Here is a 101,634-nt window from a genome sequence, read left to right on the forward strand (position 1 = left end):
TCCACGGCCCAGGGCACCTACCCGATCACCATCACGGGCACCGGCTCGACCACGCACACCGCGACCTACACCCTCACGGTCGGCACCGGCGGCCCTGGCCGGATGTTCACCAACAACACCGACTACCAGATCAGGGACTACACCACCACGCAGAGCTCGATCACGTCCAACGCGACGGGCACCGCGGTCTCCCCGGTCAAGCTGTCCATCACGATCAGCCACACCTGCGCCGAGGACCTGAACATCCGGCTCCGCGGCCCGAACGGCACCTACTACCTGGTCGACCCCTACGGCGGCACCAGCTGCACGCAGTACGGCACCAGGACCTTCTCGGTCCCGGTCAGCCAGCAGGCCGCCGGCACCTGGACGCTCGACATCAGGGACGTCTACGCCGGTGACACCGGCTTCCTGGACACCTGGAGCATCACGCTCTGATCGTCGGAATCAGGGGTAGCGAGCCCCGGCCGGAGGACCGGCCGGGGCTCCTGCACGTCGCCGGCGGATGCGCGCGCCGGGCTCCGGGTCAGGCGTTCTGGCGGGCCTCGTTGCGGGCCTCGTCGCGGGTGTCGTTGCGGAGGCTGAGGAAGACCAGCACGATCCCGATGTAGGTGCACAGCCGCACCGCGTCGGGGATGCCGTTCCAGGTGCCGTTCATCCACATGCCGAACCATTCGCCGCCGATGGCCTGGAAGCCGAAGAACCACAGCAGCAGGGCGACCGTGCAGCCGACGACGCCCCACCGCTTGGACCGCTGGAAGGCGGCGTCGTCGCGGCCGACGGCCCTGACCTGCTGCCAGGCCGACACCAGACAGGTCACCATGATGACCGCCTCGGTGAGGATGACGCCGACGTAGGCGACGTGGTGCGCCCACGTCCACGAGATGGCGCGGTAGTTGATCTGGCTGACCGCGGCGAGCTCGGGCTTCTGCGCGTCCATGGCCAGCACGTGCCGGACGAACTCGAAGTTCGTGCCGTAGTCGGTGAGGTTGCCGAAGACGACGAGCAGCGCGAAGCCGCCGACGGTGAAGGTGAGCAGCGCCTTCGCCAGGCGAAGAGCGACGATGGTGTCGAAGCGGGCCAAGGTTCTTTCCTTTGACATCTCTGAAATCGAATGAGCACACGAGCCCAGAGGAGGTGTCCTGACAGGGGAAAGATCCACGGGGCCCGCTCGCCCGGCGTGGAGGAACTCGCCGGGCCGCTCCACTGGCTCCGTCACTGGTGGTGACGTCGCGGGCCCCTCAGCCTGAGGTGGAACAACGTGACTTATAGTAGCCGACTCCGCAAAGCACACATAAAAACGGCACCCGCTCGTGCCGAGCGGCACGAGCGGGTGCCGGACGCGGCTCACCGGCCGCCGATGTCGTCGCTCCACAGCTGAGGCGAGCGCCGCTGGAACTCCGACATCAGCGCGACGCACCGCTCATCGGCCCGGACCTCGACGTCGACGCCGTGGCCGCGCAGGAAGTCGACGTCCCCCGCGTAGGTCACCCGTTCGGCGACGATCACCCGCGGGATCTGGAACAGGATGATCGCTCCGCTGCACATCGGGCACGGCGACAACGTCGTGTACAGCGTCGTGCCGGCGTAGGAGGACCGGGATCCCGCGGCGCGCAGGCAGGCCATCTCGCCGTGCGCCGTCGGATCACCCCGCTGGACGCGCTCGTTGTGCCCCGCACCGAGCAGGGCGGTGGGGGTGGCGAGCACCGCGCCGACGGGGATCCCGCCCTGCCTGAACCCCCTCTGCGCCTCCTCGATCGCGATCTGCATCATGGCGTCGTCGTTCGGCCACGGCGGCTCGTCCTTCATGACTGCCCTCCGGCGAAGGTGATGGTCCGGTCTGCCAGGTGTGGTCATCCCCTTCCACGGCCTGTACCTCCCAGGCCCTGCCTGATCGGCCTCGCCAGGTGGAGGCGCTGCCGGGTCAGGCCGGCGCAGGCGTGAACAGGCGGTCCAGGTGGTAGCCGATGATGTCGGCGGCGGATTCGCGGCTGCGCTGCCCGCTCAGGACGCTCTGGGTCAGGCCGGTGGCAAGGGCCAGCAGGCCGGCGGCCTCCGTACGCGGGTCACGATCGGGGGCGATGTCCCCGGCCTGCTGCGCGGCGGTCAGCCGCACGGTGAGGAAGTTCTCCAACGCGTCGGGCAGGGTGACCCCGACCGCGGCGAGCACCGGGTCGGTGAGGGCCGCGGTGTAGTAGGCGGTCCAGGCCATGGAGTCCAGGCGGCTCTGCTCGTCGCAGGGGAGGACCGCGTCGAGGACGGCGGTGAGGACGTCCCGTGCCGTCAGCTCGCCCGCGACGGCGGCGGCCCGCTGCCTGACCCGGCGGTCCATGCGGGCGCCCAGCTCGGTGAGGCCGGACTCCAGCAGGGCCTGCTTGTTCGTGAAGTAGTACTGGACGACACGCAGGGACACCCCGGCCTCGGCGGCGATCTCGCGCATCGACACCGCCTGCAGGCCGCGGGTGCCGGCGATGCGCAGCAGCGCCGCGGTCAACCGGCGCCGCCGCTCGTCGTGATCGACCTGCCGGGGCATGCCTGATCCCTACCTGCTGTTCCTGTGGTGGCTCGGGGCCGCGGCCCCGGGCTGCCCGTGGGCCGGAAAGGTGAGGATCCGCTCCACGGCCAGGCCGGGAGCCTCGACGGGCAGCGAATGGCCGGTGCCGGGCACGATCTCCACGCGCCAGGACGGCGCGATGCCGGCCAGCCGCGCGGCCACCGCCTGCGAGTCGTGCAGCGCGCTGCGGGCGCCCAGCAGCACCTGCACGGGCACGGGCACCTCGCGGATCTGCTCGTCGGTGTAAGGGGAGGGGATGAGCACGTGCCGGCGGAAGGACCATCCGCCCGCCCGCGCCAGCCTGACCAGCCCGTCCTCGCGCAGCACGCCGTTGTTCACGACGTCGGCCATGCGGTGCCGCAACGGACGCGGAAGCATGGAGGCGACCGCGCCGGCGGCGGCCCACCGGACGAACCGCCCGGATATCGGCGCGAAGCCGCCCGGATCCAGTAGCGTCAGCGCGGCGACTCGGCCGCTTTCGCCGGGGCGCTGGTGCGTCGCGGCCCATACCGCGGTCAGGCAGCCGGCGGAGAAGCCCGCCACGTGTGCCCGCTCGGCCCCGACAGCGGTCAGGACGTCGGTGAGCCAGCCGCCGACGTCGGCGGCGGTCGCCAGCGTCCGCCTCTGGACCGAGCGGCCCGGCTCGCCGAGCGGGTCGAGGGCCAGGACCGGACGCGTGCGCGCCAGCGGCTCGATGTAGCGGTACCATGCCAGCGCGTTCCCGCCGGCGCCAGCCACGAGGACCACGGGATCCCCCTCGGCCGGCCCTGCCCGGTGGACCCGCACGCGGCCGGCGCGGGTCTCCACGTCGAGGGCGTCCACCGGCACCGGCCACAGCTCGTCGAGCAACCGGTCGTAGACGGCGTGGTACCTGTCGCGGGCGGAGTCGTCGGTGAAGGCGGACGGGCGGTCGGGAATGCGCATCGTACCCCCATCTCCGGTATGGATACAGTCGTATCCTAACGGCTGGGCGGCTCCCGTCGAGGTGCTGCGAAGGTGACAGACGTGTCCCTGATACGGGGGACTACGACGACCCCAGGAGGGTCAGGCCGGTCTGGGTGAGGTGGTGCAGGACGCTGTTGTGATGGCGTCGGGTGGTGATCAGGCCTGCCTCGCGCAGCACGGCGGTGTGCTGGCTGATGGCCGCGGAGGAGATGTCCAGCCGCCGGGCCAGGGCTCCGGTGGTCGTCATGCCGTCGGCGATGGCGGTGAGCACCGACGCGCGGGTGCGTCCGAGGAGGTTGGCCAGCGCTCGCGGCGAAGGGCCGTCCGTCCAGATGCCCGCGGCGTGGTCGACGCCGAGCGCGGCGGGATAGATCAGCATGCAGTCGGCGGGATCGCCCGGATCGTAGATCACCGCAGGGACGCGCATGAAGAACGACGGCACCAGCAGCAGTCCCCGCCCGTCGAGGGTGAAGTCGGTGGCGAGCCGGTCGCCGGCGTGGAGGTGGAGGGTCGGCGGCGACCACCGGATGCCGGGGTGCAGGCCGGACAGCAGGCCGTCGACCCCGCGGTCGAGCAGGATCGTGCCGCGCTGGGCGCGTTCGGCGTCCAGGTGCGCGCGGATGTTGCGCCAGTAGGGGCCGAGGGCGGTGTGATGGTAGGCCTCCACCGTGGACAACACCTCCCGCCTGGCGGTGAGGCTGTCGACGAGTCCGGTCAGCGGGCCCGGCACCCGCCGGTGGTGGCCGGCGTAGAAGTCGAGCTCCGCCCGGACGGCGTGCCGGGTGCTGGCCAGGAAGGACTCGGCGCCCTCGGCCAGGTCGCCGGCCTGGCGCACGAGGTTGACCAGGTCCAGGCACGGCGGCCGGGCGGGGTTGATCGCGCCCAGGACCGCGGACCTGGCGTCGAGGCCACCGCGTACGCGGCTGCGCCATCCGCCGAACATCGCCTTCTCCGTCCGGCCGCGCAGCGCGGCCAGGCTGAACAGGGTCTCGGCCAGCGGGCCCAGCGTGGGGGCCACCCGGATGCGCACCAGGTCCTCGGCCGTGAAGTGAATCCGGTGCATCCGCCCCTCCGTACACGTCGGCATGGCCATCACAGCATGCCGTCCAGCGGGACGCGGGCGCGGCCGGAACGTCCTCGCCGGGCACGGGTCATGGCGGCGCGACCGGACCGGGGAAGCGGGCTGCCGCCGCGCCGAGCACCGCGTCGGCCCGCGGGATCGTCGCGGTCCGGACGTCCGTCCCGCCCAGGAGGGGCACCACCACGAACGTCCATGGCGAGAAAGACGGCACGTCCTACCTGCTGCCGTACTGGATGGGCCGGTACCACGGGTTCATCGCCGAGAAGTGAGCCGTCCGCCGCGTTCTCATCACCGGCCACATGTGAGCCACAAGGTCGGTGATGGACAGTCGGCCGCATGGAACTCGACATTCTCGCCTTGGACATGCTTCCCGCCCAGGAGGAAGCCCAGCTCTCCGGTTGCATGATGAGCTGCGGGTTCACCGGCTGCGGACGGACCGTGGTGGAGGGGCTGGTGATGTTCGACGTGTACTGACGGCCGCGGCGCCGGAGACGGCGCCTGCACCCGACGGTGAGGGTTCCGCCGTCCCCGTCCTGACTGAACCTTGGAATCACTTGTGGCGACCGGTCGTCCCGGACGTCCCCGACGGTCCGGGACGCCGAACTCGCCCACAAGCCGGCCACAACTCCTCGCCGTACCTTCGTCCCCGTCCCGCGCGACGCCGCGCGGGACGGGAACGGCACAGACGCGAGGACGGAAGTGAGCCCATGGACAACGGTGAGCGCCACGAGGGGGATCGTCTCCTGCTCCAGGACGTCGCCAGGGCGGCACTGGCGCGGGCGACCGGCCGGCAGCCGGCCGGACAGGAGGCGATCGCCGGCTGGGAGATCCACCCCGGCACTCCCTGGACCTACGTGACCCCGGTGGACTCCGTCCAGCGGGCGCAGGGCTGGAAGCTGCACGTGTCGGCCACCCCGCTGTCGGCGCCCCTGGTGCTGACCCGGGTCGTCGGCGTGCTGACCCGTCACCGGTGCGCGTTCAAGTTCGCCTCCACCCTTCAGGAGGTGGCCGCGCTCCTGTCCCGGGAGACGCCGCGCGGCTCGGTCGGCAAGTTCGTCACCGTGTACCCGCCGGACGACCGGGCCGCCGCCCTGATCGCCGAGGAGCTGCACGCGGCCACCTACGCCCTGAGCGGCCCGCCGATCCTGTCCGACCGCGCCTACCGGCCGGGAAGCCTGGTGCACTACCGCTACGGGGTGTTCGCCGCCCCGAGCGAACTCGGCCACGACGGCGCCTACCTCTCCCGGCTGACCGCGCCCGACGGCACCAAGGAGATCGACCGGCGTGAGGCGTGGTACTGCCCGCCGTCGTGGGCGGCGTGCCCCTTCGAGCCGGAGCAGGCGCCGCCGAACACGGCCCGCCCCGAGCAGGTGCTGCTCGCCGGCCGGTTCGTAGTGCGCAAGGCCGTCCGGCACGCCGCCAAGGGCGGCGTGTTCCTGGCCGAGGACCGGCACGAGGGCGGCGAGGTGGTCATCAAGCAGGCCCGCCCCCACCTCGGCGCGTCGATCGACGGCCGCGACATGCGTGACCTGCTCCGGCACGAGGCGCGCATGCTCGACCTGTTCGGCCCGCCGGGCGTCACGGCGCGCAAGGTGGCTCTCTTCGAACAGGACGGCAACCTGTTCCTGGCGCAGGAACGGCTGCCCGGGACCACGCTGAGCGCCTGCGCCGGCGAGCACCGTCGCGCCGGTTCGGGCGCGGCGTGGCCGGCGATCGTCCTGAGCCTGTCCAGGAGCCTGGTGGCCCTGGTCTCCACCGTGCACGACCAGGGGTACGTGCTGCGCGATCTGACCCCGAACAACGTCATGGTCACTCCCGAGCGCGAATGCCGGCTGATCGACCTGGAACTGGCCGCCGTCCCCGGCACGGCCGTCCAGCGGAGCTACACGCCGGGCTACGCGGCCCCCGAGCAGCGTGCCGCGGCCGTGCACGCGCCCGCGCCCGGTCGCGCCGCCGACCTGTACGCGCTGGGCGCGACGCTGTACCACCTGTGCACCGCGTCCACGCCGACGCTGCTGGACGACGATCCCCCCGGCGGGCGGTCACGCGACGCGCGGCTGGCCACGCTGGTCGGCGTCGCCGCCGCCGGTGATCCCGTGACGACCGCGATGGCGCCCCTGCTGCTCGGCCTGATGGCGGAGGACCCCGGGCAGCGGTGGGACCTGCGCCGGGCGGAGGAGTTCCTGGACGCGCTGTTCGCACGTGACGTGCCGTCCGCGGCGGCCGACGTCCGCCGCCTGGAGGTGTCCGGCCAGGATCGCCTCCTGCGCGACGGCATCGCCCACCTCCGGCGCGCGATGTCACCGGACGCGCTCGCCGCCCCCCAGCCCACGGGCGCCCTGTGGCCCGCCTCCGGGTTCGGGGCGACGGCCGATCCGTGTGCCGTCCAGTACGGCTCGGCGGGGGTGCTCCACCTGCTGGCGTCCGTCCTCGCGGGTGACCGGGCGCTCACCCCGCAGGCGCGCGACGACGCGGGCGCGGTCCTGCGGGAGGCCGCGGACTGGACGATCCGCCGTCTGGAGGGCGAGCACCGGCCGTCCCCCGGCCTGTACTTCGGCCGGGCCGGCATCGCCTGGGGCCTGTTCGAGGCCGGACGCCGGCTCGGTGACGAGGCCGTCCGCGCCGCGGGCGTCGAGATGGCGCTCACCCTGCCGGTGACCTGGCCGAACCCCGACGTGTGCCATGGCCTGGCCGGCGCCGGGCTGGCCCTGCTGCACTTCGGGCGGGAGACGGGCGAGGCTCGCTTCGGTGACCGCGCGGGTCAGTGCGCCGACGCCCTGCTGAAGGCGGCCCGGCACAGCGCCGGTGAGGTGCTGTGGCCCGTCCCCGACGACTTCGACTCCGCGCTGGCCGGTCTCGTGCACTACGGCTTCGCCCATGGGGTCGCGGGGATCGCGACGTTCCTGCTGGCCGCCGGCACCGCGCTGGATCGAGCGGACTGCCTGGAGACCGCCGTGGCGGCGGGGGAGACGCTGCTGGCCGCGGCGGAACACCGCGACGGGACGGCCTGGTGGCCGGACTCTCCCGGCGGCGGCGGCAGGATCCCTCACTGGTGCAGCGGATCGTCCGGGATCGGGACGTTCCTCGTCCGCCTGCACGTGGCCACCGGCGACCCGCGCTTCAGGACGGCCGCCGAAGGCGCCGCCGCCACCGTGTACGCCCGGCGCCTGGCCTCGGGCACCTCGGCCTGCCACGGCCTGGCCGGTGACGGGCAGTTCCTGCTCGACCTGGCCGACTTCCTGGACGAGCCCGGCTACCGGGCGCAGGCCGAGGAACTGGCCGCGGTGCTGTGGAGCCGTGCCTTCGTGCGCGACGGATCGCTGGTGACGCCGGACGAGGGAGGGACGGCGACGGGCGTCGGCTGGAACACCGGGCTGGCGGGCGTCCTGAGTTTCCTGGACAGGCTCCGGCACGGCGGCCCCCGCCCCTGGACGGCCGACGGCGGTTCCGGGCGGGCCGCCCGATGAGCAGGCACGTCACGACAGCGGATGAGGGCCACCTGCCCGACGTCAGCCGCATCAACTTCCGCTTCTCCGGCGACGGCCGGTACGCCGCCTGCCTCGCCCGGCGGGGCCGCGACCTCCTCGTCCCGGAGGTGTGGGACGTCGCCGGCGCACGCCCGCGCACCCTCCGCACCCGCACCGGTGAGACCTCGGCGAGCGTGCCGACGCCCACGGCCGGCGGCGACGTGCTGCTGTGCCGCGCCGGGACCGACGCACACCGCCTGACGCTGCTCACCGCTCCGTCCCGCGACAACGGGGACGACGGGGACGACGGGGACGACGGGGACGACGGGGACGACGGGGACGACGGGAACGACGGGAACGCAGAGGAACACGAGCTGGCGGTCTTCCGCGGCGGCGTGGTCAGGGTCGTGGCGGGCGCGGCCCCGGGGATCGCCGCCCTGGTGCTGGCCACCGGCGCCGACGGGCGCACCTCGGTGTGGCGCCTGTCCGGCCGGGCGGAACGCCCGGAGCGGATCGCCACGGCGCCGTACCCGGTCAGGGGCGGGATCTGGCTCGACGAGAGCGGCCGCCGGCTCGCCCTGACCAGGGCCGGGGCCGAGCCGGCCACCGTGGTCCTGGACACCTCCACCGGCGCGCTCACCCCGCCGGCCGGGCCGGCGGCCGACGAGTACGTCCTGCTGGCGGCCCCCGGCGCGGGCGTGCTGCTGACGGCCGTGCGCCGCGACGGCGCGTACCGCCTGGGCGTCCGCGACCGCGACGACGACGGGCCTGCCCGCCACCCCGAGCGGCTGAACGCCTTCGACGGAGAGGTGACGCCACTGGCGCTGAACCCCTCGGGACGGCGGCTGGCCCTCGCGGTGAACCGCCGCACCCGCTCCCACCTCGTCCTGCACGACCTGGCGGCGGACGCCGGGACCGAGGCCCGCCTGCCCGCCGGGGTGATCCATCCGGCCGCCCGCTGGAACACCGGCGGCCTGCACCTCGTCCACAGCGCGCCGGGCCGCCCCGCCGGCCTGGTCGGCATCGCCGGCTGCTCCGTGTCGCGTCCGCCGGCGGCGATCGCGGACGGCGGGATCCGGCCGTCCCCTGCCCGGGTGCTGTCCTGTCCGGGCGCGGCGGGGCCGATGGAGGCGATCGTGTACGGCGATCCCACGGCCGGCCGCCGGGTGGTGGTCGCGCTGCACGGCGGCCCCGAGGCCGCCTGGCGGTTCGCCCACGAACCGCTCTTCCAGCGCCTGTCCAGGGCGGGCATCGCCGTCGTCGCGCCCAACCAGCGCGGCAGCACCGGCTACGGAGCCGCCCACCGTGACGCCATCCGCGACGCCTGGGGCGGCCCCGACCTCGCCGACGTCCTCGCCCTGGGCCGGGCTCTGGCCGCCGCCCGCGACCCCGGCGCACCGCGGCCGATGGTGTACGGGGCCAGCTACGGCGCGTACCTCGCGCTGCTGGCCTGCGCCGCGCAGGCGGACCTGTGGTCGCGCGCCGCGGTCGTCGCGCCCTTCCTGTCCGGACGGGAGCTGTACGAGGACGGCCCGCCCCCGGTGCGCGCCCTGCTGGATCGGCTCGGCGGACGCACCGACCTCGACGACGAACTCGGCCCCCGCGACCTGCTGCGGCTCGCCGGCCGCATGCGGCTGCCGCTGCTCATCGTGCACGGCGACGACGACCCGATCATCCCCGTCGGGCACTCCCGCCGGCTGTACGCGCGCCTGCGCGCGGCCCGGTGGCCCGAGGGCGCCGCACCGATCTATCTGGAGGTCCCCGGCGGGGGTCACGACCTGCAGCACGACGTCCGCGACACCGCGGTCCTGGACCGCGTCGTCGACTTCCTCCGCGCCGGACCAGGCGCGTAGCTCACCGGCTCGGCCGGTACGGGCCCGCTCCGGGACCGGCCGTGAAAAAGGGGCGCCGCGCCAGGCGGCGCCCGCTCACCACCATAGGGAAGGGAATTGCCATGGAGCTGAACGTCTCCGCCCTGGACATGCTGCCGGCCGCCGACGAGGCCGGCCTCATGTACTGCGACATGACCTGCTTCGACGTGAGCGTCAACTGCAGCGGGGCCACCATGAACACCCAGACCATCACCACCACGGGTGGCTGGTACTGAGCCGTCCGGGACGCCTGCGGCGTGCCGGGTGATGACCGGGTGGACAGCTGAATGAGGTGGGGCCCGGGGCGTCTGCCGCGGGCCCCACCGGCTGCCTCGCTACTTGAGTACCTGCGCCGAACGCACCTCGTGCAGGTGCACCAGCACGTCGTAGGCGCGCGACAGGGCGGTGTCGAGCGGCGGGTACGGGTACTGCGTGCCGATGTTGCGGGTCGGCCGGGCCACCGCGAGCCAGTCGCGGGCGGTGGCCGGCGCGGTGCGCATGTCGAGGTAGAAGTCGTCGTGGCGGACCCGGTCGAGGGTGTGCTCGTTGCTGCCGGGCTCGGCGGGGCCGGCGGTGAACTGCTTCCAGTCGCCGCCCAGCGCGGCGTCCTTCGACAGGAAGGATCCGCGGTCGAAGGTGAAGCCGACGGCGACGTACTTCTTGCCCAGGGTGTCGCGCAGGTAGGCGCCCTGCGTCTTCGGGTAGAGCGCGGGGTCGCTGGAGACGTAACCGGCGTGGGTGTTCTGCGCGGACATGAGGATCTTGCCGCCGTGGTGTCGCAGCCACCAGACGGTGTTGTCGGCCATGACCTGGTCGCGGTAGCGCTCGATGACGCTCAGCCAGGACTTGTTGGCCACGTCGTAGCCGGCGAACTTGGCGGTCTGCGCGATGAACCGGGCGTCCTGGACGGCGCTGTCGTACGCGGCCGACGCCTGCGGCCCTCCCAGGGTGATCAGCAGGTCGAGCGCCTGCTGGGCCTTGGCGGCGAGCTGCCGCCGTTCGTCCAGCGGCCGGTTCAGGTAGGCGAAGACGTCGTCGAGCGGGCGCAACCCCTCGTACAGCGCGGTCAGGTGAGCGGTGGAGCCGGGGTGGGCGCTCCGGACGTACCGGGCGATGCGGGCGAAGACCTCCTCGCCCACCTTCGGCGCGCCGACGTCGTCGCCCATGACGTGCAGCGGACGGCCGGGGTCGCGGCGGTTGTGCTCGCGCATCCACTCCAGCATTCCGACGAGTTCCTCGCGCTCCCACGGCGAAGACCGCAGCACCTCCTTGGCGATGGCTCGCAGGTCGCCCTTCCCCGTCCGCAGGTACTCGTCCAGCCGCAATCCTGCCGACCAGCTGGCCTCCAGCGCGAACGTGGTGAAACCCTTCTTCTCCACGAGATAGCGGAAGACCCGCTCCTTCACCGTGAAGAACTCGTGCGAACCGTGGGTCGCCTCGCCCATGCCGACGACCCGGGCGTCACCGACCATCCGGCCGAAGGCCCTCAGGTCGCCGGACTCCGCGCCCGGCTCGGTCGAGCGCAGTTCGTGCGCCGCCGCCTCCAGAGCGCGCACCGGCTCGGCGGGCGCGGCGGGCTCGGCCGCGAAGGCCGCCTGGGCCAGGACGGGCACGAGGGTCAGGCCCGCCGCGAGGGCGGCCAGCTTCCGGCCAACGGTCATGTGAGTTGCTCCTTGGTGTCGCTCTGCTTGACGCCAAGAACCGTATGACGCGTCCCGATGCCCGGACGATGCCGCTGACCTGCGTATTTTTCGGCGTGCACAGGGCCCGGAACAGGTAGGGCCAGCCCTACCGGGCCGCGCGGACGAGCACGCGCGTCTCCTCCTACCGCAAGGGGTCAGCCGCGCGAACGGCGGGCCAGGCGTTCGGTGTGCGCCGAGCGGCCCGCCGGGCGGCCCGCCGCGTGGGACGCCTCCTGGGCCAGGCCGTTGAGCGTGGTACGGATCACGCGCGCGGTCTGGAGGTCGACCGCGCTCGGGTCGTCGAAGTGCACCAGGCCGTCGGCCAGCAGCACGGCCAGCCCGTGCAGCGCGGCCCACACCACGAACTCCGCGCCCTCGCGGGCGGGCTCCGGCAGGCCGCCGGCCGCGGCGAGCCGGTCGAGCTCCGCGGTGAGGACGTCGTGCGGGTGGGGAGAGATCGCGGAGTCGGGGGCGGTCGCGCCGCCGCGCAGCACGAGCCGGGCGACGGCCGGGTCGTCGAGCGACCAGCGCACATAGCCGCAGCCCAGGGCGATCAGCCGCCGCTGCGGGTCGCCGGCCTGGCCGGGCGCGCGCTCGCAGTCCTGTCGCAGGCGCTCCCCGAGCCAGGCGAGCGTGCGTTCGGACAGGGCGCGCACCAGCGTGTCGCGGGAGGCGAAGTGGTGGTAGGCGGCGCTGGGGCTGACGCCGACGCGTGCCGAGGCCTCGCGCAGGGACCAGCCGTCGGCGCCGCGCTCGCGCACGAGCGCCTCGGCGGCGTCGAGCAGCGCGCTGCGCAGGTCACCGTGGTGGTATCGCCCTTTCGCCATCGCCCGATCTTAACACCGCTCAGATCTCTGCTACGCTCGCCAGCATCTCAACAGTGTTCAGATTGGAGCCGGATCATGTGCCCCGCCGATGTGACGCCCAACCCGTCCCCTGACCTGGGCGACCTTCCCGACGTGCGGACGAGCCCGCCGCCGGTCGTGCGCGGCGAGCCCGTCGAGGTGTCCGACGGCGTGTACGTCATCCCCGACAACCGCGTCGAGCTCGTCCCGAACGTCGGCATCGTCGTGGGCGAGCACGCCGCGCTGGTCGTCGACACCGGCATGGGCCGCCGCAACGGCGAGCATGTCCTGGAGCAGGCCAGGCGCCTGGCCGGCGACCGGCGGCTGTACCTGACCATCACGCATTTCCATCCCGAGCACGGGTTCGGGGCGCAGGCGTTCAAGGGGGCCGCGACGATCGTCTACAACGCCTCCCAGCGCGCGGAGCTGCACCGTAAGGGCGCCGCCTACGTCGAGATGTTCAAGGGGCTGAGCGCCGCCGCGGCGGCCGAGCTCGAAGGCGTCGAGCTCGTCGATCCCGACCTGGTCTACGAGGGCCGGGCCGAGCTCGACCTGGGCGGGCGCAGGGTGGCGCTGCGGGCGGTCGGGCCCGCGCACACGGGCTCCGACCAGGTCGTCGTCGTCGACGACCGGGTGCTGTTCGGCGGCGACCTGATCGAGACCCGCATCTTCCCGATCGCGCCGTACTTCCCGCCGTACGACGTGGACGTGGACGGCCCCGGCTGGATCGGCGTGCTTGACGACCTGATCGCGGGCGGCCCCGAGATCGTCGTGCCCGGCCACGGGGAGGTGGGCGACCTGTCCTTGATCCGCGACGTCCGCGACTACCTCGGCTTCGTGCACGGGGAGGTCACACGGCTGCGCGCGGCCGGAGCCTCCGCCGACGAGGCGGCCGCGGCGATCGACGAGCAGGCGCGCGCCCGCTGGAGCACCTGGGAACGCCCCGAGTGGATCGGCTTCGCCGCCCGCGCCTTCTACGTCGGCGGACACCGCTGACCCGACCACCGCTGACCCGACCGGTCGCGCCGGGGGAGCGCTAGACGGCGCTAGACGTCCGCCGTCACGCTGTAGGAGCCCGAGGTGCAGCCGGTGATGCGCCAGCCGCCCGGCGCCTGCCGGACGGCGACGCCGCGCAGTCCGCTGCCGCGGACGGCCGGCCGGGCCTCGCCCGGGAACCAGACGTCCAGACCGCACCCGCTGCCCTCACCCCGGGCCGTGAGGCTCGCGCGGTCCGACGTCAGGCCGGTCAGCCGGCCGGGGGCGGAACGGGGGTAGGGGCGTGCGAGCTCGGCGACGTATTCGGCGGGCGGAGGCAGGTCCTTCCCGGTGGCACAGTCCTCGATCATGAGGTTGCCGCCGGTCCTGGCGCCGGCAGTGGCGTGGGCGTCGCCGCAGGACTGCTTCCAGACCCAGAACGCGCCTCCGATGCGGTGCCGGTCCTCCTGGTCGGTGTATCGCGCGATCGGGGCCGCGGCGGGGTCGCCGAACCAGCCCCACTCGCCCGACCAGAGCCCGGCGCCGTAGTACTCCGCCGCCCGGCTCGCCAGCTCGAAGCCGCGCTCGATGCTCGTGACGGTGAGGCCGGTGCCCTGGTCGATGGTGATCGACTCGTTGTAGAGGTGGGGCGCGAAGACGAGCAGCCGGTCGTCGGTGAAGCCCTTGGGCACCGGGACCTCGAAGCCGAGACCCGACCAGAGCACGGACGGCTCGAAGAAGACCAGGTGGGGGAAGCCGCGCCGCTCGCCCGCCCGGATGGCCTTGATCGCCCGGTCGTAGTAACGGCCGAGCAGGACGCCGGAGGTGATCGGCGGCGCCTCGCCGAAGCCGGGCTCGTTCAGCAGGTCGTACCCGGCGACCATCGGCTCGTTCGCGAACCGCTGCGCCAGCATGCCCCAGGCGGCGACCAGGCGGGTCTGGATGCCGTCCCGGTCCTGGTAGAAGTTGGTGAAGGCGCGGGCGACGGCCGGGGAGATGTCGCGTCCGGTGAACTCGCACCTGGGGGCGCCGTCGAAGCGGTCGGCCCAGGTGGGGGCGCCGTCCCAGCCGTGCATCGGGGAACCGTTCCGGCAGGTGGTCCCGGGCGCGGCGGCGACGCCCTTCCCCCAGGCGTCCTGGTGCATGTCGATGACCGTGCGCAGGCCGTGCCGGGCGGCGGTCCCGACGGCCCAGGAGATCTTGGCGAGGTAGGCCGGGTCGTACTGGCCGGGCCGGGGTTCCAGCGCCGACCAGGACAGGGCGAGACGGACGACGTTGAAGCCCATCCGCGCCATGCCGGCGAAGTCGGCCTCGGTGAGCGGCCGCGTCACCGCCTTGTCCGGAAATTGCTGGAAATAGTCTTCGAGCTGGTTGACGTTCACGCCCCGCAGCAGCACCTCGTTGCCGTCGGCGTCGACGATCCTGCGGTCGGCCGAGAGCGTCAGCCCCGGGGTGCGCGGCAGCTGCGGGGTGGCGGTGCCGGGCTGCAGGAGCGGTAAGGCGAGCGCCGCCGCGGCCACGACGACCGCCGTCGGGAGCGGCGCGGCCAGGGCGACGCCCCTGCGCGCCGGCCGGACGGCGTCGAGCAGGGCGACGAGCAGCGCCGTCGCCGCGGCGAGCAGGGCGCCGAAGGAGAGCGCGGGGGCGAGGCGAAGCATGATCGCCGGCGCCCAGAACAGGCCGCCGCCCGCCAGGTCGCCGGGGATCCCGGCGGCCACCTGGACCAGGCCCAGCGTCCCGGCCGCCGCCAGCGCGGAGAGCCCGGCCACGACGGCCCGGGGCGAGGCGGTGGCGCTGAGCCGGCGGTTGACCGCCCAGGTCAGCACACCCAGCAGCGTGACGGCGGCCAGGCAGCCCAGCGGTCCCGCCTCGGGCGCCGGCGCCAGCGGGGAGTCGCCGATGGCATAGCCGACGGGCGAGCCGCCCCACCACACCCCGCCGACCGACGCGGCCAGGACCACGGCCACTGCCGCCGCGGCCCATCCCGGCGCCGACGCCCCCGAGCCCGCGCCGGGCCCCGCGGACTCCGACGCGGGAGAAAGCGGGACGAGGCGGCGGTGCAGGAGCTGGGCGAGCCAGGCGGCCGCCGCCACCGGCAGGCCGAAGACCGCCGCCTTGACGCCGGTGAAGCCGGTCGACCACGCCAGGTGGAGTACGTCCTCGACGGTCATCGCCAGCGACATCAGCAGCTTGGCCGCCATCGCCGACCACACCACCGCGCCCCACACCAGCAGCGCCGTACGCAGCGGGCCACGTCCGCGGGCGACCGCCCACGTCAGCACGCCGACCCCCGCCAGCAGCAGCGGCACGTAGACGGCCGGCGCGGCCACCTGCCAGAGCCCGGCGACGGGCAGCAGGTCGGCCCCGGTCCAGGTGTACGGCGCGGCCAGCCCCGACGGGTCGAACACCGCTCCCAGTGCGATGACGGCGGCCAGCACCACGACGGCGATCGGCGACAACCAGCGGTTCCTCATAGTGACGGCGACCATACATGAGCATCGCTCACAAATGAAGAGCCAAGATCCATGTCAGCATCCGGCCGCGCGCGGGGTCGTGCGACGCGGATCCCGCCGCCTGGGAGAAGACGGCGGAGGAGCTCGTCACGCGACCTTGGACTCCGGCGCCTTCCAGGTGTTGCACGCGCCCGGAGTGCCCTTGGTGTAGCCCTGCGTGAACCAGTGGAGATCGTTGGCACTGAGCTTGTCCTTGCTGAAGCGGTCGCGCCAGCGCTTGTCCTTCGGCGTGGGCTCCTCGGCCTTCAGCGTGGCCTTCCAGTTCTTCGACTTCGCGCCCAGGGCCTTGAGCGTCACGCCGGACAGGCACAGCCGCTGCATGTCGAAGCGACGTCCCTGCTCGTCGAGCTGCTTCTCGTCGGCGTCGTTCGGCATGGCCCAGTAGGCCGCGCCGATGCCCGTCTGTCCCATGACCACGCCGCTCCACGCCTGGACGACCTGGGCGCGGATCGGCAGGTCGTCCTTGGCGCTGATCCAGTCGGCGGAGAGCTGGACCTGGAGCTGGGAGTAGCAGGTGGTGACGAACGAGCCGGTGATCTCTATGCCGTTGTAGCAGGGCCCCTTCTCGAAGGCGGCTCTGATGTCGGTCTTGACCGGCTGGAAGTCGGGGATGAACGGCCCCCAGGCGTCGTTCAGACAGCCGACGAGGGTGTTCAGATAGGTGGTGGTCGAGGACTTCGTCGTGCCCTTGGTCAGCTTGCAGCTGATCTTGGGGAGCTTGCCCTTCCTGTACAGGGCGTTGTGGGTCAGCTCGGGAACGCCCTGGATCGGGTAGGCGGCTGCCGTACCGGAGAACGCCATCAGTCCGGCTGCCGTGGCAGCCAGCACGCGGATCATCATGAAGCGGGATGTTAGGGGCAGGAACTTGGCACGGTCTACAGAGATCGTCCGGCCGTGCCCGCTCGTCGTTCTCCGAGGCCCGCCAGCGACGGGCCCCGGAGGGGCTACTTCTTCTCGCAGGTACGGTGGCCGAGGAAGACGTCGTCGATCCCCCACCACCCCGACAGCTGGCCGAGGAAGGTGAACCGCACCCGCACCGCGGTCCGGCCGATCGCCTGGGGCAGCTCCACGACCTGCAGCCCAGGCCCGCGAGCCCCGGGGTAGCCGGCCTTCTTCCAGACGTTCGCCCAGGTCCGGCCGCCGTCGAGGCTGACGTCCACGAGCGCCGTGCCGTTCACCCTCGGCTCCAGGTCGGAGGCGAACTGCAGGGCCGGGGCCGCGGCCTCGGACAGGTCCACGGCCGCCGACGTCAGCGTGGCCTCCTGGACGTGGTGCAGGCCGTAGTGGTCGGAGTCCACGATCGCGAACCCGCCCTTCCCGCCCGTCCTGTTGGTGCGGCCGCCCGGGTCGTTCAGCACCCAGCCGGGCTCGTGGGCGTACCCGGGGAACCCGGGATCGGCGTTGGTGACGCTCCACCCGCCCGGCAGGCCGGAGTCGAGGCGTTCGGTGACGCCCTCCAGGACCGGCTCGTAACCCGGAGCCTCGCAGGCCAGCGTCACCGTGAGCGCGAAGTCCTCGGTGAGCGGCGCCGTGCCGACCGTCACCTGCCGGACGGCCGGGGTGTAGCCGCGCGGCACGGCCGCCGCCTCCAGCGTGTACGTCGTACCGGGCAGCAGGTCCAGCCGGTACGCGCCGGTCTCGGCGTCGGACCTGGCCGTCCAGGTGTGCCCGGCGCCGTCGGAGGCCGTCACCTTGGCCGCCAGCGGCCAGCCCTGGCCGGAGCCGTCCCGCACGGTGCCGCCGACCTGGACCCGCGCGGTCGGCGCGAGCCGGACGTCGAGCGTGACCGTGCCGTCCTTGGCGATCGTGGCGGCCCGCGTGGCGTCGTCGTAGCCGAACGCCTTGACCTTGACCTGGTACTCGCCGCCGATCAGCCGCAGCGAGTAGTCGCCCGCCCGGTCGGTCACGGCGTCACGGGAGCGCGCGCCGGTCACGGAGACCGTGGCGCCGGGCACCGGTTCGCCCGTCTCCGCGTCGGTGACGGTCCCGGCCAGCGTGCCGAGCCCGACCTTGGCGACGGCCAGCAGCGCCGAGGCGTCCAGCCGGCCCTCGCCGAACACGTTGTTGTCCTCGGCGGGGCCGCCGCACCGGGCGTCGGCCGTGTCGATCGCGGAGGCGTCCAGCAGCGCCCGGGTGCCGTCGAGGTCGCGTACCAGGTCGGGGAAGGCGGACCACAGCAGCGCGACGGCGCCGGCCGCGTGCGGCGCCGCCATGGAGGTGCCCGACATCACGCCGTAGGAGCCGCCGGGCAGCGCCGAGCGCACGTCGACGCCCGGGGCGGCGATGTTCGGCTTGGTCTCGCCGTTCTGGCCGGGGCCGCGGCTGGAGAAGGAGGCGATCGCGCCGTTCACGTCGTAGGCGCCGACGGAGTAGTTGAGCGTGCGACTGCCGGGCGAGCCGCTGGTCTTGCACGCCGGGCCGCTGTTGCCGTTGGCCCAGACGCCCATGATGCCCGAGGCCGCCCACGCCTGCAGGATGTCCTCGATGATCGGCTCGTCGGTCGGCTCCGTCGAGCTCCACGAGTTGTTGATGATGTGCGGCCGCTTGCTGACGTCCGGGTTCTGGCCGTGGCTGTCGGTGGGGGCCAGCATCCACTGGGCGGCCGCGACGAGGTCCCCCTCGCTGCAGGTCTGGCAGCCGTTCGCGGTGATCCACCTGTCCGTCGTCGCCCACCACGGTGGTGCGTGATCTGCCCGATCGGCACCGGCCGCAACCGCTCGACCGCCTCGGCCGCCCGCCCGTGCAGCACCTGACGCCGGGGCAGCGCGATGCTCTCGTACACCGCCTGCAGGGCCAGCATGTGCCGGAACCCCACACCCGCGGTGCGGGCCGAGCCGTCGGGGGCGCCGCGCGGGAGCGCGGTGTGCTCGCTCAGCAGCCCCGAACGCAGCGCCTCCTCCAGCCGGCCAGCGCGTCCGCGCGCTCCAGGCCGCAGATCGCCACCAGCACCGGCACGGGCACCGGCACCTGCAGCACCGCGGCCGCCTCCACCACGGCCCGCGCCCCGGCGGGCAGCCGGCCCACCCGCTCCAGGACCGAGTCGCGCAGCGCCGTCGGGACGTTCAGCTCGTCGATGGCCTTACGCGCCCATCCGCGTCCGCGCCTGATCAGCGTCCCGCGCTCGCGCAGCAGCGCCACCATGTCCTGGATCGCGAAGGGCAATCCCGACGTCCGCTCGCACAGATGGGCGGCGAACTCCTCCGACACCCCTTCCGAGCCGAGGATCGCGGTCATCAGCTCCCGGGTCTCGGCCACGTCGAGCGGCTCCAGGCCCACCTGGGCCCGCGACACCGAGGGTGCCGCCCGCGCCGCGATCGTCCTGGCGTCCAGCGCGACCTCCTCGCCCCGGAACGTCAGCACCACCGACAACCCCGGCGGCGGCTCGCCCATGAGGTAACCGAGGAAGGCCAGCGTCTTCACCGGCCGGAGAGAAGGCCGCTCACCTCCCTGGCGAAGGCGTCCACGTTGTCGATCATGATGTTGTGGCCGGTGTCCGGGACGGCGATGAGCCGTACCCCGGAGGCCGCCAGCTCGGCCGCCCCGCCGAGCTCGCCGTCCGGCTCCGGGTAGAGGTAGGCGCGCGGGATCGGCAGCCTCCGCAGTCGTCCCCGCACGTCCGCGCGCGCCAGGTGGACCGCGCTGCGGTGCAGCGCCTCCCGCCCGGCGAGCCTCATCGTGGCCGCCCAGTGCGGCCCGACCCGGGTCAGCGTCTCCTCCCAGCCGTGCCGGACGAAGTCTGCCTCGGTGTAGGCGGCGATGCCCGAGCCGCCCGGCCGCGGGGCGGGTTCGGCCGGGTCCAGATTGGCGTCCACCAGCACCAGCTCGGCCACCAGCTCCGGATGCCGCTCGGCCAGGTGCACCGCGATCGTCCCGCCCATGCTGTGCGCGACCACCTGCGCCGCGCGCACGTCCGCCGCGCGCAACGCGGTCGCGAGGGCGTCCGCGTGCTCCTCCATGGTGTAGCCGAACGCGGTGGGCCGGTCGCTGGTGCCGAACCCCAGCAGGTCCACGAACAGGCTGCGGTGCCCGGCCAGCTCCGGCCGGCTCGCGGCCTCCAGGAAGTACGGCGCCGCCGCCGCGCCCAGCCCGTGCACGTAAACGCGGACCGGCTCCCGGCCGGCCGCCTCGGCCCAGCGGATGCGGCTCCCGTCCGGCAGCACCTGCGCGTCTCTCACAAACATCCCCTCCGAGATACCTAGATGTCGATGTACCAAGACATCGAGATAGCATAGCGGGATGATTGAGCTGTCGATCCTGGGCTTCCTCTACGACGAACCGCTCCACGGGTACGAGCTGCGCAAACGCGTCGCCGCCCTGACCGGCCACGTCCGGCCCATCGCCGACGGCACCCTCTACCCGGCGATCAAACGCCTGGAGCGCGACGGCCTGCTCCAACGTGACCTGCAGCCCGGCGCCCAGGCCGCACCCAGACACGTGCTCACCCTCACCGACGCCGGGCGCGCCGAGCTCCGGAGGCGGCTCGCCGAACCGGACGAGCCGTTCGTCACCGACGAGAACCGCTGGTTCACGATGCTGGCGTTCCTGCGCCACCTCGACGACCCCGCGCTCCAGGCGGGTGTGCTGCGACGCAGACTGACCTTCCTCACCGAACCGGCCAGCTTCTTCTGGGACGGCGACCGCCCCCTGCGGGCCGCCGACTTCGACGACCCGTTCCGCAAGGGCCTGTTCACGATCGCCACCGCGACCAGCAGGACCGAGATCGGCTGGCTACGGGAGACCCTGGCCGCGCTGGACGTCCAGAGCGCGGCGCCGGAAGGAGGGGCGGACGCGTAGCGCCCGCAGGACGTCAGCCGGGCCCGCCGGACGCCAGCGCCTGCACGTCGGCGGCCGTCACCGGCTGTCCCCCCACACCCCAGTCGCCGCTCTTGATCTCCTCGATCACGACCAAGGTCAGCGCACGCATGTGCTCACCCTCGATGGCGACGATCGTGTCGGTCAGCTTCCTGACCATCTCGGCCTTCTGGGTGGCGCTGAACACACCCTCGATCACCTTCACGTTGACGAGCGGCATGGGCTCCCCTTCCCCCGATGCGGCGCACCCATGGCACCTCACGCCGTCCAGCCGACATGCCCCTCGGCGACGTGGGCAAACGCTGCCCGGGCGCCGCGCGGATGAGGACCGAAGGCGGAGGGTATGCGCAGGTGGGAGCTGGTGTGAGGGGAAACGGGGGATCCATGCTGGGGCTGCCTGACGGGATTCGGGGGTGCCTGTTCGACATGGACGGCGTGCTGACGCGTACCGCCACCGTGCACGCCAGGGCGTGGAAGTCGATGTTCGACGACTTCCTGCGGGCCTGGAGCGAGCGGACCGGGGCCGCGTTCGTCCCCTTCGACGCGGGCGCCGACTACGACCGCTACGTCGACGGCAAGAAACGGGCGGACGGCGCGCGCAGCTTCCTCGACTCCCGAGGCATCAGCCTGCCCGAGGGGACGCCGGACGACCCGCCCGGCACGATGACCGTGTCCGGCCTGTCCAACCGCAAGAACGCCCTGGTGCAGGCCATCATCGACCGGGACGGCGTGGACGTGTTCCCCGGCTCCGTCCGCTACCTGGCCGCGGTCCGGGACGCGGGGCTGCGCCGCGCGGTGGTGTCCTCCAGCGCCAACACCGAGCAGGTCCTCGCCGCCGCCGGGCTCGCCGCGCAGTTCGAGGCCCGCATCGACGGCGTCGTGGCCCGGGACCGCGGGCTCGCCGGCAAGCCGGCCCCGGACATGTACCTGGCGGGCGCCGAGGCGCTGGGGCTGCGGGCGTCCGAGGCGGCGGTGTTCGAGGACGCCCTGGCCGGGGTAGCCGCCGGCCGGGCGGGCGGGTTCGGCCACGTCGTCGGCGTCGACCGGGCGGGGCAGGCGGAGGCGTTGCGCGACCACGGCGCCGACGTCGTGGTCACCGACCTGGCCGACCTGCTGGAGCCGCCGTCCCGGGAGGCCCGATGATCCGGCATCCGGCGTTCACCGTCGAGCCGTGGGCCGTCCGGGAGCGGCATCTCGACCTGCGGGTGCTGGCGCAGACCGAGTCGGTGTTCGCGCTGTCCAACGGCCATATCGGGCTGCGCGGCAACCTGGACGAGGGCGAGCCGCACGGGGCGCCGGGCACGTACCTCAACGGGTTCTACGAGGTGCGGCCGCTGCCGTACGCGGAGGCGGGCTACGGGTACCCGGAATCGGGACAGACCGTGGTGAACGTCACCAACGGCAAGGTGATCCGGCTGCTGGTCGGCGACGAGCCGTTCGACCTGCGGTACGGGACGCTCCACCAGCACGAACGGGTCCTCGACCTGCGCGCCGGCACCCTGACCCGCACGGCCCACTGGAGCTCCCCGACCGGGGCCCCGGTCCGGATCACGTCCACCCGGCTGGTGTCCTTCACCCACCGCGCGGTCGCCGCGATCCTGTACGAGGTCGAGGCCGTCGAGCGGCCGTTGCGCGTGGTCGTCCAGTCGGAGCTGATCGCCAACGAGACCCAGACCTACGAGGGCAGGGACCCGCGCGCCGCCGCGCCGTTGCACGCGCCGCTGGTCGCGGAGGAGAACCTGCCGAGCAGCGAGGGAACGGCGATCATGGTCCACCGCACCCGGGCCAGCCGCCTGCGCGTGGCCGCCGGGATGTGCCACGAGATCGACGGGCCGGACGGCACCCGGATCGAGGCGCAGGGCACCGACGACATCAGCCGGCTGACCGTGGCCACCCGCCTGGGGCCCGGCCAGACGCTGCGGCTGGTCAAGTTCTTCTCCTACGGATGGTCGGCGCAGCGCTCGCGGGCCGCGCTGCACGACCAGGTGGCCGCGGCGCTGGCCTCCGCCCGCCTGGACGGCTGGGACGGCCTGCACGCCGACCAGCGACGTTTCCTCGACGACTTCTGGGAAGGCGCGGACGTCGAGGTGGAGGGCGACGCCGAGGTGCAGCAGGCGGTGCGTTTCGGGCTGTTCCATCTGCTGCAGTCGGCCGCGCGCCTGGAGGAGCGCGCCATCCCGGCCAAGGGCCTGACCGGCTCCGGCTACGACGGGCACGCCTTCTGGGACACCGAGATCTTCGTGCTGCCGGTGCTCACCTACACCCATCCGGCGGCCGTCGCGGACGCGCTGTGCTGGCGGCGGGCCACGATCCCGCTCGCCCGTGAGCGCGCGCGGCAGCTCGGCCTGCACGGCACCGCCTTCCCCTGGCGGACCATCCACGGCGAGGAGTGCTCCGGCTACTGGCCCGCCGGAGCCGCGGCCTTCCACGTCAACGCCGACCTCGCGCACGCGGCGATCCAGTACGTGGACGCCAGCCAGGACCTGTCGTTCGAACAGCGGACCGGCCTGCCGCTGCTGGTCGAGACGGCCCGGCTGTGGTGCGCCCTCGGCCACCACGACGCGGCCGGGCGCTACCGCATCGACGGGGTGACCGGCCCCGACGAGTACACCGCCGTGGTCGACGACAACGTGTACACGAACCTGATGGCCCAGCAGAACCTCCGCGCGGCGGCCGAGGCCGCGGACCGCCATCCGGGCCCGGCGGAACGGCTCCAGGTCACCGCCGAGGAGATCCGCCGCTGGCGGGACGCGGCGGAGGCGATGTCCGTGCCCTACGACGAGCGGCTCGGGGTCCACCCGCAGTGCGAGGGCTTCACCCAGCACGCGCTTTGGGACTTCGCGGCCACCGGGCCCGATCGGTATCCGCTGCTGCTGCACTTCCCGTACTTCGACCTCTACCGCAAGCAGGTGGTCAAGCAGGCGGACCTGGTGCTCGCCATGCACCTGCGCGGGGACGCCTTCACCCCGGAGCAGAAGTCCCGCAACTTCGCCTACTACGAGCCGCTGACCGTACGGGACTCGTCCCTGTCGGCCTGCACCCAGGCGGTGATCGCCGCCGAGGTGGGCCATCTGGAGCTCGCCTATCGCTATCTCGGCGAGGCGGCGCTGATGGACCTGGCGGACCTGGAGCGGAACACCATGGACGGCGTGCACATGGCCTCGCTGGCCGGGGCGTGGATCGCGCTCGTCTCGGGCTTCGGCGGGATGCGCGCGGGTCGGGGACGGATCTGCTTCGCCCCCTCACTCCCTCCCGGCATCACCCGGCTCGCCTTCCGGCTGCGCTACCGCGGCAGCCTGCTGAGCGTCGGCGTCACCCCGGAGGCGACGGTCTACCGGCTGCTGCGGGGGCCGTCGATCACGGTGACCCACCACGGCGAGCAGATCCTCCTGGACGGGACGGAGGTCACCCGGCCCAACCCGTCGCGACCGGCGCCGGAGCAGCAGGTCTGCCAGCCGCCCGGCCGCGAACCGGGCCCGCGCCGTCCCCGAGGCTCCGGCAGGAGGACGAGTGACTGAGGCTCCCCGGCCCCGTCCGGGGGCCCGCCGTCAGTTGCAGGGGCTGGAGGACCAGGTGACGTAGCCGCTGAGCGTGCCCCAGGTCGAGACCGAACGGTCGCAGAACTGCGTCCTGACGCCCACCAGGTGGGTGCGCGCGGCGTCGGAGAAGTACTGGGTGTTGCACAGGTAGCCGACCGGGCAGGCAGGCAGGGCCTGCGCGGCGGCCGGGACGGTGGCGAGCGTGGCGGCGGCCAGGACCGCGACGGCCAGTACGCGACGGATCATGGATCGTCCTTCCTGATTCGCAGGGAAACGGTACGATGCGCACGAAATGATCCGTCGCGCGGGATGAAAACGCAAGGGGATCACCCGGCCCGTCCTGCTCAGCCTTCCCCCTGGCCGGCGAGCAGGTGACCGGTCTCGGTACGCCGATAGACCACGCGCCGGCCGGCTCCCGCACACCCAGGACGACCGTGCCCGCCCCCGAACGGTACGGCTACCGCTACGGCGATCACCTGGTCGGCTCAGGTGACCCGGTCCTCGCCTGCACGGCCGCCGGCATGACGCCGCCGACCGGCCTGCCCCAGGTGGTGTGGCGGGCCGGCCTGGACCTGAACCCGCTCGACGTGACCGACCCGGCGGATCTGGCCTGGCTCGACGCCCTCATCTGGCCCGAGCACGCGCACCGCCGGGCCAGGCTGCGGGCGGCCGCGGCCGTCGTCGCAGCCGACCCGCCGCTGCTCGTACGGGGCGACCTGGTGGACGACCTGCCGGCCCTGGCCGCGCAGTCCCCGCCCGACGCGACGCTGGTGGTGTTCCACAGCTCGGTGCTGTACCACGTGCCGATGCCGCGACGGATGGCCTTCGCCGAGACGGTACGCGGGCTCCCCGGACACTGGATCTCGAACGAAACCCCCGATGTGCTGCCCTACGACCCGCTCCCGACGCCGCCGGACGAGGCGAACCACCACGTGCTCGCGCTGGACGGGCGGCCGCTGGCCTGGACCCGATCGCACGGCCAGGAGATCACCTGGTTCACGTGATGCGAGGAGACGGCCTCACCTCGCGGAGAGCCGCGGGTCCGGCCTGGGCAGCAGGCAGCCGGGGCGCTCCAGGTCGAGCCGGTTCCCCGCGCTGACGCAGGTGGCGAGCCAGTACGTCTGGGTCCCGTAGGCGATGCCCTTGCGCACGCTGATGACGCCGTCGCGGTTCATCTCGCACGGGTTGTCGAGCGTGCATCGGCCGCCGTCGTGGTTGCTGGTGTTGTTGATGCCGACGACCTTGCCGCTCCTGGCGTCGACGATTGGGGATCCCGAGGTGCCGTGGCCGGTGTCGCACTTCCGCGTGTAGCGGATGACGTCCTTGGTCACGTTGCCCACCTCCAGCACCCGGTGGACCAGCGTGTCGATCTCGCACGAGAAGACCTTCTTCATGCTTCCGGAGACCACCCGGATGTCCGTGCCCGGCGCGGGACGCTCCGCCGACACCGTGAGCGGCCGGACGCGGTAGGCCCGCTCCAACTGCCGGTAGGTCAGGTCCAGCTGGTACAACGCGACGTCGGTGCCGGTCAGGGTCACGTAGACCGCTCTGGCCACGTGCAAGGTGGCCACCGGCTCGCCGGCGCCGTCGAGCAGGTCGACCACGCGGTGGGACGGCTGGTCCACCAGGACCTCGTCGGGCACCGGCCAGGTGCCCTCGTAGCAGTGCCCGTTGGTCAGGACGAAGGCCCGGTCGTCGGCCGCGCTGGCCGGCATCCGCACCAGCGATCCCGAGCAACCGTCCACGTTGACGGCGCCCGCCAGGTCCGCGGCCGCCGCCCGCGCGGGGAGGGCCGGCAGGCTGAGGCCGAGGATGGCGGCGCCCAGTGCCGCGCCGATTCGCCGAAACACACGCATCTCATGTCCGTTCATGGGAGGGGACCGCGGTCAGCGCGTACCGGGGCAGGTGCCCGCGACGGTACGGCCGGTGCGGAAGAAGTCGATCACCTTCGCGGCGCAGGGCAGCCGGCGCAGCGAGGCGTGCGCGTCGTCCTGAACCGTCAGCAAAGCCCCGCCGGTGGCCTTCGCCGTGTCCACCGCCCAGGCGTACGGCGTGGTGTCCTCGTCGGCGTGGCCGGACAGTTGCAGCGGGCTGGTTCCCCTGACCGGCTTCCACGGGCGCGCGGCCCACGGCCATTCCCCGCACCAGCCGCTGCGCTCGAAATAGCCGCCGGTCGCGGGGAAGGCTGCTCGCCGAGCCTGCGCGGCCGCCCACATCTGCTCGAAATCGCGGCCGCCGACACCCTCGTTGCAGAAGATCGCCTGGTACTGGATCAGGTTCAGGCCCAGCGGGGTCTCGTCGAACCCGAACACCTTCGCGGCCTGCGGAGCGGGACGCGCCGACAGCGGGACGCCGCCTTCGCGGACGGTGGCGAGATCCCTCGCGGCGGAGATCCAGCTGCTGGGCCCGCCTCCCAGCTGCTGCCTGACCCACTCGCCGTCGAGCACCGTGTTCGCGTCCACCCGACGCGGTGCCCGGCGAAGCTCGTCGTGCAGCGTGAGGATGGTCCGGCGGACCACGGCGTCGGTCGTCCCGAAGTGGAACTCGCTGTCGTGCCGCGCCAGCCATGGAACGAAGGCGTTGAAGCGCTTCTCGTTGAGCGCGTCCGTCGTGGCGTCCATGGCGGCCAGGTCGATGACGGGGGGCATCACCGAATCCAGCCACATCGCGTTCACCCGGTTGTCGAACAGCGACCGGTAGTTCGCGCCCACCGCGGTGCCGTAGGACACCCCGTAGAAGTTGATCTTCGATTCGCCCAGGGCCGCGCGGATCGAATCCACGTCACGCGCTATGTTCGTGGTGGTCAACTGCTGGACGAAGGCGGGATCCTTGGCGGCGCACCGCTTGTTGTACGCGGCCGTCTCGGCGAACGCGGCCTTCGCCGTCTCCTTGGGGGAGGTGCTGGACGGCGACTCCCGGCTCTTGGCGGACGCGGCGGGCGACGGTTCCTCCGCGGTGCACTTGATCTTGTCGCTGTAGCCCACGCCCCTGGGATCGAACCCGATCAGGTCATGGTCGACGGCCAGCGCGCCGAGCCTGCTCGGGGCGTACGTCGCCGGCGCGTCGATGTTGCTGATGCCGGGACCGCCGGGACTGATGACCAGCACACCACGGCGCCTGCCGGGGTCGGCGGCCTTGATCCTGCTCACGGCGATCTTTATCTTGCGGCCCTGCGGGTTCGCGTAGTCCAGGGGAACCGTCAGCAAGGAGCATTCGGTCCTGGTGTCGTTCTCGACGGGCCAGTCCTTGGCCGTCTTGGCGCATGCACGCCACGTCAGAGGGTCTTCGTCTGTGCGGGCCTCGGCCGCGCCGGCGGCTGCGAGGCTCGCCAGGCCGACCAGGCACGCGACCGCCACGCGCGCCGGACGAGTGCCTGGGATTTCACGGGTGCTGAACATGGTCGCATCTTTCGACGGTCCTGCCCGCACACCTGCAAGCGCGCGGGGCACGCCGTCAGGCGTACGTCGCCCACCCTGAAGGGCCCAGGTTCCCGCCCCGTCGCGACCCCGTATCGGCGACCACGCGGCCACGTATCCGCTGTGTATCCACGCAACTGCCGCAGGCGCCATCCATACGGGGGAAAGGCCGTGGCCGGCTCCGGCCGGCCACCAGCATCACCCTCGTCGGGGTCGTTCCCTACCCGGCGGATGCCTCCATCGTGTAGAGCCGGTAGGTGGTCAGGATGTTGAGTCTGTGCAGGTTGCGGCACAGGTGCAGCATCGCGTCCTGAGCCTGGGGCGGCCCGAGGGCGGAGGCGAGCGCCGGGTCGAGGCGTTCGGCCCACGGATCTGTGCAGGTCCGTGTGGTCTCCTCCAAGGTGCGGCCCTGCCGCGTCGCGGTGTGGACCTCCTCGTGGAGCCGTTCGAGGTAGGAGATCAGGGCGTCGATGGCCCGGTGGCCGTCGCCGGCGGGGCCGTGGCCGGGCACGATGGTCCGCATCTCGGGCAGCGCCGCCTTCATGGCACGCAGGGTGGCCAGGTACGGCGCGGGCCCGCCCTGCAGCAGCATGTGGGCGATGCCGGCGTGGCACAGCAGGTTGCCGGTCCAGGCCGTCCTGACGTCGGGCACGTGGACCACGGTGTCGCCCGGGCCGTTGCCGGGCCCGAAGTGCCACAGCTCGACCGTCCGGCCGCCCAGGTCGACCTCGGCGAAGGAGTCGAAGACGACATCGGGAAGTCGCCAGGTGGTCACCGCGTCGAAGAGAGCCTCGTCGCCGTACATGTTGCCCGATCTGACCTGCTTCTCGAAGCCGAGGTCGGACATGTTGTCGCGGTTGGCGCGGGAGGAGATGATCACGGTGTCGGCGGGGAAGGCCATGTTCCCGAACGTGTGATCACCGTGGTAGGTCGTGTTGACCAGGTAGCGCAGCGGCCGGTCGGTCAGCTCGGCGGCCAGCGACTGGATCGTGCGCGAGACGTCAGGGGTGATGCCGGCGTCGACCACGAGCGCGGCGTCTCGGCCGGCGATGAGCCCGTTGTTGTCCTTGGGCGCCGGGACGGCCATCAGCGCGTGGACGCCGTCGGCGAGCCGTCTCGGGACGAGCTCCAGACCGACCGGCGACAGGTTGGGCCCGTTGTAGGCCGCGGGCCGCTCGGCGATCTCCCGCTCGGGGATGTGCATGCTCACAGCAGCGTCCCCAGTCGCTCGAAGAGCTGCGGCACCTGCTTGCCGAGCTGGGCGCGCACCAGGTGCTCGGCCATCTTCGGCACCCCCTCCAGCTCCAGCCGGAACTCCACCCGGCAGCCGCCGTCGACGTCGCTGACCCGGTACGCCTGGCTCACCCCCGGCTTGGCCTGCGGCGGGGTGTGCAGCGTGAGCGATTCACCCGGCACGTAGTCGGTGACCGTCAGGCCGATCTCGGTGCGGCGGCCCATCACCTTGCGTACCTGCTCGACGTGGACGCCGTCACGCAGCGGCCCGTCCGCCCGCGACTCCAGGACGTCGGCCTGCCATTCGGGGAAACGCGCGGGGTCGGACAGGACGGCGAAGACGGCGGCGGCGGGCCGCGCGTACGTCGTGGTGTGGTCGATGGTGATCACGGCCGGCTCCTCAGCAGCTGGGCGGTCAGCGGGTTCAGTTCGACGGGGTCGTCCTCGCCGATGACGACGGTGCCCCCCAGGTTGGTCAGGCGGTCGCCGATGACGGCGTTGGGTTCGAAGGCGAAGGTCATGCCGGGGGCGAGGGGCAGTTCGCCGCCCATCGTGGGCACCTCGAACAGCCGTCCGTAGCGGGCGGCCTCGGGCAGGCGGCGAAGCCCGGCGCCGAACCCGCACACCGGCCCCATGGGGTTGAGCGTGTGCACCAGTGGGTGCACGTTCCAGGCCCCGGCCTCCTCCAGCGGCGCGCGCATGGCCTCGACCAGGTCGCCGAAGGTGTTGCCGGGACGGGCGGCGGCCAGCCCGGCCTCGTAGGCGGCGCGGGCGACCTTGGCGCCCACCTCGATGTCGGGATGGACCTCGCCGACGGCGATGGCGACCTGGTGCTGGGTCTCCTTCATGCCGAACCGGCAGAACACCTCCGCCATGATCACGTCGCCGTCCTCGATGACGCGCGGCGCCTGCGGCCGGTAGGACCAGGCCGGCGGGCCCCAGGAGACGAACCCGGGCCCGGAGGAGATCAGCATGTCGGGAGCCGCCAGCCCGCGGCGGAAGGCGGCCGTCATGCCCGCGGCGTACACGTCGGCCTCGCTCGCGCCCGGCCGGGCCGCCTCGACCATCGCCTCGGCCATGGCGTCGCCGGTGGCGGCGGAGTGGCGGACGACGGCCAGCTCCTCTTCCGACTGGCAGATGGTGGCGAACAGATAGCTGAGCCCGACCGGCTGGAACTCCACGCCGGGCAACTCGGCCAGCACCTGGTTCCACAGGCCGTGCGGCATGATCGGGTTGATGTGGAAGGGCGGGTAGGGGTCCAGGCCGAGCACGCCGACCCTCCCGCTCTCCAGGCGGTGCTCGCGCAGGACCTCCACCACCCCGGCCGCGTGCTTGGCGACGCGGATGCGCTCGGGCGGGATCCACAACTCCTCGCCGCGGCGCAGCGCCTGGATGTGGTCGGCGACCGGCAGGGTCGACCAGGTCAGCTCGATCGGGTCGGCGTCCCGGCAGAAGATGACGATCGCGCCGGGACGGTCGTTGGTGAAGTAGACATCCGGCGCGAAGGGCGCGAGGTCCGCGCACTCGTGCTCGCCGTAGGCGATGAGCGCCTGCACGCCCTCGGCTTCCATGATCTCCCGTGCGAGTGCCCAGCGGCGGTCGCGCTCGGCGAGGGAGTAGGTGGGAACGTTCATGGGGGAGACGTTAGGAACGGCCGCCCTGACGTCGCTTCCGTCATCCTGCTGGAGCCGCCGCGGCCCGCTTAGGTCATCGGGCCCAGCATGGCCAGTTCACCGCGCGAGGAGACGCCCAGCTTGGGGAAGGCTTTGTACAGGTGGTAGGCGACCGTGCGCGGGCTGAGGAACAACTGGGCGCCGATCTCCCGGTTCGACGCGCCGGTGACGGCCAGCCGTACCACTTGGAGCTCTTGCGGGGTGAGCGTGGCCAGCGGGTCGTCGGCCTTGACGCGGCGGGCCGGCGAGGCGCCGGTGGCGCGCAGTTCCCCGGCCGCGCGGGCGGACCACGGGGAGGCGTCCAGCCGGTCGAAGGCCTCCATCGCCGTCTCGAGCTGGACGCGGGCCTCGGCGCGCCGCCGCTGGCGGCGCAACCACTCGCCGTACACCAGGCGGGTCCTGGCCTGGTCGAAGGGCTGCTCGTGCCGGCCGTGCAGGACGAGCGCACGCTCGTAGAGGCCCGCGGTCTGCTCGTCGGAGGCCAGCAGGGCTCGTGCCCGATGCAGCACGGCGAGCGGACCGGGCTGCCCGACGCCCTCGGCCCAGGTCGCGTAGCGGCGCAGGACCGGCTCGGCGCGTCGCGGCGTGCCCGCCCTGACGGCCGCCTCGACGTAGTCCGGCCAGGCATACCTCCAGATGAACGCGTGCCGCGAGGCGCCCTCCGTCACCCTGTCCAGCCGGTCGAGCACCGCCTGGTTGCGACCCAGCCCGAGGTCGAGGATCACCCGACCGTACTCGGCCCACGTGCCCGCCGGCAGCCAGGAGCTGTCGTCGGCGTGCCGCAGGGCCTCGGCGGTGCACGCGGCCCACTCCTCCTCCATGCCCGCCACCCCGTACAGCCAGGCTTGGACGCCTCCCAGGTAGCCGCGCCAGAACGGCTGGCCGACGTCGGCGGCCAGGTTCAGCCCCTCGGCCACCATGGCACGCGCCGACCGGTGGCGCCCGTCGACCAGCTGGGCGATGGTGAGGAGCGTGATGGCCTGGGGGAGGCGGCCCAGCCGTCCCTGCGCCCGGCACTCCTCGACCAGGGCGGTCGCGCCGGTGAGCATCTCCTCGCGTTCTGCGCGGACGATCGCGTGGTAGGTGATGACCATGCGAACCTCGAACGGCACGGCCGCCGGCTCGCCCATACCGTCGGGGAAGGCCGGTACGGGGGTGGTGTCCCCTTCCAGGATCATGCGGAAGCCACGGCTGATCGCGCGCACCGCGGCGGCGAGCCCGCCACCGTCGGGTGTCAGCTCCTCGGTGCGACGGGCCAGGGCGATCTGATCGGGGTGGGGCGCACTGGTCCAGGCGTAGAAGCCGGCGAGGCCGAGCAGCGAGAGCACCGTGGAGGGATCCGCCGTCTCGGCGCCTTCCTGCAGCAGCCGGACGGCCTCCAGCGGCCTGTCGGCCTCGAAGGCGAGCTGTGCCCGCACGCGGGCCAGTTCGGCCAGGACCGATCGGTCCAGCGTGGACGAGCCCGCCTGCCGCAGCGCCGCCGCGACCAATTCGGCCGCCCGCCGGCTCAGCCCCGCCTCGGCGGCCGCCCCGGCGGCGGTCGTCCACCGGCGTACGGCGTGGGCGGGGTCGGCGGACAGCTCGGCCGCCCGCGCGTAAGCTGCCGAGACCGTCGCCTGCCCGCCGCGCTGCCGGGCGCGCAGCGCCAGGCTCTCCAGTTCACCGGCCACGTCCTCGTCCGGTCGCAGGGTGACGGCCGCCAGGTGCCAGGCGCGGCGGTCGTCGTCGACCGCATCCGCCAGGGCCCGGTGTGCGGCCATCCGGGCGGCGATGTCGCAGGCGAGCAGGACCGCTGTGCGTACCAGTGGGTGACGGAAGACGACACCGGCCGCGCTGACCTGGACCAGTCCGGCTCGCTCCGCCGGCGCGAAGTCCGCCAGCGAGGCGTCGAGCCGGCCGAGTGCGGCGGCGAGAACCTTCAACTCGCCACGGTCGTCCAGGGCCGCGGTGAGCAGGCAGGAACGAGTGGCGGCGGGGAGAGCGGCGATCCGGTCGCGGAAGCTCGCGAGCACCCGGTCCGTCACCGGCTCCACCGGCCCGAGGGAGAAGGCCAGAGGGGTGAAGGCGCCCGCCCGTTGCTCGGGACTGAGCATGCGGGGCAGCTCGACCAGGGCCAGCGGGTTGCCCTGCGCCTCGGCGACGAGCTGATCGCGGACGGCGAGCGGCAGGTCCGCCGCCTGCTCGGCCAGCAGATGCCCCGCCGTGTCGGCGTCGAGCTTGTCCAGCCGCAGCTCGGGCAGCCCCCCGCCGGGGAAGGTCCCGCCGTCCTCCCGCGCCGAGAACAGGACGACGACGGGCTCGATGTGCAGGCGGCGGGCGGCGAACACCAGGGCGTCGGCGGATTCGCTGTCCAGCCACTGCGCGTCGTCGACCAGGCAGACCAGGGGTCCCTCCGCAGACAACTCCACGAGGAGACTGAGGGTCGCCAGGCCGACGAGGAAGCGGTCTCCTCGGGTCGCCTCGCCGAGGCCGAGCGCGCCCAGCAACGCCTCCGCCTGCTGCGTGGGCAGCGCGCCGACGCCGTCGAGAACGGGGCGTAACAGCAGATGCAGGGCGGCGAAGGGCAACTCGGCCTCCGACTCGACCCCGGCGACTCGCAGCACGCGCCCCGGCGTCCGCCGGGCGGCGTACTCCAGCAGGGCCGTCTTGCCGATGCCCGCCTCGCCGCGCACCACCAGAGCGCCGCCCGGTCCATCGAGCATCTGGTCGATCCGGGCCTGTTCCGCCTGACGGCCGTGCAACATGAAGATCCTCAGCAGTCACGGCGCATCCACTCGATCGCCGGAGGTGCACGACCTTCCCCTGCGCCCAATGCGATCATATGGGCTTCCGGCGGGCATAGTCTGACTTGCCGCTCGGCCCACGACAGCGAGCCGGGCACAGGGAACCCGACAGCAAGCCCAAAGATCCAGACACGACGTCACCGTCCCGTTCCGGCCGAAATCTGGACATGCTTGCATACGGTCACCAATGGCCCACGAAGGGAGGAAGCTCGCATGTCCAAAGCTTTCCTTGCAACTGTGGCGGCAGCCGCGACCATGGCGGCTGGGCTCGTCGCCTTCACCGCGTCACCGGCGCAGGCCGACGCCGGCGATTGCGTGTCCTACCTGGAAGGCAAGGGATACGGCCCGAACGCACGGACAAGGGCGTCATGCGCGGTGGCCGCCAGCGGCGAGATTGGAGGCTGGCTCCAGTGCCGCGATTCCCTCAACAGGGCCGGGATCCCACGAGAGGTGGCCTCCAGAGCCTGCGATCTCGGCGGGATGTGACTGGCCCCGTTCATCGCCGGCAGCACGTCTGTCGCGGGCCCAGCTGCTTGGCGGAAACCTTCGGCTGGACGTGATCACGACCCCGGCTCGTCCGGGACGTCACCCGTGCAGGAGGGTGCGCACCTCCGCCAGGAGGTCCACCTGCCGCCGCCAGTCGCCGCCCGGGATCCCGACGACCGCGTGGCTCGCCCCTGCCTCGCGGTAGTCGTTCAGCCGTCCGGCGGCCTCCTCGGGGTGGCCGGTGAGGGGGAGCGGCAGCACGTCCTCAAGCGGACGGCCGTAGCCGGCGCTGATCCCGGACGCCACCTGAGCCCGGGACGGCACGTCGGGCCCGGCTCCCAGCGCGGCGGCGCAACCGATGGCGACGATCGGAACGGGACGGCCTGCCTGCCCGGCCAGCTCGGCCAGCCGTCCCCGTCCCTCGGCGACCTCCAGCGGGGAGATCAGCGAGGGGAACCAGCCGTCGCCCAGCCGCGCCGCCCGCCGGATCGCCGCCTCCGACGCGTTGCCGACCCACACGGGCGGCATGGCCGCGGCCGGGGACAGCGTGACCGGCGGCTGCCCCGGCTCGTCCGGCAGCCTGGTCTCCTTCCCGGCCAGCAGTCCGGGGAGCAGTTCCAGCGCGGTGTCCGTACGGAGTCCGCGCCGCCCGTACGCCACCCCGGCGGCGGCCCACTGCCCCGGCCCGCCGCCCGAGCCGACGCCCAGGACCAGCCTGCCGCCCGACACGTGCTGCAGGCTCGCGACCTGCTTGGCCGCCCAGGCCAGCGGCCGGATCGCCGGGACGAACACGCTTGCGCCGATCCTGACCCTCGACGTGACGGCGGCCGCAGTGGCCAGCGCGATCGACGCGTCCAGGGTCGGCGCGCCGATGGCCAGGTGGTCGCCGTGCCAGACGCCGTCCAACCCGGCGTCCTCCGCGTGCCGGGCGGCCTCTCGCAGGTCGAGGCCCCTTGTGCGCTGCTCGCCGACGCCAGGAAGGATCACACCGATCTCGAAGTTGTTCATGCGGCCGACTATGCAACCTCAGGCGGGCTTGAGGTCAATTCCCCTCCGGAAGGCGAGGCGGGCCGGCGGATCGGCAGTTACCAGGTCAGGGCATACACGACCATGGCGTGGCGGCCGACCCGCAGCAGCCGCACCTCCCGGCCGTGCCGCGCCGGTTCGGATGGAGTCGTCCAGCGGTGCCACCGAGATGCGGCGGACATGGGCCGTGCCGGAGCTCTGGAAACCGCGATTCCAACGCCGCCGTCTGACCTGCGGTTCTCGCTGGACGCGCCCCCGATCCCGCAGACACTGTCCTCTTGACCTGCAGAAACAGGGCGACTCATGCACCACATTCGTGGACGTGACGCTGCTGAAGCACACAGCGTGACCGTCGTCGTGCGAAAGTCTGAGGTGATGCAGCAGTCGTCCGCTGCTTCCGGCGCGCTGGGGCCCATTCGTGGAATTTCGGCAGCGCGTGTTCCGTCGCTCGCTCGTACCGTGTAGTCATGACAGGACGGCTGGTGGTCGTCATCGGTTTCGACGGCATCGAACTCGTTGACGTCGCGTGTGTGACGACCGGTTTCGACTACGCCAACCGGCAGGGTGCCGACCCGGTGTACCAGGTCGTGTTCGCGACTCCGATGGGCCGGCCCGTACGCTGCGACTCCGGGCTGGAGCTGCCCGGCCAGGGACGGATCGACACGATGGGCGGCCCCATCGACACCCTGATCGTCTCGGGCGGCCAGGGGCATGAGACCGCCGCCGCCAACCCTCGGTTCGTGAGTCAGGTCATGCGGCTCGCCGGGCTGTCGCGGCGGGTCGCGTCCGTGTGCACGGGGGCGACCGTGCTGGCCGCGGCCGGGCTGCTCGACAACCGCCGGGCCACCACGCACTGGTACGAGGCCGGACGGCTGGCCGCCCGATACCCGCACGTACGGGTCGACCCCGCTCCGATCTTCGTACGGGACGGCACGGTCGCGACGTCAGGCGGGGTCACGGCCTCGCTAGATCTCACGCTGTCGTTCATCGAGGAAGACCACGGGGCCGAACTGGCCCGCCGCGTCGCCATGGGCATGGTCACGTACCTGAAAAGGCCGGGGGACCAGGCGCAGGTGAGCATGTTCAACCGGATCGCGCACGCCGACCAGGTCTTGGTCCGCCGAGTCGTCGACCACGTGGTCAGCCATCTGGACGAGGACCTCGGTGTCGCCCGTCTGGCCGCCCTCGCCGGGGTGAGCGAGCGGCATCTGAGCAGGCTGTTCGTCGAGTGCGTCGGCCGCACTCCCTCGCGGCTGGTGCGCGAGACGCGGCTCGAAGCGGCCGCCCAGTTGCTCACCGGCACTCGTGAGCCGGTCGCGGCCATCGCCCGGCGGTGCGGTTTCTCCTCCGCCGAGTCCTTACGGCAGGCGTTCGTGGCGTGGGCCGGGGTTTCACCGTCGCGTTTCCGCAGGAGATCATGACGCTTCCGTTCGCCGCCGACGGCACAGAGCACCGGCCCGGAGGGCTTCCCGGACCGGCGCTCTCGTCTGTCAGCCGCCGGCGCTGAAGGACCTCGCGCCGTTACCGTAGACGGTCATGTCCACCCAGGGGTGCGATTCCTGTATGCAGGAGAGGTACGGGACCAGGCAGAAGACGCCCTGGGTCCGCTTGCGCCATTGGACCGCTCCCCGGCCGCCGTTGCTCACGAGCGACTCGTGACCCTTGAACGACCAGCCCACCATGTAAACCTCGGCCCACCTGGTGTAGAAGTGGGCGCTGGTGATCCGGGAGCCGTCGCCGCAGTAGTCCATTCTCTGGAAATACTTCCAGAGCCATTGGCCGACGCGGTTCTTGCCGCCCCGGTAGCCGGTGTAGATCCAGCAGGAACTCGCCATGATCTGGGTCCGTTCCTCCGCCGAGACGATGACATCGTTCTGGGCGAGCTTCGCGAGATAATCCTCGCTGGAGATGGAGTCCAGCGGTTCCTCGCCGTTCTCCGTGGTGGCCAGTTCGGTGTCGGGATCCGTAAGAGACGACGAGACTTTCTGGGACGTCCTGCTCTCCGCTCCCGCCGCGGGCGCGAACATCAAGCAGGCGAGCGCCGCCGCCAGCAGCACGACAAACGCATGCCGTACGGGCGGAATGCGCCTTCGAGAGCTTCTCATGGCTGTCCTTTTCCGCGATTCCCAAGAATCGCACATCGGCCTGAACGAACGAACCTTTCACCGGTAGTACGTTCCTGGCCGGCGAGCTCGACAGAATTCATCGCCGATTTCCGGCCGGGCGGTTCATGGCCCGCCGCACGGGAGCCGTCGCGCGGCGATACCGCATCTCGACGGCGGCGGCCGATTCGCCGCACGCGACGCCGATCTGTCCCCAGGTGGCGCCTTCCATCCGCAGGCGGACCACATGGCGGATCTCGGGGTCGAGCAGTGCGATCAGGGGTGCCGCGCGCCTGGCCTCGTCCCCGTCGGCCACGGCGTCCTCGAAGCCGTGGGGGCGTGGCATGAGTGCCGCGTGGCGGCGTAACACCAGGTCGCGGGCGGTTCGGCGGTGGTGGTCGACCACGAGTCGTGCCGTGACGGTGGCGAGGAAGGGCCACGCCCGTTCCTCCTCCAGCCCGGCGAAGGTGGCGGTGCGCAGCAACGCGTCCTGGACGACGTCCTCCGCGTCCGCCCCCGCCCCCATGCGTATCGCCAAGGCCAGCAGTCGCGGCCGGTACGCCATCAGGACATGCCAACGTTGTTCTGTGACATTCATGCCACGGCCCTCTCCGTTTCCATGCATACGAAAAAGCCCGGACAAAGTCGCCCCGTAAGATTGCAGACGTGCAGAATCGTCGCACCAGGACCACCGCCGGACGTTTCCGGGCCACCTGAGCACGGCCCGATTGGCCCCCGGCCCGGCTTATCGCACGCGCCGGGCAGTCGCCCCTATGACCACCAATTCACACCCCGGACACACGCCGATGCGCTCATGACGGGCTCCCCCTGTATTTCTCCTCCGTTCGAGGCGCCGGGCCGCCTCCGGCCGGCTTTCGCTTTCGCTCTCGGCTCTGAACAGATGGAAGCAGTTTGCGACCTTGTCCGGATCGAGCCGGGGAGCGCGCCGTCCGGATCCATGGGATTCCCGTCCGCTTGCCAGGGCGCCGGGAGCTCAAGTGATTCCCGGCCACCCCGTCACCACTACGAGCGACTCAATGATGTGCCGTTCGAATATCGAGCTACCCGGCCCGGGCTGTCGGCCGGATCACTGGGGGGCCTCAGCCAGGCGCAGGTCGCCGACCGAAACAATCGGGCTGGCCAGGGCCGACTCCCAAGCTGGTTGGCCGGTTAGTCTACGTAGAAGGACAGCTCACAGCCGCGATGGCACAGTTCTCACAGCAGGTCCTCGCCGATTGAGGGGCCGGGTGCATGGGCGCCCGGCAGTACAGAAGCAGGTCGCCGGTGCGCGGGTGGTGAGGTCCATCGCGGAGAACGCGTAGTCGTGGATGCGCAGAGCCACCTGGTCGCGGTGGAGAGCGTCGAGCACGTCGAGGATGTGGCCGGTGCCGCTTACGAGGCGGAACATCTCGGAGACGCGCGCGGCCGCGCGTAGGTGAGCAGTTTGCGGGACGTCGGCGATTTCGGCGAGGTGTTCGGGGACGCTCCCTTTCTTGCTCGGAGCCGGTGCCGGGCGTTGAGGCTCAGTGTGCGACTAGCCGGCCGCTTGCGTCTGACCGGTCACGCATGGTGCCGGCGAGTTCGCTGGTCTGTTCAACCCCTGGGTCTTTCGTAGGCAACTCACGATGTCGGTGATGCGAGGCCGTGGCCGGTTGCGGCTCTGGTGAATCGGCGGGCGAGGTGTTCGAAGGCGTCGGTGAGTTCGTCGGGGCCGATGACTTCGATGTCGGCGTCGTAGCGGGCGACGGCGGCGGCGAGGCTGGGCCAGGACCAGGATCCGAGGGTGAGCCGGCAGCGGTGGGGGCTGGTCTCCTCGACGATTCCCTCGCGGGTGTAGAGGGCCACGGTGGCGGCGGGCAGATCGAGGATCACTGTGCCTTGGCAGGGCCAGTTGCCCGAGGCGTCGCCAGAGCCGCGGAACGTGCTGGTGAGGAAGGTGGCGACGTCTCCTCCGGGCAGTACGCGCGGAGTGAACCGGGGCCCGCTGGGGGTGCGCGGGGTGATCCGGTCGGCGCGGAAGGTGCGCCAGTCGTCGCGGTCAAGGTCCCACGCGATGAGGTACCAGCGTCCGTCCCAGGTGATGACGTGGTGAGGTTCGACGCGGCGTGGGGGTTTGTCCGTGACCTCGGCGCCGTAGTCGAAGCGCAAGATCTCGCGGGCGTGGACGGCGGCGCTGATGGTCAGGAGCACGTCGCCGTCGACCGGGGTGGCCGGCCGGGTGACAGGTCGTTCGACGGCGGTGACGCGCAGCGCGTCGATGCGGTGCCGGAGTCGGGAGGGCATGATCTGCCGGATGGTGTTCAGTGCCCGTTCGGCGGGTTCGGCGAGGCCGTCGCCGGGGTTGGTGGCGACGATCTGCAAGGCGATGGTGAGGGCGACGGCCTGTTCGTCGTCGAACAGCAGCGGGGGGAGTTCGGTGCCGGCGCTGAGCCGGTAGCCGCCGTCAGGGCCTTTGACGGCGGCGATGGGGTAGCCGAGCTCGCGGAGCCGGTCGACATCGCGGCGCACGGTCCGCAGGCTGATGTCCAGGCGATCGGCCAGCGCCGTGCCGGGCCAGTCCCGGCGGGTCTGCAGCAGCGACAGCAGAGCCAGCAGCCGGGCAGAAGTTTTCTGCATGAACCTCATTCTGCCCGAAGTAGGTGCCACATCCTGTCACCTACCTCTGCGAACCTTCGTATCGAGCCGGTCAGCCACGGCACCCGGACGGCCCCCCTTTGACACTGGCGCCCGGAAAATCAATAAGGAGTCATCAGCATGGCCATCTCCACCACCACCCACCTGAACTTCCGCGGCGACGCTCGCGCAGCGCTGGAGTTCTACCAGACCGTGTTCGGCGGCCGCCTCACCGCCATCTCGTACGGCGACTTCGGCATGCCGAAGGAACTGCCGGACGCCGACAAGATCGTCTTCGGCCAGGTGACGGCCGACAACGGCTTCAGCATCATGGCGTACGACGTGCCCGGCCAGGCACCGGCCGCCACCGCGCCCGCCGCCACCACTCGCGAGCACGGCATGACGCTGACCGGAGAGCGGTTCTTCGTGTCCGTCCGCGGCGAGACCACCGAGGAGGTCGGCGCGCTGTGGGACAAGCTGGCCGACGGCGCCGACATCATCGAGAAATACGGCCCGTCGCAGTGGGCCCCGGGCTTCGGGATGCTGACCGACCGCTTCGGCGTCACCTGGATCCTCGACGTCGCCGCCCCGTACGCCGGCTGACCCCCCACGCACTCATCCGGTCCGAGGCGGCCTGCCCAGGCCGTCTCCGACCACCCGGCTTTCTCGAAGGAACAGATCATGCGCACTCGCTCTCTGGGCCGTACCGGGATCAAGGTCAGTCCCTACTGCCTCGGCACCATGATGTTCGGCCCGTTCGGCAACTCCGACCCCGACGACTGCGTCGCCATCATCCACCGGGCCCTCGACGCCGGCATCAACTTCATCGACACCGCCGACGTCTACGGCGGTGACGGCGAAACCGAACGGATCGTGGGCAAGGCGCTGCGCGGCCGACGCGACGACGTGGTGCTCGCCACCAAATTCAACGGCCCCATGGGCGCCGACCCCAACCATCGCGGCAGTTCCCGCCGCTGGATCGTCACCGCGGTCGAGAACTCGCTGCGGCGTCTCGGCGTCGACCATATCGACCTCTACCAGGTCCACCACCCCGAGCCCGGCACCGACATCGAGGAGACCCTCGCTGCCCTGACCGACCTGATGCAGGCGGGCAAGGTACGCGCGATCGGCCATTCCAGCCTGCCGGCCGCGGAGATCGTCGAGGCCCAATGGGCTTCCGAACGGCGCGGGCTGGCCCGCTTCCGCACCGAACAGCCGCCGTACTCGATCCTGAACCGCGGCATCGAGCGCGACGTGCTCCCGGTCTGCGAGCGCTACGGGCTGGGCACGCTGGTCTGGAGCCCGCTGGCCTCGGGTCTGCTCACCGGCCGCTACCGCAAGGGCGGCAACGAACAAGTCTCGAGCGCCCGCATGCACTGGGTGCCCAAGCACATGACCGACAAGCGCAACCACGATGCCGTCGAAGAACTCGTCCCGATCGCCGAGCAGGCCGGTCTGTCGCTCACCCATCTGGCCCTGGCCTTCGTCATCAGCCATCCCGCGGTCACCTCGGCGATCATCGGTCCCCGCACCATGGCGCAGCTCGGCGACCTGCTCGCCGGCACCGGCACCACCCTCGACGACGACACCCTCGACCAGATCGACAAGGTGGTCCCGCCCGGGGTGAACCCGGGCACGCTCGACATCGCCTACGTCCCACCCGCACTCGAGCAAGCCGACCTGCGCCGCCGCCGCACCGGCGACCGCGCCGCCGCCTGACGTGCCTGTCCACGACCACTGCGTCGTCCAGTACCGGGGGTGATCAACGGCAGCGGCAGCCCGTGCACGCGGGTGCGGGGGACGGTCCATCGCCTTGGCCACTGCGACGAAGGTGCTGACGTGCGACCCACGGGCGGGGAGGGCGGCCGATCGACAGTGAGTAGTCAGTCCAGCCCCGCGTTCTTCGTGCCCGGCTTCCAGGAGCGAGGGACTGTGGGGAGCGGCAGTAGGGGAGGGCTGCTGGTCCGTCGGCACCGATAGGAGGGGAGACGGGAAGGGCAATCACCGAGACCGTTTCGACCGGAACGCCCGCGAGACGGGGGAGAGCAGCGGTCGTGCCAGGGCGATCAGGGGTGTTCGAAGGGCAGGGCCCATAGCGCGGCGGCCAGGGCTCGTCCGCGAGCTGCAGCGTGCTGCGGGTCGCCGTCCCTGTTCCCCCGACGGGGCCGCCTGAGGACGGCGGCACCAGGCCCGGCACCCACCCTAAGATGACGATCATGCGCTTCGTCACCCTTGTCGCCACCACCACGCTCGCCGGCCTGCTGTTATCCGGCACCCCGTTATCCGGAACCGCACACGCGACATCCGCCTTCCCCGTCCGGGCCCGGGCTCTGACCGCGAACAAGCTGTACCGTACGGGCGAACTCCAAGCGAGCCGGTGCCCGGAGCGCGAAATCGGGCCGAAGACCGTCGCGTCCGCCAAGCGGTACCTGACTGCGGTGCTGAACTGTCTCAACCGGTCGTGGGGCGCCCACTTCAAGAAGGCGGGCCTGCCCTTCGCCAAGGCCAAGATCGGATTCATCACCAAGCCACGCAAGTACTGCGGGGAGCCCTGGGGCTCCGCCGCAGCCAGATACTGCGACGCAGAACGGCATTTCCTCGTCCTTCTGGACGACGACATGCTCGACGATCCCACCGACCTGTTCCTGTTCCAGACGGCCGCCCACGAGTACGGGCACCACCTGCAGAACCTCACTGGGATCGCCCGCAGCTACGACCGCCATCCGTACCGGAACAAGAGTGAACTGAACGAGCAGAGCCGCCGCATGGAGTTGCAGGCGGAGTGCCTTGGCGGAGTGTTCACCGGCAGCGTCTGGGACTCCTTGACAGAACGCAGCGAGGAAGACTGGGAGATCTTGCTCCAGATAACGCGGAACAGCGGGGACGAGCAGTACAAGAACCGCGACCACGGCAAAGGCCGCAACATCGCCATCTGGCTCGACAAGGGCTTCCGCGCCAGATCCCCGCAGGCGTGCAACACCTGGACGGTCTCCTCGTCCAAGGTTTCCTGATCGCACAGAGCCCCTGTCTGCCGTATCGCCTCGCTGGCACGGACGTTGATCTCCTTGACAGGCTTCGCGCAGGCCGGGCCGCGCGACCGTTCATCGCGTCCTGGGACACACCCGAGTATCACCACGCGAGGCGCAGTCCCGCGTGTTGAGATACGAACGGTGGTCTCACTCACCCGGCTGGCACGACGAACTGCGGCTTCGCCCTGGAGTTCATGATCGCTCCCGACGCCCTGGCCGGCCATGTGGAGAACCTGGGCCAGGTGGAGGTGGAGCAGCGCAAGACCTGCATGAGGGCACCTACGCGCCGGGCCGAACCGCGACGGCCGCGCCGCTCGTTGGACAACAACCAGGCCGACTTGTGGGGCAACCTGGCTGTCGAGGGTCAGCCGGTTGAGGTGTTCGGTGTTCCTTCTGACCGAACGGTGCGGCTGCCTGCTGCGGTATGCCCTCGACGTCTCGCTGTTCCTGCACGCAGGAACGCCGATGTCGGCGCGATCTGCGTGTGCGAGCGGCTCGACTTCTGTCTGCGCCGTACCACTGACTTCCGCACCGTACGGGTTCCGGCGCCCTGCCTCGTCCTGGAGTACACCGGTGGCGCTTGGTGGAGCCGGAGGGTTTCGCGCGGTCGGGTCTGGGAGGCGGCTTCGGTCGGCTTGTCGCGCCATGAGCGGGCGAGAACGTCGCGCTCATCCGCGCAACAGGGGGAGCAGTTGGTCGCCCTGGCGTTTGATCTCAGGCAGGTAGGGAGTGTCGGAGAGGACGAAGTGGGTGATGCCGAGGGCCTGATAGTTGCGCAGGGACTTGGCCACGTCCTCGGCCGAGCCGACCAGCCAGGTGGTGCCCGCGCCGCCGGCGCCGAACCTGCCGGGGGCGGTGTAGAGGTTGTCGTCGAGCACGTCGCCCCGCGCGGCCAGGTCGAGCAGCCGCTGCTGGCCGACGGCAGCGTGCCGGTTCGGGTCGCGCTCGATGGCGCCCTTCGCCATCTCCTCGATCTTGGCCTCGGCGTCGGCCCAGGCCTGTTCGGTGGTGTCGCGCACCAGCGTGGTGATGCGCAGCCCGAACTCCAGCGGCGGGTGCTCGCGTCCGAGCTTGTCGCTGAGGCGCCTGAGCCGGTCGATCCGGGCGGCGACGCCGTCGAGTGGCTCGCCCCAGAAGAGCTGGACGTCGGCCTCGGTGGCGGCCACCTGCTCGGCGGCCTCGGAGGCGCCGCCGAAGTAGAGGCGGGGGTGGCGGCGCCCGCCCCGGACGACGGTGCGCGGCACCACGGTGGAGCCGGTGACGCTGAAGTGCTCGCCGTGGTAGGTGACGTCGTCCTCGGTCCATAGCTTGCGCACGATCCGCATGAACTCCTTCGTACGGGCGTAGCGGTGCGCCTGGTCGCCTTCGCTGTCGCCGTAGGCGGCCAGGTCGTCCTTGCCCGAGACGATGTTGACCAGCACCCTGCCACCGGTGAGATGGTCCAGGGTCGCGGCGGCGGAGGCGAAGTTGGCCGGACGCCAGTAGCCGGGCCGGACCGCGATCAGCGGCTGGAACGTCGTGGTCCGCGCGGCCAGCGCGGTGGCGATCGTGAAGGTGTCGGGCCGTCCCCAGCCGGTGCCGATGAGCGCCCCGCTCCAGCCGTGCTCCTCGAGGGCCCGGGCGTGGCCGCTGAGGGTCTCCAGGCTGTTGTGGTCCGCGACGACGTCGTCACCGCGGTGTCCGGGCTGGGCCTGGTTCGGGATGTACCAGAGGAACTGAAGGCTCATCAGCGGGATCTTCCTGTCCTTTTCGGCGCACTATGACCCAGATCACCTAAAACCTAGTATCTATGTAGGTAAAGTATAGATTATGGGCGGGTTCCGTCGGTACTCCAGGCGAGAGATCGACTTCGCTTTCTGCGCAGGCGCGCCATGTCAGCGCTGATCGGCTGTCGCATCAGTTCGAAGGTGAGCGCCCGTACCGGCAGTGTGGTCGGACGCAGTGGCCGCCGATCCCGGCAGAGCACGTCCGGCTGCTCGCCGCCGGCGCCCAGGAGCTGGCGTCCCTGCTCGGCTGGCGTCCTGCGCCATGAGCCGGGGACTGCTCCACGACCTCAGGATCGGGCATGGGCCACGCGCCGCCGGTGAACCGGTCACGGGTGAGCAACACGTACGGGAGGCAACGCATGACCATGGACAACGCCACGTTCACCGTCCGATCCCTGCCCTTTGACCATCCGGCGGCCGAGGCGCTGCGCGCGGCCATGCAGGAGGAGATGGGCCGGCGCTACGCCGACAGGTTGGCGGCCGACCCCGGCCACCTTCCCGCCGGGATGGCCGTGCGGGCGGAATCCGTGCTGTTCACCGGCATCGCCTTCGACGCCGAGCGGCCCGTCGGGCACGTGCTGCTGCGCCGCCTCGGCGACGAGGTCGAGCTCAAGCGGATGTACGTGGCCCCGTCACATCGGGGGAGCGGGGTGGCGCGGTCCTTGCTCGCCGCGGCCGAGGAGGCCGCGGGCGCGCCGGGCGCGCGACGCGTCGTCCTGCAAACCGGGGACCGCCAGCCTGACGCGATCCGTCTGTACGAGCGGGAGGGCTACACCCGCATCCCGATCTTCCCGCCCTACACCTCGATGCCCCACTCCACCTGCTTCGAGAAGCGGATCGTCGGCTGAGCTCCCGCGCAGGACGAACCCGCCGATGTCACGGAGCACGACCCCCCGCAGACCTCCGGCTCCGGAGCCGTTCCGGCGACCCCGCCGCTGGGCGGGGCCGTCATCGCGGCCTTCGGTCCGGGCATGGGCCGGCGGCGGGTCTTCCTCCTCGCGGTGCCGTTCGGCCTGGTCACGCTGGTGGTCACGGCCCGTCACCCGCCTCCGGCGCGGAGCCGCTCGGGCTCGCCGGACCTCGACGCGGTCGGCCTGCTGCTGACGGGCGGTCTGCGCTCCCTGGCCTCGCCCGGAGGGTCGCCGAGGCGTCGGGAAGGGGGGTGCACGTCCGACGATCGGCCGTGACGGGCCGTCCTGGCGGGCTGGACGGCGTGGGCGTCTCCATGGGTTGACATCCGAGTATTCCTACCTGAATAGTGGGTTGTAGTTCGTCGTGAAGGAGCCCCCATGAGGGAATTCCCCCGTCCCTTCGACCGGCCCGGCCTTCCGGGGGCCACCGATCTGACCAGGCGGGTCCTGCTCGCCGGGACAGGAGGGGGAACCCTCTCGCTCCTGCTGGCCGCCTGTGGTGCAGGCGGCGGTGCTCCGCTGACCGGCGCGGACGGCAGGGCCCTGCAGTCCGGCGCGGACGCCGCGGTGTCCGCGCCACCCCGACGCGGCGGGACCCTGCGCGCGGGCTCCCCTCCGCCGCCGACCGCCGTGGACCCCGTCACCATGTACGACGGCTCGGCCATCGCCATCGTCCAGCTCGTCGCCGACTACCTGATCTGGCTCGACCGGGACTTCACCCTGAAGCCGCGGCTGGCCGAGAAGTGGGAGCCCGAGGACGGCGGCAAGCGGTGGGTGTTCACGCTGCGCAAGGGCGTCACCTTCTCCGACGGCACGCCGCTCGACGCGGAGACCGTCAAGGCGAGCTTCGACCGGCTGCTCGACCCGAAGTCCAAGTCCGCCGCGCTGTCCGCCTTCGACACGGTGCTGGCGAAGGGCGGCGTGGGCGTGCGCGACGCCGCCACGGTCGTCTTCACGCTCGAACGGGCCTTCTCCGACTTCCCGTATCTGGTTTCGGCGGGCAACTACAACGCGGTGATCCTGAAGAAGGACTACGCGGGCGACTTCACGAAGAAGCCGATCGGCACGGGGCCGTTCCTGCTGGAGTCGTACGACGCGTCGTCGGGGGCCACGTTCACCCGCAACCCGGCGTACTGGGAGCCGGGCAAGCCGTACCTCGACGGAGTGAAGATCACGTTCTATGCCGACGACCAGGCCGACCTGCTGGCGCTGCAGAGCGGTGAGATCGACGCGCAGATCCTCAGCCGCCCGCAGCTCGTCGGCCCCCTCAAGGGGCTCGGCGACATCACCGTGGACCAGGTCCAGGGCACCGGTCTGACCGCGTTCACGCTGCGCACGGACCGGCCGCCGTTCGACCGCAAGGAGGCGCGGCAGGCGGTCGCGTACGCGCTGGACCGGCCCGGCGTGAACGCCGCCGTCTACGACGGCATCGCGGCTCTGGGCAACGACCACCTGCTCGCCCCGCTGTTCCCGGCCGCGCCGGACGGCATCGCCCAGCGCGCCAAGGACCCGGCGAAGGTCGCCGAGCTGCTCGGCGGGCAGCCGCTGACGTTCACGCTGACGTACGACCCGCCCAGCAAGGACTACGCGCTCACCGTCCAGAACCAGCTCAAGCAGGCCGGCATCCAGGTCGAGCTGGACCAGCGCACCTCGGCCGACTTCTACGGGGGCGACCAGGAGAAGGACACCCCATGGCTGTTCTCCACCGCGAACCTCGTCGGCTGGGCCGGCCGCGCCACCCCCAGCCAGTTCATCATCCCCATGGTCAAGGGCGGTGGCGTGTGGAACGGCTCGAAGTACGCCAACCCGGCCCTCGACGCGGCCGCCGACGCCTACGACGCCGCCCGGACTCCGGAGGAACGCGCGACCCAGGCCGAGATCATCGCCAAGGCCCTGCACGAGGACGTCCCGGTGATCGTTTCCGTCTGGAGCGGGACCGTCCGTGCCTACAACGGCCGGAAGTTCACCGGCGTCCAGGCTCACCCCTCCAGCTACGTCGACTTCAGCTCGGTCTCGCAGGTCGTGTGATGCGCTTCCTGCTGCGCCGGCTGGTGGCCGTGCCGCTGACCCTGCTGGGGGTGTCGGTTCTGGTGTTCGTCACGACCGAGCTGGTGCCGGGCGACGTCGCCCGCACGATCCTGGGCCGCGAGGCGAGCGCGGAGTCCGTCGCCCGCCTGCGCTCCCAGCTCGGCCTGGACGCACCCCTGCCCGAGCGGTACGCGGACTGGCTGGGCGGTTTCCTCACCGGCCGCTGGGGCGAGTCCTACACGCTCGGCGTGCCGGTCCGCGGCCTCGTGCTCGACCGCCTCGCGGCCTCGATGCTGCTGGCGGCGCTGGCGTTCGCCCTGCTCGTGCCGGTCGCCGTCGGCCTCGGGCTGGTCGCGGGCGTCAGCCACGACCGGCCCGTGGACCGCCTGGTCAGCGTGGGCGGGCTGGCGTTGGGGGCGACGCCCGAGTTCGTGACCGGGGTGGTGCTGCTGGTGGTGTTCGCGGTGCGGCTGCGCTGGTTCCCTTCCTCGGCGCAGGCGCCGGACGGCTCCTCCCTGCTCGTCCGGCTGGGCCATCTGGCGCTGCCGGCGCTCTCACTGGTGCTGCTGTGCACCGGATACGTCGCCCGGCACGTGCGCGCCGGCGCCGTGGTCGCGATCGAGAGCGCGTACGCGGGCGCCGCCGAACTGCGCGGCCTCACCCGGTGGCAGGTGGTCCGGCGGCACGTGCTGCGCAACTCCACCATCCCGGCCACCAGCGCGCTCGGCGTGCAGCTGCAGTTCCTGCTCGGCGGGCTGGTCACGGTCGAGCTGCTGTTCAACCATCCCGGGATCGGGGCGCTGCTGCTGTCGTCGGCGGTCGACAAGGACCTGCCGACGCTGCAGGCCACGGCCATGGTGCTGGGGCTGCTGTACATGCTGATCGTGCTCGCCGCCGACGTGGCGTACCGGCTGCTCGATCCGCGGATCCGGCTGGGGGCGGCGGCGTGACGGCCATCGCGCTGCCGTCGGCGCGGCGGCACCGGCACCAGGCCGCTCTGGGCATCGGCGCGGCGATCGTCCTCGCGTGGGCGGTCGTGGCGGTGCTCTGGCCACAGCTCGTGCCGTACGAGCCGGACCTGCACGACCCGGCCGCCCGCTTCCTGCCGCCGGGAGGTGCGCACTGGCTGGGCACCGACCAGTTCGGCAGGGACACCCTCTCGCGGCTGCTCGCCGGCGCCAGACCGGTGCTCCTGGTCGCGCCGGCGGCGACCGCGTTCGCGGTCGTGGCCGGGACCCTGGTGGGGCTGGCGGCCGGCACCTACGGCGGACTGGTGGACGAGATCGTCATGCGGCTCCTCGACGCCGTCGTCGTGTTCCCCTCGATCATCGCGACCGTGCTGGTCGTGGCGCTGGCCGGGCGGTCGGTCACGGTCATGGTGCTGGTCATCGCCGCGTCGTTCGTGCCGATCGTGGCGCGCAGCGTGCGTGCCGCCACGCTGGTGGAGCGGGAGAAGTCCTACGTGGAGGCGGCCCGGCTGCGCGGCGAGCGGTCCTGGGGCCTGACGGTGCGCGAGATCCTGCCGAACGTCGCCCCGACGGTGCTCGTGGAGGCCACGTCCCGCTTCGGCGACGCGATCTTCGCCGCGGCCACGCTGTCGTTCCTCGGTCTCGGACAGCCGCCGGGCTCGCCCGACTGGGGGGCGTCGGTGTCGGACAACCGGCTGTGGCTGCAGCTCGCGCCGTGGACGGTGCTCGGGCCCGCGCTGGCCATCGCCTCGCTCGTGGTCGGGATCGCGCTGGTCACGGACGCGCTACGCGGGCGCTGGGAGGCGTCATGACCGGGCTCGTGATCGAAGATCTGTCCGTCGCCTACGCGGGGAAGGCGGCGGTGCGCGGGGTGTCGTTCACGGTGGCGCCCGGTCAGACGTACGGGCTCGTGGGGGAGTCGGGGTGCGGCAAGACGACCGTGGGGCGGGCGCTCGGAGGCCAGGTCGCGCGGGGCGGGGCGATCACCTCGGGCCGGATCGTGGTGGACGGCGTGGACGTGCTCGGGCTGCCGCCCGCGGGCCTGCGGCGCTGGCGGGCGGCGGCGCTGGCCGTCGTGCACCAGGAGGCGAGCGCCTCGCTCGACCCGACCATGCGGGTGGGCACGCAGCTCACCCAGGCGCTGCGGGCGCGCGGTCGCGACCGCCGGGAGGTCCCCGAACTGCTGGAACGGGTGCGCCTGCCCGATCCCCGGGCGATCGCCCGCCGGTATCCGCACCAGTTGTCGGGCGGGCAGCAGCAGCGGGTGGTCATCGCCGCGGCCCTCGCCGCCCGCCCCCGGCTGCTCGTCCTCGACGAGCCGACGACCGGGCTGGACGCGACGGTCGAGCGGGAGATCCTGGAGCTGATCGGCGAGCTGCGGGCCGAGCTCGCCGCGGCGGTGGTGCTGATCAGCCACGACCTGGATCTCGTCGGACGACTGTGCGACCGCGTCGGGGTCCTGTACGCGGGCCGCCTGGTCGAGGAGGGACCGGCCGGGACGGTCCTCCGTGAGCCCGCGCACCCGTACCCGGAAGCGCTGCTGGCCGGTACGCCCCGGCTGGGCCGTACCCGGCGCACCCACCCGCTGACCCCCATTCCCGGCCATCCGCCCGTCCCGGGAGAGGAGCTCGCGGGCTGCTCGTTCGCCCCCCGCTGCCCCCGGGCGGACGCCTCGTGCCACTCCACCGCCCCGGCGCCGTCCGCGGTGGCGGCTCTCCACCAGGTGAGCTGCCACCACCCGGGCCAGGCCGGGCGCCCGGAGACGGAACCTACGGAGACGGAGGCTACGGAGACGCAACCCATGGAGACGGAGCCCGCCGTGCCGGAGAGCGGGCCGCTGCTGGAGATCCGCGGACTGACGCGCCGGTACGGCAGGACCGTGGCCGTGGACGGTGCCGATCTGGTGATCCGAAGGGGTGAGGTCGTCGGGCTGGTCGGCGAGTCGGGCAGCGGCAAGACCACGCTCGCCAGGGCGGTCGCCGGGCTGGCAGGACGCGGGCCTGGGACGATCACGTTGCACGGACGTTCCCTCCATCCCCTGGTGACCCGCCGGGACCCCGGACAGCGGCGCGCCGTCCAGATGGTCTTCCAGAACCCCTACGCCTCCCTCAACCCCAGCCACACCGTCCGCGTCATCCTGGCCAAGGCGAGCCGCAGCCTTGGCGGCCCGCGAGACCCGGCGGACCTGGCAGGAGAGGCGGGCCTCGACGCGCACGTCCTGGACTCCCGGCCCGACCACCTGTCCGGCGGCCAGCGCCAGCGGGTCGCCATCGCCCGCGCCTTCGCGGGCGAACCCGACCTGGTGGTGTGCGACGAGCCCGTGTCCGCCCTGGACGTCAGCGTGCAGGCCGGCGTGCTGCGGCTGCTCGACGACCGGCAGCGGGCCGGCGGCACGTCGTACCTGTTCATCTCGCACGACCTGGCCGTCGTCGGCTACCTGGCCGACCGGATCGCGGTGATGTACCAGGGCCGGATCGTCGAGCAGGGACCGGCCGGGCAGGTCCTGCACGGCCCGCACCACCCCTACACGGCGTCGCTGGTCGGCAGCCGCCGGGCCGGACCCGCGGGCCGGGCGAGCGCCGCCGGATGCCCGTTCGCCGGCGCCTGCCCCAGCCGCGTCGGCGGACTGTGCGACACGAGCGCGCCACCGGCGCGCGACCTCGGGCGGGGGCACGTCGTCCGCTGTCACCTCGATCCCGGGCGGCTCCCGCGTCGAGCCGGGAACAGCACGTCACCATAACCGCTCTCCTGGAGGAAGCACCATGTCCGACCACGAGTTCGCCGGTCTGCCCGGCCCCGTGCAGCGCCGATGGGTCACCGTCTCCACCGGGGACCACGTGAGCGGCGTCGCCTGGGGGTCGGGACCGCCGGAAGTCGTCGTGCTGCACGCCGCCGGCGGCAGCGCCCGCGACTGGGACGGCCCGCTGGCCGGGCTCGGCCGTCCCGCGCTGGCCCTCGACCTGCCGGGCCACGGCCGCTCCAGCCGCCACAGCGCCGTCTACGCGCCCCGCAAACTGGTGCTGCCCATCGCCGAGGCGATCAGATCGTTCGCCCCGCAGGCCAAGGCGGTGGCCGGGACCGGGCTCGGCGCGCTCGCCGCCGCCGCGCTGGCCGCCCGGCACCCGCACCTCGTCCCCGCGCTCGTTCTCATCGGAACCCTCCCCGGGCATCCCGCTCCCTCGGACGACGCCGAGCACCTCTGGCAAGGGCTCGCCCGGCTCGCCGCCGGGGGAGCGCCCGTCACCGTCGTCCGCGGCAGCCTGAGCGACGCCGCCGTGGCCGAGCTGGGCGAGCGCGTGCCGTCCGCCCGGCTCGTCGCCTCGGAGGGACACAGCCCCGCGCCCGACGGACCACCACCCACCGCGGCCGGGCTCACGGCAGCCCTGCTCGCCGACCTCCTGCTGACCGGCCCGACCACGAGGAGCCGCGCATGACCGCCCAGATCCCCCTCATCGACCTCGAACTCGCCCTCAGCGACGACGCCCCGCCCGAACTGCTCGACGCCGCCCGCGAGGCGGCCGAGCAGATAGGGATCATCCAGGTGACCAACCACGGAGTGCCCGACGAGCTCATCGACGGCTTCCACGACTCCATCGGCCGCGTCCTGGCCCTGCCCCGGGAGGACAAGGCCCAGCTCGCCAGCCCCACCGGCCATCCGTACCGCGGCTGGCGGCAGTGGCCGGACGACTACGGCCGCCTGGAGCTGGAACGTTTCGTCATCGGCCAGTTCGGCAGCGTCGAGGAGGCGAAGGCGGCCGGGCTCGGCGAGGAGCACGCGCAGCTCTACGCCCACCCCAACGTCTGGCCACCGCAGGAGCCGGGCCTGAAGGAGCTGGCCGCGCGCTACCACGACGCCTCGGTCGGTGTGGCCGAGAAGGTGCTCACCCTGTACGCGCGCCTGCTCGGCGTCCCCGCCGGCACCTTCCCCACCTCCGGACGCCCCTACTACACCAGCTTCGTCGTCAACGACTACCCGACCTGGACCCATGACGACGGCGGCGACACCGACCGGGACAAGCTGCTCCTGCTGGAGCACGCCGACGGCTCCGCGCTCACGGTGCTGCACCAGCGTGGCGACTACGCCGGGTTGCAGGGCCGCGGCCCCGACGGCGAGTGGATCCCGGTCCCCATCGTGCCCGGCGCCCTGCAGGTGTTCTCCGGCCACATACTCGCCAGGTGGACGAACGGCCGCCTGTCCGCCGGTACGCACCGGGTGGTCGCGGGTGGTTCGGTCACCAGGCGTTCGACCGGCGTGTTCTGGCACCCCAACCTGGACACCGTGATCGAGCCGCTGGCCCCGTTCGTCGGCCCCGAGGGCTCCGACCACGAGCCCGTGCTGCTGTGGGACCAGGCCAAGCGGCAGGTCGAGGAGTATCTGGAGGTGTTCGGCCGGCCGGACCAGGTCGCGGCGTGGCGCGAGGGCCGCCCGTACGTGGCCGAGCTGGCGGAGGCCTGACATGTCCGAGGAGGAACGTCCCGTCACTTTCTTCGGCGCAGGACTGACGAGCCGCCCTGCGGATCTCCCATGAGGAGGGAGTCATGACCGATCTGGATCTCACCGCAGACGTCCTGGTGGCCGGCGGCGGGCCGGCCGGCGCCTGGGCCGCCGTCAAGGCGGCCGAGGCGGGCGCCGACGTCGTCCTGGTCGACAAGGGCTACCTGGGCACGAGCGGCGCCACTGCTGCCGCCGGCACCGGAGTCTGGTACGTCGATCCCGACCCGGCCTCCCGCGAGGCGGCGATGGCCTCCCGGGAGGCGCTGGGCGGGTACCTCGCCGATCGCGCCTGGATGGCCCGGGTCCTGGACCAGACGTACGCGAACATGAACGAGCTGGCCGAGGTGAGCCGCTACCCCTTCCCGGTGGGTGAGGACGGCGGGCAGATCCGGCGCGGCCTGCAGGGCCCGGAGTACATGCGCCGCATGCGCATCCGCGCGCGCCGCTCGGGGGTGCGCGTGCTCGACCACAGCCCTGTCACCGAACTGCTGGTGGACGCGGACGGCGCGGTCGCGGGCGCGGCCGGCCACCGCAGGCAGCTCGACCGCTCCTACCGGGTGCGCGCGGGCGCGGTGGTGCTGGCCACCGGTGGCTGCGCCTTCCTCAGCAAGGCGCTCGGCTGTGACGTCAACACCGGCGACGGCGCCCTGTTCGCGGCGGAGACCGGGGCCGAGCTGTCCGGCATGGAGTTCTCCAACGCCTACGCGATCGCTCCGGAGTTCACTTCCGTGACCAAGACCGCCTTCTACTCCTACGCCACCTTCTACCATGCCGACGGAAGCGTCCTGGAGGGCGCGGGCAGCATGCGCGGCCGGTCGGTGATCGCGCGGGCGCTGCTGTCCGGGCGCGTCTTCTGCCGCCTCGACCAGGCGGGGGAGGGGATCAGGCAGGCGATGCGGCTGGCTCAGCCCAACTTCTTCCTGCCTTTCGACCGGCAGGGGATCGACCCGTTCACCGAGCTCTTCCCCGTCACGCTGCTGGCGGAGGGGACCGTACGCGGAACCGGCGGGATCCGCCTGACCGGCTACGACTGCGCCACCTCCGTCGCGGGCCTGTACGCCGCCGGCGACGCGGCCACCAGGGAACCGATCTGCGGGGGCTTCACCGGCGGCGGCAGCCACAACGCGGCCTGGGCGATGTCCTCCGGCACCTGGGCGGGGCAGGCCGCGGCCCGTCACGCCCGTGCTCTGGGCGCTCGGGCGGCCACGCGGACCGTGCGCGGGGCGGGCGGCGCCGGATTGCGGCCGACCGGCGGCGACCCGGCCGGGCATCGCGAGATCATCGAGGCGGTCCAGGCCGAGGTGCTGCCGTACGAGAAGAACTACCTGCGCCACGGCGACCGGCTCGCGCCCGCGCTGGCCGCGCTCGACGAGACCTGGAAGCGGGCCAGGCAGGGCCTGCACGCCGACGGCCCCGACGTCGTGCGCGCCCGCTCGGCCGCCGCGATGGCGGCCCACGCCCGATGGATGTACGCCAGCGCGCTGGCCAGGACCGAGAGCCGCGGCATGCACAAGCGCGGCGACCACCCCGGCTCCGACCCCGCCCAGCACCACCGGCTGATCTCCGGCGGGCTCGACGAGGTCTGGGTGCTGCCGGAGACCGGGTGGCCGCCGGCGGTGGCGTCGTGATCGAGATCGTGCTGCGCGACCGGTGCATCGCCTGCGACAAGTGCGTCGAGGCCTGTCCGACGGACGTGTTCGTACGCGGGGACGACGGGGTGCCGCTGATCGCGCGGCAGGGCGATTGCCAGACGTGCTTCATGTGCGAGGCGTACTGCCCGGTGGACGCCCTCTACGTGGCCCCGGCCGCGCACCCGCTCCCGGAGCCGCCCGATGTGACGGAACTGGCCGAGCTCGGGCTGCTGGGCGGATACCGCCGGCAGATCGGCTGGGGACACGGGCGCACCCCGGGCGCCCGGCGGGCGATCGGGCCGGCGCTGCCCTCGACGTCGCAGGCCATCATCTCGTGATCGGGCGACACCGGTCGTGCTCGCCGCCGGCGCCGCCTCCGGGGTGGGGCCGCCGGGCCCGCACTGGCATCGTGTCTCGGCCGTCGATCACCTGCGCAGGCGCGGAACGGACGCAGGCCGCCACGACGCACGCGATCAACGCGAGGAGGGACAGCGCCGTGGTCGCGCCGCCTGGTCCCTGGTCGAACAACCATCCCACCGCGATGCCCCCGGCGAACGCGCACAGACCCGACAGGAAAGTCTGTACGCCCAGATATGCCCCGAAACGCGTCGGCGGGGCGAGCCGGACGATCGTCTGGAACACCGCCGGCTGCAACAGTCCGTCGGCGAGTCCGTGCAGCACGGCCACGAGCACCAGGCCCGTCAACCCGGCGCCCGCGCCGGCCGCCAGCAGCAGATGGCCGCCCGCGGCGAGCAGCAGTCCCGCGCGCAGCACGTGCGGTCGGTCGGCGCGGCCGGGTACGGCGCACCACGGCTGGACCGCGGCCGACACCATGGCGAGCACGCAGGAGAACACGGTCACCGCCGCCGCGTCCGCGCCGCCGAACGGCACGACCACCGACGACTGGTCGGTCAGCAGCATGGCGGGCGCCGACACGGCCGCGAACCCGATGAAGACCCGGTCCCGCAGCACCGTTCGCACCCCGGAGACGACGCCGTGCGGCACCCGTACGCGCGGAACGTGCCGCAGGAGTGCGAACAGGAACGCCGCCGCGCCCCACAGCGCCGCCGCCGTCAGCGCCACCAGCCAGTAGCCGACGTTCAGCAGCGCCAGCCCGAGCATCGGGCCGAGCACCGCCGCGACCTGCAACGTCATCGCGTACGCCGCGTATCCGCGCGTCCTTCGCCGTTCGGCGAGCCCGGCCAGCAGCGACTGCGCCGCCGGGTGGAACAGCGCCCCGCCCGTGCCCAGCAGGACCACGGCGACGATCAGCCAGGGCAGGCTGGACACGGTGCCCAGCAGGGCGAACCCGGCCGCGCGGAGCAGGCACGCCAGGATGCCCATCCGTACCGGGCCGAGTACGTCCACCAGCGCCCCGACCGGGAGGGAGAGCGTGTGCTGCACGAGATTGCGCAGCGCCAGCACCAGGCCGATCAGCCCGGCGGCCAGTCCGAGGTCGGCTCGCAGGTGCAGGACGACGTGCGCCATGGCCGCGAAGTAGCCCAGCGAGATGGCCGCCTGAACGGTGACGACCACGGTGACCGTGCGACGGTCACCGTGGTCTGCGGGAGTGAGGCTCACGCCGCGGGCAGGACGTTCAGCCGGTGCAGCAGTTGACGGGCGAGCGTGGCGCGCTTGGCGGCGTCGGCGTCGCCGGTGACGTCCATGTTCAGGGCGAAGGTGTACACGCGTCCGCCGCGCTCGACCCAGCCGGTCCACCAGCCGGTGCCGGGGTTGGGGGCGTTCTGCCAGCCCGACTTGGCGTACAGGGTGTACCCGTTCTTCTTCTCCATCAGGATCAGGTCCTGGACGGCGCGCTGGTTCGCGCGGGAGGCGGGCAGGCGCAGGGCGGCCAGCCGTTCCATGAACCGGGTCTGCTCCACCGCCGAGATCTTCAGCGGGCCGTCCAGCCAGAACCGGTCGACCACGGTCCCGGTCTGCCGGTTGCCGTACCCCAGCCGGTGCAGCCATTGCCGTTCACGCGCGAGGCCGATGCGGCGGGCGATCACCTGGAACGCCGCCGCGTTGGAGATGCGCACGGCCTCCCGCATGGTCATGTCCTTCTCCCACTCGGGATAGGGCTGCGGCGTGCCGTCCCAGGGGATCACCTCGTCGGGGCTCTTGACCACGCCCGTCTCCAACGCGACGAGCGCGTGCGGGACCTTGAAACTGGAGGCGGGCACCATCGGCGTCTCGGCGCGCCGCCGGTCCACCACGGTCGTCCTCTTGGACGACACGTCCAGCAACGCGAACGTGCCCCGCACGCCGGCCGTGTCGAACACCGTGCGCAGGTCGTCGCGCACGGTCGTTCCCGGGCGTACCTCGGTGGCCGTGGCGGCGGGTGAGGCGGTGGCCGCGTACGAGGGAGTGCCGAGGAGGGTGAGTGAGGTGACCACGATGACACCCAGCCCCGAACGGAGAGCCTGGGGGATTGCCTTCTTCATGCGCAGAGGACATCACGGGACATCTGAACTGTCCAATATCGATATCAATGGACGACCGATATTGGAATCCGTATATCCACTGGCAGAGAGGCCGCCAGGCCCGCCGGTACCGCGTCCGACGGGTCGCCCTGCCGATAATCCGTTACGCCGCGAACCGCCGGTGTTGCCTGATACGGTCTGCCCGTCGCCCGTCCTAAGCGGAGGAGGACCATGCCTGACATCGTGCAGATGCCCGTCGACGGTGCAGAGCCGATCCTGGTCGAGATCGATCGCCGCACCACCCGGGTCGGGCGGGTGCAGGACCAGTTCGACACGGCGGGGGAGAGCCTTCAGCGCAGCCTGTCGCGGGTCCAGGAGATCGCCGGGCACGTCTTCGACAAGCTCTCCGCGCTGCCCCGCAAGCCGGAACGCATCCGCGTGGAGTTCGGCGTGAAGCTGACGGCCGACGCCAACGTCATCCTGACCCGTACGGGCGGCGAGGCCCACTTCCTGATCGAGATGGAGTGGGAGGGCGACCGGACGGGCGGCGATGCCCGCGCCTGACTTCAGCGGGGCCGTCGCCCGCGTCTGGGGGATGGGCGCGGAGCCGGTCGGGTCGGCGTTCCTCGTGGGCCCGCGCACCCTGCTGACCTGCACGCACGTGCTGGCGCACACGCGCGGCAGCCGCAGGAGGCGTCCCAGCCTGCCACGCAAAGGGTGGGAGGTCGAGGTCGACTTCCCCCAGTCCGGCGGTGACCGCCTGTGGGCGTGCGCCGCCGTCGTCGAGCCCGCCGACGGGCTGCACGGCGACATCTCTGTCCTGGAGCTGGCCGACGAGCCGCCGCCGGGCCTCGGCAGGCTCGTCCTGCATCCCCTCGACGACCTGCAAGGCCGCGACTGCCGTACGTTCGGATACCCCGCGGACTTCCCCGACGGCGCCTCGGCGCAGGGGCGGCTGCGCGGGGTGGTCGGCGACGGCTGGCTGGAGATGCTCACCGAGGAGGTCGAGCCCGGCTTCAGCGGCGGGCCCGTCTGGGTGGAGGACCTCAGCGGCGTCGTCGGGATGGTCGTCGCCAGGCATGGCACCGGACGCGCCTACGCCGTTCCGGTCCGAAGCCTGTTCGAGGCCCACCCGCAGCTGCGCGAGATGGCCCTGCCGCCCTCGCCCTTCCGCGGGCTGCGCCCCTTCGAGCAGCAGGACGCGCCGGTGTTCGCCGGGCGTGACGAGCTCGCCGACGATCTCGCCGGCGTGGTCCGCCGTCACTCCCTGACGGTCGTGTCCGGCGTCTCGGGCGTGGGGAAGACGTCGCTCGTGCGCGGCGGGGTGCTGCCCAGGCTGTCCGCGCTCGGCTTCGCGACCTCCGCCGTACGCCTCCACCCCCGCGTCGACCTCGCGGCCGAGATCGCCCGTGGCCTGCTGATCGGCGGCGAACCGGCCCCCGACCGGGTGCGCGACGAGGTGGCCAGGGCGCCTGCCGCCGAGGCCATGGCCGCCCTGACGCGGAGCTGCGGGGCGGCCCGCCTGGCGCTGGCGCTCGACCAGCTGGACGAGGTGCTCGCCGCCGACCCGCGGGCCGCCGCCGAGATCGACGCGTTCGTCCGCGAGCTGACCCGCGCCGGGCCGCCCGCCGTGAGCGTCGTGGTGACCGTACGGGAGACGTTCCGTGGCCTGGCCGCCGCCCACACCCCGGCGATCTACGAGGCGTGGGACGCGCGCGGCCGGGTGGTGGACCAGCCGAACGAGCGCCAGCTGGAGCTGATGATCCGCGAACCGCTGCGCACGGTCGGGTGCGCCGTCGACGAGGCCCTGGTCAACCAGCTCATCACCGACGTCCGGGACAGCTCGTCGGCGCTGCCGCTGGCCGAGGAGACCCTCTCGACCCTGTACCAGCGCCAGCGGGCCGGACGGCTCGTCATCGACGAGTACCAGAACGCCGGCGGGGTCACCGGAGCTCTGCGAAAACGCGCCGACGAGGTCGTCGCCCGCTCCCAGAGCCTCGGGTACGACCCCCGCGGCCTGCTGGTCCAGCTCGTACGCCCGGACGACCCCGCCGGAGGGCGCAAGCCGCAGGACGTCCGCCGCGTCGCGGACCGCGAGGACCTGGACGAGCGGCAGTGGGCGACGGCCGAGCACCTGGCCGAGGCGCGGCTGGTCGTCACCACCGGCGGCGCCGATCCGGCGGGACCCGGGACGGCCGAGCTGGCCCACCAGGTGCTCATCGACAAGTGGCCCCAGCTGCGTGACTGGGTGGACGAGACGCGCGCGTTCCGGGTGTGGCAGGAGGGCCTGCGCACCGCGCTGCACCGGTGGCGTACCGCCGAGCCGGGCCGTGAGCGCCGCCTGGCACTGCTGAGCGGCACCGAACTGCGCCACGCGGTGCGCTGGACCCGGCTCAAGGGCGAGGAGCTGCCGCCGCACGAGCGCGCGTTCGTCAAAGCGTCCGTGAGCCACCGGGCGGCGCGCAGACGACGGCTGGTCGCGGCGATCGGCGTCGTCGCCGCCGTCCTCGCGGCCGTCACCGTCGTCCTGCTCGACAGGAACGCCCGGCTGAACGAGCGGCGGGAGGTCGCGGCGGCCGGCAGCCAGTTGCTGGCCAGGGCGCAACGGGAGACCAGCCCGCTCCAGGTCCTGCGCCTGGGCGCGGCGGCGCTGGCCCTGCGGCCCGACACCGCCTCCAGGTCCGCGCTGGTCTCGGCGCTGACCACCATGCACTACGCCGCCGGCCTGCCCGGCACCGCCTCGCGGATCTCCGCCCTGGCCTACGCGCCGGGCGGGCGGACGCTGGCCACCGGCGGCTCCGACGGCTCGCTGATCCTGTGGGACGTCGCCGACACGCGGGCCGCCCGGCGCCTGTCCACGACGACCGGCTGCGACCCGGGCACGGAGACCAGGTCCGTGGCGTTCGGCCGGGACGGGCAGGTCCTCGCCCAGCTCACCCGCCAGTCGTCGGCGTGCCTGTGGGACGTGCGGGACCCGGCGGGCCCCCGGCTGCTGAGCCGCGTGCCCACCGACGCGCTGGTCCTCACCTTCAGCCCGGACGGCGGCACGCTCGCGGTGGGCGACTACAAGACGGTCAAGCTGATGGATGTCGAGGACCCGGCCAGGCCGGTCACCCTGTCGGCCTCCGAAGGGCACCACGACGTCGTCGTCCATCTCGCGTACAGCGCGAACGGCAGGCTCCTGGCCAGCGCCCGCGACGGCGTGATCCTGTGGGACGTGTCCCGCCCCCGCCGTCCGGTACGCCTGGCCACCATCGCCAGGCCCCTCTACCTCGACGCGCTGGCCATGAGCCCCAAGGGGGACCGCCTGGTCGCCGCCGAGAACAACGGCAACCTCATCGCCTGGGACCTCCGCGATGCCCGCCACCCCCGGGTGACCGCGCGCTGGACCGGCCACCACGCATCCGTCTACTCCCTGGCCTACTCCCCGGATGGCACCACCCTGGCCAGCGCGGGCCAGGACCACGCCGCCGTCCTGTGGGACGTAACCCCGGCCACCCCGGTCAGGCGGACGACGTTCGCCACCACCGGATCGCCCGGCGCCGTCGCGTTCAACCCGGCCGGCGCCCAGATCGCGGCCGGCGAGGACACCGGGGTGACGACCCTGTGGAACGTGCACGCTCCCGCCGAGCCGCGCGCCGTGGCCACCATCGCCACCGGCACGGCCGCCACCGCCAGGCACGGCCGCCTGATGGCCGTGGCGGGCGAGCCGAGCCTCCTGTACGACCTGACCGACCCCGCCCGGCCCAGGGTCGCCGGCCGCCTGCCCGCCGGTCCTGCGGACACCGCGGTCGCCGTCAGCCCAGACGGGAGCACGGTCGCAACGGCCTCGCGGGAGGGCTCGGTGTCGCTGTGGGACGTCGCGGACGTCTCCCGCCCGCGCCTGCTGAGCACGATCCCCGGTCGTACCGGGCGACTGGTGTTCGGCCCCGGCGGGCGCACGCTGGCCGTGAACGTGGGCGTCGGGTCCGGGGTCGAGCTGTGGACGGTCGCCGACCGCCGCGCGCCCGCCCGCCTCGGCGTCGTCACGGACCCCGCTGGGCAGGGGATCGCGACGATGGCCTTCGGCCCGGACGGCAGGACCCTGGCGGTCGGCGGCATGTACGACGTGAGCGCCCTGTGGGACGTCGGCGACCCCGCCCACCCGGTACGGACGTCCCCCATCCCGCCCGATCCCGCCGTGCCGCCTTCCACCATCGGCCCCCCGCGCCGGGTGGCCGTCGCCTTCAGCCCCGGCAGGCGGCTCGTCGCCGCCGGGGAGAGGAACGGCACCATCCTGCTGTGGGACACGACCGACCTGGCCCGTCCCGCGCTCGTCACGAGGATCACCGATCAGACGGGCGAGATCCTCTCGATCGACTTCAGCCCCGACGGGCGTATGCTCGCCGCGGGCAGCTACGACAGGACGCTGATGGTCTGGGACGTCAGCGACGTCACCGCGCCGCAGCGCCTGACCTCCGTGACCGCGTACGACAACGACTTCTCCCAGCTCGCCTTCGGCCCGGACGCCGGCACGCTCGTCACCGTGAACGACCGGAACACCGCCACCGTCCGGGACGTCAGCGCCCTGCGTGACGCCGTACGCGACCCCCGTGGCCTGGCCTGCGCCCTAGTGGGTGAGCTCATCCCGACGGCGTGGGCGCGGATGGTGCCGGCCGTGCCGTTCCGGCACACGTGTGACTCATGACGGCCATGAAAACAGTGATTCGGTCCGGGATTTAAGCGAGAGGCGAAACACTTCGCGGCCCTTCGCGAAAGCAGGGTTGACGCCCAAGCGCCCCAGGAGCCGCTCGATGAGCATACGTGCCCGGATCGTGGCCGTTGTCGCCTTATGCCTTCCCTTTCTGGTCGTGTCGCCGCCCGCCGCGCACGCCGTCGATCCGTCCCAGATCTGCGCGGTCGTGTTCACCGTCGGCACCGGCAAGGACGGCCTGCGCAGCGACTCCAGAGAGGTCATCAGCCTGGCCGGGCAGGACTTCGTCTTCGCCGACTCCAACGGCGACGGAGAGCCCGACAGCAACCCGTACCACCAGGGCGGCACGGGTGACAGCGGCTACGACCAGTTCGTCTGGGACGCCGAACTTCCCGCCTGTGTGCCGAGATCGGCTCTGGCGGACGGCTTCACGATCCGGCACATCACCGAGTCCGAGTGGGCCGACAACTGGGACCTGCGCACGTTCGAAGTCGCCGACGCCCTCACCGGGCACGTGTTCTTCCGTGCCGGTCACGCGGGAAGGCGGCTGCACCGCTTCTACAAGAACCAGTTCCAGGTCTGGAACTCGAACCTGGCGAACCCCGTCGAGGAGAAGGCCACGGCCGACATCTGCCGGCTGACGTTCGCCGTCACCACCGGTTTCGAGGACGGGATCCGCGACGACTCCACCGAGATCATCCGCCTGGCTGGGCGCCGCGTCGTCTTCGACGACTCCAACGGCGACGGAGAGCCCGACGCCCACCCGTTCCACCTGGGCGGAACCGGCGATCTCGGCCGCGCCACGTTCGAGTGGAACGGCACCCTCACGCCCTGCGTGCCCCGGCGCGACCTGGTGCAGGGCTTCGAGTTCGAGCACATCTCCCGAGACAACAACTACGAGATCGACGCCGACAACTGGGATCTGGCCGGACTGGTCGTCCTCGATCGGGACTCCGGCAGGACGTACTTCGCCTCCCCGCCGGGACGCGACCAGAACCTCAACCGCTTCGACCTGCACGCCAACCGCGTCTGGAACACCAACCAGGCCCGCAGCACCTCCGACGCCGACACCGACGGGGACGGCCTGAAGGACGACTGGGAGATCCACGGCCGCGACAGCGACGGCGACCACGACGTCGACGTCAACCTCCCCGAGATGGGCGCCGACCCCCGGCACAAGGACATCTACCTCGAACTCGACTGGGAGCAGGGCCAGGCGCCCTCCCACGCCGGGATCGCCGCGGTCAAGAAGGCCTTCGCGCTCGCGCCCGCCGACGCGGGACACGACGCCGACGCGATCCCGACGGACGGGACACCCCGCGGCAAGTCCGCCCCACCCAACCCCGACGGGCGTCCCGGCATCACCCTGCACGTGGACGCGGGCAACCGCATCGACCCTTCGGCGAGCGAAGGCGTACCGGCCTTCACCTGCGCGGACGGTCTCGACAACGGGACGGACGGCTTCGTCGACGGCTCCGACCCCGACTGCCTGAGTGAGGACACGTACGTGGAGGACCCGCCGAGCCCGCCCACCTGCGGCAACGGCCGTGACGACGACGGCGACGGACGCGCCGACGCCGATGACGACGACTGCCTGATCGGCGACCGGCTGCACCCGGACGACCAGCGCGGCGGCCAGGTGGTACCCACGGTCGCCGCCTGCAACCTGGGCAGCAACTACGTGGCCGCCGCGGGCGCGAACTTCGACTCCGGCCGCGGCAGGCTCTTCCATTACGGAATCCTGGCGGCGCCCCCACCGGGCTGCCTGAACGGGGGACAAGCCGAGACGGGCGGCCACTACATGCTCATGCTGAGCCGGCACCCCGCGGTGCTCATGCACGAACTGGGCCACAACCTGAACCTCCGCCACGGCGGCGCCGACGACGTCAACTGCAAACCCAACTACGTCAGCGTGATGAACTACGACAACAGCGTCGGAATCCGGCGCGTCAGCGGCGGCACCATCATCGACTACTCGCCGCCGCGTCTCGCCTTCGACGGCCTGCGACGCGGCCAGGCCCCGCTGCCGATCCTGCACGAGGACGCCCTGAGCGAGACGGCCGTCCAGGACCCGACGGACAACGCCAACCGGTTCAGGTTCGTCGACTCCACCGGCCACAAGATCCCGAACGACCTGGACGCGCCCGCCGAGTGGGACCCGTCCGACACCGTGCCGATGCCCCACGTCAACGTCAACACCGCCGACCTCGTCACCGGCGAGCCCCGCGACTGCGCAGGGAACACGTCCAGGACCGACGAACTGCGCGGTCACGACGACTGGGCCCGCATCTCACTGCCGTTCGCCCACTTCATCGGCCAGACCGGGGAGGCGGCGACCGAGCCGGAGCTCTCGCCGACCACCGAGGAGATGGACCGGGCCCGTCAGGCGGACGCCGTCACCGACCTCGGCGTGGCCCTCGCCGCCGACCACGATCCGGTCATCTCGGGCACTCGCCTGCGCTACACGGCCACCCTCACCAACCACGGCCGCAACCCGGCCACGTCGGCGGTCCTCACCGGCACGCTGCCCGCCGAGGTCACCTTCGTGCGCGCCGACCCGTCCTGCGCGGTCGCGGGCCGTACGGTGACGTGCCGCGTCGGACTGGTACGCGCGGGCGCCTCCCGGACCGTGGACCTGACGGTACGCGTGAACCCCGGCACGACCGCCCCGCTCACCGCCCGGGTCCTGGTGGACGACCTCAAGGGGGCCGATCCCGTCGGCGTCGACGACGAGGCCACGCTGACCACCCGCGTGGTGGCGCCGACGGTCGCTCATCCCATCACGATCGATCCGACCCGGTTGTCCTACACCGACTTCGGCGTCCCCGGCCACGGCTGGCACGACGGCCGGGCCGTGACGACGCTGTCGCTGCTGCCGGGGGAGTACACGTACCTGGTCCCGGTCGGAGGCGACGGCGCGAGGTTCCGGGTGACGGCCGAAGGCACGGTCGACTACGACGATCCGCGGCTGCTGGCCGGTCAGGGCACCTCGACGCTGACGGCACGCGGTTTCGCGGTGGACTTCGACGGCACCGGCCTGTCCTACGCCGACCTCGGCGTCTCCGGGACGGGCTGGTGGGACGCCCGGCAGGTGCGGACGTTGTGCCTGTTCCCCGGCCCGCACAGCTACCTGGCCGCCGGGGTGACCAGCGTGCCGTTCCGGATCAGCGGCGGCGGCCTGATCGACTACGACACCGCCTACGACGGCGTGATCTCGGGCGCCGGCACCCGCACGCTGACCGCGCACGGCCGGCCCGTCACCGTCGACGGCACCGGTCTGTCCTACGCCGGTTTCGGCGTCACCGCGACCGGTTACCACGATGCCCGCCAGCCCCGCGTCCTGCGTCTGCTCCCCGGCCCGCACGCCTACCTCGCGCCCGGAGTGTCCGCGCCGAGCCCGCAGTTCCGCGTCGGCGCCGACGGCCGGGTCACCGTGGACGCCGAGTGGTCGGCGCAGCTCACCGGGACGGGCACGACGACGCTGACCGCAACCGGCCTGCCGGTCACGGTCGACGCCACGGCGGTGACCTACCCGCAGTTCGGCGTCTCGGGGGCGGGCTGGAGGGAGACCCGCGTGGCCCAGCCACTGCGCCTGTTCCCGGGCGGGCACACGTACCTGACGGCCTCGAACGCGGCGACGCCGTTCACGGTGCGGAGCCCCGGACTCGTCGACTACGCCCCGCAGTACGACACGGTGTTCGACGGCCGCGGCACGGGCACCCTCCGGGCGCTCGCCCCGGCCGTGCCTCCTCGGTGATCAGCCGGCCGCTCAGGAACGCAGGCGGTTGAGCACGAGGCCGGTGCAGCGGCCGGCGACAGCAGCATCCTGTCGCCGAGGTCGGCGCCGTCCGCGGAGGCGGCCGCGCCGCTGACCGTCCGCCCGGCCCGCGCCGACGACCCCGAGGAGGTCGGCCGGCTCTATGACATCGGTCTGCGTACAGCAGCCTGGGGCCAGGACGCGAGCGGGCATGTCGCCGAGCACCGGCTGCTCGGCGACATCTTCGTGGGGCCCTACCGGGCCTACTCGTCCGACCTCGCCTGGGTCCTCGCCGCTGAAGGGGATGCACCCGTCGGCTACTTCCTCGCCGTCGCCGACACCGTGGCCTTCGAGGACAGGCTGGAACGCGAATGGTGGCCGCCCCTGCGGGCGCGGGGACCGCGCCCGCCTGTCCGGCCGGGAACTCCGGACGCGTGGCTGCGCTCGTACGTCGATCAGCCGCCCCGCACTCCGACGGATATCACCACCCGCTTTCCCGCGCACATCCACGTGGACCTCCTGCCCGAAGCGCAGGGCGGCGGATACGGCCGACGACTGTGGGAAACCGCCATGGACGCCCTGCGCCGGCGCGGGGTGCACGGCGTCCACCTCGGCGTCGCCGCCCGCAACACCGATGCGCAAGGCTTCTACCGCCACCTGGGACTCCACCTGCTCGCCGAAGACCCCGGCACCCAGTTCTACGGCATGCGCCTCTGACGGCGGTCCAGGCCCATCGCCAATGCGGTTTTGATCAGCGTCGGCGCCGAGGGCGGTGATGCCTCATGAGCGACACCGTGAAGTTGGGCCGGCTCCCCTCCCGGCGATGCACCAGCTCATACCGCTCCCGATAACCGCGCGTGCCATCCTGAGCCAACGTGCCAGGGCGGGATCCAAGGCAGAGACCACCGCGTAGGTGGTGGCGTAGCCGGGGGTCGGCCAGCCCTGCTCGGCGGCCACGACGGCGCCCTGGCGGTGGATGGTGGGATGCTCGGCGGCAGGTGTTGCAGCCCCAGCCCCTCGATCAGCAGTTGCATGTCCTGAGGCATGCGCCGTCGCCCGGCGTCGCGTCGCGGCCGACGCGCGAGCCCGGCCAAGCCGTCCCGAGGCGGGCCCGCGTCGGCCGGAGGTGGGGACGCCGGTCGGCCAGGAAGACCGGGCCGGCGGTGTGGCCGTTCAGCAGGCGGCGCAGGAGCCGGGCGGTGGCGGTAGCCCAGTGCACGTACTCGTTGGAGCGGATGCGGGCGCGCCGGAACTCGGTGTCGAGGTTCTCGACGTCGACCGGAACCGGCTCTATGAGTGCCCGTTTCCCCAGACGTGCACCTTGACCAGCCGGCCCAGGCACAGCTCGCGGGCCGGCGTGGTCTTCCGGCGCCGGACGGCCCGACCAGCAGGCCGACGTTCCACCGTCGTTCCTCTCCGGGCAGGTGCGCTGACCTACCAGGAGTTGGTCAGCTGCTCCTCCAGCGATACGTCTGACATGCCCTGAAGCTGGAGGGCGCGGGCGGTGCGGCGTAGCGCAAGAGGATCCTTCCAGGGGTCACGATCGCGTCACTCGGCGTCCACTGAGCCCGGTTCCGGCCGCATCATCGGGCCCATGGCGAAGAAGTCCATTTCGATCGTGATCCCCATGATCGGTGGTGCACTGGTGGCATCGATCGTCTGGATGCTGGGCCCAGGGACGCGCTGGATACTCGAGAACATCGACGGGGTGACAGTCGGCGGGCCGACCGGACTGACCGGCAAGGATCTGGCGGTGGCTCTGGACGCGGTCCGAGGCAGGGTGTTGGCCGTGGCCACCGGGCTGGCTGCTCTGCTGGCGGTGTTCTACACCGCGCGCAACGCCGACACTGCCCGCCGTTCCTTCCAACTCGGCGAGCGCGGCCACGTGACCGACCGCTACAGCAAAGCCGTCGAGCAGCTCGGCAGCCCCCAGGCCCCGGTCCGCCTGGGGGGACTGTACGCGCTGGAGCAGCTCGCCCAGGGCACGCCTGATCCCGAGTTCCGGCAGACGATCGTGGACGTGATCTGCGCCTACCTGCGCATGCCGTTCACTCCGCCCACAGAGGGAACCACTTCGGACCCCGCTGGCCGTGACCCCCAGGAGGAGCGGCAGGTCCGCCTGGCCGCCCAGCGCATCCTTGCGAATCACCTGCGCCATCACTCTGCGACCGCACGTCCTTGGCGGCGGGTTCGTCCCGCTGACCGCAACGCCCGTCACTGGCCAGACGTCCGCATCGACCTCTCCGGCGCAACACTCATTGACCTCGACTTCCGTAGCTGCCATATCAGCGAAGCCAGGTTCGCCCAGAGCATGTTCATAGGTGACAGCACGTTTGCCGGGTCGGTCTTCGTCGGCGATGCCATGTTCGACGGGACCGTTTTCCACGGAGCCGCCCGGTTCGGCGGAACGACCTTCGATGGCGCCGCCTGGTTCGAGCGAGCAACCTTCACCGGACCCGCCACTTTTGCGGGGACCACCTTCACCATCGCCGCTCAGTTCGAGGGAGCAACGTTCAACCGCGCTGCTCGGTTCACTGGGGCGGCCTTCGTCGGTGCCGCCTGGTTCGGTGGCGCGACTTTTGCCGGCGCCTGGTTCGCAGGAGCGACCTTCGACAGCGATGCCTGGTTCGGTGGGGCGACCTTCACTGACAGTGCCTTGTTCGAGAGGGCAGTGGGCCTGGAGACCGCAGCGTTGGGCGGCGTGCACCTAGCGCCGGTGGCCGAGGACGTGGTGAGGACATGGCCGACGGCCTGGAAGGAGGCGCCGGACGGCACGGGAGGGCGGACGCTTCGATTGGCGCACCCGCCCGCCGAAGGCGCCGATGACGATGGAGAGCCAGGCGAGTCCAGCGCCACATGAGGGCTCGGACGGTGCGGCCTTCGGCCAGGGCGCCGGGGGCTCCGCTGGCGATGGCGTCCAGCACGGACTGCAGTGGGGCGCGCTGGGGGCGGCTTGGCCCAGGGCGGAGCCGAGCAGCATCCGCAGGGACAGGACGAGGGACAGGGCAGGGCGAGTAGGGCGCGAGGTGTCATGTCGGCTGGTTCTCCAGGGATCGGTAGCCGCCGTGGCGGACGGTGGGAGCTGAAGGCCCCGGCCAGGGGGCGCGTTCTGGCTGGGAGTCCCGGGAACCTTCTGACGCTGACGTGTCCCGACGCCTCCACCAACCCCGCCGTCGGCTGGCACACCACCGCCTCCGACCGCAAGCTGGAGTTCTGGAACAGCGCCAGCGGCGTCCCGGCCGCCGACGGCCAGCAGTTCGCCGCACTGAACGCCAACGAGGTCTCCACCCTCTACCAGGACGTCCCCACCGTCCCCGGCGCCGTGATGACCTGGTCCCTCTACCCACCCCCCAGACGCCTGACGGAGCCATCTCCCCGAACATCTCCGACGGCAACACCGCCTGGGGCCACTACACCGGCACCTACGTCGTCCCCGCCGGACAGACCGTCACCCGCTTCGCCTTCATCTCGGTCTCAGCCGCCGGCAACAACCCCGCGATCGGCAACTTCCTCGACGGGGTGGTCTTCCAGACCCCGTCCTGCCTGCCCATGACCGGCAACGCCGCATCCAGGAACGCCGCCAAGGCGCGCCAGCCGTAAGGCGCAGGGCCACACATGCTGCGTGGCCAGGACCTGCCGCTGCGCCGGCGGTTGGAAGGACTGGCGGCGAAGTTCCGCGCCGCCACCGTCGAAGAATGCGTCTTGTCGGTCGAGGAGGACGCCCGGGCAAGCCGTGGCCACGCGCTACGACAAGCGCGCCTACATCTTCCCCGGCACCGTCATCCTGGCCACTCTGGTCATCTGCCTCCGAACTCGATCTAAGAAACAGTCCCTGGTGGCCCGTCACCGAATCTCGGACGGGTAATCGGTCTGTCCCGGGACCGGGGGCCCGGTCCCGGGAGGTGGTCAGCTTTGCCGTAGGGCGGGCATCGGGAGGGGGATGGCGTACGCGGTGGCGCCGCCGCCCACTCCTCCCTCGCAGGAGTTCGGAGGTGCGGTGGTCACGCCCCTTGTGGAGGGACGTTCGGCGGCCCAGAACATGTAGCCGAGCATGCCGGAAGTGAGTCCGGCGCCCTTCGGCGCGGCCGTCTGGACGAACGATCCCGTGGACTTCTGCAGCGAGGTGCTGAAGTTCGTGCATTCGGCGCGGACCTTGCTTCCTTCAGCGATGTAGAACGCGCCGGTGAACTTGGCCGGAGCCAGCGACGGGATCGGCGGAGAGTAGGTGGTCTTGCCGTCGATGTGCTCCTGCCAGTTGGCGATGGCGTCGGAGCTCCTGGGCTGCTGGGCGGGCACCATCGCGTTGGCGTAGTCCAGGACCGGGGTGTCGGTGCGCAGCCAGTCCGCGGTCGCCTTCCTGGTGATGTCGATGAGCCAGCGGTCACCGGCGGCGAGGTCGATGGTCAGCCGGGCGGCTGGGTTGGCACCGCTCGCGTCGTAGGGCAGGGCGGAGCGGTAGGCGTCGACGAAGGCCTGCAGGCCGGCCAGGTCGGGCCTGCTGTTCTCCTCGTAGTCGATCTCTATGCCGACGCCGAGCCGCTGGGCGACCTCGGCCGCGTTGCGCCCGAACTGCGCCGCATTCTCCGCCAGGGCGGAGTTCCACGCGGTGGTGTACGTGATGCCGCCGATGGAGAGCATCACCCGGATTCCACGGCTGGTGAAGTAGTTCACGATGTCAGCGGTCATGCCACGCGGCACGCCGTCGAGGGTCTGCGTGTCGGTGGTCTTGTGCAGCAACTTGACCGGGTGGACGAAGCTGAGCACCACGAGGTTGACCGAGGGGCGGCCGTCTCCTCGGTCGATCAGCCAGTGGTTCTTTGCGTCGAAGTCTGCTGGGCTGCGGACGTTGCCCCAGATGCAGGCGTCATCACCGCAGTGCCAGGCGCCGTAGACCTGCAGCGGGGTCGCAGCGGCCTGTGCGGGGACGGGCAGGAGAAGGAGGGGGAGGAGTAAGGAGACGAGCGCGGCCGGACGGCGCATGCCGATACCTCCGTTCACGAGGAACTGGAAAGGAGGTTAACTAATTCTGCACGGTGCTGTCCCTCCCCAGGAGGACACACCCGGCTCCCACAACGGCTCGCGTCCCCATGAGCGCTCAGCTAGTGGCCCATCACCGAATGTCGGACACGTAATCGACCTTCGGCGGTGAACCCTGAACTGGATCGAATCAGAGTCGCCGCGCTGCGCTCCTACACGCTGAACGGCACCGACCACCGCAGGCATGACGAGCAGAACGCGGCGATCGGTGCCTACGTCCGCCGGCGCAACGCCCGGGCCGGGGCGGATGGCAGTGCCGGAGGAGTTGCTGAACAGCACCTCATGGCGGCCAGGGGGCGGGGACGTCGACGATGCCGATCAGGTGCCGGTCGGATATACGTCGTAGGGGCATGAGGACTCCAGGCGGTCGAAGACCATGCGGCCTGAGCCGGGTGACCTACATGATCGTAGAGGCGACGCTGCCAGGCCCGACTCAGCTCGCGAAGCCATCCAAGGCAGCAGGAACGGCCTTGGCCATGGTGCTGCTGCCGGTATGCCCCGAGTCGTCCACCACGACGAGCCGGGCATCGGGCCAGGCCTGGGCCAGTTGCCAGGCGTTCTCCAGCGGGCAACCCAGGTCGAAGCGTCCGTGGATGAGCACGCCGGGGATGCCGGCCAGCTTGTGTGCATTGCGCAGCAAGATGCCTTCCTCCAGCCAGGCGGCGTTGGAGAAGTAATGGGCGCAGATGCGGGTGAAGGCCAGCAGATCGGGCTCTGGCTGGTCGCTGTAGGCGTTAGGTTTGCCGTTGACCTCCAGGGAGATCACCGCGTCCTCCCAAGCCACCCAGTCGTGAGTGGCCTTGGCGCGTACGGCGGGGTCGGGGTCGGACATCAGCCGCGCGTAGGCGGCCAGCAGATCACCGTCGCGTTCTGCCTCGGGGACGCCCTCGCGGAAGCGCTGCCACGGCTCGGGAAAGAAGCGACCCACACCACGGTATAGCCAGTCGATCTCAGAGCGGCGGGTCATGGTCACGCCGCAGATGACCATCTCCGACACCCGCGCCGGATGGGCTTCGGCGTAGGCAAGCATCAGCGTGGATCCCCACGACCCGCCATAAAGCAGCCACCGGTCGACACCGAGATGCTCACGCAACCGTTCCATGTCAGCGACCAGATGCTGGGTGGTGTTCGTGCTCAGATCAACAGCCGGGTCACTGGCATGCGGCAGGCTCCGACCGCAGTTGCGCTGATCGAACAGAATGATGCGGTAACGCTCGGGGTCAAAGCCGCGGCGTTGATCAGGCGTGCAGCCCCCGCCAGGGCCGCCATGGACGACGAGCGCAGGCTTGCCCTCGGGGTTGCCGCAAACCTCCCAGTAGATGAGGTGACCGTCACCGGTGTCGAGGTGCCCGTGGTCATAGGGCTCGATCGGGGGATACATCGCCCCACGATACAAGCGCCGGCGCTCGAGTCGGCAGCTCCATCCGCACGTCCTTGCACTGCTGACCGAGGCCTGCACCACCGGCTGCTCCCATGGGGGCCCTGGGCAGGGCTCGGCCTCGCCCTGCTCTCAGCCGCGATGCCGTCCGTGGCCGGTGACACCGACCTCTCAACGGCGCTGAGTGGCTTCGGTCTGCGCTACAGGGAGGGGTTCATCGGCTTCTTGAGCGCCGTCGTGGAACGGACGCAAGCCTCCCCACCTTGGCGCGGAAGAAGGCGTAGCGGCCCAGGAAGTCGATGTGGTCGTACTGGATCGGCGACAGCCGCGCGCACATCTCATCGGTGACCGGGAAGCCCTGCTCGCGCAGGTGCTGACGGCCGCATCCAGATACAGGTTGTTCCACCACACGACCGCGTTCAACGCCAACCCCAGGCTGCCCATGCTGAACGGGAATTCCGGCACATGCGTTTACCGAACCACACAGGAAGCAGAACGCCGCGCCGTTCATGAACGGCGCGGCGGTGGAAACTGTTTCAGGCGTTCTCGGCCGTCTTCTTCAGACGTTCCAGCCAGGCCGTCAGCGAGGCGTCGAGCGCGGCGGCCATGCCCTCTGCGTCGGCGCGGATGGGGTCTCCGTCCCAGGACTCCTCGGTGCGTACCAGAACCGTGCCGTCGACCTCGGTGAACGTCCACTGGTGGATGCCGTCGATACCGTGGGCGGGGCCGCCCCACAGGATGCGGTACGGTTCCTCGACCGCATACACGGTGGAGGCGATCTCCATCCCGAACGTGGTCCAGTGGAAGACCGAGCCGGGGGCCAGGGGGCCGTCGGCGGAGGCGGCGGTGATGTCGTCCTGCCAGGCGGTCCAGCCGGACACGTCGGTGTGCAGGTGCCACACCCGCCGCAAGGGCGCGTCGATCGTGATGGAGTGGCGGGCGACGACGGGGGCGGAGGTGTCGATTCCGGTGATCACTTGTTGTCCTCGATCCAGTGGCCGTGGATGCCGGCGGGCACCCTGCGGGGGAGTTCTACGGTGGCGATGGGGTCGCGCGCGATGTCGGTGGCGTCGAGCACGAGCAGCTGGGAGGCGTCGGCGTGCAGGTCGCTGACGATGGTGAGCAGGTAGCCGTCGTCCTCGCCGGTCGCCCCCTCGGCGGGGACGAACACGGCCTCGCCGGGCATACGGTGCTCGCCGTGGGACAGCAGCTGCCGGCGTCCGGTGGCGGTGTCGAACTTGATGGTGTGGTAGCCGGACAGGCCGGCTCCGGGGAAGGCGACGGCGTAGCTGTAGCGGTTGGTCGCGCCGGTGAGGTCGTCGTTGATGGAGGGGAACTCGGTGGCGAGGTCGTCCAGGGGCTCGTCGGTGGCCTTGCCGGTGACGGGGTCGAGGATCCAGCGGTGCAGGGTCGAGCCCGCGTCGGGGCTGACTCCGTACCCCGGCGCACCGATCCACCACTTCCAGGAGCTCTCCCACGACGAACGGTCGTAGCGCGGGCCTTCGACGACGACGCGTCCGTGCCGGTCGACGTAGGCGTTGGTGACGTGCAGCAGCGCGGCCTGCTCGACCTCGAACCAGGTCACCCGCGACGGGCCGGTGCGCGGCATGACCCCGATCCTGAACGGCACGTCGTCGTGCCACCGGTACGGGATGCCCGAGTGCTCGGAGTGGTCGAAGACCACCGGCGAGTTGAGGAACACGACGTGCTCGCGGGTGATGGCGAAGTCGTGCATGAGCGAGGGGCCGGAGCCGTCGACGGCCTCCGAGCGGACGATCTCCCCGGAGGGGGAGGCGACGTGGTAGGTCAGGTAGGGCGGGAACGGGCTGTAGCTGTAGAAGTGCAGCTCGCCGGTGACCGGGTCCTCCTTCGGGTGGGCGGTCATCGCGCTGGTGAGCTTGCCGCCGAAGTCGTACACGCCGACGGTGTCGAGGTCGGCGGTGACCTCCCAGGGCAGGTTGGCCTCCTGGAGGGCGAGGTAGCGGCCGCCGTGGAAGATGATGTTGGTGGCGGCGGCGCTGACCTCCAGCTCGGTGCCGGTGAACGGCACGCCGTCCAGGAACGGGGTGCGTACCCAGCGGTTGCGGTACCACTCCGCGCGCCCTCCGGACAGCCGCACGCCGTGGATCATGCCCTCGCCCCTGAACCAGTGGCTGGGGGTGATGCCCGGCTTGGGGTTGTGGCCGTTGCGGAAGTAGCGGCCGTTCAGCTCGGGCGGCAGCGTGCCGCGCACGGTCAGCTCGCGAGCGGTGATCTCATCGGTGACCGGGGTGAAGTGGCCGGTGAGGTACGGCTTGGACAGTTCAGTCATCGAAGGGCGTCCTTTCGGATCGTGACAAGGGTGATCAATACGGTCAGGAGGGCGATGAGGGCGGCGGCCACGAACGTTCCGCGGTAGCCGCCGGTGAGCGAGACGGTGGTCAGGACGGCGAGCCCGATCGCGCCGCCGATCTGCCGGCTCGCGTTGACCAGCCCGCCGGCGAGGCCGCTGTCGGCGGCCGGCACGCCCGCCGCCGACAGCGCGGTGAGCTGGACGAACGCCGCTCCCAGCCCTGCGCCGATCAGCACCGACGGGCCGAGCAGCGCGTTCACGAAGGTCCCGCCGGACGGGGATCGGGCGAGCCAGGCGAGCCCGGCGGCGAGCAGGAGCAGCCCGCCGGCCAGCACGACCCGGCCGGACAGCCGCCGGGTCAGCCGGGGAGTCGCCCAGGAGGCCAGCGTGATCGTCAGCGCGAGCGGGAGCTGGGTCAGCCCCGCCTCCATCGGCGTGTAGCCGAGCACGCGCTGCTGGTGGAGCGGCAGGAAGAAGAACAGGCCGAGCCAGACCGCGCCGAGCAGCGCCATCAGCACGTTCGCCGCGCCGACCGGCCCGGCCCGCAGGATCCGTACGGGCAGCAGCGGATCGGCCGACCGGCGTTGCAGGCGGAGGAAGAGGCCGAGCAGCAGCACCCCGGCGGCCACGGCGGGCCAGACGCCGCCGGACACCCCGTACGTGAGAGCGGTCAGCCCCAGGGTGACGGCGAGCGCGCCCGGCAGGTCGAGCCGTCCGCCGCGCGGCCGGTCGGCGGGCAGCAGCCGCCAGGTGGCCGCCAGCACCGCCACGGCCAGGGGGACCATGACCCAGAACACCGAGCGCCAGCCGTAGGCGTCGCCGAGCAGGCCGCCGAGCAGCACGCCCGCTGCCCCGCCCACGCCGGAGACCGCGCCCCACACGCCGAGCGCGGCGCCGCGTCGTGGCCCGTCGTGGTACAGGGTCAGCACCATGGCCAGCGCGGTGGGCGCCAGCAGCGCCGCGCCGACGCCCTGGACGGCTCTGGCCACGATGAGCGTGACGACGTCGTACGCGAGCGCCGCGCCGAGCGAGGAGGCGGCGAACAGGGCGGCGCCGGTCAGGAAGACGCGGCGCAGGCCGTACACGTCGCCGGAGCGGCCGCCGAGCAGCAGCAGCGACCCGAAGGCCAGGACGTAGGCGTTGACCACCCACGACAGCCCGGCGGGATCGAGCCCGAGCCCGGCGCGCAGCTCCGGCAGCGCGACGTTCACGATCGAGGTGCTCAGCACCACGAGGAACTGAGCCGTGGCGAGGGCCGCCAGCGGCGTCCAGCCCGTCGTGACGGTGGCCGGGGAGACGGAAGCGCTGCTCATGGCCATGACACTCGCAGCGGACGGGGAACGCTCGCGTCGGTGGTTCTCACCTATCCGGGACCGACCCGCCTACGTATGACCTACGTCATTACGCAAGGATTGCCAGCATATGGACGCATCGCTGGTCGGACGACAAGAAGAGATCGCACGCGTGGACGCGCTGCTCGACGCGGCCCGGAAGGGGCAGGGCGGAGCCCTGGTCCTGCGCGGCGAGCCCGGCATCGGCAAGACGTCGCTGCTGCGGCACGCCGAGCGGGCGGCAGGCGACTTCCTGGTCGTGCGGGCCTTCGGCGCGGAGTTCGAGATGGAGTTGCCGTTCGCCGTCCTGCACCAGCTGTGCGCGCCGCTCCTGGGCGACGTGGCGGCGCTGCCCGGCCCCCACCGCAAGGCGTTGGAGATCGCCTTCGGCCTGGACACCGGCACCCCCGATCCCTTCCTGGTCGGCGTCGCGACCCTGGGCCTGCTGGCCGAGGCGTCCCCGGAACGTCCGCTGCTGTGCCTGGTCGACGACGCGCAGTGGCTCGACCACGCCTCGGCGAGGGCGCTCGCCTTCCTGGCGCGCAGGGTCGCGGGCGAGCGGGTGGCGCTGCTGCTGTCGGTACGGGAGCCGTACCGGCTGCCCGAGTTCGGCGAGCTGCCGGCCCTGGAGCTGAAGCGCCTGTCCGAGCTCGACGCCCGCGCGCTGCTGGCCGCCGCGATCCGCGCCCCGCTGGACGAGCGTGTACGCGACCGCATCCTCGCCGAGGCGCGCGGCAACCCGCTGGCGTTGCTGGAGCTGCCGAGAAGCGCCGGCCTGGCCGGGATGGCGGGCGGTTTCGCGCTGCCCCCGTCCGTGCCCGGCGTGATCGAGCAGAGCTTCCGCGCCCGGCTGGAGTTGCTGTCGCCGCAGGCCCGGCTGCTGCTCACCGTCGCCGCGGCCGACCCGGTCGGCGACCCCGGGCTGCTGTGGCGGGCGGCCGAGCGGCTCGGCATCGAGGCGTCGGCCGGCACGGAGGCCGCGGCGCTGGTCGAGTTCGGCACCAGGGTCCGCTTCAGCCACCCTCTGGCCAGGTCGGCGGCCTACCGGGCCGCCTCGGCGGAGGACCGGCGGCGGGCGCACGAGGCGCTGGCCGCGGTGACCGACCCGGCCGCGGACCCCGACCGGCTGGCCTGGCACCGCGCCGAGGCCACCACGGGCCCCGACGAGCAGGTCGCGGCCGAGCTGGCACGATCCGCCGCCCGCGCCCAGGCCAGGGGCGGCCTGGCCGCCACCGCCGCCTTCCTGGAACGGTCCGCCGCGCTCACCCTCACCCCCGACCTGCGGACCGAGCGCGTGCTCGCCGCCGCCCAGGCCAAGCTCTCGGTCGGCGCGTACGACGTGGCCGCCGAACTCCTCACGGCCGCCGAGACCGCCCCGCTCGACCAGCGGCAACGGGCCAGGATCGACCTCCTGCGCGGGAAGCTCTCCTTCGCCCGGCGCCGGGGCGGCGAGGGGCCCACGACGTACCTGCTGAGCGCGGCCGCCCGCCTGGCCGGGCTCGACCCCGCCTGGTCGCGGGCCTGCTACCTGGACGCGATGGAGACCGGCATCCTGATCGGCGGCCTCGGCCCGGTCGTGGCGGCCGCCCGGAAGGCCCCTCCCGCGCCCGAGCCGCCCACCAGCGCCGACGCCGTCCTGGACGGCCTGGTCACCCTGGTCACCGACGGGCACCTGGCCGCGGCGCCCGTCCTCGGGCCGGTCGTCGGGAACCCCGGTGACGAGGTGTGGGCCCGCTGGCCGTCGATGGGCTTCATGCTGGCCGTGGAGCTGTGGGACCACGACGCGCTGCACGGCATCCCCGCCCGCGTCGTCGCGGCGGGCCGCGAGTCCGGCTCGTTCCACCTGCTGCCGATCGGGCTCGCGATGGCGGCCACGGCCGCTGTCCATGCGGGAGACTTCGGCGCCGCGACGGAGATGATCTCCGAGGAGGAGGCCATCGCCGCGGCCACCGGCGCCGCGCCCCTGGTCTACCCGCGCATCCATCTGGCCGCCATGCGCGGCCGCCGGAAGGAGGCGGTCGAGCTGTTCGACAGCGTGCTCGCGGCGAGCCAGCGGATGAGCCTCAGCGTCCAGTGGGCGACGAGCGTGCTCAACAACGGCCTGGCCGACTACGGGGCGGCGCTGGAGGCCGCCCGGCAGGCCGTGGCGCACGGCGACCTCGGGCTGTCCGGGCTGGCGCTGCCCGAGCTGGTCGAGGCGGCCGTACGCTGCGGCGAGACCGACCTCGCCGCAGCGGCGCTGCGTACGCTCTCCGAACGTGCGCGAGCCGGCCGGCAGGCGTGGGGCCTCGGCGTCGAGGCGTACTCCCGCGCCCTGGTCACCGAGGACGAGGACGCCTACCGCGAGGCCGTCAACCACCTCGACGCCACCCCGATGGCGATCTACCGCGCCCGCGCGCACCTGCTGTACGGGGAGTCGCTGCGCCGCCAGGGACGTCGGCGCGAGGCCCGCGAGCGGCTGCGCACGGCCCACGAGCTGCTGTCCGACCTCGGCGCGCAGGCGTTCGCCGACCGCGCGGCGGCCGAGCTGCGCGCCACCGGCGAGCACGCGAGAAGCCGCTCGTCGCAGGCGTCGGACCAGCTCACGCTGCAGGAGCTGCACATCGCCCGGCTGGTCGCCGACGGCGCGAGCTCCAAGGAGGTGGCGGCCAAGCTGTTCCTCAGCCCGCGCACGGTGGACGCGCACCTGCGCAACATCTTCCGCAAGCTCGGCCTCACCTCCCGCAGGCAGCTAAGAGACCTCCCCGGCATCCGCTAGCCGCATGGTGGTGCACCTGGCCTCCGGCCCCGTGATCGTCAGCACGGGGCCGGGCCAGCTCAGGCCGTACTTGGCGCGGTAGGCGCGGGAGACTCGCTCGACCAGCGCGGGCTCGTCCACGGGCGCGAGCCGTACGGGGACGGTCGTCCCGTCCAGCTCGATCTCCGTCGCCGCACCCGCCAGCACCCTGCGGTACCACCCGCTCCGGTGACCGAACGCGGAACGGACGAAGGCGACGCCGTCCATCACCACCACCCAGATCGGCCGGGCCGACCACCTTCCGTCCGCATGCCGCACGCGCATCACGATCTCCTCTGCCTCGGCGAGTCCGTCCATGGGCTCACAGTGCCGCCGGGCGAGCCGCGACCGCGTCGGCGATGACTGCCTACCTCTCCCGCGTAGGCAGGTTTCACCGACGCGAGCGGCAGGCGGTCGCGGGCACAGTGGGCGGCATGACAACGACTGACGACATCTCGTCCACGGTTCGCGGCGAGCACAAGCCCGCGAAGAAGAACAAGGCCAGGCGGCGGGCGGCGAAGGGGCTGGCGTGGTTCGCGCTGCTCCTCACGGCCGGGCTCGTCCTGGCCGAGCCGTGGCTGCTGCTCCCCGCCGCCGCCCTGCTCGCCGCGATCGCCCTGTGGGACTGACGCGCGATGGCCCAGCCCTCTTCCTCACCGACATGCTGCCGGCCCTCGCGGTCATGGCCGCCGCGGCCGCGCTCGTAGCCCGGCGGTCCCGCCCGCTCCCGTACGCCGCCGCGGCCCTTGTCCTGGCCAGGCTCGCCGTGACGAGCCTGCTGCTCACCGGCGGGCTGCCGCCGGCCGGGACCCGGTTCGTCGTCCAGGCGCCGGACCGAAAGCCAGGAACGGCTCCGTCATCGGACGATCGAGGCGGAGCACCAGAGCGTGGCTTGGGCGGCCTAACGACGCGAACAGGAGCGTCGCCAACAGGAGCCCGTCGCCTCCTTCACCAAGTGGGCGGTTTGCGGCCGGCGACGCGGACCGGAGCGGGGGCCCGACGAGGACGCGTTCACTGAGATCGGGTGGGGTGACATCGGCCTGGACTCATGCCCGAGAAGCTAGCCGGAAACCCAGACCCGTAGGTTCGAGGGTTTCCGATGTAATGAGAGGTCACACTTTCGGACTCAGCACCGGCCCGCATCAGGCGGTCACGGGTGCACCCAGCGTAGACGGTGAGCGTTCCCGGATTGACTGGAGAGTCCCGCCACCAGCTCGGTGCCCTTGGCCTCGGCTTGAATGCGATCAACTGGTGGAACAGCCGCTACATCGACGCCGCCCTTGCCCGGCTGGAGGCCGGTGGCCTGGGCGTCAGCCGTGAGATCAAGGCCCGCCTGTCACCTCTGCTGTTCGAGCACATCAACTTTTATCTGGACATGTTGCCCAGTCGTCATGATCCTTTCCTGGGCGCCTGGTCACTCATGGGTGTCGAAGGGTTCGTCGCTCCAGCGGAACCAGGCTTCGGTGTCCTTGATGTGGAGCATAAACTCGGCGACCGGTGTGCCGTCGGCTTTGACGAGGGTGATCGCGTCAGTGATCTGCTTGTAGGCCAATTCCCATGCCTCCACGTCGAGTTCGCCCTCGTGGTCGATGAGGGCGAACTCTGCTTCAAAAAGGTGGCGGACATTCTCGAACCCGTCTCCGGCGACGAACCGCCCGTTGAGCCAGGGGAAGTCTGCATCGGCGACGTGGATCTCCCCGATGGGGATCTCGCCTCGAAACAGTCGCCACACTTGTCCAGGCCGCATGCCGGCATCAATCATGACGAGGTTCTATCCGACGTCAGCGACAGTTCTCGGTGCCGGGACCGTTCTCGGTTGACTCACCGAGGTCGGTGAGCAGCTCGCAGATGCGGCCTGAGATGGCTGTGTGGCGTTCGGCTTCGCGGGGCCAGCCCTGTTCGATGGCGCCCTGGATGAGCTGTTGTTCGCGGGCCAGCCGATCCCGTAGTCGTGGAGCGTACCCGCTGGTGGTGAAGAACTTCGAGCAGCGCAAGTATGCCTTGCGCGGGGTTCGTGCTGGTGCGTCCCGCGAGCCTGCCTCGCGGTCGGTGCCTGGGGTGTAAGCGGGCCGGTCTGGTGGCAGACAAGTGCGAAGACTCTGCCTCTCACGCTCGTGTGCTCACAGTAGAAGCCGCGGGGCAGCGCTGAAGGCATGGACATGCTAGATCTCCGAGGTGGTCGCCCATCCCGAGACTTGCTCGGGGGGTGAGAGGACGGGTGAGAGATCCGCTGGTGTGCGCAGTGCTACTGCGCCTCCGGACGGTGAAAGCCATTCGCTGGTGCGGCCGGTGCTGCCAGTCGCCCGTTTCGTTGGGGTCGGCCTAGCTCATCTGACCGATTCAGGGTTTTTGTTCTTATTCCGGCGCTCGGCAGGAGCTCCGTACGCCGGCGTGCTGGAGGAAGTGGAGCTTCCCGCAGGGGCGACGGCGGGGGAGAAGCTGTCCGTGTTTATGTGTCTCCCATGTCCACGGATGCGAAGGCTGATCCTGATTCTTCACGTCGTGGCGTCAGGGCGCGGCTGCGCGGGTGTGGTGGGCAGCAGGGGTGTGACGGTGGGGACGCGGAGGCGTTCCACGGCGTCACGGGCCTCTTCGTCGGGGCGCACGTCGTAGCGGAGTGTGGTGCTGGGGCTGGCGTGGCCGGCCAGGCGGGCGGTCATGATCGCGTCGGCCTGTGGCAGGAGGTTGGAGATGAAGGTGCGGCGCAGGTCGTGCGGCCGTACCGGCGTGGTGGCGGCCTGTTCGGTGCGTTTGGCGAGGATGTCGCGTACCGCTTGCGGGTTCATCTGCCAGGGACGGCCGTCGGGGGTGCGGCGTACGGCGCCGCCGCGGGTGAGACGGGGGAACAGCGGGCCGCGGTGGGTGCCGCGGGAGGCGAGCCAGGCCTCCAGGCGGCGGGCGGCGAAGGAGTTGACGGGGATACGGCGCTGTTTGTCGCCCTTGCCGATGACGGTGAGCATGCGGCGGGACCGGTCGTAGTCGGCGTACTGGAGGGAGACCAGTTCGGCGCGGCGCAGGCCGCAGGCGTCCAGGACGGCGATGATGGCCGCGTCACGGAGCCCCGCGCTGGTGATGGCGCCGGCGGGGGAGCGGTCGGCGTCGCAGGCGGCGATGAGGGCGCCGATGACGGTGTCGGGAACGTGCTGGCCGGCCGGCTCCCGGTGGCCGGTGAACGGGGCCAGGGCGACGGCGCGCTGATGGTCGTCGGTGCTGAGCAGGCCCAGTTTCCAGGCTTCCTTGAGCACGCCGCGTAGGGCGGCCAAGTGCTTGTTGCGGTAGGCGGGTGACCAGTCCATCTGGTCGATCTGCTCGCGGATCCAGGCGGTGTGCTCGTAGCGCAGGTGGTGCCAAGGCTGACCTTGGCCCGTCACCGCGGGGTTGTCGAGATGGTCGCCGGTGAGCATACGTGCTATGTGGTCCAGGCAGATCCGCATCACGCGCCGGGAGTCGGCACTGCCCAGGCGCCCCAGATAGAGCAGGTACGGGTCGCGTGCAGGAGCGACCGGCGCCAGTCCTGCGGCGGGGGCGGGGAACGCGGCGGTGGGGAGCAGTCGGGCAATCGGCCCGGAGGTCGTGTCGGACTCGGTCACGCTCCCTACCCTAGCAGAGATGATCTTTGAGAACTTCACTTCTCAGTGATCATAAGTGAATCGCAGGTGCGAAATGCTAAACAGGGGATTGATAGAGCATGTGCTGATGCTAATTTGGCGGCGTGACGGAGATCAGCGTAGATTCGGGCGAGCCGCCCACCCGCGGTCAGGACCAGTCCCACCCTGAGGCGCCGGCCCAGGAGCCAGCGCCTCAGGGGCCGGGCGTGGATGAGCGTGTGCGAGGCGGGCGTGGCCACACTCGCGACTGCCTGGCGCTCGCCACCGACGATGTGCTGCGGCAATGTGCCCGGCCGGGCTGCGGGCGGGCCAAGCCCGAGCGGGAGCCCGGCAAGGGCGGTCGCCCCAGCAAGTACTGCTGCAAGCTGTGCGGCAACGAGGCCAGCCGCGCCGCCGACAGCGCCCCTGCCGCGCTGGCCACGCACACGGCGGTCAGCCTCTTCGCGTCTGAGGCCGATCAGATCCGCCTCGCTCTGCACCAGCGCGACGCCCAGCTGGCCGCCGAGCTGGAGGACCTGCGTCGGCTGGACGAGCGCCTGGAGCAGGTGGGGGAGGCCATCGCCACCCAGCTGGCCCAGGCCGAGACGCGCGTGCAGCAGGCCGAAGCCGACGCCGAGCAGGCCCGCACCTCGATGCGCGCCGCTCAGGCCGACCGCCAGACGGCCGAACAGGAACGCGACGCCGCCCTGCACGCGCAGCAGGAAGCCCTCGACGCTCAGCGCGCGGCCGAGGAGCATCGCGACCGCATCCACAGCGAAGCCCGCGCCAACGCCGAGCGCCTGGGCATCCAGATCGGTCAGCTCACCACCCAGCTGCACGACGAGCAGAGCCTGACCTCGCGCCAAGCCGAGCAACTGCGCGCCCTGGAGGCGGATCTGTCCCGCGTCACCGACCTGGCCGAACAACGCGGCGCCGCCCTGGCCGAGCGCGACGGTCAACTGCACCAGGCCCGTGCCGACCTGCACCGCCTGAACGAACAGCTGGAACAGACCGGCGAACACCTGGCCACCGCCCGGCAACAGTTCGATCAGGCCACGACGGCCGCCGAGCAGGCCCGCGCCGAAACCCGCGCCGTACGGGAGGATCTGGACAGCCGGCAGCGCCGCTTCGAGGACGAACGCGAACGGCTACAGGCTCAACGTGACCAGGCGCGGCTGGAGCAGGCCACCGCCGAAACCCGGCTGGAGATGGCCGAACGCGAACTGCAGACGCTGCGCAACCAGCTCGCCGCCGCCCAGGCGGCCACGGGCATGGTGGTGCCGTCGCTGACCGATGTCGACGGCCGGCCAGGCGTCTGGTTGCCCGGGGGCGCCTTCGACGCCGTAACCCTGCAGGAAGGTGTGGTAACGCTGCACCGCGGCGACGGGACCATCGCACTCGGTGAGGCCGCTCAGTCGCCAGCGCAGGCGCGCGCCCTGAGCGCCGCTCTGCAGGCCGTTACCGCTTCGCCCCCTGGCTAAGGGCGTGACCCCGGCAACACACGATCACCAAGGCGCAGCTTCAATAGCGAGAAGAGCCCGAGGAGGTTCAGAAGGGGGCGGCGCTCTGGGCGGGTGGAGGGTGGGCGCTGTCAGGAGGCGTCGACGAGGTCCGCCAGTTGGAGGCGATCGGGGGCGACGCTGACGTCGACTTGCCGGAAGAGGCGGCGTTCGCGCTCGTTCCAGCTGGCAATCTGGGTGGTGATGGCCGGGACGTCGGTGGTACTCCCGGGGCGGATGGGGGGCATGACGAGCATCGGAACGAAAAGTCCCGTTAGCGGAGCTCGACTCGGCTCCTTGCCGTGACTTTTCGTTCGGTTGCGCTTCACGGACGGGTTCCCGCAAGTCACGAACCCAGGCTGAGTCCCGCGAGCTTGGGACCGCGAGTCAGATGGGGAAGCGGTCGACGCGGAGGACGGCGACCTCGCATTGTTGGCTTTGATGGTCTCCACCAGCACCGCTTGTAGGTCAGTGCTGACACCACCCGGACCAGGAGGGCACCCTAGTGTTGGTGGGAGTTGACACCACCCTGGCGGGCACGCAATCGGAGCTCGTAGAGCAGGCCAAGTGGCGGGAGCACCCCAATCGGGACGCCCCCGAGCACGTCCGCGATCAGGTCGAGCTGTGGGCGGGACACGCACGCACCGAACTGGAGTGGGCGAAGAGCCTGAGCAAACGACTGTCTGAGGGCGCCTACACCATGGCCGATGATCCGGGTTCGTGGCGAACGGTCCCCGGTCACCTCAAGATGCGCTTCTAATCAACCTTGACTAGACGTTTCCTCCTCGTGTACTCTGGCTAAGTAGTCAAACTTGACTAGCCTCTACCAATCCGCTCGCAACACCGGGACAAGGAATCGAACCCATGGGAAAGTTCGCGATCGAGACGAGAGGGTTGAGCGGAGGTGGGCGCGTGTCGGCGACGAAGCTTCTGGTACTCGGTATCGTGCACCTCTCCGGCGGCGCGCATGGCTACCAGGTGCGGTCCGAACTGCAGAGCTGGGGTGCGGAGAGTTGGGCCAAGATCAAGCCCGGCTCGATTTATCACGCACTGAAGAAGGCGGCGGCTGATGGCCTCCTCACCGAACACGCCGAGCCGGGCAACTCTGGGCCGGAGCGCGTTCTGTACCGCGCGACAGCTCGGGGACGTGACGAGATGGTCGAACTGGTCCGCGACGGTCTGCGGCGCACCCACGACGCGGACATGCTCAACGCGTCCATCGCCATGTTGCCCATGCTGACCAGGGCAGATGCCATCGCGCAGGTTAACGAGCGGGTCGCGCGCCTGGAAGCGGAGCTCGTAGAGCAGGCCAAGTGGCGGGAGAACCCGAACCCCGACATTCCCGAACACGTCCGCGATCAGGCCGAACTGTGGGCGGGACACGCACGCACCGAACTGGAGTGGGCGAAGAACCTGAGCAAACGACTGTCTGAGGGCGCCTACACCATGGCCGATGATCCGGGTTCGTGGCGAACGGTCCACGATCCCCTCAAGATGCGCTTCTAATCAACCTTGACTAGACGTTTCCTCATGCAGTCTGGCCAAGTAGTCAAACTTGACTAGCTCAACCAATCCGCTCGCAACACCGAGACAAGGAATCGAACCCATGGGAAAGTTCGCGATCGAGACGAGAGGGTTGAAGAAGAGCTTCGGCACGACCCACGCGGTCGCCGGTGTGGACCTGGCCGTGAGCGCCGGGGGCGTGTACGGCGTGCTCGGTCCGAACGGGGCGGGCAAGACCACCACGATCCGCATGCTGGCCACGCTCCTGCGCCCCGACGCCGGAGAGGCGCAAGTGCTCGGCTACGACGTCGTGCGTGACGCCCAGGCGGTGCGGAGCAGGGTGGGCCTCACCGGGCAGTTCGCGTCGGTCGACGAGGACCTCACCGGGGTGGAGAACCTGTTGCTGCTCGCCAGACTGCTCGGCTACTCACGCCGCCGAGGCAGGCAGCGGGCGACCGACCTGCTCGACGCGTTCGGTCTTGCCGAGGCGGCCGACCGGCAGGTGAAGAAGTACTCCGGCGGGATGCGCCGGCGCATCGACATCGCGGCGAGCCTGGTCGTCACCCCCGAACTGATCTTCCTCGACGAGCCCACGACCGGGCTCGACCCGCGCAGCAGGAACCAGGTCTGGGAGATCGTCAGGGGCATGGTCGCCGAGGGCGCCACCGTGTTGCTGACCACGCAGTACCTCGACGAGGCCGACCAGCTGGCCGACCGGATAGCGGTGATCGACCACGGGAAGGTCATCGCCGAGGGCTCGAGCGGCCAGCTCAAGGCATCGGTCGGCGCCGGCTCGCTGCACGTGCGCCTACGTGCGCCCGAGCAGCGGGCCGAGGCCGAACGGGTCCTCGCCGGCGTCCTCGAGGTGCCGGCCGAGCCGTCCGCCGACCCGGCCGCGCTGTCCGCGCGGATCTCCGACCCCGAGCGGGTCGCCCGCGCCCTGGCCGAGCTGTCCCGCAGCGGCATCGACGTCACCGAGTTCGCGCTCGGTCAGCCGAGCCTGGACGAGGTGTTCCTCACCCTGACCGGACACGCCGCCGAGGAGACACCCGAGGAGGTTGCCGCATGAATGCCACGACCGCGGAGCAGGCGTCGGCGCCGGTCACCGAGGACGCGCTGCGCAGTGTGCTGTTGGCCGGCGAGCGGCCGTCTCGCCCCGGCCCGGTGCTCACCTCGTTGACATTCGGCTGGCGGGCTTTGCTGAAGATCAAACACGTCCCGGAGCAGCTCGTCGACGTGACCCTGTTCCCGATCATGTTCACGCTGATGTTCACCTACCTGTTCGGCGGCGCGCTCGCCGGGTCGACACAGGAGTACCTGCAGTTCCTGCTGCCCGGCATCCTGGTGCAGGCGAACGTCATGATCACCATGAACACCGGCATCACGCTGAACACCGACATCCAGAAGGGGGTGTTCGACAGGTTCAGGTCACTTCCGGTGTGGCGACCATCCCCGCTGGTCGGCGCCCTGCTCGGCGATGTGATGCGCTACTCGATCGGGTCGGCGATCGTGATCACGCTCGGCCTGGTCCTAGGGTTCCGGCCGGAGGGCGGCGCCGTCGGCGTGGTGCTCTCGGTGGTGCTGCTGCTGGTGTTCTCGTTCTGCCTGTCGTGGCTGTGGACGATGCTCAGCCTGATCCTGCGCACGCCGAACTCGGTGGCGGGGGTCAGCATGATGGTGATGTTCCCGCTGACGTTCGTGAGCAACATCTTCGTGGACCCGAAGACGATGCCCGGGTGGATGCAGGCGGTCGTCGAGGTCAACCCGATCACCCACCTGGCGACCGTGGTACGCGGCCTGATGGACGGCTCGGTGCCCGCCGGGGAAATCGGCTGGGTTCTCGTCTCGTCCGTACTTCTCGTCGCGGTCTTCGGTCCCATCACCATGGTCCTCTACCGCAACAAGAAGTAGATGCCGCTACCGCGAGCACCTGGTCGAAATCAACTCCGACAACCCGGCCCACTCGGCCAACGCCATCACCGGTACCAGGCCCAGACACGACAAGGAGAGCCGAATGAGCACCATCCCCAAGAACAACTCGGAAACCGTTGCGCACACGCCCGGGCGGGCGACCAGCATCGGGGTCTGGATTCTGCAAGTCATGCTGGCGGCGATAATCGCCGGCGGCGGAATCTCGAAGCTCGCCGGCGACCCGGTCATGGTGGACATGTTCGCCGACATCGGGGCTGGCCAGTGGCTCCGGTACCTGGTCGGAGCGCTGGAGGTCGCGGGAGGGGTTGGACTTCTGATCCCGGCTCTGGCGGGCCTGGCCAGTCTCGGGTTGGCGGCATTGCTGACCGGTGCTGTCATCACCGATCAGTTCGTGCTCGAGCAGAGCCCTTGGCTGCCGCTCGCCCTTCTCGTCGTGGCGGCCGTGATCGCAAGGGCGCGGTGGTCGCGCACCGAGGCCGTCGTCGGCACGCTGCTCAGGCGCTGAGACAAACCTCTCGAACGGAGATGTGAGATGAACGAGATGGCCTTTCGCGTGACATCAAACGATGGCACCACCATCGCCTACGACAGGGAAGGAAGCGGTCCGGCCGTCATTCTGGTAGGCGGGGGACTCGACGACGGGGTGGAGAACGCTCCCTTGGCGCCGGCTCTCGCCGAGCACTTCACGGTCTACAACTATGCCCGTCGGGGACGCGGCGCGAGCGACTTCACCGAGCCTTACGCCGTGGAAAGGGAGATCGAGGACCTGGATGCGTTGATCGCCGAGGCGGGCGGCTCGGCACACCTGTTCGGGGCGTCCTCAGGCGGCGCGCTGGCGATGGAGGCCGCCGCGGCCGGGTCAGCCATCGACACGATCGTCGTGTGGGAGGTGCCCTACGCGGTCGGGGACGACATACGCCCGCGATTCGAGGAGTACATCGCAGACACCCGACGCGCCTTCGACGCCGGGCGAGACGAGGAGGTTCTCGAACTGTTCATGCGCATGACCGGCGCCTCCGACGACAACATCGCGGCCAGGAAAGCGGCAGGCAAGCAGACGGCGCATTGGGCGCATTCGGTCGCCCTCGCGCCCACGCTGGTCCACGACAGCGTCTTCCTCAACCGCTACCAATTGCCGGCCGATCGACTGGCAACGGTCACCCAACCGGTCCTGGTCACCACCGGAGGCCCGATCACGGCCCCCTACATGGCAGGCCTGCCCTCGGACTTCTTCGACCGCGCAGCCGACGAGCTTGCAGACCTACTACCCCACGCTCAACGGGAGACCCTCGAGGGGCCGGATCACGTCGTCGACCCACAGACCGTCGGCCCGCTGTTGCTACGGTTCTTCAGCAGCGAACACTGAGGGGCCCGCGAGGTGTTGCGGGAAGACCAATTAGGCACCGCGCAAGCAGATCTTCGTCGCGCCAGGGACACGGGGCGGACAGGTGGCGTCGAGCCGGCTACACCGCCTCCGCCTTGCCGCTCTTCGCCCTGGCCCACGCCGTCCTTGCCGCAGCCGTTGCCACCGACCGAGCCGCCGGAGCGTCCTGGGACGAGATCGCCGCTGTCCTCGACATCAGCCCAGATACCGCCAGCCGCCACTACCGCCACTACCGCCACTGACAGATGGTGTCGATGCGCGTACGGGTGCCGGTTACCTACTCGCTAGCGCGGTTCGCAACCGCTTGGCCTGTTGCGCGCGCATCTCGAACGGCACTTTGACCTTATCTGGGTCGGGCTGCGAGAAATCGTCCCCGTGGAAGCGCGGGATCACATGAACATGCAGGTGGTGGAGGACTTGCCCGGGGATGCTGTTGTTCTGCTGAACGATGCTCCCGACAGCGTTGAAGGCCTTGGGCACAGCGGCTACGACGCGGCTCACCACCTCGAATATCTCGTTCCGAAGCTCCGTCGATGCGGTATCCAGGCTGGTGACATGCTCGGTCGGCAGGATTAGGCAGTGCCCCATGTTCCTCGGACGCTGATCAGGAACAGGCACGACAAAGGTATTCGACGTGCGGTACGCGACCAGCTCAGCATCGGCTTCGCCTGTCCCAATGAGGCAGAACGGACACATGATCATCCAGCGATGATGGCGGAATTGATCCATCTCTTGTCAAGGTTCCACCCCTACACACCGTTACCTCGCCCGTCGGCGTCTCAACTGATCATCTGGTTCAGCGACACGCACTTATCGAGGTGCTCGGACAGAACGCGGAACCTGGCAGAGATCCCGTTCCACTTCCTTGGAAGCGGAACGGCACGGCACGCTCGGCTGCCGGATCATGCGAACCGGGCATTCCGGCAGAGATCGCGTTCCAGAAGTCGTCCCACAATGCGCATCGTGTCCGCCGTGACCTTCAGGTCGGCGCGTGCTCCTCCGGTGCCGTCGCCGTGACCGATCACGTGGTGGCCTTCGAGCGTGGCCAGGAGCGGACATCGGCCCTTCCCTTGGCGCCGACGCGGTCAACGTCATCGTGTGTGACCTGGCAGCGCGCGTGTGCCCTTCGCCGACACGGTCACCGCGCACAGCCTGCGCGCCGGCGGCGCCACCGTCGCCGGCGTCCCTGTCGCGGTCATCGCCAAACAAGGCCGCTGGGCTCCCGCCTTACCCGTGGTCTTGTGGTACATCAGGGCGGTGGATCGCTGGCGGGACAACGCCATGCGGAATGTCGGCCTCTGACCGGCAAATGTAGGTTCTCAGATTCCGTGTCACTTTCTCATTCGCAATGACACCTGAATCGCACAAATGACATGAGGTTGAGAATTCGTCAGCGGCATCAAGGACTTTGGTCTTAACCTTCACATACTGAGATGTATTGCTTACCAACAGTAGGCGCGCGGCATCTCATCTGCGGTGATCCGTGATGTGGGGGTTCTGTATGGGAATGTCCGCCGCCCTCTCGGCGACCCTGTGCTTTCGCTCTCGGGAGGGTGATCTAGTCAAGGACGCAGAGTGGTTGGGAGTCCCCCTCGACACGCTGCGAGCCGCCGTACCCTGGCGCACGTTCCGCTGGAGTAAAGGGCAGAAGCATTACTCGGGCACATACTGGTCGGCCACTCAATGCGACCATGTGATCTACGAATCTCGCCTTGAGCTGGCCCGGCTTCTGTTCGCCGACTTCGACACTTCCGTCCTGGGCATCATCGCCCAGCCTTTCCTTCTTGCAGTCACGCTCGACGGCGCGGCCCGCAGGCATGTTCCCGACTTCCTGCTGCTGACCACGACCGGTCCAGTGATCGTTGACGTCAAGCCCGCCCACCGCGTGACGGCGACGAGAGTAGCCGTCACCTTCGCCTGGACCCGGCAAGTGGTCGAATCCCGCGGCTGGCGCTACGAGGTCTGGAGCGAGCCTCCGACCAGCCGGTTGGAGAACATCCGCTTGCTCGCTGGGTATCGGCGCCCCTGGCTGTTCGACCAGCACCTGACGAACGCACTGATGAGCGAACCGTTCGATGGCGTGAGCCTGACTGACGTGATTTCCCGCCAATCTCGATGGCCGGAGCAGTCGGTGAAAGCGACCGTGCTGCACTTGCTCTGGAAGCAGCATTTCGCGACCGATCTGGATCACCCCCTCAGCCGGGGTCACCTTCTCTGGACGCCGACATGACCAAGGGGAGCACGAGAATCGGAGTCGGGACTCGTTTCCACTATGACGGCGAGATTGTTGAGATCGTCCAGATGCTGCCAACCAGCGCGGGCAACGAGGTGCTCCTGAAGAACGGCCGCGGACAGGTGTCACGCATTGCCCTGCGCGAACTCCTCGCATCGCCCCGCACCCGCATGATTCCTGACGAGCCGGGCCCATCCGATCGCGACGCCACTCAGCATGCGGCGGTGATTCTGGATCAGCTCGACGACGCCCAACGGCAACAGGTTCGCGAACGCGCCGCACACGTCCGTGAGGTCCTCACTGGCTTTCGATCTGGCAGCCCCGATTTGGCAGCCGAGGAGGAACCTCGGCCCCAATTCCGTCCAGACCTCCCGTTGACCAGCCGCTACGCGGCGAAGGCCGCAGAGTTGGGGGTGACGGCGCGCACCATCAAGCGCTGGGTCGCCAACTTCCGCGTTCATGGTGAGGCTGGATTGGCTCCGAAGGTGAGCACCACCAACGAGTACGGGAGGGTCGACGAACGCTGGGTGGAGACAGCGTTGGAAATCATGGCCGAGCATGTCGAGGAGTCGAAGCCGTCACGCTCCATGGTGATCCGCCGCACCGAGGCTCGACTGCAGGCACGTCTTGGGCAAGACGGGGTGAAACTGCCCAGCAAGGCGACCTCCTTTCGAGTGCTGGAGCAATTGGAGAAACGTCAGCCGACGTTCCGGTTGAGCACCAAACGGAACCGAGACATCGCCGAGCGGCCGGATGGCGTCTACGGCAAGCTGCGGCCGACCCGGCCGGGTGAGTACGTGCTGATGGACACCACGCGGCTGGACGTCTTCGCCTTGGACCCGGTGACGTTGCGGTGGCTGCAGGCCGAACTCACGGTCGCGATGGATTGGTACAGCCGGTGCATCGTGGGTGTCCGGGCGACACCGGTTTCGACGAAGTCCATCGACGCCAGCTCGGTCCTCTACCAGGTCTATCGGCCGAGGCCGCCGGGCAGAAACTGGCCGGCGCACGCAGTCTGGCCCGAGCACGGGATTCCTCACTCCGTGCTGCTGGACGTCGAGGCGATTGAGGGCCCGATAGCCGAGGCGTCCGCCAGGCAGCGGGGCGCGGCGGGGCCGGCGCTGGTGCCCGAGACGATCGTTGTCGACCACGGGAAGATCTATGTCTCGGAGCATCTGACCAGCGTCTGTCAGCGGCTCGGCATCTCTATCCAGCCGGCCCGGCTGCGAACCGGCCGCGATAAGGGGCCGGTGGAGCGCTTCTTCCGCACCCTGCGCGAGGACCTGCTGCAGTCCTTGCCCGGCTACAAGGGGCCCGACCTGCACTCCCGTGGCGTGAACCCGGAAGCTGACGCGTTCTACTTCCTGGACGAGCTGGAGGCGATCATTCGGGAGTGGATCGCGGTGGATTACCACCTGCGGCCGCACGACAGCCTGATCGACCCGCACGTCCCGGGATTGCGCATGTCACCGGCGCAGATGTTCGAGCACGGCATCGCCCGCGCCGGCTACATCGAGGTGCCTCGCGATCCGAGCCTGGCGTTCGAGTTTCTGCAGGTGAAGTGGCGCACGATACAGCACTACGGCGTGGAGGTCGGGCGCCGCTACAACGGCGCGGCCTTGAATCCCTACCGCGGGCAGAGCAGCACTTATACCGGTCGGAACGCCGGGAAGTGGCCCATCTACGTCGATCCCGATGACATCACGAAGGTCTACTTCCGCGATCCCGACACCGCTGGTGAGCCCGTGGGGCGGCGCTGGCACGTCCTGGACTGGGAGCACGCTCCCGCCTTGGACATGCCGTTGAGCGAGGAGGCTCTGCAGTTCGCCCGCAAGCTGGCCGCGGCCAAGTACACCTTCCCCGACGACCGGCTCGCGGTCGCCGACCTACTGGAACGCTGGAAGATCGGGCTGGGGACGTCGGTCGCCGAACGGCGCATGGCCCTGCGCATCTCCCGCGAGCAAGCCGCGATCGAGCTGCCCGCCACCGCCGCGGAAGCCGTCTCCGAACTGCCGTCCGTGCGTCACGTCCTGGAACGGTCGGCCGCGCCCGCCACCTCCTTCACCGACGACGGGGCCGCAGAGGAGCCCGATCCGCCGCAGGGCGATGACGACGACGAAGACGAACTCGACTTCTACGCCGACGCGCTGGAGGACGTGTGACCGTTACCGACAGTCCGCCAGTCGTGGCGAGCAACACCCTGGACAATCTCACCCTGGCCCGCAAGGAAGGCTGGCAGCACTACGTCGAGGCACCCCGCCGCCCCCAGCCCGAACCACTCACCCCCGCCCAGATGCGCCGGCTGAGCCCGGAGGCGAAGGCCGACTACGACCGGCAACGCCGTATCTGGCACGCCAACCTCGGGCCGATCAAGACCCCGCAGTTGGCCGAACTGCATGAGGACCTCTGGGACATCATCGACAGCAACGAGCAGGACGGCGACAAGGTCAAGGGCGCGATCGCGATCGATGCCTTCCCCGGGCTGGGCAAGACCACTGCGGCGCTGGCGTTCGCCCGCCTGTTCCACCAGCGGGAGATCTTCGAGAAGGGCACCTTCACCGGCGATGGCCACGAGCGGTGGCCGGTCTGCCGAATCGGGATGACCGGCAACACCGGGATGAAGGACTTCAACCGGGCCATGCTGGAGTTCTACGGCCATCCGGCCACTAGCAAGGGCACCGCCGCCCAGTTCGCCCACCGCGCCCTGGACTGCGTTCTGTCCTGCTCCACCCGGCTGCTCATCGTCGATGAACTGCACTTTCTCCGCTGGCAGGCCAAGAGCGGCATCGAGATCAGCAACCACTTCAAGTACATCGCCAACGAGTTCCCCGTCACGCTGCTGTTCATCGGTGTCGGCCTGGAGGCCCGCGGCTTGTTCTCCGAGGGGACCTCCTACAGCGATGCCGTACTCGCCCAGACCGCCCGGCGCACCACCCGCCTCGGCATGCGCCCGTTCACCATCGAAACACCGCAGGGACGCCAGGAATGGCGGACCATGCTGCTGGCCCTGGAACAGCGCCTGGTCTTGGCGGCCAAACATCCCGGGTTCCTCGCCGACGACCTGTCGGACTACCTGTTCGCGCGCAGCACCGGCCACATCGGCTCGCTCATGACGATCATCAACCGGGGCTGCCAGCGCGCCGCCCGAACTGGCGTCGAGACGCTCACCCCCGACCTGCTCGACCAGGTGAAGAACGACGCCGCGGCCGAAGCCGCCCGCCACGAACTGGAGCTCGCGTTGTCCCTCGGCCGATTGACCACCACCGCGTGAACGGCCCGATCCGGGCCCTGCCCATCAAGGTGCCGCCGATACCGGGCGAGGCACTGGACAGCTGGCTGGAAGCACTGGCCACTCGCCTCGACACGCCGCTCACGCACATGCTTGACGCGCTCGGCCTCAGCCGACACGACCGAATATCTCGGGCCGGCCCACCACCTAACTGGACCGTTCACCTCACCCAACACGAGGCCGCGCACCTCGGTGCCGCAACCGGAGTCGATGCCCAAACCCTGCACGACATGACCTTGTCGAGATGGGCCAGCCACTTCCTTACCCTGGACCCCGCCGCCAGAACCGTGAATGTCCGCTCGTCATGGACCCGGGCACGGGGGTCACGCTACTGCCCGCTTTGCCTGGCCCAAACCGGCGGCCGCTGGCAACTCACCTGGCGATTGACCTGGCACTTCGCCTGCCTGGAGCACGGCATCTTGCTCCAGGCCCGCTGCGGCGACTGTGGTCGCATGCCCCGCGAACTCGGTCATGCCCTGAGTTCCGTCCCCGTTCCCGGCAGATGCTCCCTGCCACGCCCCGATGGCACTAAAGCGAGCCACCGCACAGCCTGCGGTTTCCCGCTTTCCACCTGCGACGAGAGCCCCAGCGACATCGGTGTCCAGCCGTTTCTCACCAGCCAGCGATTGATCAGCGACCTCATCGACAGTTGCGGGGGACCGCCCTTTCGAGACGGTATCTATCGTCACTCGCCGATCCGGCCTGCCGAGGTCCTCCATGACCTTCGCATCGTCGCAAGCCTGATACTCAGGCTGCCGGTGGACGACCTGGAACATTGGGCACCGGAGCAGCTATTAGCTCGTCACAGGACAGAAGTTCAACGCAACGTCGCCCACGGCAGCTCTGGACACATCCGTCCGCTCACTCGCCCCCTGCATATGGTCCCGGTTGACGCTGCCGTCACCGCCCAGGTGCTCACCACAGCTCTCGACATCGTCTCCGCTCCCGACCTCGTCACGGCTGCAAGTCGGCTTGGGTGGATCGTGGACCGGCTGAGCGTTTTCCAGCCGCTGGCTCTGCGGGCCCCGCTCCTGACTTCCCGTCTGTCCGCGCCCCTCGCAGCCGCAATACTTCGTGCCCGGGAATCACGCTTTTCGGTTGCTCGCCGGTTGAAGTACACCACCAGCACCCTCTACAAACGCCGAGCGGATCGCCCGCCCGGCACCCCGGACGAGCGCGCGGCCCGCCTTCCCGCACTGCTCTGGCCCCGGCTGTCCATCCCGTTGATTCCCGAAGCTGACCGCGGCGCTCGCCGCTGGCGACTGGCCCTGCCCGCATGTCTTCTGCTCGCCGGTGGCCAGACGACCTGCCTGCGAGCTGTCACTCTTCTCGGTTACCCCGCTCGCCACCGCGGCGCCCTCTTCTACACCCACGCAAAGATCAACACCCACCCAGCCTGCGTCGCGATCCTGGACGCTCTGTCCGAACTGGCCGAACACCTCAACCAGCACCCATCACCGATCGACTACGCCCGCCGCCGCGCGATGTTCACCAACCAAGAAGACTTCATCACCCTTCACCACTGGTCATCACTGCGAACACGGCGGCAAAGCGACCTCGCCCAGACGCACGTCCACGCACAGCGATGGCTCTATGAGGCGCTGACCGGCAACCCCGCCGAGATCGCCCCCGACCCATCGCCGCCAACGACTTCCGCAGCCGCACCGCCTACAGCACCTTCCGCATGCGTCTGCTGCCCTCCGAAACCACGCTGCTGCAGGAAGCCGGCGCCGACGTGCTCCACATCAAGGGCGTCGACGAGCCCCTGACCTGGCAGCCCACCTTCCGATTCTCCCCAGACCAACTGGCCGCGCTACCCGGACGGGATCCCGACGATTTCGACATCACGACCGTCCATCAGGCCTTCCTCCAGGAGGAGTATCCGAGCGCCAAGCAAATCGCCACAGCCTGCGGAACCACGAGCGAGCACGTCCGCTATATCCTCGACGAGCACCCGGTCGACCGACCCACCCTCACCGTTGGTCATCGCAGGTGAGGAAACCGGCGAGTGGAGAAAAGCGGATTTCGGCCGAGCGCCCTGCGCCCAAGAACGCCTCGATCCTGGGACAACCACGCGACATGGTTATGGGCTGCGAAACTGGTTGCCGTGCTTACCCTCCGACACATAGACTCTTCAGCTCATATCCTCGTAGGGGAGACTCGATGACGCCTGACGAGCGCTCGCACGCTTTAGAATTGGCTGACGAACTGCTGGCAGATATTGAGTTGGACCGTCTGCCGTTGGACAAGCTCCTTCTGAAAGGTGGGCGACTCTCACGCCTGACCGAAGACGACGACTTCTCTGAGTGGATGAGAAAGGAGCTCGGTAGCTATTATGCCGATGACTTCAACGGGCTGCACTGGCGACTCACTATGCGCGGCAACAATAAAGAGGACGCCGTCTACGCTGGAGCCGCCACTCTCGCAGTATTCGTTGGTACTCTCGAAGAAGAGCTACGGAACCTTCGCCTGCCAGACGTTTCTGGTGAGTATGCGTCGATCGCCCTTCGGGAAACTCGCAACCATATTAGCAGCATTCGCAATGCAGTCATAAAGCATCAGCGGATTCTGACTGCCGTCAGAAATACGCTCCACATGTTCACGGCCAAGCACTTCTACATGCTGCGCTTCGCGACTCATCAAGGCGAAATGTTTGATGTCGCCAAAGCTAATATCGACGCGATTCTTGCCGAGGTCCCTGGAGACGCCCTACGCAAGATCGAATCGGCATATACGAACATCTCTGCCGGCGATCCCGAGTCGATTTCCGGCGCAATGAATAGCGTCCGTCGCCTTATTGATGCCGTTGCAGACGCCCTCTTTCCAGCGACGGAATCTACACGCACTGACGGCCAGGGCAACATCATCAAGCTTGGTGATCAACAGCGCCTAAATCGGCTCAAAGCACACATCGACGATCACGTGAACACCAAAAGTCGTGGCGATCGACTCAAGCGCGCCGTTAGTGACATTTATGGCCGTGTATCAACTGGAGTTCATAACGATGTCGCAGCCGCTGAGGCTATGTATCTCTTCCTGTCGACTTATGTTCTATTGGGAGAAATAGTTTCACTGTCGAACACGTCTTCCGATTAGCGCATTCGCAAGACCGCAATCATCTTTCAGGCCGAAACAACTCGTATGTTGCATCTCTGCGGGGTCGCGAAATCTCTTGGCTGTTGGTTGGACGGGATTCCAATGCCATCGCCTCCACTGCCAATGTCTCTATAGTGGGGGCGGTCCAGCGCTGAACGGTGATGGCCATGCCAACCGGGCAAGAGGGAGACATACGCAACATCCTCAACGAGCATCGGGGTGATGACCGTCCGGACCATCGCCCTTGCGTCAGGTGAGGAAACCGCCATCCTGGTGAGACAGATCTCGCGTCAGTCGCCTGAGACAGTTTGGAAATGTGCAGGCCGCACAAGATCAAGATGTCACGAAGACTGAGACCCTACAGCAAAGGCACGTGGTGGCGGTGAATGCAGGGCTTGCGCCTTCCGTCTCTGCCTGGTTCGTCAGGCCGTTGATGGCCCTCCGCTCTCGAAACCGACCCAAGCCCCAAAGTAGGACGGACTGGGCAAGTCGCGTCACGTCACCGGGTCCGCACAGGGTGAGCAGGTGGCACGGGAGCCGGAATCGGCCTTGGTGGGATCCGATCCCTGGCGGCAAAGGTTCGATTCCGATACCGGCTACACCGTGGACTACGGATGTTTGAAACGCTTGTTTTGCGGCGTTGGTAGGATCATCACGTGGGAGTTCCTGAGGATTTGCTGGCCGCGACCAAGCAGTGCCTGTCCGAGCGCGGATACGCCCGCACGACGGTGCGCGACATCATCGCGGTCTCCGGCAGCAACCTCGCAGCGATCAACTACCACTTTCGCTCCAAGGACGCGCTGCTCACCCAGGCCATGATCGAGGTGACCGGCGAGGCGGTCGCGGAGATCCTCAAGGCTTTTCCCGCCGACTCCAAGGAATGGTTCGAGGCCTTCTGGGGTGAGCTGATCGAGTCCTTCCGCACCAACCCGACCGTCTGGCGGGCCAACGTCGAGACGCTCGCGCAGGCCTCTCACCTGCCTGATGTGCGGGCCCGGCTCGCCGAGGGGCAGGCGCTGGCCCAGCGGGAGCTGAGCGCGCGCCTGCCCGGGCACGACGAGGCGGGGGCCCAGGTGCTGCTGACGCTGTTCATCGGGCTGCTGGTGCGCTGGCAGATCGACCCCGACAACGCCCCGATGGCCCACGACCTGGCCACCGGCCTCCGCGCGGTCGCCCAGGCGGCGGGAGGCGGGGAGGCGGCACCCGCCTGATCGCTCGGTCCCGCTCCGGGCGCATCGCTCCAGCGGCCCGGTTCCGCCTGCCGTCGGGGCCTCTTCAGTGCATCGCGTGGCGGCCGGCGTGCTGGTCCTGGGGTGGCGGCGGGGTGGCCTTCGCCTGCCGTACGGCACGCAGCATGACGGGAGCGAGCACCGCCATCACGCACAACGCGGCGGCCGCGGCGAGCATGGCGTAGTGCTGACCCTGTGTGAAGGCCTCCCGGGCGGCGGCGGCCAGCATGGTCGCGGCCGGGTCCGTCAGCTGCCGCGCGGACTCCAGGGCGCCGCCCAGGGTGTCGAGTGCCGTTGACGGGGCGCCCGTCTCGGCGAGGTGTCCCCGGTAGACGGCGGTGCCGATGCTGCCCAGCAGGGAGATGCCGAGCGCGCCGCCGAACTCGGTGGCCACCTGTGACAGCCCGGCGACCGATCCCGCGCGCTCCGGCGGAGCGGTGGCGATGATCAGGTCGGAGGAGACCGTCAGGACGAGGGTGACGCCCCCGGCCATCAGCATGATCCCGGCGATCAGCAGACCACTCTGCCCCGTCACGTCCAGCCGGGACAGCAGCATGAACCCGCTCGCACCGACGAGCAGCCCGGCGCAGACCACCAGCCCTGGCCTGACCTTGCGGACGAGCGCCGGCGCGAGCCCGGCGGCGAGCATCGCCGTGCCCGCCGAGGGCAGCGCGTACAGCCCGGCGATGAGCGGCCTGGCGCCCATGACCATCTGCAAGTACTGCGTCGTGAACAGGCTGGAGCCGACCATGGCGAAGACCCCGAGGGTGTTGGCGCCGATCGCGGCGGTGAAGGCGCGGCTGCCGAACAGGCGCACGTCCAGCATCGGATCGGCCATCGAGCGCTGGCGCCTGACGAAGGCGGCCCCCAGCGTCAGCCCGGCGACGATGGCCAGCGCCGGCGCCAAGCCGAGACCGTCCTGGGCGATGTGCTGGATCCCGTAGATCGTCGGCAGGATGGCGCCCAGCGACAGGGCCACGCCGAGCAGGTCGAACCTGCCCGGACGCGGGTCACGCGATTCGGGCAGCAGCAGCGGGGCCAGGATCAGCAGCAGCGCCATGACCGGCAGGTTGACCAGGAACACCGAGCCCCACCAGAAGTGCTCGAGCAACGCGCCGCCCATCAGCGGGCCCAGCATGGCGCCGCCGGCGAAGGCGCCGGTCCAGATGGCGATCGCGACGCGGCGCTGGCCGTCGTCGTGAAACATGTTGCGGATCAGCGACAGCGTCGAGGGCATCAACGTGGCGCCACCCACCCCGAGCAGGGCGCGGGTGACGATCAGCAGGTCGGCGCTGGGAGAGAAGGCGGCGACCGCTGAGGCGGCGCCGAACGCGGCGGCCCCGGCCATCAGCAGGCGGCGCCGCCCGACCCGGTCACCGAGCGTGCCCATCGGCAGCAGCAGGCCGGCCAGCATGAACGGGTAGATGTCGATGATCCACAGCAGCTGGGAGCCGCTCGGCGCCAGGGAGGCGCTGATGAACGGCAGCGCGTACGACAACACGTGCAGGTCGACGGAGATCAGCAACACCGGCAGGACCAGAACGGCCAGTCCGATCCACTGTTTGCGTCCGGCTTTCATGAGCGGCCCTTCTTTCGGAGCGGGGCACCGGCCTGGTGCAGGTGGCGCAGCGCCTCGCCGTGCGAGGCGACGAAACTCACTTCGTGGTACGGCAGGCGCAGCTGCCGGCAGTGGGCCTGCACGATGGGTTGCGCCAGGCGCAGGTTGGGGGTGGGCATGTTGGGGAACAGGTGGTGTTCGATCTGGTAGTTGAGTCCGCCCATGGCGAGGTCGGTGAACCGGCCGCCGCGCACGTTGCGGGTGGTGAGCACCTGCTTGCGCAGAAAGTCGAGCTGGGCCGCCCCGGTCAGGGTCGGCATTCCTTTGTGACCGGGGGCGAACACGCAGCCCATGTAGACGCCGAACAGACCTTGGTGAACGGCGAAGAAGGCCAGTGCCTTGCCCGGTGGCAGGGTCCAAGCCAGCACACCCAGATAGCAGGCGAAGTGCGCGAACAGCAGCGCGCCCTCCAGGAAGCGCTGTTTCATCCAGGGCTGCCGCAGTGCCCGCACACCGCTGACGTGCAGGTTGAGCCCTTCGAGCAGGAGCAGCGGGTAGAGGAGGAACGCCTGCCGGCCGCCGATGAGCCGAGCCAGGCCACGCGCGTTGCGTGCCTGTTCCTGTGACCAGACCAGGACGTCGGGTGTGACGTCCGGATCGAGTTCCTCGTGGTTGGGGTTGGCGTGGTGGCGGGTGTGCTTGTTCATCCACCAGCCGTAGCCGAGGCCGATGGCGAGGTTGCCGCCGAGCCGCCCGAGGATCTCGCTCGGGCGGCGGTTGGTGAAGACCTGCCGGTGAGCCAGATCGTGCAGAACCAGGGCGACCTGCGCGAAGACGATCGCGAAGTAGACGGCCAGCAGCAGCTGGAGCCAGGAGTCGCCCAGCCAGTGGAACGCTGCCGCTCCTGCAAGGTAGGCGGCTGCGACGGCACCGGTCCGGATCAGGTAGTAGCGGGGGCGCCGGTCGAGGAGTCCAGCCTGCCGGATGAGTCTGGACAGGCGGCTGAAGTCGCTCGCGGCCGTGGCCGTTGCGGTTGCTTGTGCCATGCCGACGACCATACACATGTTTGAAACGCTTGTGCAAAACATATGTTTCTGACGCTTGTTTGGATAAGGTGGGAGGATGAAAGAGCGAGACAAGCTGATCGAGGGCGCCAAACGCTGCCTGCAGGAACGCGGCTACGCGCACACCACGGCACGCGATATCGCCAGGACTTCCGGCGCCAACCTGGCCTCCATCGGCTACCACTTCGGATCGAAGGACGCGCTGCTGGCCGAGGCCATGGTCGAGGCGACCGCCGAGTGGGCCGACAGGCTGCGCCAGGCCATGGCGGGCGAAGTGCCGCGCGAGGGGGATGAGAAGTTGTGGCAGCAGGCGATCGAGCTGCTCGACCTCCACCGCCCCGTCTTCGTGGCAAGCATCGAGGTCTTCGCTCAGGCCGAGCGCCGGCCGCAGCTGCGCCAAGCACTGGCCGACGCCCAGGAGGCCGCCCGCCTGGAGTTGACCCACTGGCTCGCTGAAGCGACGTCGCCCCCGGCGACGCAGCGGGCGGTCGGCGCCTTCTATCTGACCTTGCTGACGGGGCTGATCATGCAACGCCTCATCGACCCGGAGCGCGCCCCCACCGCCGAATCGCTGACGGAGGCGCTGCGTGCCGTACGTGCACGTGTCACCGCATGACGGCGATGCCTTCACTCACCCTGCGTCAAGCCCTGCTGATCGTGGATGCGGTGAACGGCATGGACTCCGCCGACCGCCTGGCCAACACGCGCCTGCTGGCACGGGAAGTGGAGGCAGTGATCGCGTTGGGCGCGGAGGCGGTATGGGCGGAGGAAGGGCGCGCCCTGTTGGACGTGATCAAAGCATGGACGACATGCCAGCGTCTGGCGGTCATCGCCGCCGCCGAGCGATTTTGGGCATGTTCCGAGGGCGGCTATGAAGAGGGACTGCGAGCGGTGGGGCTGCTGCCCGGATCCTGGGTCCGGGGTTGAGCCTACGGACAGCCTGGGGGTGTTCACGAGTACGGCCCGCCTGGAGGAATGGTGCAGCGTTGAAGATCGCTTCCGTGTGTCACGAATGCAGGAGGAATGTTATGTAGGCAGACATCTCTGATTGCAATGCTGCGTGGGAGATGAAGGTCATGGCCCTTCGGAGTC

At 70.8% G+C, this 101,634-nt stretch carries 88 protein-coding genes and 1 pseudogene; 48 read left to right on the forward strand and 41 right to left on the reverse strand.

The window, feature by feature from the left end; genetic code table 11:
* A partial coding sequence (locus tag AB0J76_RS46355; protein WP_364393735.1) for a proprotein convertase P-domain-containing protein occupies window positions 1–435 on the forward strand: 435 nt, incomplete at its 5' end.
* Window positions 436–523: 88 nt separating this feature from the next.
* Here the strand turns inward: AB0J76_RS46355 and AB0J76_RS46360 are convergent.
* The 6 genes from AB0J76_RS46360 to AB0J76_RS46385 all read right to left on the reverse strand — a co-directional run bounded on the left by AB0J76_RS46360 (window position 524) and on the right by AB0J76_RS46385 (window position 4,788).
* Window positions 524–1,081, reverse strand: coding sequence for a DUF2165 domain-containing protein (locus tag AB0J76_RS46360; protein WP_364393738.1), 558 nt, complete (start codon window positions 1,079–1,081; stop codon window positions 524–526).
* Between the two features lie 263 nt (window positions 1,082–1,344).
* The gene (locus AB0J76_RS46365; RefSeq protein WP_352331298.1) at window positions 1,345–1,806 is read right to left on the reverse strand and encodes a nucleoside deaminase; all 462 of its coding nucleotides are present in this window, start codon (window positions 1,804–1,806) and stop codon (window positions 1,345–1,347) included.
* A gap of 115 nt (window positions 1,807–1,921) precedes the next feature.
* On the reverse strand, window positions 1,922–2,530 hold the full coding sequence (locus tag AB0J76_RS46370) for a TetR/AcrR family transcriptional regulator (protein WP_352331299.1): 609 nt from the start codon (window positions 2,528–2,530) through the stop codon (window positions 1,922–1,924).
* Window positions 2,531–2,539: 9 nt separating this feature from the next.
* A complete protein-coding gene (locus tag AB0J76_RS46375; protein WP_364393743.1) occupies window positions 2,540–3,475 on the reverse strand; it encodes an alpha/beta fold hydrolase in 936 nt (311 codons plus the stop codon).
* 100 nt (window positions 3,476–3,575) lie between these two features.
* Window positions 3,576–4,559 carry a winged helix-turn-helix domain-containing protein gene (locus AB0J76_RS46380; protein ID WP_352329940.1) on the reverse strand — a complete coding sequence of 328 codons (984 nt, stop codon included), beginning with the start codon at window positions 4,557–4,559 and terminating at the stop codon, window positions 3,576–3,578.
* A gap of 88 nt (window positions 4,560–4,647) precedes the next feature.
* Window positions 4,648–4,788 (reverse strand): hypothetical protein, encoded by a 141-nt coding sequence (locus AB0J76_RS46385; RefSeq protein WP_352329939.1) that lies wholly within the window; start codon window positions 4,786–4,788, stop codon window positions 4,648–4,650.
* 125 nt (window positions 4,789–4,913) lie between these two features.
* Here AB0J76_RS46385 and AB0J76_RS46390 point away from each other — a divergent pair, with 125 nt between their 5' ends.
* From AB0J76_RS46390 to AB0J76_RS46405, 4 genes are all read left to right on the forward strand, one after another.
* Window positions 4,914–5,051 (forward strand): hypothetical protein, encoded by a 138-nt coding sequence (locus AB0J76_RS46390; RefSeq protein ID WP_352329937.1) that lies wholly within the window; start codon window positions 4,914–4,916, stop codon window positions 5,049–5,051.
* Between the two features lie 233 nt (window positions 5,052–5,284).
* Window positions 5,285–8,044 carry a class IV lanthionine synthetase LanL gene (lanL, locus tag AB0J76_RS46395; protein WP_352329935.1) on the forward strand — a complete coding sequence of 920 codons (2,760 nt, stop codon included), beginning with the start codon at window positions 5,285–5,287 and terminating at the stop codon, window positions 8,042–8,044.
* On the forward strand, window positions 8,041–9,897 hold the full coding sequence (locus AB0J76_RS46400) for an alpha/beta fold hydrolase (protein ID WP_364393748.1): 1,857 nt from the start codon (window positions 8,041–8,043) through the stop codon (window positions 9,895–9,897). Before lanL ends, AB0J76_RS46400 begins: the two co-directional genes overlap by 4 nt.
* Window positions 9,898–9,998: 101 nt before the next feature.
* The gene (locus AB0J76_RS46405; RefSeq protein WP_352327478.1) at window positions 9,999–10,151 is read left to right on the forward strand and encodes a hypothetical protein; all 153 of its coding nucleotides are present in this window, start codon (window positions 9,999–10,001) and stop codon (window positions 10,149–10,151) included.
* A gap of 99 nt (window positions 10,152–10,250) precedes the next feature.
* Here the strand turns inward: AB0J76_RS46405 and AB0J76_RS46410 are convergent, their stop codons facing one another.
* Entirely contained in the window at window positions 10,251–11,576 is a 1,326-nt protein-coding gene (locus tag AB0J76_RS46410; RefSeq protein ID WP_352327477.1) for an erythromycin esterase family protein, read from the reverse strand.
* Window positions 11,577–11,752: 176 nt separating this feature from the next.
* The gene (locus AB0J76_RS46415; RefSeq protein WP_352327476.1) at window positions 11,753–12,424 is read right to left on the reverse strand and encodes a TetR/AcrR family transcriptional regulator; all 672 of its coding nucleotides are present in this window, start codon (window positions 12,422–12,424) and stop codon (window positions 11,753–11,755) included.
* A gap of 75 nt (window positions 12,425–12,499) precedes the next feature.
* On the opposite strand from AB0J76_RS46415, the gene AB0J76_RS46420 reads away from it, so the two are divergent.
* A complete protein-coding gene (locus AB0J76_RS46420; protein WP_352327475.1) occupies window positions 12,500–13,438 on the forward strand; it encodes an MBL fold metallo-hydrolase in 939 nt (312 codons plus the stop codon).
* A gap of 50 nt (window positions 13,439–13,488) precedes the next feature.
* On the opposite strand, the gene AB0J76_RS46425 is transcribed toward AB0J76_RS46420, so the two are convergent.
* From AB0J76_RS46425 to AB0J76_RS46445, 5 genes are all read right to left on the reverse strand, one after another.
* Window positions 13,489–15,891, reverse strand: coding sequence for a cellulase family glycosylhydrolase (locus tag AB0J76_RS46425; RefSeq protein WP_352327474.1), 2,403 nt, complete (start codon window positions 15,889–15,891; stop codon window positions 13,489–13,491).
* 126 nt (window positions 15,892–16,017) lie between these two features.
* Window positions 16,018–16,770: a hypothetical protein gene (locus AB0J76_RS46430; RefSeq protein WP_352327473.1), complete on the reverse strand. Its 753-nt coding sequence runs from the start codon at window positions 16,768–16,770 to the stop codon at window positions 16,018–16,020.
* Between the two features lie 104 nt (window positions 16,771–16,874).
* Window positions 16,875–18,521, reverse strand: coding sequence for a S8 family serine peptidase (locus tag AB0J76_RS46435; RefSeq protein WP_352327472.1), 1,647 nt, complete (start codon window positions 18,519–18,521; stop codon window positions 16,875–16,877).
* A gap of 280 nt (window positions 18,522–18,801) precedes the next feature.
* Complete coding sequence (locus tag AB0J76_RS46440) at window positions 18,802–19,350, reverse strand: hypothetical protein (protein WP_352327471.1); 549 nt, start codon at window positions 19,348–19,350, stop codon at window positions 18,802–18,804.
* A complete protein-coding gene (locus tag AB0J76_RS46445) occupies window positions 19,347–20,105 on the reverse strand; it encodes an alpha/beta hydrolase (RefSeq protein ID WP_352327470.1) in 759 nt (252 codons plus the stop codon). The genes AB0J76_RS46440 and AB0J76_RS46445 overlap by 4 nt, the downstream gene beginning before the upstream one ends.
* A gap of 61 nt (window positions 20,106–20,166) precedes the next feature.
* Here AB0J76_RS46445 and AB0J76_RS46450 point away from each other — a divergent pair, with 61 nt between their 5' ends.
* Window positions 20,167–20,724 carry a PadR family transcriptional regulator gene (locus AB0J76_RS46450; protein ID WP_352327469.1) on the forward strand — a complete coding sequence of 186 codons (558 nt, stop codon included), beginning with the start codon at window positions 20,167–20,169 and terminating at the stop codon, window positions 20,722–20,724.
* Window positions 20,725–20,737: 13 nt separating this feature from the next.
* On the opposite strand, the gene AB0J76_RS46455 is transcribed toward AB0J76_RS46450, so the two are convergent.
* A complete protein-coding gene (locus AB0J76_RS46455) occupies window positions 20,738–20,962 on the reverse strand; it encodes a 4-oxalocrotonate tautomerase family protein (RefSeq protein ID WP_352327468.1) in 225 nt (74 codons plus the stop codon).
* Between the two features lie 164 nt (window positions 20,963–21,126).
* Here AB0J76_RS46455 and AB0J76_RS46460 point away from each other — a divergent pair, with 164 nt between their 5' ends.
* Window positions 21,127–21,885 (forward strand): beta-phosphoglucomutase family hydrolase, encoded by a 759-nt coding sequence (locus AB0J76_RS46460; RefSeq protein ID WP_364393757.1) that lies wholly within the window; start codon window positions 21,127–21,129, stop codon window positions 21,883–21,885.
* Window positions 21,882–24,260: a glycoside hydrolase family 65 protein gene (locus AB0J76_RS46465; RefSeq protein WP_352329210.1), complete on the forward strand. Its 2,379-nt coding sequence runs from the start codon at window positions 21,882–21,884 to the stop codon at window positions 24,258–24,260. The genes AB0J76_RS46460 and AB0J76_RS46465 overlap by 4 nt, the downstream gene beginning before the upstream one ends.
* A 30-nt stretch (window positions 24,261–24,290) precedes the next feature.
* On the opposite strand, the gene AB0J76_RS46470 is transcribed toward AB0J76_RS46465, so the two are convergent.
* Entirely contained in the window at window positions 24,291–24,527 is a 237-nt protein-coding gene (locus tag AB0J76_RS46470; RefSeq protein ID WP_352329212.1) for a DUF6289 family protein, read from the reverse strand.
* A gap of 188 nt (window positions 24,528–24,715) precedes the next feature.
* On the opposite strand from AB0J76_RS46470, the gene AB0J76_RS46475 reads away from it, so the two are divergent.
* The gene (locus AB0J76_RS46475) at window positions 24,716–25,285 is read left to right on the forward strand and encodes a DUF2332 family protein (RefSeq protein WP_352329214.1); all 570 of its coding nucleotides are present in this window, start codon (window positions 24,716–24,718) and stop codon (window positions 25,283–25,285) included.
* Window positions 25,286–25,300: 15 nt separating this feature from the next.
* Here AB0J76_RS46475 and AB0J76_RS46480 read toward each other — a convergent pair whose 3' ends face one another.
* From AB0J76_RS46480 to AB0J76_RS46510, 7 genes are all read right to left on the reverse strand, one after another.
* Window positions 25,301–26,137 (reverse strand): serine protease, encoded by an 837-nt coding sequence (locus tag AB0J76_RS46480; RefSeq protein WP_364393762.1) that lies wholly within the window; start codon window positions 26,135–26,137, stop codon window positions 25,301–25,303.
* Window positions 26,138–26,167: 30 nt separating this feature from the next.
* A complete protein-coding gene (locus AB0J76_RS46485; RefSeq protein ID WP_352329218.1) occupies window positions 26,168–27,730 on the reverse strand; it encodes an alpha/beta fold hydrolase in 1,563 nt (520 codons plus the stop codon).
* A gap of 187 nt (window positions 27,731–27,917) precedes the next feature.
* Window positions 27,918–28,901, reverse strand: coding sequence for an MBL fold metallo-hydrolase (locus tag AB0J76_RS46490; RefSeq protein WP_364393835.1), 984 nt, complete (start codon window positions 28,899–28,901; stop codon window positions 27,918–27,920).
* A gap of 2 nt (window positions 28,902–28,903) precedes the next feature.
* Window positions 28,904–29,320: an SRPBCC family protein gene (locus AB0J76_RS46495; protein ID WP_352331135.1), complete on the reverse strand. Its 417-nt coding sequence runs from the start codon at window positions 29,318–29,320 to the stop codon at window positions 28,904–28,906.
* Window positions 29,317–30,564, reverse strand: coding sequence for a M24 family metallopeptidase (locus AB0J76_RS46500; protein WP_352331133.1), 1,248 nt, complete (start codon window positions 30,562–30,564; stop codon window positions 29,317–29,319). The genes AB0J76_RS46495 and AB0J76_RS46500 overlap by 4 nt, the downstream gene beginning before the upstream one ends.
* A 68-nt stretch (window positions 30,565–30,632) precedes the next feature.
* Window positions 30,633–33,347, reverse strand: coding sequence for an AAA family ATPase (locus tag AB0J76_RS46505; protein ID WP_364393767.1), 2,715 nt, complete (start codon window positions 33,345–33,347; stop codon window positions 30,633–30,635).
* Window positions 33,348–33,971: 624 nt separating this feature from the next.
* The gene (locus AB0J76_RS46510; RefSeq protein WP_352327155.1) at window positions 33,972–34,880 is read right to left on the reverse strand and encodes an LLM class flavin-dependent oxidoreductase; all 909 of its coding nucleotides are present in this window, start codon (window positions 34,878–34,880) and stop codon (window positions 33,972–33,974) included.
* Between the two features lie 485 nt (window positions 34,881–35,365).
* On the opposite strand from AB0J76_RS46510, the gene AB0J76_RS46515 reads away from it, so the two are divergent.
* The gene (locus AB0J76_RS46515) at window positions 35,366–36,319 is read left to right on the forward strand and encodes a helix-turn-helix domain-containing protein (RefSeq protein ID WP_352327156.1); all 954 of its coding nucleotides are present in this window, start codon (window positions 35,366–35,368) and stop codon (window positions 36,317–36,319) included.
* Window positions 36,320–36,388: 69 nt separating this feature from the next.
* On the opposite strand, the gene AB0J76_RS46520 is transcribed toward AB0J76_RS46515, so the two are convergent.
* From AB0J76_RS46520 to AB0J76_RS46530, 3 genes are all read right to left on the reverse strand, one after another.
* Window positions 36,389–36,955, reverse strand: a complete 567-nt coding sequence (locus tag AB0J76_RS46520) for a hypothetical protein (RefSeq protein ID WP_352327157.1) — start codon at window positions 36,953–36,955, stop codon at window positions 36,389–36,391.
* Between the two features lie 145 nt (window positions 36,956–37,100).
* The gene (locus AB0J76_RS46525) at window positions 37,101–37,565 is read right to left on the reverse strand and encodes a sigma-70 family RNA polymerase sigma factor (protein WP_352327158.1); all 465 of its coding nucleotides are present in this window, start codon (window positions 37,563–37,565) and stop codon (window positions 37,101–37,103) included.
* Window positions 37,566–38,620: 1,055 nt separating this feature from the next.
* On the reverse strand, window positions 38,621–39,616 hold the full coding sequence (locus tag AB0J76_RS46530; protein WP_352327159.1) for a YafY family protein: 996 nt from the start codon (window positions 39,614–39,616) through the stop codon (window positions 38,621–38,623).
* A 138-nt stretch (window positions 39,617–39,754) separates the two neighbouring features.
* Between AB0J76_RS46530 and AB0J76_RS46535 the strand changes: the two genes are divergently transcribed.
* The 3 genes from AB0J76_RS46535 to AB0J76_RS46545 all read left to right on the forward strand — a co-directional run bounded on the left by AB0J76_RS46535 (window position 39,755) and on the right by AB0J76_RS46545 (window position 42,624).
* Window positions 39,755–40,216 carry a VOC family protein gene (locus AB0J76_RS46535; RefSeq protein ID WP_352327160.1) on the forward strand — a complete coding sequence of 154 codons (462 nt, stop codon included), beginning with the start codon at window positions 39,755–39,757 and terminating at the stop codon, window positions 40,214–40,216.
* Between the two features lie 78 nt (window positions 40,217–40,294).
* The gene (locus tag AB0J76_RS46540; protein WP_352327161.1) at window positions 40,295–41,332 is read left to right on the forward strand and encodes an aldo/keto reductase; all 1,038 of its coding nucleotides are present in this window, start codon (window positions 40,295–40,297) and stop codon (window positions 41,330–41,332) included.
* Window positions 41,333–41,829: 497 nt separating this feature from the next.
* Window positions 41,830–42,624, forward strand: coding sequence for a neutral zinc metallopeptidase (locus AB0J76_RS46545; RefSeq protein ID WP_352327162.1), 795 nt, complete (start codon window positions 41,830–41,832; stop codon window positions 42,622–42,624).
* 686 nt (window positions 42,625–43,310) lie between these two features.
* Here the strand turns inward: AB0J76_RS46545 and AB0J76_RS46550 are convergent.
* Window positions 43,311–44,369, reverse strand: a complete 1,059-nt coding sequence (locus tag AB0J76_RS46550) for an LLM class flavin-dependent oxidoreductase (RefSeq protein ID WP_364393773.1) — start codon at window positions 44,367–44,369, stop codon at window positions 43,311–43,313.
* Window positions 44,370–44,767: 398 nt separating this feature from the next.
* On the opposite strand from AB0J76_RS46550, the gene AB0J76_RS46555 reads away from it, so the two are divergent.
* The 10 genes from AB0J76_RS46555 (at window position 44,768) to AB0J76_RS46600 (ending at window position 54,779) form a co-directional block, all read left to right on the forward strand.
* On the forward strand, window positions 44,768–45,256 hold the full coding sequence (locus AB0J76_RS46555; protein WP_352330301.1) for a GNAT family N-acetyltransferase: 489 nt from the start codon (window positions 44,768–44,770) through the stop codon (window positions 45,254–45,256).
* A 123-nt stretch (window positions 45,257–45,379) separates the two neighbouring features.
* Window positions 45,380–45,595: a hypothetical protein gene (locus AB0J76_RS46560; RefSeq protein ID WP_352330303.1), complete on the forward strand. Its 216-nt coding sequence runs from the start codon at window positions 45,380–45,382 to the stop codon at window positions 45,593–45,595.
* Between the two features lie 102 nt (window positions 45,596–45,697).
* On the forward strand, window positions 45,698–47,347 hold the full coding sequence (locus AB0J76_RS46565) for an ABC transporter substrate-binding protein (RefSeq protein WP_352330305.1): 1,650 nt from the start codon (window positions 45,698–45,700) through the stop codon (window positions 47,345–47,347).
* On the forward strand, window positions 47,347–48,297 hold the full coding sequence (locus AB0J76_RS46570) for an ABC transporter permease (RefSeq protein WP_352330306.1): 951 nt from the start codon (window positions 47,347–47,349) through the stop codon (window positions 48,295–48,297). Before AB0J76_RS46565 ends, AB0J76_RS46570 begins: the two co-directional genes overlap by 1 nt.
* The gene (locus tag AB0J76_RS46575; protein ID WP_364393778.1) at window positions 48,294–49,127 is read left to right on the forward strand and encodes an ABC transporter permease; all 834 of its coding nucleotides are present in this window, start codon (window positions 48,294–48,296) and stop codon (window positions 49,125–49,127) included. The genes AB0J76_RS46570 and AB0J76_RS46575 overlap by 4 nt, the downstream gene beginning before the upstream one ends.
* Entirely contained in the window at window positions 49,124–51,055 is a 1,932-nt protein-coding gene (locus tag AB0J76_RS46580) for an ABC transporter ATP-binding protein (protein ID WP_352328968.1), read from the forward strand. Before AB0J76_RS46575 ends, AB0J76_RS46580 begins: the two co-directional genes overlap by 4 nt.
* A gap of 22 nt (window positions 51,056–51,077) precedes the next feature.
* Window positions 51,078–51,749, forward strand: a complete 672-nt coding sequence (locus tag AB0J76_RS46585; RefSeq protein ID WP_352328966.1) for an alpha/beta fold hydrolase — start codon at window positions 51,078–51,080, stop codon at window positions 51,747–51,749.
* Entirely contained in the window at window positions 51,746–52,771 is a 1,026-nt protein-coding gene (locus AB0J76_RS46590) for a 2-oxoglutarate and iron-dependent oxygenase domain-containing protein (protein ID WP_352328964.1), read from the forward strand. The genes AB0J76_RS46585 and AB0J76_RS46590 overlap by 4 nt, the downstream gene beginning before the upstream one ends.
* 83 nt (window positions 52,772–52,854) lie before the next feature.
* Window positions 52,855–54,438, forward strand: coding sequence for an FAD-binding protein (locus AB0J76_RS46595; RefSeq protein WP_352328962.1), 1,584 nt, complete (start codon window positions 52,855–52,857; stop codon window positions 54,436–54,438).
* Window positions 54,435–54,779, forward strand: coding sequence for a ferredoxin family protein (locus tag AB0J76_RS46600; RefSeq protein ID WP_352328960.1), 345 nt, complete (start codon window positions 54,435–54,437; stop codon window positions 54,777–54,779). Before AB0J76_RS46595 ends, AB0J76_RS46600 begins: the two co-directional genes overlap by 4 nt.
* Here the strand turns inward: AB0J76_RS46600 and AB0J76_RS46605 are convergent.
* Both AB0J76_RS46605 and blaOXA read right to left on the reverse strand, forming a co-directional pair.
* The gene (locus tag AB0J76_RS46605; RefSeq protein ID WP_364393785.1) at window positions 54,769–56,022 is read right to left on the reverse strand and encodes an MFS transporter; all 1,254 of its coding nucleotides are present in this window, start codon (window positions 56,020–56,022) and stop codon (window positions 54,769–54,771) included. The genes AB0J76_RS46600 and AB0J76_RS46605 overlap by 11 nt on opposite strands.
* Window positions 56,019–56,885: a class D beta-lactamase gene (gene blaOXA / locus AB0J76_RS46610; protein ID WP_352331084.1), complete on the reverse strand. Its 867-nt coding sequence runs from the start codon at window positions 56,883–56,885 to the stop codon at window positions 56,019–56,021. Before blaOXA ends, AB0J76_RS46605 begins: the two co-directional genes overlap by 4 nt.
* Window positions 56,886–57,095: 210 nt before the next feature.
* Between blaOXA and AB0J76_RS46615 the strand changes: the two genes are divergently transcribed.
* From AB0J76_RS46615 to AB0J76_RS46635, 5 genes are all read left to right on the forward strand, one after another.
* On the forward strand, window positions 57,096–57,428 hold the full coding sequence (locus AB0J76_RS46615) for a CU044_2847 family protein (RefSeq protein WP_352331082.1): 333 nt from the start codon (window positions 57,096–57,098) through the stop codon (window positions 57,426–57,428).
* Window positions 57,415–61,551, forward strand: coding sequence for a hypothetical protein (locus AB0J76_RS46620; protein WP_364393789.1), 4,137 nt, complete (start codon window positions 57,415–57,417; stop codon window positions 61,549–61,551). Before AB0J76_RS46615 ends, AB0J76_RS46620 begins: the two co-directional genes overlap by 14 nt.
* A gap of 106 nt (window positions 61,552–61,657) precedes the next feature.
* Window positions 61,658–65,314 carry a hypothetical protein gene (locus tag AB0J76_RS46625; RefSeq protein ID WP_352327309.1) on the forward strand — a complete coding sequence of 1,219 codons (3,657 nt, stop codon included), beginning with the start codon at window positions 61,658–61,660 and terminating at the stop codon, window positions 65,312–65,314.
* A 246-nt stretch (window positions 65,315–65,560) separates the two neighbouring features.
* The gene (locus tag AB0J76_RS46630; protein ID WP_352327308.1) at window positions 65,561–66,031 is read left to right on the forward strand and encodes a GNAT family N-acetyltransferase; all 471 of its coding nucleotides are present in this window, start codon (window positions 65,561–65,563) and stop codon (window positions 66,029–66,031) included.
* Between the two features lie 877 nt (window positions 66,032–66,908).
* On the forward strand, window positions 66,909–68,174 hold the full coding sequence (locus tag AB0J76_RS46635; RefSeq protein ID WP_352327307.1) for a pentapeptide repeat-containing protein: 1,266 nt from the start codon (window positions 66,909–66,911) through the stop codon (window positions 68,172–68,174).
* Window positions 68,175–69,220: 1,046 nt separating this feature from the next.
* On the opposite strand, the gene AB0J76_RS46640 is transcribed toward AB0J76_RS46635, so the two are convergent.
* From AB0J76_RS46640 to AB0J76_RS46665, 6 genes are all read right to left on the reverse strand, one after another.
* Entirely contained in the window at window positions 69,221–70,312 is a 1,092-nt protein-coding gene (locus AB0J76_RS46640) for a glycosyl hydrolase family 18 protein (protein ID WP_364393794.1), read from the reverse strand.
* Between the two features lie 472 nt (window positions 70,313–70,784).
* A complete protein-coding gene (pip, locus tag AB0J76_RS46645; RefSeq protein ID WP_364393797.1) occupies window positions 70,785–71,732 on the reverse strand; it encodes a prolyl aminopeptidase in 948 nt (315 codons plus the stop codon).
* A gap of 211 nt (window positions 71,733–71,943) precedes the next feature.
* Window positions 71,944–72,240 (reverse strand): hypothetical protein, encoded by a 297-nt coding sequence (locus tag AB0J76_RS46650; protein WP_364393800.1) that lies wholly within the window; start codon window positions 72,238–72,240, stop codon window positions 71,944–71,946.
* A 25-nt stretch (window positions 72,241–72,265) separates the two neighbouring features.
* Complete coding sequence (locus tag AB0J76_RS46655) at window positions 72,266–72,706, reverse strand: SRPBCC family protein (RefSeq protein WP_352331253.1); 441 nt, start codon at window positions 72,704–72,706, stop codon at window positions 72,266–72,268.
* The gene (locus AB0J76_RS46660) at window positions 72,703–74,040 is read right to left on the reverse strand and encodes a carotenoid oxygenase family protein (protein WP_352331255.1); all 1,338 of its coding nucleotides are present in this window, start codon (window positions 74,038–74,040) and stop codon (window positions 72,703–72,705) included. Before AB0J76_RS46660 ends, AB0J76_RS46655 begins: the two co-directional genes overlap by 4 nt.
* Window positions 74,037–75,374 (reverse strand): MFS transporter, encoded by a 1,338-nt coding sequence (locus tag AB0J76_RS46665; RefSeq protein ID WP_364393803.1) that lies wholly within the window; start codon window positions 75,372–75,374, stop codon window positions 74,037–74,039. The genes AB0J76_RS46660 and AB0J76_RS46665 overlap by 4 nt, the downstream gene beginning before the upstream one ends.
* A gap of 109 nt (window positions 75,375–75,483) precedes the next feature.
* Between AB0J76_RS46665 and AB0J76_RS46670 the strand changes: the two genes are divergently transcribed.
* Window positions 75,484–78,150: a LuxR family transcriptional regulator gene (locus tag AB0J76_RS46670; protein ID WP_364393806.1), complete on the forward strand. Its 2,667-nt coding sequence runs from the start codon at window positions 75,484–75,486 to the stop codon at window positions 78,148–78,150.
* Here the strand turns inward: AB0J76_RS46670 and AB0J76_RS46675 are convergent.
* Window positions 78,124–78,486 carry a DUF2255 family protein gene (locus tag AB0J76_RS46675; protein ID WP_364393809.1) on the reverse strand — a complete coding sequence of 121 codons (363 nt, stop codon included), beginning with the start codon at window positions 78,484–78,486 and terminating at the stop codon, window positions 78,124–78,126. The genes AB0J76_RS46670 and AB0J76_RS46675 overlap by 27 nt on opposite strands.
* A 116-nt stretch (window positions 78,487–78,602) precedes the next feature.
* On the opposite strand from AB0J76_RS46675, the gene AB0J76_RS46680 reads away from it, so the two are divergent.
* Window positions 78,603–78,797 (forward strand): hypothetical protein, encoded by a 195-nt coding sequence (locus AB0J76_RS46680; protein ID WP_352325154.1) that lies wholly within the window; start codon window positions 78,603–78,605, stop codon window positions 78,795–78,797.
* Window positions 78,798–79,342: 545 nt separating this feature from the next.
* A pseudogene (locus tag AB0J76_RS46685) lies at window positions 79,343–79,525 on the forward strand (Tn3 family transposase); the annotation flags it as partial.
* Window positions 79,526–79,582: 57 nt separating this feature from the next.
* Here AB0J76_RS46685 and AB0J76_RS46690 read toward each other — a convergent pair.
* Together AB0J76_RS46690 and AB0J76_RS46695 are read right to left on the reverse strand one after the other, a co-directional pair.
* Window positions 79,583–79,930, reverse strand: a complete 348-nt coding sequence (locus AB0J76_RS46690; RefSeq protein WP_352325157.1) for a hypothetical protein — start codon at window positions 79,928–79,930, stop codon at window positions 79,583–79,585.
* Window positions 79,931–80,663: 733 nt separating this feature from the next.
* Complete coding sequence (locus tag AB0J76_RS46695) at window positions 80,664–81,758, reverse strand: tyrosine-type recombinase/integrase (RefSeq protein ID WP_352325152.1); 1,095 nt, start codon at window positions 81,756–81,758, stop codon at window positions 80,664–80,666.
* Window positions 81,759–81,982: 224 nt separating this feature from the next.
* Between AB0J76_RS46695 and AB0J76_RS46700 the strand changes: the two genes are divergently transcribed.
* Entirely contained in the window at window positions 81,983–83,236 is a 1,254-nt protein-coding gene (locus AB0J76_RS46700) for a hypothetical protein (RefSeq protein ID WP_352325151.1), read from the forward strand.
* 110 nt (window positions 83,237–83,346) lie between these two features.
* Here the strand turns inward: AB0J76_RS46700 and AB0J76_RS46705 are convergent, their stop codons facing one another.
* Window positions 83,347–83,511 carry a hypothetical protein gene (locus tag AB0J76_RS46705; protein ID WP_364393814.1) on the reverse strand — a complete coding sequence of 55 codons (165 nt, stop codon included), beginning with the start codon at window positions 83,509–83,511 and terminating at the stop codon, window positions 83,347–83,349.
* Window positions 83,512–83,765: 254 nt separating this feature from the next.
* Here AB0J76_RS46705 and AB0J76_RS46710 point away from each other — a divergent pair, with 254 nt between their 5' ends.
* From AB0J76_RS46710 to AB0J76_RS46735, 6 genes are all read left to right on the forward strand, one after another.
* A complete protein-coding gene (locus AB0J76_RS46710; RefSeq protein WP_352325149.1) occupies window positions 83,766–84,014 on the forward strand; it encodes a hypothetical protein in 249 nt (82 codons plus the stop codon).
* 104 nt (window positions 84,015–84,118) lie between these two features.
* Window positions 84,119–84,760 carry a PadR family transcriptional regulator gene (locus AB0J76_RS46715; RefSeq protein WP_352325148.1) on the forward strand — a complete coding sequence of 214 codons (642 nt, stop codon included), beginning with the start codon at window positions 84,119–84,121 and terminating at the stop codon, window positions 84,758–84,760.
* Window positions 84,761–84,860: 100 nt separating this feature from the next.
* Window positions 84,861–85,826 (forward strand): ATP-binding cassette domain-containing protein, encoded by a 966-nt coding sequence (locus tag AB0J76_RS46720; protein ID WP_352325147.1) that lies wholly within the window; start codon window positions 84,861–84,863, stop codon window positions 85,824–85,826.
* Window positions 85,823–86,668, forward strand: a complete 846-nt coding sequence (locus AB0J76_RS46725; RefSeq protein ID WP_352325146.1) for an ABC transporter permease — start codon at window positions 85,823–85,825, stop codon at window positions 86,666–86,668. Before AB0J76_RS46720 ends, AB0J76_RS46725 begins: the two co-directional genes overlap by 4 nt.
* A 103-nt stretch (window positions 86,669–86,771) precedes the next feature.
* Entirely contained in the window at window positions 86,772–87,194 is a 423-nt protein-coding gene (locus AB0J76_RS46730) for a DoxX family protein (RefSeq protein ID WP_352325145.1), read from the forward strand.
* Between the two features lie 27 nt (window positions 87,195–87,221).
* Window positions 87,222–88,055 (forward strand): alpha/beta fold hydrolase, encoded by an 834-nt coding sequence (locus tag AB0J76_RS46735; RefSeq protein ID WP_352325144.1) that lies wholly within the window; start codon window positions 87,222–87,224, stop codon window positions 88,053–88,055.
* 291 nt (window positions 88,056–88,346) lie between these two features.
* On the opposite strand, the gene AB0J76_RS46740 is transcribed toward AB0J76_RS46735, so the two are convergent.
* Window positions 88,347–88,802: an HIT family protein gene (locus AB0J76_RS46740; RefSeq protein WP_352325143.1), complete on the reverse strand. Its 456-nt coding sequence runs from the start codon at window positions 88,800–88,802 to the stop codon at window positions 88,347–88,349.
* A gap of 778 nt (window positions 88,803–89,580) precedes the next feature.
* Here AB0J76_RS46740 and AB0J76_RS46745 point away from each other — a divergent pair.
* The 7 genes from AB0J76_RS46745 to AB0J76_RS46775 all read left to right on the forward strand — a co-directional run bounded on the left by AB0J76_RS46745 (window position 89,581) and on the right by AB0J76_RS46775 (window position 97,902).
* On the forward strand, window positions 89,581–90,303 hold the full coding sequence (locus AB0J76_RS46745) for a TnsA-like heteromeric transposase endonuclease subunit (RefSeq protein ID WP_364393821.1): 723 nt from the start codon (window positions 89,581–89,583) through the stop codon (window positions 90,301–90,303).
* Complete coding sequence (locus tag AB0J76_RS46750; RefSeq protein ID WP_352325142.1) at window positions 90,300–92,468, forward strand: hypothetical protein; 2,169 nt, start codon at window positions 90,300–90,302, stop codon at window positions 92,466–92,468. Before AB0J76_RS46745 ends, AB0J76_RS46750 begins: the two co-directional genes overlap by 4 nt.
* Before the next feature lie 23 nt (window positions 92,469–92,491).
* Window positions 92,492–93,577 carry an ATP-binding protein gene (locus AB0J76_RS46755; protein ID WP_352325141.1) on the forward strand — a complete coding sequence of 362 codons (1,086 nt, stop codon included), beginning with the start codon at window positions 92,492–92,494 and terminating at the stop codon, window positions 93,575–93,577.
* On the forward strand, window positions 93,574–95,364 hold the full coding sequence (locus tag AB0J76_RS46760) for a TniQ family protein (protein ID WP_352325140.1): 1,791 nt from the start codon (window positions 93,574–93,576) through the stop codon (window positions 95,362–95,364). Before AB0J76_RS46755 ends, AB0J76_RS46760 begins: the two co-directional genes overlap by 4 nt.
* Entirely contained in the window at window positions 95,280–95,591 is a 312-nt protein-coding gene (locus AB0J76_RS46765; RefSeq protein ID WP_352325139.1) for a hypothetical protein, read from the forward strand. The genes AB0J76_RS46760 and AB0J76_RS46765 overlap by 85 nt, the downstream gene beginning before the upstream one ends.
* Before the next feature lie 167 nt (window positions 95,592–95,758).
* Window positions 95,759–96,691: a hypothetical protein gene (locus tag AB0J76_RS46770; RefSeq protein ID WP_352325137.1), complete on the forward strand. Its 933-nt coding sequence runs from the start codon at window positions 95,759–95,761 to the stop codon at window positions 96,689–96,691.
* 656 nt (window positions 96,692–97,347) lie between these two features.
* The gene (locus AB0J76_RS46775) at window positions 97,348–97,902 is read left to right on the forward strand and encodes a helix-turn-helix domain-containing protein (protein WP_352325136.1); all 555 of its coding nucleotides are present in this window, start codon (window positions 97,348–97,350) and stop codon (window positions 97,900–97,902) included.
* Window positions 97,903–97,966: 64 nt separating this feature from the next.
* On the opposite strand, the gene AB0J76_RS46780 is transcribed toward AB0J76_RS46775, so the two are convergent.
* Window positions 97,967–99,499, reverse strand: a complete 1,533-nt coding sequence (locus AB0J76_RS46780) for an MFS transporter (protein ID WP_364393828.1) — start codon at window positions 99,497–99,499, stop codon at window positions 97,967–97,969.
* On the reverse strand, window positions 99,496–100,524 hold the full coding sequence (locus AB0J76_RS46785) for an acyl-CoA desaturase (RefSeq protein ID WP_364393831.1): 1,029 nt from the start codon (window positions 100,522–100,524) through the stop codon (window positions 99,496–99,498). Before AB0J76_RS46785 ends, AB0J76_RS46780 begins: the two co-directional genes overlap by 4 nt.
* A 76-nt stretch (window positions 100,525–100,600) precedes the next feature.
* Here AB0J76_RS46785 and AB0J76_RS46790 point away from each other — a divergent pair, with 76 nt between their 5' ends.
* Window positions 100,601–101,158 carry a helix-turn-helix domain-containing protein gene (locus AB0J76_RS46790; protein WP_352331188.1) on the forward strand — a complete coding sequence of 186 codons (558 nt, stop codon included), beginning with the start codon at window positions 100,601–100,603 and terminating at the stop codon, window positions 101,156–101,158.
* Window positions 101,155–101,469: a hypothetical protein gene (locus AB0J76_RS46795; protein WP_352331186.1), complete on the forward strand. Its 315-nt coding sequence runs from the start codon at window positions 101,155–101,157 to the stop codon at window positions 101,467–101,469. The genes AB0J76_RS46790 and AB0J76_RS46795 overlap by 4 nt, the downstream gene beginning before the upstream one ends.
* Window positions 101,470–101,634 lie beyond the last annotated feature (165 nt).

This window comes from Nonomuraea sp. NPDC049624 (assembly GCF_040675255.1).
Classification (GTDB): domain Bacteria; phylum Actinomycetota; class Actinomycetes; order Streptosporangiales; family Streptosporangiaceae; genus Nonomuraea.

Coding starts and splice junctions, on each gene's coding strand:
- AB0J76_RS46635 (WP_352327307.1), top strand. CDS start 66,909: ATGGCGAAGAAGTCCATTTCGATCGTGATCCCCATGATCGGTGGTGCA.
- AB0J76_RS46565 (WP_352330305.1), top strand. CDS start 45,698: ATGAGGGAATTCCCCCGTCCCTTCGACCGGCCCGGCCTTCCGGGGGCC.
- AB0J76_RS46595 (WP_352328962.1), top strand. CDS start 52,855: ATGACCGATCTGGATCTCACCGCAGACGTCCTGGTGGCCGGCGGCGGG.
- AB0J76_RS46530 (WP_352327159.1), bottom strand. CDS start 39,616: ATGCAGAAAACTTCTGCCCGGCTGCTGGCTCTGCTGTCGCTGCTGCAG.
- AB0J76_RS46510 (WP_352327155.1), bottom strand. CDS start 34,880: ATGAACAACTTCGAGATCGGTGTGATCCTTCCTGGCGTCGGCGAGCAG.
- AB0J76_RS46540 (WP_352327161.1), top strand. CDS start 40,295: ATGCGCACTCGCTCTCTGGGCCGTACCGGGATCAAGGTCAGTCCCTAC.
- AB0J76_RS46730 (WP_352325145.1), top strand. CDS start 86,772: ATGAGCACCATCCCCAAGAACAACTCGGAAACCGTTGCGCACACGCCC.
- AB0J76_RS46715 (WP_352325148.1), top strand. CDS start 84,119: ATGGGAAAGTTCGCGATCGAGACGAGAGGGTTGAGCGGAGGTGGGCGC.
- AB0J76_RS46585 (WP_352328966.1), top strand. CDS start 51,078: ATGTCCGACCACGAGTTCGCCGGTCTGCCCGGCCCCGTGCAGCGCCGA.
- AB0J76_RS46425 (WP_352327474.1), bottom strand. CDS start 15,891: ATGAGGAACCGCTGGTTGTCGCCGATCGCCGTCGTGGTGCTGGCCGCC.
- AB0J76_RS46705 (WP_364393814.1), bottom strand. CDS start 83,511: ATGCTCGTCATGCCCCCCATCCGCCCCGGGAGTACCACCGACGTCCCG.
- AB0J76_RS46660 (WP_352331255.1), bottom strand. CDS start 74,040: ATGACTGAACTGTCCAAGCCGTACCTCACCGGCCACTTCACCCCGGTC.
- AB0J76_RS46450 (WP_352327469.1), top strand. CDS start 20,167: ATGATTGAGCTGTCGATCCTGGGCTTCCTCTACGACGAACCGCTCCAC.
- AB0J76_RS46680 (WP_352325154.1), top strand. CDS start 78,603: ATGACAACGACTGACGACATCTCGTCCACGGTTCGCGGCGAGCACAAG.
- AB0J76_RS46465 (WP_352329210.1), top strand. CDS start 21,882: ATGATCCGGCATCCGGCGTTCACCGTCGAGCCGTGGGCCGTCCGGGAG.
- AB0J76_RS46780 (WP_364393828.1), bottom strand. CDS start 99,499: ATGAAAGCCGGACGCAAACAGTGGATCGGACTGGCCGTTCTGGTCCTG.
- AB0J76_RS46665 (WP_364393803.1), bottom strand. CDS start 75,374: ATGAGCAGCGCTTCCGTCTCCCCGGCCACCGTCACGACGGGCTGGACG.
- AB0J76_RS46420 (WP_352327475.1), top strand. CDS start 12,500: ATGTGCCCCGCCGATGTGACGCCCAACCCGTCCCCTGACCTGGGCGAC.
- AB0J76_RS46460 (WP_364393757.1), top strand. CDS start 21,127: ATGCTGGGGCTGCCTGACGGGATTCGGGGGTGCCTGTTCGACATGGAC.
- AB0J76_RS46720 (WP_352325147.1), top strand. CDS start 84,861: ATGGGAAAGTTCGCGATCGAGACGAGAGGGTTGAAGAAGAGCTTCGGC.
- AB0J76_RS46590 (WP_352328964.1), top strand. CDS start 51,746: ATGACCGCCCAGATCCCCCTCATCGACCTCGAACTCGCCCTCAGCGAC.
- AB0J76_RS46745 (WP_364393821.1), top strand. CDS start 89,581: ATGTCCGCCGCCCTCTCGGCGACCCTGTGCTTTCGCTCTCGGGAGGGT.
- AB0J76_RS46555 (WP_352330301.1), top strand. CDS start 44,768: ATGACCATGGACAACGCCACGTTCACCGTCCGATCCCTGCCCTTTGAC.
- AB0J76_RS46735 (WP_352325144.1), top strand. CDS start 87,222: ATGAACGAGATGGCCTTTCGCGTGACATCAAACGATGGCACCACCATC.
- AB0J76_RS46535 (WP_352327160.1), top strand. CDS start 39,755: ATGGCCATCTCCACCACCACCCACCTGAACTTCCGCGGCGACGCTCGC.
- AB0J76_RS46670 (WP_364393806.1), top strand. CDS start 75,484: ATGGACGCATCGCTGGTCGGACGACAAGAAGAGATCGCACGCGTGGAC.
- AB0J76_RS46690 (WP_352325157.1), bottom strand. CDS start 79,930: ATGATTGATGCCGGCATGCGGCCTGGACAAGTGTGGCGACTGTTTCGA.
- AB0J76_RS46410 (WP_352327477.1), bottom strand. CDS start 11,576: ATGACCGTTGGCCGGAAGCTGGCCGCCCTCGCGGCGGGCCTGACCCTC.
- AB0J76_RS46480 (WP_364393762.1), bottom strand. CDS start 26,137: ATGCGTGTGTTTCGGCGAATCGGCGCGGCACTGGGCGCCGCCATCCTC.
- AB0J76_RS46580 (WP_352328968.1), top strand. CDS start 49,124: ATGACCGGGCTCGTGATCGAAGATCTGTCCGTCGCCTACGCGGGGAAG.
- AB0J76_RS46370 (WP_352331299.1), bottom strand. CDS start 2,530: ATGCCCCGGCAGGTCGATCACGACGAGCGGCGGCGCCGGTTGACCGCG.
- AB0J76_RS46560 (WP_352330303.1), top strand. CDS start 45,380: ATGGGCCGGCGGCGGGTCTTCCTCCTCGCGGTGCCGTTCGGCCTGGTC.
- AB0J76_RS46490 (WP_364393835.1), bottom strand. CDS start 28,901: ATGCACATCCCCGAGCGGGAGATCGCCGAGCGGCCCGCGGCCTACAAC.
- AB0J76_RS46435 (WP_352327472.1), bottom strand. CDS start 18,521: ATGCTGGCCCCCACCGACAGCCACGGCCAGAACCCGGACGTCAGCAAG.
- AB0J76_RS46615 (WP_352331082.1), top strand. CDS start 57,096: ATGCCTGACATCGTGCAGATGCCCGTCGACGGTGCAGAGCCGATCCTG.
- AB0J76_RS46405 (WP_352327478.1), top strand. CDS start 9,999: ATGGAGCTGAACGTCTCCGCCCTGGACATGCTGCCGGCCGCCGACGAG.
- AB0J76_RS46500 (WP_352331133.1), bottom strand. CDS start 30,564: ATGAACGTTCCCACCTACTCCCTCGCCGAGCGCGACCGCCGCTGGGCA.
- AB0J76_RS46570 (WP_352330306.1), top strand. CDS start 47,347: ATGCGCTTCCTGCTGCGCCGGCTGGTGGCCGTGCCGCTGACCCTGCTG.
- AB0J76_RS46545 (WP_352327162.1), top strand. CDS start 41,830: ATGCGCTTCGTCACCCTTGTCGCCACCACCACGCTCGCCGGCCTGCTG.
- AB0J76_RS46430 (WP_352327473.1), bottom strand. CDS start 16,770: ATGATGATCCGCGTGCTGGCTGCCACGGCAGCCGGACTGATGGCGTTC.
- AB0J76_RS46365 (WP_352331298.1), bottom strand. CDS start 1,806: ATGAAGGACGAGCCGCCGTGGCCGAACGACGACGCCATGATGCAGATC.
- AB0J76_RS46620 (WP_364393789.1), top strand. CDS start 57,415: ATGCCCGCGCCTGACTTCAGCGGGGCCGTCGCCCGCGTCTGGGGGATG.
- AB0J76_RS46795 (WP_352331186.1), top strand. CDS start 101,155: ATGACGGCGATGCCTTCACTCACCCTGCGTCAAGCCCTGCTGATCGTG.
- AB0J76_RS46390 (WP_352329937.1), top strand. CDS start 4,914: ATGGAACTCGACATTCTCGCCTTGGACATGCTTCCCGCCCAGGAGGAA.
- AB0J76_RS46380 (WP_352329940.1), bottom strand. CDS start 4,559: ATGCACCGGATTCACTTCACGGCCGAGGACCTGGTGCGCATCCGGGTG.
- AB0J76_RS46650 (WP_364393800.1), bottom strand. CDS start 72,240: ATGAACGGCGCGGCGTTCTGCTTCCTGTGTGGTTCGGTAAACGCATGT.
- AB0J76_RS46400 (WP_364393748.1), top strand. CDS start 8,041: ATGAGCAGGCACGTCACGACAGCGGATGAGGGCCACCTGCCCGACGTC.
- AB0J76_RS46505 (WP_364393767.1), bottom strand. CDS start 33,347: ATGTTGCACGGCCGTCAGGCGGAACAGGCCCGGATCGACCAGATGCTC.
- AB0J76_RS46415 (WP_352327476.1), bottom strand. CDS start 12,424: ATGGCGAAAGGGCGATACCACCACGGTGACCTGCGCAGCGCGCTGCTC.
- AB0J76_RS46785 (WP_364393831.1), bottom strand. CDS start 100,524: ATGGCACAAGCAACCGCAACGGCCACGGCCGCGAGCGACTTCAGCCGC.
- lanL (WP_352329935.1), top strand. CDS start 5,285: ATGGACAACGGTGAGCGCCACGAGGGGGATCGTCTCCTGCTCCAGGAC.
- AB0J76_RS46750 (WP_352325142.1), top strand. CDS start 90,300: ATGACCAAGGGGAGCACGAGAATCGGAGTCGGGACTCGTTTCCACTAT.
- AB0J76_RS46515 (WP_352327156.1), top strand. CDS start 35,366: ATGACAGGACGGCTGGTGGTCGTCATCGGTTTCGACGGCATCGAACTC.
- AB0J76_RS46550 (WP_364393773.1), bottom strand. CDS start 44,369: ATGAGCCTTCAGTTCCTCTGGTACATCCCGAACCAGGCCCAGCCCGGA.
- AB0J76_RS46455 (WP_352327468.1), bottom strand. CDS start 20,962: ATGCCGCTCGTCAACGTGAAGGTGATCGAGGGTGTGTTCAGCGCCACC.
- AB0J76_RS46765 (WP_352325139.1), top strand. CDS start 95,280: ATGCGTCTGCTGCCCTCCGAAACCACGCTGCTGCAGGAAGCCGGCGCC.
- pip (WP_364393797.1), bottom strand. CDS start 71,732: ATGTATCCCCCGATCGAGCCCTATGACCACGGGCACCTCGACACCGGT.
- AB0J76_RS46375 (WP_364393743.1), bottom strand. CDS start 3,475: ATGCGCATTCCCGACCGCCCGTCCGCCTTCACCGACGACTCCGCCCGC.
- AB0J76_RS46675 (WP_364393809.1), bottom strand. CDS start 78,486: ATGGACGGACTCGCCGAGGCAGAGGAGATCGTGATGCGCGTGCGGCAT.
- AB0J76_RS46625 (WP_352327309.1), top strand. CDS start 61,658: ATGAGCATACGTGCCCGGATCGTGGCCGTTGTCGCCTTATGCCTTCCC.
- AB0J76_RS46470 (WP_352329212.1), bottom strand. CDS start 24,527: ATGATCCGTCGCGTACTGGCCGTCGCGGTCCTGGCCGCCGCCACGCTC.
- AB0J76_RS46725 (WP_352325146.1), top strand. CDS start 85,823: ATGAATGCCACGACCGCGGAGCAGGCGTCGGCGCCGGTCACCGAGGAC.
- AB0J76_RS46525 (WP_352327158.1), bottom strand. CDS start 37,565: ATGGCGTACCGGCCGCGACTGCTGGCCTTGGCGATACGCATGGGGGCG.
- AB0J76_RS46740 (WP_352325143.1), bottom strand. CDS start 88,802: ATGGATCAATTCCGCCATCATCGCTGGATGATCATGTGTCCGTTCTGC.
- AB0J76_RS46790 (WP_352331188.1), top strand. CDS start 100,601: ATGAAAGAGCGAGACAAGCTGATCGAGGGCGCCAAACGCTGCCTGCAG.
- AB0J76_RS46770 (WP_352325137.1), top strand. CDS start 95,759: ATGACGCCTGACGAGCGCTCGCACGCTTTAGAATTGGCTGACGAACTG.
- blaOXA (WP_352331084.1), bottom strand. CDS start 56,885: ATGAAGAAGGCAATCCCCCAGGCTCTCCGTTCGGGGCTGGGTGTCATC.